This is a genomic window from Pseudomonas sp. NPDC077186 (assembly GCF_044543505.1).
Classification (GTDB): Bacteria; Pseudomonadota; Gammaproteobacteria; order Pseudomonadales; family Pseudomonadaceae; genus Aquipseudomonas.
The window spans coordinates 1-108,061 of record NZ_JBITWE010000004.1 but is presented as its reverse complement, the minus strand read 5'-3'; the positions used below and the strand labels follow the sequence as shown (position 1 = coordinate 108,061).

The 108,061-nt window shown below is 63.9% G+C and carries 114 protein-coding genes, 2 tRNA genes and 5 pseudogenes (1 of these 121 cut by a window edge); 57 read left to right on the top strand and 64 right to left on the bottom strand.

What is annotated here, in order from left to right:
- The 5 genes in view from ACIGKL_RS16080 to ACIGKL_RS16060 are tightly spaced (at most 19 nt apart) and all read left to right on the top strand, a layout consistent with a single transcriptional unit that may run on beyond the window.
- A protein-coding gene (locus ACIGKL_RS16080) for a DUF2169 domain-containing protein (protein ID WP_397487538.1) crosses the window boundary here: on the top strand, nt 1–672 show its 3' portion. 441 nt of this gene lie to the left of the window's left edge; the window shows 672 of its 1,113 coding nt (coding positions 442–1,113); its start codon lies off the left edge, out of view; the stop codon is at nt 670–672.
- Nucleotides 669–1,709 carry a beta-ketoacyl synthase N-terminal-like domain-containing protein gene (locus tag ACIGKL_RS16075; protein ID WP_397487873.1) on the top strand — a complete coding sequence of 347 codons (1,041 nt, stop codon included), beginning with the start codon at nt 669–671 and terminating at the stop codon, nt 1,707–1,709. The genes ACIGKL_RS16080 and ACIGKL_RS16075 overlap by 4 nt, the downstream gene beginning before the upstream one ends.
- Nucleotides 1,709–2,794, top strand: a complete 1,086-nt coding sequence (locus tag ACIGKL_RS16070) for a PAAR-like domain-containing protein (protein ID WP_397487537.1) — start codon at nt 1,709–1,711, stop codon at nt 2,792–2,794. Before ACIGKL_RS16075 ends, ACIGKL_RS16070 begins: the two co-directional genes overlap by 1 nt.
- Nucleotides 2,795–2,813: 19 nt before the next feature.
- Nucleotides 2,814–3,692: a hypothetical protein gene (locus ACIGKL_RS16065; RefSeq protein WP_397487536.1), complete on the top strand. Its 879-nt coding sequence runs from the start codon at nt 2,814–2,816 to the stop codon at nt 3,690–3,692.
- A 17-nt stretch (nt 3,693–3,709) separates the two neighbouring features.
- Complete coding sequence (locus ACIGKL_RS16060) at nt 3,710–4,951, top strand: TIGR02270 family protein (protein ID WP_397487535.1); 1,242 nt, start codon at nt 3,710–3,712, stop codon at nt 4,949–4,951.
- 39 nt (nt 4,952–4,990) lie between these two features.
- Here the strand turns inward: ACIGKL_RS16060 and ACIGKL_RS16055 are convergent, their stop codons facing one another.
- The 3 genes from ACIGKL_RS16055 to gorA are packed head-to-tail and all read right to left on the bottom strand — an operon-like array spanning nt 4,991 to nt 7,366.
- On the bottom strand, nt 4,991–5,374 hold the full coding sequence (locus ACIGKL_RS16055; protein WP_397487534.1) for a VOC family protein: 384 nt from the start codon (nt 5,372–5,374) through the stop codon (nt 4,991–4,993).
- On the bottom strand, nt 5,371–6,000 hold the full coding sequence (locus tag ACIGKL_RS16050) for a trimeric intracellular cation channel family protein (protein ID WP_397487533.1): 630 nt from the start codon (nt 5,998–6,000) through the stop codon (nt 5,371–5,373). Before ACIGKL_RS16050 ends, ACIGKL_RS16055 begins: the two co-directional genes overlap by 4 nt.
- Nucleotides 6,001–6,007: 7 nt before the next feature.
- Complete coding sequence (gene gorA, locus ACIGKL_RS16045; RefSeq protein ID WP_397487532.1) at nt 6,008–7,366, bottom strand: glutathione-disulfide reductase; 1,359 nt, start codon at nt 7,364–7,366, stop codon at nt 6,008–6,010.
- A gap of 76 nt (nt 7,367–7,442) precedes the next feature.
- Here gorA and ACIGKL_RS16040 point away from each other — a divergent pair, with 76 nt between their 5' ends.
- Complete coding sequence (locus ACIGKL_RS16040; RefSeq protein WP_397487530.1) at nt 7,443–7,865, top strand: VOC family protein; 423 nt, start codon at nt 7,443–7,445, stop codon at nt 7,863–7,865.
- A 144-nt stretch (nt 7,866–8,009) separates the two neighbouring features.
- Here the strand turns inward: ACIGKL_RS16040 and galU are convergent, their stop codons facing one another.
- The 27 genes and pseudogenes from galU to ACIGKL_RS15905 form a co-directional block, all read right to left on the bottom strand.
- A complete protein-coding gene (galU, locus tag ACIGKL_RS16035; protein ID WP_397487529.1) occupies nt 8,010–8,849 on the bottom strand; it encodes a UTP--glucose-1-phosphate uridylyltransferase GalU in 840 nt (279 codons plus the stop codon).
- 39 nt (nt 8,850–8,888) lie between these two features.
- Nucleotides 8,889–10,250 (bottom strand): UDP-glucose dehydrogenase family protein, encoded by a 1,362-nt coding sequence (locus tag ACIGKL_RS16030; RefSeq protein WP_397487528.1) that lies wholly within the window; start codon nt 10,248–10,250, stop codon nt 8,889–8,891.
- Nucleotides 10,251–10,352: 102 nt separating this feature from the next.
- Nucleotides 10,353–10,673 carry a hypothetical protein gene (locus ACIGKL_RS16025; protein WP_397487527.1) on the bottom strand — a complete coding sequence of 107 codons (321 nt, stop codon included), beginning with the start codon at nt 10,671–10,673 and terminating at the stop codon, nt 10,353–10,355.
- A 371-nt stretch (nt 10,674–11,044) separates the two neighbouring features.
- Nucleotides 11,045–12,598: a BCCT family transporter gene (locus ACIGKL_RS16020; RefSeq protein WP_397487526.1), complete on the bottom strand. Its 1,554-nt coding sequence runs from the start codon at nt 12,596–12,598 to the stop codon at nt 11,045–11,047.
- 320 nt (nt 12,599–12,918) lie between these two features.
- A complete protein-coding gene (locus tag ACIGKL_RS16015; RefSeq protein ID WP_397487872.1) occupies nt 12,919–14,196 on the bottom strand; it encodes an MFS transporter in 1,278 nt (425 codons plus the stop codon).
- A gap of 90 nt (nt 14,197–14,286) precedes the next feature.
- Nucleotides 14,287–14,658: an ethanolamine utilization protein EutQ gene (locus ACIGKL_RS16010; RefSeq protein ID WP_397487525.1), complete on the bottom strand. Its 372-nt coding sequence runs from the start codon at nt 14,656–14,658 to the stop codon at nt 14,287–14,289.
- Complete coding sequence (locus ACIGKL_RS16005) at nt 14,655–15,983, bottom strand: NAD(P)/FAD-dependent oxidoreductase (protein WP_397487524.1); 1,329 nt, start codon at nt 15,981–15,983, stop codon at nt 14,655–14,657. Before ACIGKL_RS16005 ends, ACIGKL_RS16010 begins: the two co-directional genes overlap by 4 nt.
- 10 nt (nt 15,984–15,993) lie before the next feature.
- Nucleotides 15,994–17,244 carry an FAD-dependent oxidoreductase gene (locus ACIGKL_RS16000; protein ID WP_397487871.1) on the bottom strand — a complete coding sequence of 417 codons (1,251 nt, stop codon included), beginning with the start codon at nt 17,242–17,244 and terminating at the stop codon, nt 15,994–15,996.
- Nucleotides 17,233–17,397: pseudogene (locus tag ACIGKL_RS15995) on the bottom strand (rubredoxin); the annotation flags it as partial. The pseudogene ACIGKL_RS15995 and the gene ACIGKL_RS16000, both read right to left, overlap by 12 nt.
- 5 nt (nt 17,398–17,402) lie before the next feature.
- Nucleotides 17,403–18,848: an aldehyde dehydrogenase family protein gene (locus tag ACIGKL_RS15990; protein WP_397487523.1), complete on the bottom strand. Its 1,446-nt coding sequence runs from the start codon at nt 18,846–18,848 to the stop codon at nt 17,403–17,405.
- A 10-nt stretch (nt 18,849–18,858) separates the two neighbouring features.
- Nucleotides 18,859–20,049: an aromatic ring-hydroxylating dioxygenase subunit alpha gene (locus ACIGKL_RS15985; protein WP_397487522.1), complete on the bottom strand. Its 1,191-nt coding sequence runs from the start codon at nt 20,047–20,049 to the stop codon at nt 18,859–18,861.
- A 210-nt stretch (nt 20,050–20,259) separates the two neighbouring features.
- Complete coding sequence (locus ACIGKL_RS15980) at nt 20,260–21,189, bottom strand: LysR substrate-binding domain-containing protein (RefSeq protein WP_397487521.1); 930 nt, start codon at nt 21,187–21,189, stop codon at nt 20,260–20,262.
- A 236-nt stretch (nt 21,190–21,425) separates the two neighbouring features.
- On the bottom strand, nt 21,426–22,775 hold the full coding sequence (locus tag ACIGKL_RS15975; protein ID WP_397487520.1) for a D-serine ammonia-lyase: 1,350 nt from the start codon (nt 22,773–22,775) through the stop codon (nt 21,426–21,428).
- 115 nt (nt 22,776–22,890) lie between these two features.
- Nucleotides 22,891–23,901, bottom strand: coding sequence for a tetratricopeptide repeat protein (locus ACIGKL_RS15970; protein WP_397487519.1), 1,011 nt, complete (start codon nt 23,899–23,901; stop codon nt 22,891–22,893).
- Nucleotide 23,902: 1 nt separating this feature from the next.
- Nucleotides 23,903–24,871: a type II secretion system F family protein gene (locus ACIGKL_RS15965; protein WP_397487518.1), complete on the bottom strand. Its 969-nt coding sequence runs from the start codon at nt 24,869–24,871 to the stop codon at nt 23,903–23,905.
- A gap of 27 nt (nt 24,872–24,898) precedes the next feature.
- Nucleotides 24,899–25,885, bottom strand: a complete 987-nt coding sequence (locus ACIGKL_RS15960) for a type II secretion system F family protein (RefSeq protein ID WP_397487517.1) — start codon at nt 25,883–25,885, stop codon at nt 24,899–24,901.
- Nucleotides 25,882–27,321 (bottom strand): CpaF family protein, encoded by a 1,440-nt coding sequence (locus tag ACIGKL_RS15955; protein ID WP_397487516.1) that lies wholly within the window; start codon nt 27,319–27,321, stop codon nt 25,882–25,884. The genes ACIGKL_RS15960 and ACIGKL_RS15955 overlap by 4 nt, the downstream gene beginning before the upstream one ends.
- 3 nt (nt 27,322–27,324) lie before the next feature.
- On the bottom strand, nt 27,325–28,545 hold the full coding sequence (locus tag ACIGKL_RS15950; RefSeq protein ID WP_397487515.1) for an AAA family ATPase: 1,221 nt from the start codon (nt 28,543–28,545) through the stop codon (nt 27,325–27,327).
- Nucleotides 28,539–29,021 carry a TadE/TadG family type IV pilus assembly protein gene (locus ACIGKL_RS15945; protein WP_397487514.1) on the bottom strand — a complete coding sequence of 161 codons (483 nt, stop codon included), beginning with the start codon at nt 29,019–29,021 and terminating at the stop codon, nt 28,539–28,541. The genes ACIGKL_RS15950 and ACIGKL_RS15945 overlap by 7 nt, the downstream gene beginning before the upstream one ends.
- On the bottom strand, nt 29,021–29,491 hold the full coding sequence (locus ACIGKL_RS15940) for a TadE/TadG family type IV pilus assembly protein (protein ID WP_397487513.1): 471 nt from the start codon (nt 29,489–29,491) through the stop codon (nt 29,021–29,023). The genes ACIGKL_RS15945 and ACIGKL_RS15940 overlap by 1 nt, the downstream gene beginning before the upstream one ends.
- Nucleotides 29,492–29,539: 48 nt before the next feature.
- On the bottom strand, nt 29,540–30,868 hold the full coding sequence (locus tag ACIGKL_RS15935; RefSeq protein ID WP_397487512.1) for a pilus assembly protein TadG-related protein: 1,329 nt from the start codon (nt 30,866–30,868) through the stop codon (nt 29,540–29,542).
- A gap of 7 nt (nt 30,869–30,875) precedes the next feature.
- Nucleotides 30,876–31,148 (bottom strand): hypothetical protein, encoded by a 273-nt coding sequence (locus ACIGKL_RS15930; protein WP_397487511.1) that lies wholly within the window; start codon nt 31,146–31,148, stop codon nt 30,876–30,878.
- A gap of 93 nt (nt 31,149–31,241) precedes the next feature.
- Entirely contained in the window at nt 31,242–32,786 is a 1,545-nt protein-coding gene (locus ACIGKL_RS15925) for a type II and III secretion system protein family protein (RefSeq protein ID WP_397487510.1), read from the bottom strand.
- 79 nt (nt 32,787–32,865) lie between these two features.
- Nucleotides 32,866–33,675 carry a Flp pilus assembly protein CpaB gene (gene cpaB, locus ACIGKL_RS15920; protein ID WP_397487509.1) on the bottom strand — a complete coding sequence of 270 codons (810 nt, stop codon included), beginning with the start codon at nt 33,673–33,675 and terminating at the stop codon, nt 32,866–32,868.
- A 12-nt stretch (nt 33,676–33,687) separates the two neighbouring features.
- Nucleotides 33,688–35,022: an AAA family ATPase gene (locus tag ACIGKL_RS15915; RefSeq protein ID WP_397487508.1), complete on the bottom strand. Its 1,335-nt coding sequence runs from the start codon at nt 35,020–35,022 to the stop codon at nt 33,688–33,690.
- 15 nt (nt 35,023–35,037) lie between these two features.
- Nucleotides 35,038–35,556: a prepilin peptidase gene (locus ACIGKL_RS15910; protein WP_397487507.1), complete on the bottom strand. Its 519-nt coding sequence runs from the start codon at nt 35,554–35,556 to the stop codon at nt 35,038–35,040.
- A gap of 42 nt (nt 35,557–35,598) precedes the next feature.
- Entirely contained in the window at nt 35,599–35,781 is a 183-nt protein-coding gene (locus tag ACIGKL_RS15905; protein ID WP_397487506.1) for a Flp family type IVb pilin, read from the bottom strand.
- A 424-nt stretch (nt 35,782–36,205) separates the two neighbouring features.
- On the opposite strand from ACIGKL_RS15905, the gene ACIGKL_RS15900 reads away from it, so the two are divergent.
- Nucleotides 36,206–37,066 carry a response regulator transcription factor gene (locus ACIGKL_RS15900; protein WP_397487505.1) on the top strand — a complete coding sequence of 287 codons (861 nt, stop codon included), beginning with the start codon at nt 36,206–36,208 and terminating at the stop codon, nt 37,064–37,066.
- Nucleotides 37,067–37,136: 70 nt separating this feature from the next.
- Nucleotides 37,137–37,466 (top strand): heme-binding protein, encoded by a 330-nt coding sequence (locus tag ACIGKL_RS15895; RefSeq protein ID WP_397487504.1) that lies wholly within the window; start codon nt 37,137–37,139, stop codon nt 37,464–37,466.
- Between the two features lie 204 nt (nt 37,467–37,670).
- Here the strand turns inward: ACIGKL_RS15895 and ACIGKL_RS15890 are convergent.
- Nucleotides 37,671–37,757, bottom strand: a tRNA-Leu gene (locus tag ACIGKL_RS15890).
- Between the two features lie 121 nt (nt 37,758–37,878).
- Nucleotides 37,879–37,952, bottom strand: a tRNA-Cys gene (locus ACIGKL_RS15885).
- Between the two features lie 19 nt (nt 37,953–37,971).
- Between ACIGKL_RS15885 and ACIGKL_RS15880 the strand changes: the two genes are divergently transcribed.
- The 14 genes from ACIGKL_RS15880 (at nt 37,972) to ACIGKL_RS15815 (ending at nt 50,236) form a co-directional block, all read left to right on the top strand.
- Nucleotides 37,972–38,130, top strand: coding sequence for a hypothetical protein (locus tag ACIGKL_RS15880; protein WP_397487503.1), 159 nt, complete (start codon nt 37,972–37,974; stop codon nt 38,128–38,130).
- A gap of 310 nt (nt 38,131–38,440) precedes the next feature.
- The gene (locus tag ACIGKL_RS15875) at nt 38,441–39,340 is read left to right on the top strand and encodes a LysR family transcriptional regulator (RefSeq protein WP_021441650.1); all 900 of its coding nucleotides are present in this window, start codon (nt 38,441–38,443) and stop codon (nt 39,338–39,340) included.
- 478 nt (nt 39,341–39,818) lie between these two features.
- The gene (locus tag ACIGKL_RS15870; protein WP_021441651.1) at nt 39,819–40,028 is read left to right on the top strand and encodes an AlpA family transcriptional regulator; all 210 of its coding nucleotides are present in this window, start codon (nt 39,819–39,821) and stop codon (nt 40,026–40,028) included.
- 30 nt (nt 40,029–40,058) lie between these two features.
- A complete protein-coding gene (locus tag ACIGKL_RS15865; RefSeq protein WP_021441652.1) occupies nt 40,059–40,922 on the top strand; it encodes a ParA family protein in 864 nt (287 codons plus the stop codon).
- Entirely contained in the window at nt 40,906–41,091 is a 186-nt protein-coding gene (locus ACIGKL_RS15860) for a type II toxin-antitoxin system HicA family toxin (protein WP_195882762.1), read from the top strand. The genes ACIGKL_RS15865 and ACIGKL_RS15860 overlap by 17 nt, the downstream gene beginning before the upstream one ends.
- A gap of 10 nt (nt 41,092–41,101) precedes the next feature.
- A complete protein-coding gene (locus tag ACIGKL_RS15855; protein WP_195882761.1) occupies nt 41,102–42,772 on the top strand; it encodes a ParB family protein in 1,671 nt (556 codons plus the stop codon).
- 18 nt (nt 42,773–42,790) lie between these two features.
- Nucleotides 42,791–43,351, top strand: coding sequence for a DUF2857 domain-containing protein (locus ACIGKL_RS15850; RefSeq protein WP_031302451.1), 561 nt, complete (start codon nt 42,791–42,793; stop codon nt 43,349–43,351).
- Between the two features lie 4 nt (nt 43,352–43,355).
- Nucleotides 43,356–44,510, top strand: a complete 1,155-nt coding sequence (locus ACIGKL_RS15845) for an STY4528 family pathogenicity island replication protein (RefSeq protein WP_195882760.1) — start codon at nt 43,356–43,358, stop codon at nt 44,508–44,510.
- Nucleotides 44,511–44,778: 268 nt separating this feature from the next.
- On the top strand, nt 44,779–45,570 hold the full coding sequence (locus tag ACIGKL_RS15840) for a PFL_4669 family integrating conjugative element protein (protein WP_195882759.1): 792 nt from the start codon (nt 44,779–44,781) through the stop codon (nt 45,568–45,570).
- Nucleotides 45,567–46,118 carry a DUF3158 family protein gene (locus tag ACIGKL_RS15835; RefSeq protein ID WP_397487502.1) on the top strand — a complete coding sequence of 184 codons (552 nt, stop codon included), beginning with the start codon at nt 45,567–45,569 and terminating at the stop codon, nt 46,116–46,118. Before ACIGKL_RS15840 ends, ACIGKL_RS15835 begins: the two co-directional genes overlap by 4 nt.
- Entirely contained in the window at nt 46,115–46,510 is a 396-nt protein-coding gene (locus ACIGKL_RS15830) for a single-stranded DNA-binding protein (protein WP_397487501.1), read from the top strand. The genes ACIGKL_RS15835 and ACIGKL_RS15830 overlap by 4 nt, the downstream gene beginning before the upstream one ends.
- A gap of 238 nt (nt 46,511–46,748) precedes the next feature.
- Nucleotides 46,749–48,767, top strand: a complete 2,019-nt coding sequence (locus ACIGKL_RS15825; RefSeq protein WP_397487500.1) for a DNA topoisomerase III — start codon at nt 46,749–46,751, stop codon at nt 48,765–48,767.
- Between the two features lie 804 nt (nt 48,768–49,571).
- Nucleotides 49,572–49,820 (top strand): hypothetical protein, encoded by a 249-nt coding sequence (locus ACIGKL_RS15820; RefSeq protein WP_143498608.1) that lies wholly within the window; start codon nt 49,572–49,574, stop codon nt 49,818–49,820.
- Nucleotides 49,821–49,843: 23 nt separating this feature from the next.
- On the top strand, nt 49,844–50,236 hold the full coding sequence (locus tag ACIGKL_RS15815) for a hypothetical protein (protein WP_143498607.1): 393 nt from the start codon (nt 49,844–49,846) through the stop codon (nt 50,234–50,236).
- Between the two features lie 134 nt (nt 50,237–50,370).
- Here ACIGKL_RS15815 and ACIGKL_RS15810 read toward each other — a convergent pair whose 3' ends face one another.
- From ACIGKL_RS15810 to merT, 9 genes are all read right to left on the bottom strand, one after another.
- Entirely contained in the window at nt 50,371–51,378 is a 1,008-nt protein-coding gene (locus ACIGKL_RS15810) for a hypothetical protein (protein WP_195882755.1), read from the bottom strand.
- Between the two features lie 188 nt (nt 51,379–51,566).
- The gene (locus ACIGKL_RS15805; protein ID WP_143498605.1) at nt 51,567–51,929 is read right to left on the bottom strand and encodes a histone-like nucleoid-structuring protein, MvaT/MvaU family; all 363 of its coding nucleotides are present in this window, start codon (nt 51,927–51,929) and stop codon (nt 51,567–51,569) included.
- 217 nt (nt 51,930–52,146) lie between these two features.
- On the bottom strand, nt 52,147–53,505 hold the full coding sequence (locus tag ACIGKL_RS15800; protein WP_195882754.1) for a DUF4041 domain-containing protein: 1,359 nt from the start codon (nt 53,503–53,505) through the stop codon (nt 52,147–52,149).
- 389 nt (nt 53,506–53,894) lie between these two features.
- The gene (gene umuC, locus ACIGKL_RS15795; RefSeq protein WP_397487870.1) at nt 53,895–55,073 is read right to left on the bottom strand and encodes a translesion error-prone DNA polymerase V subunit UmuC; all 1,179 of its coding nucleotides are present in this window, start codon (nt 55,071–55,073) and stop codon (nt 53,895–53,897) included.
- Nucleotides 55,074–55,411: 338 nt separating this feature from the next.
- Nucleotides 55,412–55,828, bottom strand: a complete 417-nt coding sequence (locus ACIGKL_RS15790) for a hypothetical protein (protein ID WP_008567175.1) — start codon at nt 55,826–55,828, stop codon at nt 55,412–55,414.
- Nucleotides 55,829–55,846: 18 nt separating this feature from the next.
- A complete protein-coding gene (merA, locus tag ACIGKL_RS15785; protein ID WP_008567178.1) occupies nt 55,847–57,529 on the bottom strand; it encodes a mercury(II) reductase in 1,683 nt (560 codons plus the stop codon).
- Nucleotides 57,530–57,561: 32 nt separating this feature from the next.
- The gene (merC, locus tag ACIGKL_RS15780; protein WP_008567179.1) at nt 57,562–57,996 is read right to left on the bottom strand and encodes an organomercurial transporter MerC; all 435 of its coding nucleotides are present in this window, start codon (nt 57,994–57,996) and stop codon (nt 57,562–57,564) included.
- A gap of 12 nt (nt 57,997–58,008) precedes the next feature.
- Nucleotides 58,009–58,284, bottom strand: coding sequence for a mercury resistance system periplasmic binding protein MerP (gene merP / locus ACIGKL_RS15775; protein ID WP_008567180.1), 276 nt, complete (start codon nt 58,282–58,284; stop codon nt 58,009–58,011).
- A gap of 13 nt (nt 58,285–58,297) precedes the next feature.
- Nucleotides 58,298–58,648: a mercuric ion transporter MerT gene (gene merT, locus ACIGKL_RS15770; protein WP_008567181.1), complete on the bottom strand. Its 351-nt coding sequence runs from the start codon at nt 58,646–58,648 to the stop codon at nt 58,298–58,300.
- A gap of 71 nt (nt 58,649–58,719) precedes the next feature.
- Between merT and merR the strand changes: the two genes are divergently transcribed.
- The gene (merR, locus tag ACIGKL_RS15765) at nt 58,720–59,130 is read left to right on the top strand and encodes an Hg(II)-responsive transcriptional regulator (protein ID WP_008567182.1); all 411 of its coding nucleotides are present in this window, start codon (nt 58,720–58,722) and stop codon (nt 59,128–59,130) included.
- Between the two features lie 142 nt (nt 59,131–59,272).
- Here the strand turns inward: merR and ACIGKL_RS15760 are convergent, their stop codons facing one another.
- Nucleotides 59,273–59,455, bottom strand: a complete 183-nt coding sequence (locus ACIGKL_RS15760) for a hypothetical protein (RefSeq protein ID WP_008567184.1) — start codon at nt 59,453–59,455, stop codon at nt 59,273–59,275.
- Nucleotides 59,456–59,488: 33 nt separating this feature from the next.
- Here ACIGKL_RS15760 and ACIGKL_RS15755 point away from each other — a divergent pair.
- Nucleotides 59,489–59,676, top strand: a pseudogene (locus tag ACIGKL_RS15755) (DUF4113 domain-containing protein); the annotation flags it as partial.
- Nucleotides 59,677–59,952: 276 nt separating this feature from the next.
- On the opposite strand, the gene ACIGKL_RS15750 reads toward ACIGKL_RS15755, so the two are convergent.
- From ACIGKL_RS15750 to cadR, 5 genes are all read right to left on the bottom strand, one after another.
- The gene (locus tag ACIGKL_RS15750) at nt 59,953–60,822 is read right to left on the bottom strand and encodes a sterol desaturase family protein (RefSeq protein WP_107320917.1); all 870 of its coding nucleotides are present in this window, start codon (nt 60,820–60,822) and stop codon (nt 59,953–59,955) included.
- Nucleotides 60,823–60,890: 68 nt separating this feature from the next.
- Nucleotides 60,891–61,637, bottom strand: coding sequence for an AraC family transcriptional regulator (locus ACIGKL_RS15745; RefSeq protein WP_107320918.1), 747 nt, complete (start codon nt 61,635–61,637; stop codon nt 60,891–60,893).
- Nucleotides 61,634–62,146, bottom strand: coding sequence for a signal peptidase II (gene lspA / locus ACIGKL_RS15740; protein ID WP_107320919.1), 513 nt, complete (start codon nt 62,144–62,146; stop codon nt 61,634–61,636). The genes ACIGKL_RS15745 and lspA overlap by 4 nt, the downstream gene beginning before the upstream one ends.
- Nucleotides 62,143–62,490, bottom strand: a complete 348-nt coding sequence (locus ACIGKL_RS15735; RefSeq protein ID WP_107320934.1) for a DUF3703 domain-containing protein — start codon at nt 62,488–62,490, stop codon at nt 62,143–62,145. The genes lspA and ACIGKL_RS15735 overlap by 4 nt, the downstream gene beginning before the upstream one ends.
- 310 nt (nt 62,491–62,800) lie before the next feature.
- Nucleotides 62,801–63,214, bottom strand: a complete 414-nt coding sequence (gene cadR, locus ACIGKL_RS15730) for a Cd(II)/Pb(II)-responsive transcriptional regulator (RefSeq protein WP_107320920.1) — start codon at nt 63,212–63,214, stop codon at nt 62,801–62,803.
- A gap of 97 nt (nt 63,215–63,311) precedes the next feature.
- Here cadR and ACIGKL_RS15725 point away from each other — a divergent pair, with 97 nt between their 5' ends.
- Nucleotides 63,312–64,208: a cation transporter gene (locus ACIGKL_RS15725; RefSeq protein ID WP_375136126.1), complete on the top strand. Its 897-nt coding sequence runs from the start codon at nt 63,312–63,314 to the stop codon at nt 64,206–64,208.
- Nucleotides 64,209–64,217: 9 nt separating this feature from the next.
- Nucleotides 64,218–64,466, top strand: a pseudogene (locus ACIGKL_RS15720) (cointegrate resolution protein T); the annotation flags it as partial.
- A gap of 65 nt (nt 64,467–64,531) precedes the next feature.
- Here ACIGKL_RS15720 and ACIGKL_RS15715 read toward each other — a convergent pair.
- From ACIGKL_RS15715 to ACIGKL_RS15685, 7 genes and pseudogenes are all read right to left on the bottom strand, one after another.
- Nucleotides 64,532–65,503, bottom strand: a complete 972-nt coding sequence (locus ACIGKL_RS15715) for an ExeA family protein (protein WP_195883223.1) — start codon at nt 65,501–65,503, stop codon at nt 64,532–64,534.
- The gene (locus ACIGKL_RS15710; RefSeq protein ID WP_254348506.1) at nt 65,493–67,130 is read right to left on the bottom strand and encodes an IS481 family transposase; all 1,638 of its coding nucleotides are present in this window, start codon (nt 67,128–67,130) and stop codon (nt 65,493–65,495) included. The genes ACIGKL_RS15715 and ACIGKL_RS15710 overlap by 11 nt, the downstream gene beginning before the upstream one ends.
- A 4-nt stretch (nt 67,131–67,134) precedes the next feature.
- Nucleotides 67,135–67,710, bottom strand: a complete 576-nt coding sequence (locus ACIGKL_RS15705) for a recombinase family protein (RefSeq protein WP_195883222.1) — start codon at nt 67,708–67,710, stop codon at nt 67,135–67,137.
- Nucleotides 67,711–68,019: 309 nt separating this feature from the next.
- Nucleotides 68,020–68,349 carry a TetR family transcriptional regulator gene (locus ACIGKL_RS15700; RefSeq protein WP_195883221.1) on the bottom strand — a complete coding sequence of 110 codons (330 nt, stop codon included), beginning with the start codon at nt 68,347–68,349 and terminating at the stop codon, nt 68,020–68,022.
- Between the two features lie 71 nt (nt 68,350–68,420).
- Nucleotides 68,421–69,206, bottom strand: a complete 786-nt coding sequence (locus ACIGKL_RS15695; protein ID WP_397487499.1) for a site-specific integrase — start codon at nt 69,204–69,206, stop codon at nt 68,421–68,423.
- 118 nt (nt 69,207–69,324) lie between these two features.
- Nucleotides 69,325–69,432 (bottom strand): annotated as a pseudogene (locus ACIGKL_RS15690) (hypothetical protein); the annotation flags it as partial.
- Nucleotides 69,432–69,863 carry a LexA family transcriptional regulator gene (locus ACIGKL_RS15685; protein WP_195883219.1) on the bottom strand — a complete coding sequence of 144 codons (432 nt, stop codon included), beginning with the start codon at nt 69,861–69,863 and terminating at the stop codon, nt 69,432–69,434. The pseudogene ACIGKL_RS15690 and the gene ACIGKL_RS15685, both read right to left, overlap by 1 nt.
- Nucleotides 69,864–69,946: 83 nt before the next feature.
- Here ACIGKL_RS15685 and ACIGKL_RS15680 point away from each other — a divergent pair, with 83 nt between their 5' ends.
- The gene (locus tag ACIGKL_RS15680; RefSeq protein ID WP_195883218.1) at nt 69,947–70,372 is read left to right on the top strand and encodes a hypothetical protein; all 426 of its coding nucleotides are present in this window, start codon (nt 69,947–69,949) and stop codon (nt 70,370–70,372) included.
- Here the strand turns inward: ACIGKL_RS15680 and ACIGKL_RS15675 are convergent.
- Nucleotides 70,369–70,866, bottom strand: a complete 498-nt coding sequence (locus ACIGKL_RS15675) for a hypothetical protein (RefSeq protein WP_195883217.1) — start codon at nt 70,864–70,866, stop codon at nt 70,369–70,371. The two genes, ACIGKL_RS15680 and ACIGKL_RS15675, sit on opposite strands and share 4 nt — an antisense overlap.
- A 544-nt stretch (nt 70,867–71,410) precedes the next feature.
- Between ACIGKL_RS15675 and ACIGKL_RS15670 the strand changes: the two genes are divergently transcribed.
- The 8 genes from ACIGKL_RS15670 (at nt 71,411) to ACIGKL_RS15635 (ending at nt 79,340) form a co-directional block, all read left to right on the top strand.
- Nucleotides 71,411–72,295 (top strand): DUF3577 domain-containing protein, encoded by an 885-nt coding sequence (locus ACIGKL_RS15670; RefSeq protein ID WP_143498262.1) that lies wholly within the window; start codon nt 71,411–71,413, stop codon nt 72,293–72,295.
- A 172-nt stretch (nt 72,296–72,467) separates the two neighbouring features.
- A complete protein-coding gene (locus ACIGKL_RS15665; RefSeq protein WP_143498263.1) occupies nt 72,468–73,295 on the top strand; it encodes a DUF932 domain-containing protein in 828 nt (275 codons plus the stop codon).
- A 95-nt stretch (nt 73,296–73,390) separates the two neighbouring features.
- Entirely contained in the window at nt 73,391–74,062 is a 672-nt protein-coding gene (locus ACIGKL_RS15660) for a DUF3275 family protein (protein WP_195883216.1), read from the top strand.
- Between the two features lie 91 nt (nt 74,063–74,153).
- Nucleotides 74,154–74,498, top strand: coding sequence for a hypothetical protein (locus ACIGKL_RS15655; RefSeq protein ID WP_195883215.1), 345 nt, complete (start codon nt 74,154–74,156; stop codon nt 74,496–74,498).
- 139 nt (nt 74,499–74,637) lie between these two features.
- Nucleotides 74,638–75,294, top strand: a complete 657-nt coding sequence (locus ACIGKL_RS15650; protein ID WP_195883214.1) for a hypothetical protein — start codon at nt 74,638–74,640, stop codon at nt 75,292–75,294.
- A 64-nt stretch (nt 75,295–75,358) separates the two neighbouring features.
- Entirely contained in the window at nt 75,359–76,468 is a 1,110-nt protein-coding gene (locus ACIGKL_RS15645; protein ID WP_195883213.1) for a DUF6094 domain-containing protein, read from the top strand.
- Nucleotides 76,469–76,688: 220 nt separating this feature from the next.
- Nucleotides 76,689–76,979: a hypothetical protein gene (locus tag ACIGKL_RS15640; RefSeq protein ID WP_195883212.1), complete on the top strand. Its 291-nt coding sequence runs from the start codon at nt 76,689–76,691 to the stop codon at nt 76,977–76,979.
- A gap of 87 nt (nt 76,980–77,066) precedes the next feature.
- Nucleotides 77,067–79,340 (top strand): helicase-related protein, encoded by a 2,274-nt coding sequence (locus tag ACIGKL_RS15635; protein ID WP_397487498.1) that lies wholly within the window; start codon nt 77,067–77,069, stop codon nt 79,338–79,340.
- 205 nt (nt 79,341–79,545) lie between these two features.
- Here ACIGKL_RS15635 and ACIGKL_RS15630 read toward each other — a convergent pair whose 3' ends face one another.
- The 6 genes from ACIGKL_RS15630 to ttdA all read right to left on the bottom strand — a co-directional run bounded on the left by ACIGKL_RS15630 (nt 79,546) and on the right by ttdA (nt 86,220).
- Nucleotides 79,546–80,724 carry a glycerate kinase gene (locus tag ACIGKL_RS15630; protein WP_397487497.1) on the bottom strand — a complete coding sequence of 393 codons (1,179 nt, stop codon included), beginning with the start codon at nt 80,722–80,724 and terminating at the stop codon, nt 79,546–79,548.
- Nucleotides 80,725–80,808: 84 nt separating this feature from the next.
- Nucleotides 80,809–82,080, bottom strand: a complete 1,272-nt coding sequence (locus ACIGKL_RS15625; protein WP_397487496.1) for an SLC13 family permease — start codon at nt 82,078–82,080, stop codon at nt 80,809–80,811.
- A 144-nt stretch (nt 82,081–82,224) separates the two neighbouring features.
- Nucleotides 82,225–83,283 (bottom strand): tartrate dehydrogenase, encoded by a 1,059-nt coding sequence (locus ACIGKL_RS15620; protein ID WP_397487495.1) that lies wholly within the window; start codon nt 83,281–83,283, stop codon nt 82,225–82,227.
- Between the two features lie 394 nt (nt 83,284–83,677).
- Complete coding sequence (locus tag ACIGKL_RS15615; protein ID WP_397487494.1) at nt 83,678–84,544, bottom strand: oxaloacetate decarboxylase; 867 nt, start codon at nt 84,542–84,544, stop codon at nt 83,678–83,680.
- Between the two features lie 171 nt (nt 84,545–84,715).
- Nucleotides 84,716–85,324 carry a L(+)-tartrate dehydratase subunit beta gene (ttdB, locus tag ACIGKL_RS15610; RefSeq protein WP_090337722.1) on the bottom strand — a complete coding sequence of 203 codons (609 nt, stop codon included), beginning with the start codon at nt 85,322–85,324 and terminating at the stop codon, nt 84,716–84,718.
- Nucleotides 85,321–86,220: a L(+)-tartrate dehydratase subunit alpha gene (gene ttdA / locus ACIGKL_RS15605; RefSeq protein ID WP_090337724.1), complete on the bottom strand. Its 900-nt coding sequence runs from the start codon at nt 86,218–86,220 to the stop codon at nt 85,321–85,323. Before ttdA ends, ttdB begins: the two co-directional genes overlap by 4 nt.
- Nucleotides 86,221–86,619: 399 nt before the next feature.
- On the opposite strand from ttdA, the gene ACIGKL_RS15600 reads away from it, so the two are divergent.
- From ACIGKL_RS15600 to ACIGKL_RS15565, 8 genes are all read left to right on the top strand, one after another.
- Entirely contained in the window at nt 86,620–87,534 is a 915-nt protein-coding gene (locus ACIGKL_RS15600; RefSeq protein WP_397487493.1) for a LysR family transcriptional regulator, read from the top strand.
- 423 nt (nt 87,535–87,957) lie between these two features.
- Nucleotides 87,958–88,491, top strand: a complete 534-nt coding sequence (locus ACIGKL_RS15595) for a PilL N-terminal domain-containing protein (RefSeq protein WP_397487492.1) — start codon at nt 87,958–87,960, stop codon at nt 88,489–88,491.
- Nucleotides 88,488–89,141 (top strand): hypothetical protein, encoded by a 654-nt coding sequence (locus ACIGKL_RS15590; protein ID WP_397487491.1) that lies wholly within the window; start codon nt 88,488–88,490, stop codon nt 89,139–89,141. The genes ACIGKL_RS15595 and ACIGKL_RS15590 overlap by 4 nt, the downstream gene beginning before the upstream one ends.
- Nucleotides 89,142–89,150: 9 nt before the next feature.
- Nucleotides 89,151–89,876, top strand: a complete 726-nt coding sequence (locus tag ACIGKL_RS15585; protein ID WP_397487490.1) for a TIGR03759 family integrating conjugative element protein — start codon at nt 89,151–89,153, stop codon at nt 89,874–89,876.
- Nucleotides 89,876–90,439 carry a lytic transglycosylase domain-containing protein gene (locus ACIGKL_RS15580; protein WP_397487489.1) on the top strand — a complete coding sequence of 188 codons (564 nt, stop codon included), beginning with the start codon at nt 89,876–89,878 and terminating at the stop codon, nt 90,437–90,439. Before ACIGKL_RS15585 ends, ACIGKL_RS15580 begins: the two co-directional genes overlap by 1 nt.
- Nucleotides 90,436–90,963, top strand: a complete 528-nt coding sequence (locus ACIGKL_RS15575; RefSeq protein WP_397487488.1) for an integrating conjugative element protein — start codon at nt 90,436–90,438, stop codon at nt 90,961–90,963. The genes ACIGKL_RS15580 and ACIGKL_RS15575 overlap by 4 nt, the downstream gene beginning before the upstream one ends.
- A gap of 10 nt (nt 90,964–90,973) precedes the next feature.
- On the top strand, nt 90,974–93,148 hold the full coding sequence (traD, locus tag ACIGKL_RS15570) for a type IV conjugative transfer system coupling protein TraD (protein ID WP_279858664.1): 2,175 nt from the start codon (nt 90,974–90,976) through the stop codon (nt 93,146–93,148).
- A complete protein-coding gene (locus tag ACIGKL_RS15565; RefSeq protein WP_397487487.1) occupies nt 93,145–93,894 on the top strand; it encodes a TIGR03747 family integrating conjugative element membrane protein in 750 nt (249 codons plus the stop codon). The genes traD and ACIGKL_RS15565 overlap by 4 nt, the downstream gene beginning before the upstream one ends.
- On the opposite strand, the gene ACIGKL_RS15560 is transcribed toward ACIGKL_RS15565, so the two are convergent.
- Nucleotides 93,891–95,411 carry a Fic family protein gene (locus tag ACIGKL_RS15560; RefSeq protein WP_397487486.1) on the bottom strand — a complete coding sequence of 507 codons (1,521 nt, stop codon included), beginning with the start codon at nt 95,409–95,411 and terminating at the stop codon, nt 93,891–93,893. The two genes, ACIGKL_RS15565 and ACIGKL_RS15560, sit on opposite strands and share 4 nt — an antisense overlap.
- Nucleotides 95,412–95,712: 301 nt before the next feature.
- On the opposite strand from ACIGKL_RS15560, the gene ACIGKL_RS15555 reads away from it, so the two are divergent.
- From ACIGKL_RS15555 to ACIGKL_RS15510, 10 genes are read left to right on the top strand one after another with little or no spacing between them, the layout of a single operon-like run.
- A complete protein-coding gene (locus ACIGKL_RS15555) occupies nt 95,713–96,081 on the top strand; it encodes an RAQPRD family integrative conjugative element protein (protein ID WP_397487485.1) in 369 nt (122 codons plus the stop codon).
- Nucleotides 96,078–96,311, top strand: a complete 234-nt coding sequence (locus tag ACIGKL_RS15550) for a TIGR03758 family integrating conjugative element protein (protein WP_397487484.1) — start codon at nt 96,078–96,080, stop codon at nt 96,309–96,311. The genes ACIGKL_RS15555 and ACIGKL_RS15550 overlap by 4 nt, the downstream gene beginning before the upstream one ends.
- A 12-nt stretch (nt 96,312–96,323) precedes the next feature.
- On the top strand, nt 96,324–96,686 hold the full coding sequence (locus ACIGKL_RS15545; RefSeq protein WP_397487483.1) for a TIGR03745 family integrating conjugative element membrane protein: 363 nt from the start codon (nt 96,324–96,326) through the stop codon (nt 96,684–96,686).
- A 16-nt stretch (nt 96,687–96,702) separates the two neighbouring features.
- The gene (locus ACIGKL_RS15540; RefSeq protein ID WP_397487482.1) at nt 96,703–97,098 is read left to right on the top strand and encodes a TIGR03750 family conjugal transfer protein; all 396 of its coding nucleotides are present in this window, start codon (nt 96,703–96,705) and stop codon (nt 97,096–97,098) included.
- Nucleotides 97,095–97,769, top strand: a complete 675-nt coding sequence (locus ACIGKL_RS15535; protein ID WP_397487481.1) for a PFL_4703 family integrating conjugative element protein — start codon at nt 97,095–97,097, stop codon at nt 97,767–97,769. Before ACIGKL_RS15540 ends, ACIGKL_RS15535 begins: the two co-directional genes overlap by 4 nt.
- Complete coding sequence (locus ACIGKL_RS15530) at nt 97,766–98,629, top strand: TIGR03749 family integrating conjugative element protein (RefSeq protein WP_397487480.1); 864 nt, start codon at nt 97,766–97,768, stop codon at nt 98,627–98,629. Before ACIGKL_RS15535 ends, ACIGKL_RS15530 begins: the two co-directional genes overlap by 4 nt.
- A complete protein-coding gene (locus ACIGKL_RS15525; RefSeq protein ID WP_397487479.1) occupies nt 98,619–100,040 on the top strand; it encodes a TIGR03752 family integrating conjugative element protein in 1,422 nt (473 codons plus the stop codon). The genes ACIGKL_RS15530 and ACIGKL_RS15525 overlap by 11 nt, the downstream gene beginning before the upstream one ends.
- Nucleotides 100,021–100,440, top strand: a complete 420-nt coding sequence (locus ACIGKL_RS15520) for a TIGR03751 family conjugal transfer lipoprotein (protein ID WP_397487478.1) — start codon at nt 100,021–100,023, stop codon at nt 100,438–100,440. Before ACIGKL_RS15525 ends, ACIGKL_RS15520 begins: the two co-directional genes overlap by 20 nt.
- Nucleotides 100,440–103,298: a conjugative transfer ATPase gene (locus tag ACIGKL_RS15515; protein WP_397487477.1), complete on the top strand. Its 2,859-nt coding sequence runs from the start codon at nt 100,440–100,442 to the stop codon at nt 103,296–103,298. Before ACIGKL_RS15520 ends, ACIGKL_RS15515 begins: the two co-directional genes overlap by 1 nt.
- Before the next feature lie 21 nt (nt 103,299–103,319).
- A complete protein-coding gene (locus tag ACIGKL_RS15510) occupies nt 103,320–103,706 on the top strand; it encodes a hypothetical protein (RefSeq protein ID WP_397487476.1) in 387 nt (128 codons plus the stop codon).
- Nucleotides 103,707–103,714: 8 nt separating this feature from the next.
- Here the strand turns inward: ACIGKL_RS15510 and ACIGKL_RS15505 are convergent, their stop codons facing one another.
- Together ACIGKL_RS15505 and ACIGKL_RS15500 are read right to left on the bottom strand one after the other, a co-directional pair.
- Entirely contained in the window at nt 103,715–104,731 is a 1,017-nt protein-coding gene (locus tag ACIGKL_RS15505; RefSeq protein WP_195883275.1) for a nucleotidyl transferase AbiEii/AbiGii toxin family protein, read from the bottom strand.
- Nucleotides 104,724–105,335, bottom strand: a complete 612-nt coding sequence (locus ACIGKL_RS15500; protein WP_057390365.1) for a DUF6088 family protein — start codon at nt 105,333–105,335, stop codon at nt 104,724–104,726. The genes ACIGKL_RS15505 and ACIGKL_RS15500 overlap by 8 nt, the downstream gene beginning before the upstream one ends.
- Nucleotides 105,336–105,808: 473 nt before the next feature.
- On the opposite strand from ACIGKL_RS15500, the gene radC reads away from it, so the two are divergent.
- The 4 genes and pseudogenes from radC to ACIGKL_RS15480 form a co-directional block, all read left to right on the top strand.
- Nucleotides 105,809–106,309, top strand: coding sequence for a DNA repair protein RadC (gene radC, locus ACIGKL_RS15495; protein WP_195883276.1), 501 nt, complete (start codon nt 105,809–105,811; stop codon nt 106,307–106,309).
- A 168-nt stretch (nt 106,310–106,477) separates the two neighbouring features.
- Nucleotides 106,478–106,915 (top strand): TIGR03757 family integrating conjugative element protein, encoded by a 438-nt coding sequence (locus tag ACIGKL_RS15490; protein ID WP_195883277.1) that lies wholly within the window; start codon nt 106,478–106,480, stop codon nt 106,913–106,915.
- Nucleotides 106,912–107,847, top strand: coding sequence for a TIGR03756 family integrating conjugative element protein (locus ACIGKL_RS15485; RefSeq protein ID WP_195883278.1), 936 nt, complete (start codon nt 106,912–106,914; stop codon nt 107,845–107,847). The genes ACIGKL_RS15490 and ACIGKL_RS15485 overlap by 4 nt, the downstream gene beginning before the upstream one ends.
- 8 nt (nt 107,848–107,855) lie before the next feature.
- Nucleotides 107,856–108,061 (top strand): annotated as a pseudogene (locus ACIGKL_RS15480) (integrating conjugative element protein); the annotation flags it as partial.

Genomic DNA, 108,061 nt, shown 5'->3' with positions numbered 1-108,061 from the left:
GCCCATCCGCTCAAGGGCAACCCCGAGCCACAACAGGCCTACCCGGATAACCCGGCCGGCATCGGCTGGTATCCGCGCGGCACGGACAGCGCCGACATGCTCGGCATGCCGATGCCCTGCACCGAGGAACTGGGCAAGCCGGTGGACAGTCCGCATGGCGACTTCCGCCCCATGGCGCTGGGGCCCATCGGCCGTCACTGGCCGCAGCGCGCCGCCTTTGCCGGCACCTACGACGAGGCCTGGCTGGCGGACTGCTTTCCCTTCCTGCCGGCCGATTTCGACAACCGCTACTTCCAGGCCGCGCCGGCGGACCAGCAGACCGATTACCTCAAGGGCGGCGAGGAGGTGCTGCTGCTCAACCTCACGGCGCAGGAACGCGCGGGCTTTCGCATTCCGCAGATGTCCGTGCCGGTAACCTTCTTTCTCAACAAGGGCGGCCATGAGACGGTGCATGCGGTGATCGACACCCTGCTGATCGACACCGAGGCGCGCCAGGTGCAGCTGACCTGGCGCATCAGCCGGCCGCTCAAACGCAATATGTTCGAAATCGCCCAGGTGCTGGTGGGCAGCATGTCGCGCGCCTGGTGGCGTGCGCGCGAACTGGGCAAGGATTACCACGCCGGCCTCGGCAGCCTGGTCAAGTCCAGGCACCAGGCGACGGAGGTCGACTGATGAGCGCGCTGTGTATCCTCGGCTCCGGCATGGTCAGCGCGGTCGGTCTCAGCGCCCCGGCCAGCTGCGCGGCCATTCGCTGCGCCATCGACAACTTCCAGGAGACCCGCTTTATCGACCGCGGTGGCGAATGGCTGATCGCCGCCAGCGTACCGCTGGAGCAACCCTGGCGCGGCCGCGCCAAGCTGATCAAGATGGCCGCCCGCGCCATCGCCGAAGCCCTGCAGAGCACGCCCGGCGTCGATCCGGCGCAAACCCCGCTGCTGCTCGGCGTGGCCGAACTGGAACGCCCAGGGCGCCTCGACGGTCTGGACATCGAATTGCTGCACGATATCGAGAGGGAACTGGGCCTGGCCTTTCATCCCAGCTCCAACCTCGTCGCCCGCGGCCGGGTCAGCGGCGCGGTGGCCCTGCTCAATGCACGCAAGCTGATCTACCAGGGCGGCCATCGCCACGTGCTGGTCGCCGGTGTCGACTCCTTCCTCAGCGCGCCGACCCTGGCCGCCTTCGAGGAGCGCGAGCGGCTGCTGACCAGCCAGAACTCCAACGGCTTTATCCCGGGTGAAGGTGCCGCCGCCGTGGTGATCGGCGCTCCGGTCGCCAGCGAGGAGCCGCAACTGGCCTGCCTGGGCCTGGGCTTCGGCATGGAGCCGGCCACCGTGGAAAGCGAAGACATCCCCCTGCGTGCCGAAGGCCTGACCCAGGCCATCCGCGCCGCCCTGGCCGAAGTGGGCTGCGGCCTGGAGCAGATGGACTATCGCGTCACCGACCTCTCCGGCGAGCAGTACTACTTCAAGGAAGCCTCGCTGGCCCTGAGCCGCAGCCTGCGCGTGCGCAAGGAGTTCTTCCATATCTGGCACCCGGCCGACTGCATCGGCGAAGTCGGCGCCGCCATCGGTCCGGCCATGCTCGCCGTGGCCCTGGCCGCCAGCCGCAAGGCCTACGGCGATGGCCCGAACATCCTCTGCCACCTGGGCAACGACGCCGGCCAACGCGCCGCCGCCCTGCTCAGCTACCAACCGGTGAGGGCCGCCTGATGGGCAACCAGGTCTACGCCAACAATATGGAAGTGTCGTGCAAGTCGGCCGACGGCAAGGCCGTGGCCTGCTTCCCCGACGTCTGCTTCACCCCGCCGCAGACCCCGGCCACCCCGCCCGGAGTGCCCATCCCCTACCCCAACACCGGCATGGCCAAGGACACCACCAACGGCACGCGCACGGTGAAGATCACCGGCAAGGAAGTGATGCTGAAGAACAAGAGCTACTTCAAGACCAGCTACGGCGACGAAGCCGGCTGCGCGCCGAAGAAGGGGGTGATTACCAGCAAGATCAAGGGCAAGGTGTACTTCACCTCCTGGTCGATGGATGTGAAGTTCGAGGGGGAGAATGTGGTCAGGCATTTCGATATGACGACTCATAACCATGCATCTAAACCAGGCAACACTCCTCCCTGGGTATATGCCGATGCAATGGCCACATCCCCTATAGATAGCTGCAAAAAGGAAGTCGCCAGGAAGAACCAAGCTTGCGAAGGGAAAACGACCAAAGCGGAGCAGTGTGCCGATAAAGCCTGTACAGCTGCCAAGAAATGTCTACTCGTGTCGAAGCGGCAGGCAGACTCAAAAGCGAAGAACAGCCAAGTTGCATGCTGCGATGGTGAAACCGGTCACCACCTTGTTGAAGCGCATGGTTTTACAGAGTCTGGAAGTGGGCGTGAGACTCCCCTACCCCAATTCCCTAAGTATGATGAGAAAGATGCGCCATGTATTTGCGTAGAGTGCCCTCAAGATGGTAGTGGCCGATACGAAGGAGACCACGGATTTATGCATGCGGCACAGGGCAAGTTAGAACAGGCAGCCATAGAAAAAGCTCCACCCTCACAAAAAGATTATGCGTGGAACTACTCTCAATCCAGGGCGGCTGGCGTGCGCGCTTTGCAACAAACATTCCCCAAATCTAAATGTTCAAAAAAGTGCTTGAACGCCCAGCTCGACGCCTACCATAAAAGCACAGTAGGAGCAAGTGACAAAACCCCCGTCAGGACACATACGCCTAACCTCTCCAGCAACCAGAAAGAGCTGGCTCACGAAATGATACCAGAGGTTTCAATAAGTACCTGGTAATAGGACTGGAAGACTAAGAATGAACCAAGCATTAACCTGGACCATGAGTCGCACGGCAGTTTTTGACAGCAATCGCATCTATGTTCTCGCCTATTCCAAGAGAGAGCCAGGCACAAGAGTATTTCGATGGACAGGTAATTGGGATAATTATTATGTACAGGGAGTTACCGCTGGGATATGTGCGATCCGTGGAGCCAATCCCGAAATTTTAACCCTCTGTGCCGATGGGCGAGTTCATAGAGCTGCACCTGATGGACAATCCTATGAAGATCTACTTCCGGAAAAACCAAGCAAGCATGGTTTGCTTCGTGACATTCGCATGATCGGAAACACTGCTTATGCTACCGGCTTCGGTAGGCAGACCTATATCAGACGATCTAGAAGTTGGCAGCATTATGATCAAGGAATGCTTGTTGATCCAACAGAAGACAGCCTGAGTGCTCTAGAGTCTATTGATGGATTTAGCGAGTCAGCAATTTATGCATCTGGAACTCAAGGTGAGATTTGGCACTGTAAACAGGGAGTGTGGAGCCAAATCAGCAGCCCTACAAATATAGTCTTAGAGAATATTCTTTGTGCGCCAGATGGGGTGGTATACATATCCGGCCAGCTGGGGATCATTTTGTATGGCCGAGAAAACAGCTGGAGCATACTTGAACACGATCAAACCGAGGACACATTCTGGGATATGACATGGTTCAGAGGAAAGCTTTGGCTCTCAACCACCAAGGCGCTTTACACCCTGCAAGATCAGACGCTAGAAAAAGTCAGCACTGGGCTTCCTGCAGGTCAGACTTTCCGATATCTGGATTCTAATGAGCATCTACTATGCTCATCCGGCGAGAGAGATATCGCACTGTTTGATGGAGCAAGCTGGACACGCATTCCCTGTCCTTAATCGACATAGAGAAGCTCATGGAGAAGATCCTCATTATCGTAGAGCAACACGCAGAAGAATCTTCCTTCCTATCACTATTACGCCAGCTCGCCGTCCACGAGCCCCACTACGACCTCAATCACCTGAGCACCCTGGACAACCGTATCGAGGCCCATCTGGACGGTCTGCGTATCGCCGGCCCGGCAGGGCTCGACACCCTGCTCCAGCAGCTCAACCCCAACGCCCAGGGCGAAATCTTCGCGGCCACGGTGCTGGCCTTCGAGACCGCCAATACCGCCGCCATGGCTCGGCTGGCCGAGCATGTGCGCGCTGCCCCCGACAGCGCGCGTTTTATGGCCGCGGCCCTGGGCTGGCTGGATTGGGCCCGCGTCGAGCCCTGGGTGGACAAGCTGCTTGGCTCGCCCGAGGCACTGTTTCGTCAGATCGGCCTGGCCGCCTGCGGCATGCACCGCCGCGATCCGGGTGCGGCGCTGATCGCCGGGCTGGCGCATGCCGACGCGGCAGTCGTCGCCCAGGCCGCGCGCACCGCCGGCGAGTTGCGCCGGCGCGATCTGCTGCCGGCGATCCGTGCCCATCGCCTGCATGCCGACGACAACGCGCGCTTCTGGGCCAACTGGGCCACGCTGCAGATGGGCGACGAGGAGGCGCTGCTGCCGCTGCGCCAGTTCGCCGAACAACCGGGTCCGCTGCAGCAGCGCGCCTTGCCGGTGCTACTGGCCTGGCAGCCCAGAGAAACCAGCGTCGCCTGGATTCGTCAGTTGATGCCGCAAGCGCAGCAGCGCCGCATGGTCATCCAGGCGGTCGGCCTGCTGGGCGATCCGCTAAGCCTGCCCTGGCTGATCCAGCAGATGCAGGAGGTGCCGCAGGCCCGGGTCGCCGGCGAGGCCTTCAGCCTCATTACTGGAGCAGACCTGGCGTTGCTCGATCTGGAGCTGCGCGACACCCCCGAGCACGACGCCGGCCCCAACGACGATCCGGCCGATGCCAACGTGGCCATGGACGAGGACGAGAACCTGCCCTGGCCCGACCCGGCGTTGATAGAGGCCTGGTGGCAAGGGGAGAAAGGCGCGTACCGGAATGGCCAGGGCTATTTCCTCGGCCAACCGATAAGCGAGCAGGGCTATCGCCTGGCCCTATCCACGGCACAGCAGCGCCAACGCAGGATCGCGGCCTATGGCCTGGCGCGTTTTCGCCCGACCGAGGCGTTGTTCCCGGTCGCCGCGCCCGCCTGGCGGCAGCGGGCCTTGCTCAAGACATGAAAGTGAGGCGACCGCAAGCAGCGGTGCGCACGGCGCACCCTACGCGGCGGGATAACGGCTGACTTCGATCAGATTGCCGTCCGGGTCGCGGAAATACACCGACTCGATGGGACCGATGGCGCCGGTGCGCGCCACCGGCCCCTCCTCCACCTCGACGCCCTGCTCCGCCAGATGGCTGAGGATGCGCTGCAGCGGCCAGGCGCTGATCAGGCACAGGTCGATGGCGCCCGGCGTCGGCCTGGCGGCCTTGGGCTCGAACTCGCGGCCGGCCTGGTGCAGGTTGAATTTCTGTTGACCGAAGACCAGCGCACTGCGCCCGGCGCCGAAGCGCTCGTGGCGCATGCCCAGCACCCGTTCGTAAAAGGCGACGGTGGCGTCGATATCGGCCACGGTCAGCACCAGGTGATCCAGTCGTTCGATCATTTTGAATGCCTGTCCAGCAGATGAAAACGCGGCAGCCCCAGGTGCCAATGGATCGCCGCCAGGCGCGCGCCCAGCACCACCAGCATGGCGGCGCTGGTATCCAGCCAGTGCGGCGTGTCCAGCGCACGCAGGCCGATAAAGGTCAGCGCGCCGGCGATGCAGGCGGTGGCGTAGATTTCCTTCTGGAAGATCAGCGGGATCTCGTTGCACAGCACGTCGCGGATCACCCCGCCGACCACGCCGGTCATCACCCCCATGATCACCGCGGTGCTGATCGGCGTGCCGTGTTGCAGCGCCAGTTCGGTGCCGTACACGGTGAACACCGCCAGGCCGAAGGCGTCGGCGATCAGCAGGCCCTTCTCGTGGATCGGCCGGGTCATGCGCACCCAGACCACCGTGCCCAGCGCCGCCAACGATGCGATCAGGATATAGGTGTCGTCGCGTATCCAGCTGACCGGGTGATTGTCCAGAATCAGGTCGCGCAGCGTGCCGCCGCCCAGGGCGGTGACGATGGCCATGACCAGCACGCCGAACAGGTCCATGGACTTGCGCCCGGCCATCAGCGCGCCGGTGATGGCGAACACCGCCACGCCGAACAGGTCGGCGAAATAGAACAGTTGCTGCATGGCGCCCTCAGCCACCGACCGGGGTGCGCAGGGTGACGAACTCCTCGGCGGCGCTCGGGTGCACGCCGATGGTCTCGTCGAATATCTGCTTGGTGGCGCCGGCCTTGAGCGCGATGGCCAGGCCCTGGACGATCTCGCCCGCCTCCGGGCCGACCATGTGGCAGCCCAGCACGCGGTCGCTGTCGGCATCGACCACCAGCTTCATCAGGGTGCGCTCCTGGCATTCGGTCAGGGTCAGCTTCATCGGTCGGAAGCGGCTCTCGAAGATCTGCACGCGATGCCCCGCTTCGACCGCCTGTTCCTCGCTCAGGCCGACGGTGCCGATATTCGGCAAGCTGAACACCGCGGTGGGGATCATCCGGTAGTCCAGCGGGCGGTATTGCTCCGGCTTGAACAGGCGGCGCGCCACGGCCATGCCTTCGGCCAGCGCCACCGGGGTCAGCTGCACGCGGCCGATTACGTCGCCGATGGCGAGGATCGACGGCGTGCTGGTCTGGAACTGCTCGTCCACTTCGACATGGCCGCGCTGGTCCAGCTTCACCTCGACGTTTTCCAGGCCCAGGTTGTCCAGCATCGGCCGGCGGCCGGTGGCGTAGAACACGCAGTCGGCCTGCAGCACGCGGCCGTCCTTGAGGGTGGCGTTGAGGCTGCCGTCGGTTTGCCGTTCGATGCGCTCGATATCGGCGTTGAACTGCAGGTCGATACCTTTCTTGCTCAGCTCCTCCTTCAGGTGCCGACGCACCGCGCCGTCGAAGCCGCGCAGGAACAGCTCGCCGCGGTAGAGCTGGGTGACCTGGGCACCCAGGCCGTGGAAGATCGAGGCGAACTCCACGGCGATATAGCCGCCGCCGACCACCAGCACGCGCTTGGGCAAGGTTTCCAGGAAGAACGCCTCGTTGGAGCTGATGGCATGCTCGCGCCCGGGAATGTCGGGGATCTGCGGCCAGCCGCCGGTGGCGATGAGGATGCGTTCGGCGCTGTGGCGCTGGCCGTTCACCTCGACGCTATGGGCGTCGAGGATGCGCGCGTGGCCTTCGAACAGGCTCACGCCGCTGTTCACCAGCAGGTTGCGGTAGATACCGTTGAGGCGCTCGATCTCGCGGTTCTTGTTGGCGATCAGGGTCGCCCAGTCGAAGTTCGCCTCGCCCAGCGACCAGCCGAAACCGCCTGCCTGCTCGAAGTCTTCGGCGAAATGCGCGCCGTAGACCAGCAGCTTTTTCGGCACGCAGCCGACGTTGACGCAGGTGCCGCCCAGGTAGCGGCTCTCGGCCACGGCCACGCGGGCCCCAAAACCGGCGGCGAAGCGCGCCGCGCGGACGCCGCCGGAACCGGCGCCGATAACGAACAGGTCGAAGTCGTAACTCATCTGCGGCCTCCTTGAACAGGCCGCCAGCATACCGGAAAGGCAAAGACTAAGCTGACAGCCAAGGAGGAAAGCCGCCATGCGCCCGACCCTGACCCACCTGGCGCTGCACGTGCCCGATCTGGACGCCTGCATCGCCTTCTACCAACGCTACTGCGCCATGCAGGTGATCCATGAACGCCCCGGCAAGGGCACGCGTATCGTCTGGATGGCCGAGCCGGGCAAGGAGCATCAGTTCATCTTCGTCATCATGCCCGGCGGCCAGGCTCGCCAGCTGGCCAGCGACGACTACAGCCATTTCGGCTTCGCCCTGGCCAGCGGCGAGGAGGTCGACCGCGTCGCGGCCATGGCCGCGGAGGACGGCTGCCTGATCTGGCCGCCGCGCGACGAGCCCTACCCGGTCGGCTACTACTGCGGCCTGCGCGACCCGGCCGGCAACTACGTGGAATTCAGCTACGGCCAGCCGCTGGGGCCCGGCTCGGAGCGGATGCCGATCCCCTGAAACGCAGGACGCCACCCGAAGGTGGCGTCCTGTCTCGAAGGTCTCCGGATGCCTGGTGCGCACAGCCTGGGCAGCCCCTCGACACCCGACATGGTCCAGCTCGTAGGGTGCGCCGTGCGCACCGGGCCGGCGGTTGCCAACGCCTCAGTAGGCCTTGCCGGTCTTGTACAGGTTCTCGAAGCAGAAGTTGGTCGCCTCGATATAGCCTTCGGCGCTGCCGCAGTCGAAGCGTTGGCCCTTGAACTTGTACGCCATCACGCAGCCCTGCTGGGCCTGGCGCATCAGCGCGTCGGTGATCTGGATCTCGCCGCCCTTGCCCGGCGGGGTGTCGCGGATCAGGTCGAAGATGTCCGGGGTGAGGATGTAGCGACCGATGATCGCCAGGTTCGACGGCGCGTCCTCGGGCTTGGGCTTCTCCACCATGTTACTGACCCGGTAGATGTCGTCGCGGATCATTTCGCCGGCGATCACCCCGTACTTGTGGGTCTCGTCGCGCGGCACTTCCTGGATGGCGACGATGGAGCAGCGGAACTGCTTGTACAGCTTGACCATCTGGGTCAGCACGCTGTCGCCTTCCAGGTTCAGGCACAGGTCGTCGGCCAGCACCACGGCGAAGGGTTCGTCGCCGATCAGCGGCTGGCCGCAGAGGATGGCGTGGCCCAGGCCCTTCATCTCCACCTGGCGGGTGTAGGCGAAGCTGCACTCGTCGATCAGGCGGCGGATGCCGGTCAGGTATTTTTCCTTGTCGGTGTCGCGGATCTGGTGCTCCAGCTCGTAGCTGACGTCGAAATGGTCCTCCAGCGCGCGCTTGCCGCGGCCGGTGACCATGGCGATCTCGGTGAGGCCAGCGGACAGCGCCTCTTCGACGCCGTACTGGATCAGCGGCTTGTTCACCACCGGCAACATTTCCTTGGGCATGGCCTTGGTCGCGGGCAAGAAGCGGGTGCCGTAACCGGCGGCGGGGAACAGGCATTTCTTGATCATGGGACTCCCAGATGGCGTGTGGAATGCGCCGCCAGTCTATCAAGCTGCGCTGGCCTTACAACCGCCGAGGGCCGGCCGGCCGATGCCGCGATAGAGAAAACCCAACTCGGCGAGCTGCGCCGCATCGTAGATATTGCGCCCGTCGAACAGCACCGGCATGCGCATAGTGGCGCGGATGCGCAGGAAGTCCGGCTGGCGGAACTGCTTCCACTCGGTCACCAGCACCAGGGCGTCGGCGCCTTCGCTGACCACATAGGGCGAATCGCTGAGCAGCAACTGGCCCTTGGCCAGGTACTCGGCGTAGCGCGACGCCAGCGCCGGGGTCGCCACCGGATCGCAGGCCTGCACCCGCGCGCCCGCCGTCAGCAGCGCGTCGAGCAGCACCAGGCTGGGCGCCTCGCGCAGATCGTCGGTGCCGGGTTTGAACGCCAGCCCCCAGAGCGCCACCACCCTGCCCTGCAGATGGCCGTTGAAGTGCTCGCGCAGGGCCTGGAACAGCAAGGTCTTCTGCAGTGCATTGCGCGCCTCCACCGCACGCAGGATGCCCGGCTCGAATCCTTCCAGCTCGGCGGTGCGGATCAGCGCGCGCACGTCCTTGGGAAAGCAGGAGCCGCCGTAGCCGCAGCCGGCGTAGATGAAGTGGGTGCCGATGCGCTTGTCGCTGCCGATGCCGCGGCGCACCTCCTCGATATCCACCCCCAGGCGTGCGCAGATGCCGGCCATCTCGTTGATAAAGGAAATCTTGGTAGCGAGGAAGGCATTGGCCGCGTACTTGCTGAACTCCGCGGCGCGCACGCCCATGCACAGCAGACGGTCGTGGTTGCGCAGGAATGGCGCGTAGAGCCGGCGCAGCAGCTCCCGGCCGCGCTCGTCGTCGCAGCCGACTATGACCCGGTCGGGACGCATGAAATCCTCGACGGCGGTTCCTTCCTTGAGAAACTCCGGGTTGCTCGCCACCGCCACCCTGGCCTTCAGTCGGCGCTGTGCCAAGGCGCCGTTGATACGCTGGGCGACGCGCTCGGCGGTGCCGACCGGCACGGTGGACTTGTCCACCACCAGGCAACCGTGCTCGAGCTGTTCGCCCAGCTCATCCGCCACCGCCAGCACATGGGACAGATCGGCCGAACCGTCCTCGCCGCTGGGCGTGCCCACGGCGATGAAGACCACCTCGGCGCGGCGAATGCCGGCCTTGAGCTGTGCGCTGAAACTGAGTTGGCCGCTGGCCAGTTGCGCCTTGAGCATGGCCTCGAGGCCCGGTTCGTAGATCGGCACCTCGCCGCGGGCGAGCCGTGCCACCCGCTCAGGGTCGCGCTCGACGCAGATCACCCGGTTGCCCATCTCGGCAAAGCAGGTCGCCGTCACCAGCCCAACGTAGCCAGCCCCAATTACGCATATCTGCATCGCTGCATCCTCTCGACGGGTTGCAGCGATTGCAGCGGATGGCGGTGGCAGCGGTATGACCGTCAGGTGACCGGGGCATGACAGCCGGCGCAAGGCCATCCGTCAGTCGTCATCCCACTCCTTGCATTTCACCTCTTTCTTGTACTCGTCGCGCTTGGCGTCGATCTTCACCCGGCAGCCACCGTCGCGGAACTCCTCCTTCCATTCGCCGCGCGGCCAGCTTCGGCCGTGCCCATCCGGGCATTTGATTTCCAGCAGGTAATCGCCCCGATCGAACTCCTCCTTGACCCGGCACGGCCCGTCCCGGTAGCGGTTTTCCCATTTGTCATGACCACCCTGGCGGTGTTCGGCACTGGCCTGGCTGGCCAACAGCGCCGCCCAGCAGAACGGCAGAACACCGCGCGAAATGAACCGACTGAACATCATGCAACCTCGCAATCAACCTCCTCCGCGACGGCGGAGGCAGCGGATACCTCTCTGACAGCGACGCCGGGTTTTTGCTCGCGGCTCGATCGTTGCTTGTGCGCAGGCCCGCTGCTCCCCGCTGCGCTCCTGGGAATTCGTACGCGTGCGAAACCGCCCCGGACGATGTCGAGCATCTCGCGCAAGCGCCGCTGAAAAAATGCGAGGAGGTCACCAAGCCGCCGGCACTGGCGATCTCGCGCAGGTATTTGAAGGGTGGATGGCCCAGTGACGGTCGGGCGTGAAAGAGCTGCCTTTTTTCGCCAACCGCAAGAACGCCGCCCAACGACTGCCGGCGGGCAGCGCGTTGGGCGACGTGGGTAGCGCGTGGTTCAGCTGCGGCAGTCGCGGATCAGCCCCTTCACCAGGCCGATCATCAGCAGCAGCATCAAGGCCATGAACGGCAAGCCCATCGCCACCGCGCCGGCCTGGATGCCCTTGAGCGCAGTGTCGCCGCCGACCACGAACAGGGTGACGGTGACCAGGGCAATCATCACCAGCCAGAGCACCCGCTGCAGCGGCAGGGTATCGGGATCGCCGCCGGCGGCGAGGTTGTCGACCACCAGGGCGCCGGAGTCGACCGAGGTGACCATGAAGATCACCAGCAAGGCCACGACCAGCAGCGAGGCAAGACCGCCCAGCGGCAGCACTTCGAGGAACTGGAAGATGGCCATGTTGACGTCCGTCAGGCCCGCCGCCAGCGCCCCGCTGCCGTCGACGACCTGGGCGATGGCGCCGCCGCCGAAGGCGGCGAACCAGAGTACGGCGACGATGGTCGGCGCCAGCATCACCATGCCCACCATCTGCCGCAGGGTGCGGCCTTTGGACACGCGCGCGACGAAGATGCCGACCAGCGGGCCCCAGGTGCACCACCAAGCCCAGTAGAACACCGTCCAGCCCTGGAACCAGTCCTGATCCGGGCGTTCGACCCAGTTGCTCAGCGGCAGGAAGAAGCGGCCGTAATCCAGGGCCGCCGTCAGGGCGCCGAAGAAGAATTCCAGCACGCCGATGCCGACCACCACCAGCAGGAACAGCCCCAGCGCCAGCAGCATGTTGATATTGCTCAGCAGCTTGACCCCGGCATCCAGCCCGCGCCACAGGGAAATCGCGGCGATGCCGGTTACCGTGGCGATGAACAGCAGTTGAAAGGTGAAGTTGTTGGGCACGCCCAGCACATGGGAGATGCCGGCGGTGGCCTGCATGGCGCCGAGGCCCAGCGAGGTGGCCAGGCCGAAGACGGTCAGCACCACGGTGAACACATCGACCAACTGCCCCGGCTGGCCCTTGTGCGCCTTGCCGATCAAAGGCTGCAGGCCGGAGCTCAAGGACAGCGGCAGGCCCTTGTTGTAGGAGAAGTAGCCGACCACCAGGGCGCTGGTCAGGTAGATGGCCCAGGGGTGCAAGCCCCAGTGGAACAGGGTGGCGCCCAGCGCCGCATGCCGCGCCTCGGGCGTGTTGGCCGCGGTATCGAGGGGCGTCTTCCACCAGGCGGTGTACTGCGCCACGGGTTCGGCCACGCCCCAGTACAGCAGGCCGACGCCCATGCCGGCGGCGAACATCATGGAAAACCAGGACAGCGTGCTGAACTCCGGTTTGGCCTCGCGCCCGCCCAGGCGCACCTTGCCCAGGGGCGAGAGCGCCAGGCCCGCGCAGAACAGCACGGCCAGGTTGCCCATGATGATGATGAACCAGTCGCAGTTCTTGAGAATCCAGCCCTTGACGCTCTCCAGTGTCTGGCCGAAGACCACCGGGTTGCTCAGCGCCAGCAGCACCAGCAGCAGGACGATGGAGAACGAGACTGGAAAGATAACCCGATGGAAGTTCAGGCCCAGCACTCGAATATTGAACTCTCGACTGACCAGGCCTTGCGCAGCTATAGGCTTCATGCACGCACCTCGATGTTGTTCTTGTAATAAGTTGTTCTGCCGAACCCCAACCCAGGCACCGCGGTGCCTGGTTCCGGACCTTCTGCAGATGCTCAATGGTCAGTCAGGGGTATGCCCTCGACAAACCATTTAATCTCCGCGACTTATGAGTTTTGATCATTAATTCGGGCGTGCGCGGCGCCTGCCCGTAGCGCCTTGGCGAGGTCGCTCTGCAGCGCCGGGATCGGCCCCGCTGCCGGGTCCCGACAGCCAGTCCGCTGGCCGACAGGCCTTGGCCTAGATAGCCGCGTCTGCGCCGCTTCGCTATCGGGCGCGCGGGCTCATGGAACCGAGTGGCCTCGCTCGCCTGGCAGGTCGGGCGCGGGCGCCGCCGGCGCGGCACTGGGCGGCTCGATCGCCGCCGCCAACGTCGCGCAGGCGATGCCGTTGGGGGTGGCCTGATGATGCAGCGGCGCATCGTCCTGCAGGTGCTCGCCGGTCACGCGCCCCTGCCCCACCGCCAGCGCCAGTGCGGCGGCGCTGACGGCGAAGAACAGATAGAGGCTGGAGGCGCCGAAATGCCCCATCAGCGCACCGGCCAGCAACGGCCCGATGCAGGCGCCGACGCCGAAGGTGGCGAGCAACAGCCCCGCCAGCGAAACCCGCAGGCGCGGCTCCATATTGTCGTTGGCAAGCGCCACGCCCAGCGGATACAGGCAGAACTGCAGGAAGCCGATGCAGGCGCCGAACAGCAGCAGCACGCCGAACGACAGCCCTTGGTAGAACGCCAGCGGCAGGCAGGTCAGCATCAGCAACGCCGCCACCGCGCGAATCAGGCTAGCGCGCGGCAGCCGGTCCGACAGCCAGCCGAGCGGCAGTTGCGCGAGCAGGCCGGCAGCGATCGCCAGGGCCATGAACTGCCCCACCTCGACCGTGCCCAGGCCCTGCCGGCTGGCGTAGATCGACGCCAATCCGTAGAAGCCGCCATTGATCATGCCCGATACCAACACGGTGATCAGCGACTGCGGCACCCGCTGCAGGAACAGGCGCAGATCGACCGGTTCCGCACTCGGTATGGCCGGGTGCGTGCTGCGGGTCAGCGCCACCGGCACCTGGCTCAGGGCGAAGGCGATGACCACGCCGAGCAGCGCATGCAGGCCCAGGTCGCCGTCGATGCTCAGCGCCAGTTGGCCGAGCATCATGCCGACGTAGGCCGAGACCATATAGATGCCCAGCACCTTGCCGCGCTGATCGCTCTGCGCGCAGTCGTTGAGCCAGCTCTCCACCACCATCAACTGACACATCATCGCCACGCCGACCAGCAGGCGCAGCAACAGCCAGAGCGGCAGCGCCTCGCTGAAGGCGTGGGTCAGCACCGCCGCGCAGATGATCCCGGAGCAGGCCACGTAGGTGCGGATATGGCCGACGCGGCCGATCAGCACCTGGCCGACCTTGCCGCCGACCACCATGCCCAGGGCATTGGCCGCCATCAGCGCGCCGCCCCAGAAATCGGCGACGCCGCCGGTGGTCAGGCGCAGCGCCAGATAGGTCATCAGCAGGGTCGAGCCGAGCTGCATCAGCAGACTGGCCAGATAGAGTGCAGCGAACGCCTGGGTCAGTCCGAGCAATTGCTCACCCCTTTCTCATGAGAAACAGTGCGCCCGAGCCGGGCGCGCAGCACGGCGGAACCATCTGCAAGGCGCCCACGGCTAGGCCAGACCGTGGCGCTGCTTCCAGTCGCCCGGATGCACCACGTAACCGAACAGCGCATGCCCGCCGTAGACCAGCTCGGTGCCCTCGGGAATCCACAGCAGCTGGCCCGGCTGAACGCGATACAGCTGGCCGTTGGCCTTGAGTTCGAAACAACCCTGGATGACGAAGATCACCTCGTCGTACAGCAGGGTCCAGGCCACCTCGGCGCCTTCCCAGCGGGCGAAACCTATGCCGATGTGCGGCGATATCTCGTTGCCGATCGCCCGCGCCACGAAGGCCGCGCCGGGCGGGCCGCCACGCGGGACGAAGTCCAGGTCATGGTGATCGACCAGCAGCACCGGGCCTTTGCCGGAAACGACCTGGCTCATAGCTCGCTCCGACTGTTCCAGGCGGCCAGGCGAATGCGCGAACGCACGCCGAGGCCGAGGAAGGGTTCCGGCGGATTCAGCGACGGCATGCCGGTGACCGCCTGGATGTCGCGCAGCTGCGCCGAATCGGCGCCCACCGCCAGGTCGGCCAGCAGGGTGCCGGAGACGGTGCCCCAGGCCGCGCCGACGCCGTTGTCGCAGGCCGAGGCGAACACGCCCGGCTCCAGCTCGCCGAAGAAGTTGGTGAAATTGCGCGAGATGGCGTAGACGCCGCCCCAGGTGTGGCTGAACGGCACCTCGGCCAGCTGCGGGAAGCGCGCCAGGAAGGCCTTGCGATGGTCATTGCGCACCGACTCGCGCATGGCGTCGCTGGTGCTCTTGCCGTACTTGGGCACGTGCTTGTACGTGTTGCGGATGATCAGGCGGCGGTCCTGGGTCATGCGCACCGTGGTGCCGGCGTGATCGGCCGGGGTCAGGCCCCAGTCGAGCTGGCCGCCATAAACGGCCAATTCGGCGTCGCTCAGCGGCCGCGTCCAGCTGGCGAAGGTCATCACCGGCAGCAGGCGGTTGCGCAGGTAGCCGAACTCCTGGGTGAAGATGCTGGTGCCCAGCAGCAGCCGCGGGGTGCGGATGCTGCCGGCGCTGCCGTGCAGTATCCAGCCGCCCTGGCCGTCGCGCTGCAGGCGCTGGATCGGCGATTCCTCGAGCAGCTCGACATTGCCGGGCAAGGAGCGGCCCAGGCCGCCGACCAGCGCCGCCGGCTGCATCAGGTAGCAACCCGGGGTGTAGATCGCTCCGCTGTAGTGCTGACTGCCGACGACCTTGGCCAGCTCGCCGCGCTCGACCCACGCGAAGGGCTCGCCGAGGTCCTCCATCAGCTTCTCGAAATGTTCGAGGTAGGCCATGCCGCGCGGCCCCACCGCGCCCTGGTACTTGCCGGCATGCGACCACTGGCAGTCGATCCCGTGCTGCTGGATCAGCCCCTGCAACTGGGCGATGGCGGCGCGGTTGAGGCCGAGCAGGCGCTGCTTGTGCGCCGGGTCCGGGTGTTCCAGGGCGAACTTGTGCGGTAGGTCGATGACGAAGCCGGAGTTGCGCCCCGAGGCGCCGTAGCCGACGCGCTGGGCATCGACCAGCAGGATGCGCGCCTCGGGATGGTGCTCGGCCAGGCGCCGGGCGGCGGCCAGGCCGGCGAAACCGGCGCCGATCACCGCGTAGTCGGCGCGCTGCTCGCCCTGCAGGCGCGTGGCGGGCTCGGCGGCGGGCAGCGCGGCGTACCAGCCGCAGCTGGCGTCGTCGTGCGGCAGATTGATGCTCTTGTTCATGCTTGCGCCCTCAGGCCACGGCCCGTTGTGCGTTCTGACAGGATTGCAGCCAGCTGTTGCGCTGCGTTTGGGCCTGGCGGCCGAGCAGGACGAAGCCGCACAGGGTGCCGGCGGCGTCGTAGTAGCCGGCGCTGAGGCCATCGGCGGTCGCCGTGCAACGCCATTCGCCGGCTACGCCGACGGCCGGCGGCAGCAGGCACAGCGGCGCGGCCGGGGTCTTCACCGTCACCGGCATCAGCGGGTAGCTGACCGCGGTTGGCTGGCCGAGCAGGGTCTTGCTCAGGGCGGCGATGCCCTGGTTGATCGGCGCCAGGTAGGGCAGCAGTTGGCCGTCGATCTCGATGCAGTCGCCCAGGGCGTAGATCCCCGGCTGCGAGCACTGCAGGCGGGCATCGACCCGGATGCCGCGACCCACGGCGAGCCCGGCGCTTTCGGCCAGTTCCAGATTGGGCCGCAGGCCGACGGCGGAGAGCAGCAGATCGGCGTCCAGACTTTCGCCGTCGGCGAGGGTCAGGCGGTAGCCCTGCTCCAGCGCATCGACGCGGCGCAAGGTGTTTTGCAGATGCCAACTGACACCAAGTTCGCCCAGGGCGACCTGCAGCTGCCGGCCGGCCTCGGCCGGCAACAGGCGTTCCATCGGCCATTGGCCGAGGCCGATAACGCTGACCTCGAAGCCGCTGGCCGCCAGGTCGTTGGCGAACTCGCAGCCGATCAGTCCGTCGCCGAGGATGGCCACCCGGCGCACGCCGACCAGGCGCTCGCGGAAGCTGCGGTAGTCGTGCAGGTTGTTGACGCTGAGCAGCGCGTCGCTGGCCCCTTCGATGGGCAAGCGAATCGGCGCCGCGCCGCTGGCCAGCACCAGTTGGCCGTACTCCATCTCACCGATGCTGGTGTGCAGGCGCCGCGCCGCGGCGTCGATGCGTTCGACCGTGCAATGCGGGTAGACGCGAATCTTCAGGCGCTTCTCGATGGCCAGCGCCGACTCGCCGGCCAGTGCCTCGGCGCTCTTGCCCTGAGCCAGGCCGATGGACAGCGCCGGCTTGGAGTACAGGTGGCCGGACTCCTGGGTCAGCACGCGGATTTCCACCTCGGCATCGGCGCGGCGCAGCGCCTGGGCCAGGCCATAACCGGCATAACCGCTGCCGATGATGACGATGGGCTGACGCACGCCAGCCGCAGGTTGTGCGGGCGCCGCCGGGGGCACCGGCAAGGGCGTCGAGGGGTTCGCTGCCGCGGCCACCACCGGGCTGATATCGAGCATCTCGAAATCTTCCTTGCCGACTTTGCACTCCGGGCACTTCCAGTCCGCCGGTACGTCTTCCCAACGGGTGCCGGCGACAATGCCGTCGTCCGGCCAGCCCAGGGCCTCGTCGTAGATCAGGCCGCAGACCACACAGAGCCAGGTCTTGAACATGTCGTTCACTCCCCCGCCACGCGAATGGCGACGTTCTTGGTACGTACGTAGCTGTACAGCGCTTCCTGGCCCTTCTCGCGGCCGAAACCGGACAGCCCCACACCGCCGAACGGCGTTTCGATGCCGCCGGCATACCACTCGTTGACGAATACCTGGCCGGCGCGCAGGCGCCGCACGCAGCGCATGGCGCGGCTGATGTCCTGGGTGAAGACGCCGGCGACCAGGCCGAAGTCGGTGCCGTTGGCGATCTCGATGGCCTGCTCCTCGCTGTCGAAGGGGATGATCGCCAGCACCGGGCCGAACACCTCTTCCTGGGCGATGCACATCTCGGGGCGCACGTCGCGGAACACGGTCGGACGCATGAAGTGCCCGGCCCTGTCGCTGTAGGCCTCGCCGCCGGTGGCCGCCACCGCGCCCTCGTCGACGGCGCGCCGGCACAGGCTTTCGATGCTGGCCAGTTGTGCGGCGCTAACCACCGGGGTGAGGTCCGGGTTGTCCTGGCCGAGACCGACGGACAGCCCTTCGGCCAGCTCGACCACGGCGGCGACGATCTCCTCGTAGACCTCGCGCTGCACCAGCAGGCGCGACATGGCCGAGCAGACCTGGCCGGCATTGAAGAAGATGCCGTTCTTGACGCTGGCCAGCAGCTGCTGGCGGTCGACGTCGGCGAAGGCGATGGCGGCCGACTTGCCGCCCAGTTCCATGACGCTGGGAATCGCATGCTCGGCGGCATCGCGCAGGATGGTCTGGCCGGTCGGCACCGAGCCGGTGAAGACGATCTGGTCGACCTTGGCGCTGCTCACCAGATGCGCCCCGACCTCGCGGCCGCGGCCGCAAATCAGGTTGACCGCGCCCCTGGGCAGGCCGGCGCGGGCGATGGCGCGCAGCAGCACGCACATACCCAGCGGCGACAGCTCCGGCGACTTGATCACCACCGCGTTGCCGGCGGCCAGCGCCGGCGCCAGGGAACGGGCGCAGATGGACACCGGGAAATTCCACGGCACGATCTGCGCCGACACGCCCATGGGGTCGTAGAGGGTGAAGTCCATGTAGCCGTTGCCCAGCGGGATCGAGGTGCCCTCGATCTTGTCCGCCATGCCGGCGTAGTACTCGAAGTAGCGCGCAGCCTCGATGAACTCGTCGCGGGCATCGTTGAGGCTCTTGCCGTTTTCCTGGCACAGCACCCAGGCGCCCTCGTCCGCCACCGCGCGGATTTCCTCGGCGATACGCAGCAGCCAGGTCACCCGCTGCGCCGGGCGGGCGCGGGTCAGCTCAGCGCTGTCGGCGCAGCGCCGCGCCGCCAGCAGGGCGCGCTCGGCGTCCGCGACGGTGGCCTGGGCGATGGTCGCCAGCGGCGCGGCGGTGCCGGGATTGTTGACGGTCAGGCGCGACTCGCTATCGCACCACTGGCCGTCGATATAGTTCAGCCAGTGCTCGGCAATCGGGTACATGGCGATCTCCTCAGGCGTTCTGCGCGATGGCCAGCAACTTGCGCGCGGCCCACTGGTGGAAGTAGTGCGTCGGGATGTCCATTTCCGGGGAGAACGCGCCGCCGCCGTAACCCGGCGAATGACGGCCCTTCTGCATGCCTTCGACCGAGGCGATGTCCTCGGCGAACACCACCTTCCACGACTCCAGAATGGCGTTGCGGCAGGCGGCGTACTCGTCGCCCAGCGCCTCGTCGCCGACGTAGAACAGGCGCAGGTGCTCGATGGTGCGCCCCGGCGCGACCGGCTCCAGCTGCATGGCGAAGGCGTGGTCGGCCTGGATGCCGAGCAGCACGTTGGGGAAGAAGGCCACGTACTCGGCGTTGCGCAGGCGGTCCTGCGGCCAGCTGGGGAACTGCGGCAGGTGGGTGCCGGCGACGTCGGAGAGGTTGTAGGCGTAGCTGCCCTGGCCGGCGAACTGCTCGTCGAACAGGATGTTGTAGTGATCCTCCAGGCGCGAGTAGGTGTTCAGGCTCGGGTGCACCCACGGCAGGTGGTACGCCTCGCAGTAGTTCTCCACCGCCAGCTTCCAGTTGCAGGCGATGTCCAGGGTGGTGGCGTCCATGTGCGCGCGACGGCGCATCAGGCCCATGCCGTCGTCGCCGAGGAATTGGCTCCAGCGCGCGGTCAGCGGCGCCAGCATCTCTTCCAGCGGCTGCGCGTCGCCGGACAGGTTGACGAACACCATGTCCATCCAGATGGCGCTGCGGATGGCCTTGAGGCCGTGCTTCTCGCAGGCGAAGCGCTCGTCCTTGTGCTTGTCGATGCCGCCGACGTGCGGGGTGCCCTTGAGGCCGCCGTTGAGGTCGTAGGTCCAGGAGTGGTAGGGGCAGCGGATCACGCCCTGTACGGTGCCCTCCTCTTCCACCAGCTTCATGCCGCGGTGGCTGCAGACGTTGTGGAACACCTGCACCAGGCCTTCGCGGTTGCGCATCAGCAGCAGCGGCAGGCCCATGAAGTCGACCGGCTTGACCGAGCCGTTCTGGCTCAGGTCGCTGGCGAAACCGACGCAGGCCCAGGTCTTGCCCATGATCTGGTCGCGCTCGAGCTCGAACAGTTTCTGCTCGGTGTAGAACGCGTTGGACAGGCCGGTGGCCTCGTGGATCGGCGCGAGTACGGTTTCCAGCTGATGCACTGGGATCTGCTGAGAAGTGGCTTGAGTCATTGTTGTTATCCCCTGCAAGGCACGGTGGTGGTGATCGGCAGGCGCGCTGGCCTTGTCCGTTGGCGGCCAGTTTCGGAAAGCGGGGGATTGTTCGACAAACGATTTTTTAACGCCGCATTTATGACAATAAATCATTAATGCGGCAGCCCGACGCCTGATCGTAGGGTGCGCCGTGCGCACCAATATCGCCGCCTGGGCGGCCGCAGCGCTTCAGGGGGCGCTTGCTTCGCCGTTCGCCTGACCGGCTACCTGCTCCATCAGCCAGCTGCGAAAACGCTTGACGCTCTGCCGGCTGCTACCGCGGCCAAGCGGTTCGAGCAAGCAGAATTGCGCCTCGGTGCGCAGCACGTCCTCGATGGGCCGCACCAGCGCGCCGGTCTGCAGGTGATTGTCGACCAGGTTCGACCAGGCCAGCGCGATGCCCTGCCCGCTCAGCGCCGACTGGATCAGCATCGAGTAGCTGTTGATGTTGATCCTGTGCCTGGGCTCCCGTGCCTTGTGGCCCAGGCGCTGAAACCATTCCGGCCAGCTAATCCAGTCGCGCTGCGGATCTTCCAGCCACAGCCAGGTGCCGGCGCTCAGCTGCGCCAGCCCGGTGAGATCCGGGTGCTTGGCGAGATAGCCCGGGCTGCACACCGGGAACACCTCCTCGGCGAACAGCGACGTCACCTGCATGTTCTTCGGCGGCGTGCGGCAGTAATAGAGCGCCAGATCGCAATCGAGGCGGGAAAAGTCCCTGACATGGTCGTAGGCGATGATGCGCAGATCGACTTCCTCGTTGTCGCGCTGGAACTCGGCGACCCTGGGCAACAGCCAGAGCGACGCCATTGCCGTGCTGGTCACCACCGTCACCTGCTGGGCGCCGCGCCAGTGACGGATTTCGCCCGTGGCGTGGGCCAGCTGCAGCAAGGCCTCGCGCACCGTTTCGTAGTACTGGCTGCCGGTCGGGCTGAGGTTGATCTCGCGGGTGGTGCGCTCGAACAGGGTCTTGCCGAGGTAATCCTCGAGCAGGCGCACCTGTCGACTGATCGCCCCCTGGGTGACGTTCAGCTCTTTGGCGGCCAGGGTAAAGCTCAGATGCCGGGCGGCGGACTCGAATGCCACCAGGCTGTTCAGGGGCGGCAGAGGTTGAATTTTCATGCAGGCGTTCACGCAGGCGTTGTTGTTTTGCAGGAGTCTATAGCCCCGGCCTGCCGCCGGCATGCAAATTGTGTTGGCCGCGGCCCCGCCAGCGCCGGCTGCTCGGGCGAGGAAAACCGCCAGGAAAACGCCGCTAAATGGAAGGGATAACGCGAAATCCTGCAGTGATTGCGACTCAAGGAACACGCCCCTGCAAGAGGCGCATGCCTGCCATAGGTTCGCCCCGGCGGCGAGCGTCAGCGGCGCCGCTGCAGGCCGCGGCCTCGTTCGACATAGGCGGCGAATTCCGCGTCCGGCACCATGCTGCCGCCGGTTCCCCAGATCAGGTGCGTGGCGTTCGCCAGCTGCGTCGCGGCGACGCCGATGCGTTCGAGGTAGGCGTCGGCGCCCAGCACCCTGAGCATTCCCGGCGCCCCCGCCAGCGCCGAGGGCTCCAGGCGCACCCGCTCCTCCTGGTGGGCGACGGCCAGCAGCCGGTACAGCTCCTCGTCCGTGACCGTGTAGTAGCCGTCGATCAGCCGCTGCATCGCCTTGCCGACGAAGCCGGAGGGCCGGCCCACCGCCAGGCCGTCGGCCGCGGTGAGGTTGTCGATGCCGAAGTCCTGGACGCTGACCGCGTCGTGCAGCCCGGTGTACACCCCCAGCAGCATGCAGGGCGAATGGGTCGGCTCGGCGAAGATGCAGTGCACGGCGTCGCCGAACACCAGCTTGAGACCGAAGGCGACGCCACCGGGGCCGCCGCCGACGCCGCAGGGCAGGTAGACGAACAGCGGATGATCGCCATCGACCACCACCCCGGCCTCGGCGAACTGCCGCGCCAGGCGCTCCGCGGCGACGGCGTAGCCGAGAAACAGCTGCGGCGAGTTCTCGTCGTCGACGAAATAGCAGCTCGGGTCGGCCGCAGCCTGGCGGCGGCCCTGCTCCACCGCGACGCTGTAGTCCGCTGCGTACTCGACCACCGTCACGCCATTGGCGCGCAGCTTGTCCTTCTTCCATTGCCGCGCATCCGAGGACATGTGCACGCAGGCCTGAAAGCCGAGCTTGGCGCTGATGATGCCGATCGACAGGCCGAGGTTGCCGGTGGAGCCCACCGCCACCTTGTAGCGGCCGAAGAACTGCCGCGCGGCAGCTCTGGCCAGGGCCTCGTAGTTGTCGTCGAGGCGGATCAGGCCGGCCTGCAGGGCCAGATCCTCGGCGTGCTTGAGCACCTCGTGGATACCGCCGCGCGCCTTGATCGACCCGGAGATGGGCAGTTCGCTGTCCAGCTTGAGCCACAGCGAGCCGCTGCCAGGCAGGCCGGCCTCGTCCAGCAGCAGCCGGTGCAGCCTGGGCAGCGGCTGGATTGCCGACTCGATGATCCCGCCGCTGGCGGCGGTTTGCGGAAATACCTTGGCCAGGTAGGGAGCGAAGCGCTGCAAACGCGCGCTGGCCTGGGCGACATCCTCCGCGCCCAGCCCTACGTCGGCCAGGGCCTCGGCGACCGGCGCGCTGGCCGGGTTGAACCAGACGGTTTCGCGCAGCGCGACCAGTTCCTTGAGCAGCGGGTGGCTGGCGTACCAGGCATCGAGGGATTTGCCGTGAATCATCGTTGCTCCTGTCGACATGCCTGTGGGCAGTGTCGAACTTATCCAGCAAATCGCGGCGCTGAGCAAGGCGCTGGTCTATGCCCCTCCTCGGCGGGCGCGAGCGGCCGTCCTCGGGTCAGGGCAGCGCCTGCGGCTCGCCGGGAACGCCGGCGACCGCTTCGGCCAGGGGCGCCTGGCCACTCTGCAGGCGGATCTTGCGGATCTGCTCGACCCGGCGCAGGTTGTCCCAGGCCAGGGCATAGTGAGCCGGCGATTGCTCGATGGCGCTGTGGAAGAACTGCTCGGCGATATCCAGTCGGCCCTCGATCAGGCAGACGTAGCCCACGTCGTTGCTGGCCTCGGCCCGGCTGCCGACCTGCTCGAAAGCCGACAACGCCTCCTCGTAGCGCTCGCTCCTGGCCAGCAACAGGCCGTAGTTGCGCCATAGCGGCTTATAGTTCGGCGCCAGGTCGATGCCGCGGCGATACTGACGCTCGGCCCCCGACCAGTCGCCGGCCAGATACTGGGAATACGCCAGGCTGTTGTGGGCCAGCGCCGAACCCGGGTCGATGCGCAGGCTCAGGCCGTAGTAGAGTGCTGCCGCGGCGAAATCGTTGCGCAGGTCGGCCAGCACGCCCATGCCGTTGTAGAGTTTGAGCGGCGACTGGCTGTCGACCTGCAACCCCTCGCCGGCGAAGCGTTTCTGGTCGATGGCCACCGCCGTCGTCAGTATCTGCGCGGCCTTCTCCTGACGACGCAGGGCCAGTTGCAGCAGGCCCATCTCGGTCAGCGCCGCGAGGTTCTCCGCATCCTTGCCGAGCACCTCGGCAAAGGCCATCTCCGCCAACTGGTTATTACCCCGCTCGCGGTGGATGCGTCCGACCCAGACCAGCGCCGCGTAACGCTCCGGATCCAGCTCGAGGGCGCGCAGGTACTGATACAGGGCCTGATCCAGGTCGCCCGCCCGATAGGCCATGGCGGCGATCTGCATGGCCTGCTCGGGCGAGCTGGCTTGCTTCTTCACCTGGTAGAGCAGCGAATTGTCACCGGTATAGATCGAGCGGGTATTGCTCAGCGGCTCCGGTCCCATGCTCTGACACCCGGACAGCACGACCATCGTAGCCAGCAGCAGACTGATCCTGTTCATGTCACACCTTCCCGAAGACTTTGAGCACTCCAATGAGTGCGGGACCGATGGCCACCAGGAAAAAGCTCGGCCACAGGCAAAAGATTAGTGGGAATACCAGCTTGGTACCGATTTTCGCGGCCGCTTCCTCGGCTTTCTGGGTGCGCCGGTCGCGAAACTCTTCGGCATAGATACGCAAGGTGGCCGCCACGCTGGTACCGAAGCGAATGCTCTGCGCCAGCAGGCTGACCAGCCCGCGGATCTCCTCCAGACCGGTGCGCTCGGCCAGGTGCTTGAGCGCCTCGGTACTGGGGATGCCGGCACGGATTTCCGCGTTGACCAGGGCCAGTTCCACCGCCAGTTCCGCCTGGCTCACCGCCATTTCGTCGGCCACCCGTTCGATGGCCTGGGGCAAGGCCAACCCCGACTCCACGCAGACCACCATCAGATCCAGGGCATCGGGAAAGGCCACCAGCAAGCGGGTCATCCGCGCCGCCTTGCGCTTGTCGACATATATGGCCGGCACCAGCCAGCCGACGGCCGCCGCGCCCGCCACCAGGGCAATGCCCATGGCCAGCGACAGTGTGGGGATCAGCGGCAAGGCCAGCAGGCTCAGGCCCACCAGCAGCAACGGCGCCAGCAGGCGGATCGCCCAGTAGATCTGCACGGCCGCCGGCGAGCGATAGCCGGCATGCGTCAGCAGGGTACGGGTGGCGGACTCCCGGCCCTGCTCGTCGGGGCTAAACCGCTGCCCCACCTGCTCCAGCATCAACTGCAGGTTGCTCGGCGCCTCCTGGCTGGCGCCCAGGCCGCCATGGCCACGTTTGATCAGGGCCAGGCGCCGCTGCACCGGATCGCGCAGGCCCAGCACCAGCACCGCCAGAGTGACCATCGCCAGCACTGCACTCAGGCCTATGGCGCCGACGAACAACAGGCGCGCCAGCTCCTCGTTACCCACCACGCGATTGAGCAGACTCAGCAGATAGTCCATGACCCATACCTCCTCTACGAGCGACGGCTAGACCTGAATCCGGATGATCCGGCGAATCCAGAAAATCCCTACCAGCATGGCGGCGAAAGCCGCCATCACCAGCTTCTGGCCGATGGGTTCCTTGATCAGCAAGGGCAGATAGGTCGGGCTCGACAGCACGATCGCCGCCGCCAGCACGAACGGCACGGCCACCAGCACCCAGGCCGACATGCGCCCCTCCGCGGACAAGGTCCTGACCTTGCGCTGGAAGCGAAAGCGCCCGCGAATCAGGCTGCTCAAACGCTCCAGCACCTCGGTCAGGTTGCCGCCGGTGTCGCGGTGGATCAGCACCGAAGTCACCAGCATCATCACCGTCATGCTCGGCATGCGTTCGAGCAGACCGAGCATGGCCCGGCGCACGTCGTTGCCGTAGTTGATGTCGGCGAAGGTCAGGCCGAACTCATGGGCCACCGGGCCGCGGTGCTCCTCGGCCACCAGCTGCAGGGTCTCGTTGAACGGATGGCCGGCACGCAGGGCGCGGCACATGGCGTCCAGGGCATCCGGCAGGCCCTCCTCGAACTGGGCGAAGCGCCTGCCGCGGTCGCTGGCGATCTTCAGCACCGGCAACCAGCACACCGCCAAGGCCGCAGGCAAGGCCAGCCACCAGAACCGGGTCAACCACCACAGCAGCAGGCCGGCGGCAACCCCCAGCAGCAGGCCGAGCAGCACCACCCGATAGGCGCGGTAATGATGCCCGGCCTGCTCGATCATCTGCGCCAGCGCTTCCATGGCCGGCAGCTGCTCCAGCCGCGCCTCCAGCGGCGACAGGCGACGCAGGTACTTCTGCCGCAGGATCGTCTGCATGTTCGGCAGGTTGCTGGCCTGCTCCAGCACCTGCAGACGCCCGCGGATGCGCTTGCGCACCTTGCCCGCCTCGCCGAACACCGGCACCACCAGGCCCTGGCTGAGAAGGAACACCGCGGCGAAGACCATGCCGAGGAAGGCCAGGATGAATTCGCTGGGAATCTGGTTCATGACTGCCCCTCCATCCATTCCGGGCGGAACAGGTTCAGCGGCAGCTCGATGCCACGCTTGGCCAGCACGTCGCGGAAGGCCGGCACCATGCCGGTCGGTCGGTAGTCGCCGAGCACTTCGCCCTGTTCGCCGATGCCGCGGCGGACGAAGGCGAAGATCTCGGTCATGGTGATGATCTCGCCCTCCATGCCGTTGATCTCCTGCACGCTGACCAGCCGCCGCTTGCCATCCTCCTGGCGCTCCAACTGGATCACCACGTCGATGGCCGAGGCGATCTGCTGACGCAAGGCCTTGATCGGAAAGGTCGCGCCGGTCATCGACACCATGTTCTCGATGCGCCCCAGGGCGTCGCGCGCGGTATTGGCGTGGATGGTGGTCAGCGAGCCATCGTGGCCGGTATTCATCGCGGTGAGCATGTCCAACGACTCGGCGCCGCGCACCTCGCCGATGACGATGCGGTCCGGACGCATGCGCAGACTGTTGCGCACCAGCTCGCGCTGGTTGACCTCGCCACGGCCTTCGATGTTCGGCGGCCGGGTTTCCAGGCGCACCACGTGCGGCTGCTGCAGTTGCAGCTCGGCCGAATCCTCGATGGTGACGATCCGCTCGTTATGCGGAATGAAGCTGGACAGCACGTTGAGCATGGTGGTCTTGCCGGTGCCGGTGCCGCCAGACACCAGCACGTTCAGCCGCCCGCGCACGATGGCCTTGAGCACCAGGGCGATGGCCGGGGTCAGGGTGCCCATCTGCACCAGGCTCTCGGTGTTCAGCAGGTCCACGGCGAAACGACGGATCGACATGCTCGGCCCGTCGATGGCCAGCGGCGGGATGATCGCATTGACCCGCGAGCCGTCCTTGAGGCGGGCGTCTACCAGCGGCGAGGACTCGTCGATGCGCCGCCCCAGGCTGGAAACGATGCGGTCGATGATGTTGAGCAGGTGCTGGTCGTCGCGAAAGCGCACGTCGGTGCGCTGCAGCTTGCCGTGGCGCTCGACGTACACCGAGGCATGGCCGTTGACCAGGATGTCCGACACGCTGTGGTCGGCCAGCAGCGGCTCCAACGGGCCGAGCCCCAGCACTTCGTCGGTGATCTGCTTGATGATCAGCTGGCGGCTGCTGGCGCTCACCGGCGCCGAATGCTCGTCCAGCAGGCGCTGGCTGAGCTCGCGGATCTGCCGGCCGGCGTCGTCCGGCTCGAGGGAGTCGAGCAGCGACAGATCCATGACCTTGAGCAGCTGCTGGTAGATCCTCTCCCGCCACTCCGCTTCCATCGGGTTGAGGCGCGACTTGGTCTCGTAGAGCGCATCCGGCGCACTGTTTTCCCAGGCCATGGGTACCTCATCGCTCTGATCGCCGAGCCCAAGCTCCTCGGGCACAGCCGTCGGCGAGTTCTTGACGGCGTGTTGGCGCAGGCGATTGCGAAATTCACTGAGCATGGTCTATCCCCTGAACAGTCGGCCAAAGGTGCGTTTCAGCAAGCCCTGCTCGGCAGCCTGGGTGCCGAGCAGGGCCTGGCTCAACTTGCGCATGCCGAGGGTCAACGGGGCGCGCGGCGCATGCAGCTCCAGCGGTACCCCGGTGTTCTGACTCTCGCTGACCACCAGGTAGTCGTTGGGCAGTTTCTGCAACGCCGTGCAGCGCAGCGCTTCGGCGATGTCCTGCAGGCTTACCGGCGCGGCCTTGTCGTAGCGGTTGACCACCACCTGCAAGCGCTCGCCCTGTACGCCCAGCTCCTCGCGCATGATGCGCACCAGGCGGGTGGCGTCCTTCAGGTGGCTGAGGCTCTGCTGGACCAGGATATAGACCCGATCGGCCTGCTCCAGGGTGATGCCGGTGAGGTGATCGATCTGCCGCGGCAGATCCACCACCACCCAGTCGTAGGTGCTGCGCGCCAGCCGCAGCAGCGCCTCCAGCTGTTCCAGCCGCACGTCCTGCGCCAGGCACAGCTCGCCGGAGCGGCCGCCCAGCACATGCAGGGTCGGGCTGAAATGGCTGCAGAAGCCGCGCAAGGCGACACCGTCCATGTCCTCGACCTGTTGCAGCACCTCCACATGGCTGTGCGTCGGCAGCATGTCCAGGCAATGGGCGACGCTACCGAACTGCAGATCCAGATCCAGCAACAGGGTATTGCCGCCGCGCGCACTCAGCTGGTGGGCCAGGTTGCAGGCCAACAGGGTGGCGCCCGAGCCGCCCTTGGCATTGATCACCGCAATCAGCTGGCCGCCCGTGGCCTGGCCGGCCTGGGTTTCCTGGATCATTCGCCCCAGGGCGGCCAGCAGTTCGTCGGCGGCCACCGGTTCGGGCAGGAAATCGCGGGCACCGGCCTGCATCGCCAGGCGGATGCCTTCGCGCTCCTCGAGCGGGCCACAGACCAGCAAGGGCGGCCGCTCATGGGCCGGTCGCTGGAGCAAGGCCGCCAGCTCCTCGCGCCACAGGTGACTGACGCACAGCAACAGGAGATCGGGCATCTGTTCCAGGCCATACAGGGGGTCGGTATGCCCGTTGCTCACCAGCCTGGTGCTCACCTGCAGGGTGCCCAGACGCTGGCTCACCGTGCGCAGATGATTGAGGGCAGACGCGTCACGGCTGCTGATCAGCAGCTGCAAGCCACGCTTACCGGCCGCGCGCGCGGCCGTCGGCGCTTCACTGGACTTCAACATGATGTGTCTCCACCCTCGCCATCGGAGCCGAGGCTTTCGCGGGGCAAGATCGCCCTGAACACCGGCAGGTTGACGCCCCCACCGAACCCAGGAATGAGCAACGTAAAGGCAAAGTTCTCGATGCTGAGCTGGACGAAACGAATCGAACTCAGATTCGCCGGATCACCGGGGCTGGCCACCACGGCACCGTTCTCGTCCAGATAAACCAGACTCAGATCGGCCGTATCCAGGTTGCCGATCAGGCCGCTGGCACCCTCGTCGTTCGCCGCATTGAAAATCGCCCGCCGCAACACCACCGGGTCGCTGATCTGGCAGACCGCCGCCAGCCGCGCGCCCCGCCGCACCACTTCGTTCAAGGTGCCGACGGTGAAGTACAGGCGGCCCATTTCCAGCACGCCGAACAACAGGGTGAACAGCAGCAGGCCGATGATGGCGAACTCCACCACGTACACCCCCTGCATGCGCTTTGCGTTCATCACAGCACCCTCATGACCACGCTGGAGTTCAGCGTGATGCCCAGCACAATCGGCTCGCCGAAGAAGGTCGGCAGCGAAGCGCCGATCACCGGGCGGAACAGGTAGGCGATGCTGACCCGCACGTGCTCGCCGCCGACCGGCTCGACCGTCACGTCGGCGGTCGTCAGCTGCGGCACCACCGGAGCGTAGCCGCCTGGGTTGGCCGGCACGCCATAGACGGCGACGCTCTTGGTCTTGCTCTGCAGATCGCCGTTCAGATCGATCTGCCCCAGGGTCGCGTTCCAGGCTTGCCCGGCGACATAGCGACCGGCATCGCGGCTGGCCTGCAGCAGGCTGTTGTGGTGGTAGAGCATGCGGCCGAACTCGCCGATGGCCAGCAACAGCAACAGCAGCAACGGCAGGGCGATGGCGAACTCGACCATGGCCACGCCGCGCTGGGCCTGGCCTGGCTTGAATGAATGAACGTGCATAAGCACCTCCCAGTAACTGGGTTCACCGCTAACCGGTCGAAACTACGCCTAGGAATCCGGGCTCGGCGTCGTCGGGTCGAGATAGGTTTTGTACAGCTGGATGATCTTCGGTCCCACGTCGTCCAGTACTGGCCCGGGCACGCTGTCCCCTTCGCAATCGGTGACGAACTGGCCGAAGATCTGCGCCTGGTTGCCTTGCTGGCTGACCGTCTGGACCAGGAAGAAGCAGCCGTAGCCCAGCACCGGCACCGAGGTCTGCCCGCCGGAGGCACCGTCGCAGTCGCCCACTACTATCTTCAACAGGCGCCGCTCGAACACCCCGTTGGCCTCGCAACCGCTCGGGCAGCCGGCAACGCTGTCAACCCAGTCGTTGTAGTCGAGCAGTGCGCCGCTGCTGGTGTACAGATCGCCGCCACTGGATTGAACCAGTCGGTTCTGGTGCACCACATTGGGCTCGGCATAGGTCATGCGCGGCGTGGTGAAGCTGGTCACCAGATCCGGCGGGCAAGCGTTGGCGTTGACCGGCCCGTTATATTCCCCGAAGCGGGTATTCAGACCCTGGGCCACCGGGCCCACGCTGTTGCCCGGTTCGGTCTCGACCGGCTCGCCCGTGGTCAGGCACTGATCTATACCCTCGCACAGGGCATCGCGGATATCGTCGGCACCGGTGTTGTCGCCCAGGCGGATCAGCTGGAAGTTGCCGGGGCCGATGGCCGGTTCGTTGCCGGCGGCGCTCTTCAACACTTCCAGGTCGCCGAAGCGGTAGCCCCAGAACAGGCCATTGCCCGGGTCGTACTGGTCGGCATCGCCACAGACCATCAGGGGCGCCAGGTTGCACGGTGCGGTCTGGCTCGGCCCGGCAGTGGCGATTGCCGCCACCGCCTTGTCGCCGAGGTTGCCCACGCCGAATGCCTCGGCGAAATCCCAGAAGAACCGGCTCAAGGAATAATTGGCCACCGTCACCCGCACGAAACGGGCATCGGTCGGCCCCGGATAGGCGAAAGGCCCTTCGACGCTGGCGGCCAGCTGCACCACGGCAAAGGCGCCGACGCCGCCGGCGGCGCCAATGGCGCTGGCCAGTTCGCCATTGCCCGCCGCGCTGGCATTGAGCGTCAGGGTAGCGAGCGCCGCATCGCGCGTCAGGCTCGAGGCATTGCCCGAGCCCATGACCTGGCTCAGGGTCTTGGCGCCGCTCAGCGCCGCGGCGTCCACGGCATTTTGCAGACGGGTCTTGTTCGCCAGCATATGCCCGCCGTCCAGGGCCAGAGCGGCCATCAACAACATGGCCGCCAGTGCCACCACGACCAGCACTATCACCGCCCCCCGCTGACGGCGTGGCAGCGGGCGAAACGACCGGCGCATACGGGGGCTCATCATCCAGTCCTCAGTTGCCGATATTGATCTGGATGGGCTGACCGACCTGCTGCGCGTCGCCGGTCACCCCGCGATAGCCGTCCATGACCTTCTCCGTCAGCGGGCCATCGGTGCCTACGGGGGAAACGTCGGTGCCGGGGTTGGCCGCTTGCGCCTTGTCGGCGATCTGCTGGTAGTGGATGTCATAGATGGTGGAACCCAACGGGCCCACCCGGCCCTCGTCGTAGCTCATGCAGCCGGCCAAGGCGGACGCCAGCAGGCACAGGGGAATCATGGTTTTCATGGTCGCTGCCTCCAATCGTTGCTCTTGCGAGGCCCGCCAGGGCGAGTCTCCTTGCACATCTGCCCCGGACGCTAAGCCAGTCCGTACCCGTAACTACTCGAGATCGTGGCCGAAACTGCCCTCGCTGACGCCCAGGCTGACGGGCACGTGCCGCCCCATCTGGCGTCCCTTGGTCTTGCCGAGCAGGTAGAAATCCAGATCGCTCGGCTCGACAAACTTCTCGGTGGGCAGGCGCACGCTGCGGGCATCTATGGGTTTGGCCAGGTGCGGCGTCACCAGGATCACCAGTTCGGTTTCGCCATTGAGGAACTGCTGGCTGCGGAACAGGTGGCCCAGCACCGGGATATCGCCCAGCCCCGGAAAACGGCTGACGAAATCGCGGGTGTTCTCGCTGATCAAACCGGCAATGGCGATGGTCTGGCCGTTGCCCAGCTCGACGGTGGACTGCGCGCTGCGCTTGGTCAGCGAGGGAATCACCTGAGTCACCCCGTCGCCCAGCACGCTGTCCAGGCCGGTGTCCAGCACCAGCGAGTTGACGTTGGAAAGCTCGCTGACCGAGACATTCAGGTTGAGGTTGATACGCCCGGAGTCGAGTACCACCGGGAGGAATTTCACCCCCACGCCGAACTCCTTGAACTCGATGGTGATGCCATCGTCCTCGGTGATCGGCACGGGAAACTCGCCGCCGGAAATGAACTCTGCCTGCTGCCCGGTGAGGGTGGTCAGGGTCGGTTCCGCCAGGACCTTGGCCGAACCGTTGTCCTTGGACGCCTCCAGCACCACGTTGAACAGAAACTCGTCGGAGAGGAACTGCGCGAAGATGCCCTTGCCGCTGCCGATCAGGCTGGTCGGGTCGGGAATGATGAAGCCGTCGTTCACCGGATCGGGCACGAACCCCAGGGGAATGCCGCCCGCGCCGGTGCCACTGTTGAAACCGCCGCCGGACCAACGACCGGAGGAGCCGAAGTCCAGGGCGTTGAAGCGCACGTTGAGGTTCTTGAACAGGTTGCGCTGGATCTCCGCCACCTTGACCTCCAGCATCACCTGCTGGCTGCCGCCTACGGTGAGCAGGTTGATCACCTCCAGCGACTGGGTCGGCGTCGCCGCGGCCGCCTCGCCCTCGCCCTGCACCACGCTGGCGCTCTGCGCGGTGTAGCTCTTGGCCAGCTTGATCGCGGTATCCATCACGGCGGCGCTGCTCACCTGACCGCGCAGCACCAGGGCGCCCTGGGCACTGAACACCTCGATTCGCTCGTTGGGCATCAGCTGATGCAGCTTGCCTTTCAGGCCGCCCAGATCGTGCACCACTTCCAGATCGAGGCTGTCGATCAGGCGGTTGCCGCCATCCCACAGCAGCACGTTGGTGCTGCCCAGGGAGCGACCGAGCAGATAGAGCTGGGTCGGGCTGGTGATCAGGATATCGGCGATTTCCGCATTGCCTACCGAGACCCGTTTCACCGGCGCACGGGTGGTCAGCACCCGCGATTTGTAGAGCGGCACCTGGATACTGCTGATATTGGCGGCCGGCATCGCGGCCACCGCCGCAGGCGCCTCGGCTGCCTGCACCGCGGCACCCGACAGCAGCCAGGCGCCTAGCAGGTACAACGCAAAGGTCCCGAGTCTCCGGATGTTATCCATGTCCTGCTCCTTTCTGGGTATGCCGCTTTGCCTGATTGCAGGGGGCGTCGAACCGTTCCGATGCCGGCACCTGGCCTCTCTACAGCTGTACCTTGCTCACCTCGACAGCGGTGCCGCGGATGATGGTGACGCCGCCGCCATCGCCGCCGCGGCGCACCGCCGGCTTGAGCGCCTTGACCAGCGGCGCCGGCGCAGGCGCCGCGACTACCGGCTTGGCGACGACTTCCGGCTTTTTCTGGTCGTTCAGCGGGTTGCGCAGCGCCAGTTGCAGCCTGCCTTCGGTTTGCGCCTTGACCAGCACCTCGGCCTCTTCGCTGGTCATCTCCAGGGTCACCGCGCGCACCACCACCGGCTGGGTCTTGTCGGTGCTGGCGGTCTGGTCGACGGCGAGCACCCGCAGGTCTTCGAGGATGGTTTTCGCTTCGGCATCGCTGTTATTGCCGACTTTCCGGGTGGCCAGAACATCGACACGGTTGCCCGGCAGCAGGAAGCCGCCAACGCCCACCACATCGTCGACCCGCACCGATACCGCGCGCTTGTTCGCCTCGATCAGCGAGGCCAGGGTGCTGCCGCCCAGGTGCTCGGCCAGGCGCGCACCGCGCACGATGTCGCCGCGCAGCATGGTGAAGGTGGCGATCTTGCCGACCACCTTGTCCGTCGCATCGAAGGCATCGTCCGGCGCGGTACCCTTGGGCATGCGCACCACGGTCACGTGCTGCGCCTCGACCATCTGCCCGAAGGGAATCTCCACGGTGGCGACCACCACGTTCTGCAGGTTGTCGTCCGGGCTGGCATTGAGCCGGGCGCTGAGCCAGTTGTTGGCCATCCAGGCGGCGCCCAGGCCGAGCATCAGGGACAGGGCCACCAGGGTGAGAGTACGCGCGCTCATGTCTGTATCTCCTTATCCAAGAAAGTCGAGTTGGACGAAGTAGTTGCGCCAGGCCCACTCCAGCTCGCGCGGCGACAGCGGCCCGGAGCCATCGACGTAACGCTGGCGATCCAGCGCCATGCCCAGCAGGTCGCGCGGGTGGCAGGGCACCAGCGGCATGCCCTCGCTCTCGTACAGGCCCTGCAGCACATAGCGCAGCAGAATCGGGTCGTAGGCGATGCCCAGGCGCTCGCATTCCTGGCGCCAGATGCGCTCGTACTCGTGGGGCTTGAGGTAATCGAAATGCAGCTTGTAGCCGATGCGCCGGAGGAAGGCCTCGTCGGCCAGCTCCAGCGGGTTGAGGTTGGTGGAGAACACCAGCACCAGGTCGAACGGCAGCTCGCAATGCCGCCCACCGCCGAGGTTGAGGAAGTCGCGTTTCTCCTCCATCGGCACGATCCAGCGATTGAGCAGCTCGGCCGGCGCCATGCGCTGGCGCCCCATGTCGTCGATGATGAACAGGCCATTGCTGGCCTTGAGCTGCAGCGGCGCCTGGTACTGGCGGCTGAACGGGTCGTAGCGGATATCCAGCTGCTCCATGCTCAGCTCGCCGCCGGTGATCACCACCGGGCGCCGGCAGCACAGCAGACGGCGGTCGATGCCCTCGTTGAGCATCAGGCTGTTGGCTTGGCCGTCGTCGTCCAGGCGCTGATGCACCTGGGGATCGTAGATCTCGATCACCGCGTCGTTGATGGCGATGGCGTAGGGCACCCAGACGGCCTCGGCGAACAGGCGGATCAGACGGCTGCTGATGTAGGTCTTGCCGGTGCCGGCCGGGCCGTAAATCATGATGGCGCGCCCGGAATTCAGGGCCACGCCCAGTTGATCGAGCATGGCCTCGGACAGCACCACGCTGGCGAAGGCCGCATGCATGTCGCGCGAGGTGATGCGGCCATGGTGGATGGTCTGCACCTTGAGCAGCGAACGGTAGCCGCTCACCGGATAGGGCGCCGCGCCGATATAGCCGCTGCGCGCCAGGGCATCGCGGGCGGCGCTGCGGCCGCGCTCGGTCAAGCCGTAGCGCAGCCCCTGGCTGGCCGCCTGCGCACCGGCCTGGCCCAGTACCTCGATGCGGCCATCCTTGCGCAGAAAGGCCAGGATCTCGTCCAGCACCGCGCCGGTCAACGCCAGGCGCTCGACCAGCTGCGGCATGGCCAGTACCCCGGCATCATGCAGGTGCTTACACACCAGGTCGCCGAGAAAGTTGTCCGCCAGGCCGGTTTCGCTGATGCTCCGCGGCTGCGGGGCCAGGCGTTCTACGGCTTCGCGTTCGCTGGGGTAGGCATCGCTGTCGCTGACTGCATACATGACGTGCCTCCCGGGTCATTGGGCGAAATGCAGCCAGTACAGACTGGCCAGGGTGCCCAACAGAATCGCCGCCGAATAAGGAAAGGGTTTGCCGGCCACTTCATCCGCGGCCGGAGCAAAGTAGGCGCGGGCCTTGAGCATCAGGCCGTAGCGTGCCAGGGTCTGCAGCAACTGCCCGCGTAGAAGCACCAGCAGAAAGCCGCACAGGCCTCCGGTAATCAGGCTGAATAACGCTGCCCACAACGCACTGCTCGGGGTGAGAAAGGCGCCGACCATGGCCATCAGCTTGACGTCGCCGGCGGCCATGCCGCCCAGCACATACAGGGGCAAAAACACCGCGAAACCTATCGACAACCCCAGCAGGCTTGCGCCCAGGCCAGCCAGACCGCCGGCATAAGCCTGGCCGGCCAGCCCCAGAGCCAGGCCTAGCACCACCAGAAGGTTGGGAATGCGGTGGCGGCGCAGATCGCTCGCCACCGCAAAGCCCAGCAGCCCTAGTAGCACAATGAATGGAACCATCTGCTCTATGGACATCGCTGCGAACTCCTCTTGACAGCCATATTCTCAGGGAGTCAATCAGGTACCTACAGCGGTGCCGAGCGCCGTAATCTTGGTATTCACGTTGTTTCCGAGAATTACGAAGGCCGCGACGACCGCAACCGTAATCAACCCGCCCGCCACCGCATACTCGACGATGGTCAGACCATCCTCGTCTTTAACGAACTTCATCACCGAAGTCTTGATTGCTTGAAAAGTCATTTCGCCCACCTCACTCGAAAGTTGTTCTTCCAGGAAATCGGCGGCACTACTTGCCCCGCCTGCTTGAACCCTAGTCAGGCAAACAAGCAGGGAGTTAGGAGTTTTTTGCGAATCGCTAGGACTTTTTTGCCGCACTGACCGGCTCGACTAGCGACCATCGCCACCCTCCTCGGCTGAACAGGAAAAGTCCAGCCAAAGGAATAACTTACAGATGATTCTGCAACTAATTCTCAGGCGACAGGCGGTAGTTGGCCCATTGATCCGATAAGATCGAGGAGTCCCCGTGGCACTAGGCACGCAGATAAATCTAGAGCGTAAGAACCTAAGCCACCTGTTTCTTATTTTTATTCGATCTTTACAGTAGTGGCACAGTGACAATACTCAAGGCGGGGAGGCGCAAAAACAGAGGCGCAGAGCTAAGGGTATGAAGTCTAACTCGGCCACAAAGCCATTCTTGCTATGGCTCGATCTGACGCACGACCGATCGGTGGAAGAACTGATCGGCCATTTCCGTTCAACCTGCGATTGTCGTCTGGCCAAGAACTCCGCTCTGCCGGAGCGCACGCATGAACAGCCGGACATGATCTGCATGCATTTCGACCGCCCGGATGCACTCGGTCTCAACCTGTTGCTGGAGGTCAAACGTACTGCGCCCTCGATCCCGATCACCATGTTCACCGTGCAACACTCGGAGGAGTTGGCCGTATGGGCCATGCGCTCGCGGGTCTGGGAATACATGGTGCTGCCGCTCTCGGCGGCGGAGAAAAGTCGCTACCTGCACTCCCTGCAGCAACTGTGCGAGCTACGCCGCAGCGTCAGCGGTCACTCCAGGAAACCGCTGGTGGAGCGTCACCCCACCCTGCCCGAAAGCATCCGTCTGACCACCGAGCACCAGAAGCAGCAGCCACTGCACAAGGTGTTGCAGCATATCGACCAGCATTTCCGTGAGAGCGTCGACCAGAAGGATCTGGCGCAGCGTTGCGGCATGACCCCCTTCCGCTTCAGCCGCCTGTTCAAGGACGTCGTCGGCGTCGGTTTTATGGAGTACATCCTGAACAAGCGCATGGACTTCGCCAAGGAGTTGCTCGACAACAGCCAGATGCCAATCACCAGCATCGGTTACGAGGCCGGTTTCAAGGACCCCTCCTACTTCGCCCGCGCCTTCAAGCAGTCCTGCGGTTGCACGCCCAGCGAGTACCGCCAGGCACGCCGCCCCGGCCAGGCCATGGCGGACGAGCCGCCCATGCCGGCGCTCGACAGCCTGATCCTGGGCAGCCACACCTGATCGGGCCGCCGGCCGAACGGCTGCACGCCATGCACCGCTAGCCGCTCCGCGCTCCTCCGTAGCCATACGGATGGCGGGCCCCCGAGGCGGCTGGCATGATATCCGCCGTGAAGCCCCTGACCGACATCCGTACCCTGGTTCTCTGGCTGGCCCTGCCAAGGCCTTCACCGCCGCATCGGCGAAAACGCCGACCCTGGCCATCATGGAAAACGCGCAGAAGAACCCGGGCGCCGCCAACCTCACCGACATCCCCGGCTTCCTCCTGCAGGGCGGCGGCGTCCCGGTGAAAGCCGGCGATAACGTGATCGGTGCGATCGGCGTGGCCGGTGCCCCGGGCGGCCACCTGGACGCCCAATGCGCCGACGAAGTCCTGGCCGCCAACGCGGCCCTGTTCCAGTAAGCGGCGCTTGCCCCGACGCGGCGCGGGCGCGCCTGCAGCCTGCCGCAGTGCTGGGCAGGCTGCAGTGATCGCTCGCCGTAAATTCTGCGCGGTTATGGCAGAGCGATGAGGCATAAACTGCCTCAATGAGAAGAGTGCGAGAAACCGCCGGGATGAGCGATCAAGCGTCACATTCAAGAAGAATCGTAAGTGCTTGATTTGAAATGGTGCCCGAAGCCGGACTCGAACCGGCATGCCATTGCTGGCGAGGGATTTTAAGTCCCCTGCGTCTACCGATTTCGCCATTCGGGCGGTAGCGCTACGCTGAAGGGCTGGACTATATACAGCGCCTACAGCAGCCGCAAGGCATGGGGATTGCCTTGGGGTAATAAAAAAGCCTCGTAAATCATGGATCTACGAGGCTTTTTTGAATTGGAGGCTGAGGTCGGAATCGAACCGGCGTTCACGGATTTGCAATCCGGTGCATAACCACTCTGCAACTCAGCCTTAAATCAAACGAGCCGCCGTGGCGACTCGTGTAAAACTGGAGCGGGAAACGAGACTAGAACCAAGTCTCCAACCTTTTGATTTAAAAGGCTTTTCCGCAATCACTGCCTTGGCAGCGGACGCAATTATGGACTTGTTTGATGAGCCAGGCAACCCCTGCCAGCAATTTTTCTTTTGAGCCGGCTAGAGGCTGATAACGAGCCTTGCTGCGCCCCCTTCGCCGGCCCGATGGGGCCTGGGCACATTTTCTTTCATTGGTGGTACATCCCGTTATCAAGTGGGGTTATTGTGCCATCACCGCCCAACCTCTCGCGGCGGTAGAGCGTCCCGGTCGCATTGCAGCACGAGCGCCCCGGGATCACCAGGCGGGGCTGGAGCCCACCAAGGAGCGTCAAAGAGGACTCTTCGAAGACGGAATCGCATGCGCCCCTTGTGAGGGATTACTGCGGGCCATCCAAGAGGAGCAGAGCAAGCACGGAGGCTGTTGTATGCGGATACGTCATCTGCGCTATTTTCTGGTCGTCGCCGAAGAGCTGAGCTTTTCGCGGGCGGCAGCCAGAGTCCATATCGAACCCTCCCCCCTGTCGCGGGCCATCAGAGAGTTGGAGTCGGGGTTGGGGGTCCGCTTATTCCAACGCACGAAGGCGGGCATGCGTTTGACTTGGGCCGGTGAAGTTTTCCAGGACGACGCTCGCCGCATACTCAGCTTCGTAGAAGATGCTCAGAGCCGTGTCCGTGCAGCTGAGAAGGGCTATCGCGGCCGGCTACGCATCGGCCTGACTGACAGTCTTGCTCAGCCCTACCTGACCAAACTGTTGGCACGTTGCCGAGAGGAAGAGCCCCTCACCGAGGTGAAGATCGTTGAGATGACCGTCAGCGAGATGGTTAGGGCATTGGTGCATGACCAGATTGATGCGGGCTTCACTGTGCATACCGAGCTCAGCGCTGGGCTGGTCAAGGAAGTCGTTTGGACCGATCGCCCCATCATTGCCATCCCGCGAAACCACCCTCTTCTCTCCTTGGAAAAAATTCCTCTGCAGGAGGTGGCTCGGCACACTTTGATTCTGTGCCATCCAGAGCTGTGTTCAGGGGGATACGACGTGATTCATCGCTGGTTCTACGAAGCGACCTTGCCGTTTCCCACAAATGCCGAATACGTTTCTGGGCACGAACCCATGGTGATGTTGGTCGCTGCCGGCTACGGCATCGGCATTGGCCTGGCCTCGCAAATCACGCTCTACAATCACCCAGATGTGATCGTCCGCCCTGTCACGGACGATGTACCGAGCACAGCGACGTTCATCACCCTGCTCGATCAGCCACGCCCTGAGGCCCTCAGCCGATTCATCGACCGCGCCCGGCAAATTGGTGAGGTGACCATCGGCTAATCTGGGGGCTCACAGACTCCGATCCGGCCCAGAGCTGGCGCGTCAAGGTCTTTTTTCCGTCGGTAGTCGGACCTTTAAGGTCGCCCCATCATGGAACCCGTGCCCTTTCACGCGATGCAGCGCAGCGAATGCCCGCCGAATCAGCCCCAGAAATAGATGACAGCCACCGGCATCGTCCACCAACTTTTTTGGTCGCCTCCGTGACCCAGAAGTGCGGATTCACCGCCTCATCCTGTGCGCAGTAGTAGGCTGTGCCTTTTCGATCTTGATTACCCCCGACGCCCTATCAATAGTGCCCGCCTTGCGGATCGGCTGGACGGCGGATGCCAAACAGCAGTGCGAAGTTAGAGCGGCCAAGGGCCGTTCTTGTAAATCAGGTGGTCAGCACGATCCGATTGTTTGATGCGCCAATGGAGTGACGCCTTTCTACTGCCTGTCACCCCTTACGAGTGCTACCAAGCATAAAGGAGTGACCACGATGTCCACTGAGCAAACCGCGATTGCCGAGCATCGCATCCTGCGTCGGGCCGAAGTGGAAGCCAAAACCGGCTTCAAGCGCGCCCACATCTACAACTTGATGAAGGAAGGCAAGTTCCCCAAGGCCTTGCGTCTAGGGATTCGTGCCGTCGGCTGGGACTCCGTCGAAATCGACTGCTGGATCAGCGAACGCCTCAAAGAGCGCGTTTGACGCAGATCCACTACGGACGGGGAGCGGCTCATGCACGTGATCGCCATCATTTCGACCAAAGGTGGGGTCGGTAAGACGACCGTTGCCGCCAACCTGGGCGGCTTTGTCGCCGACGCCGGTCGACGGGTTCTGCTGATCGACCTCGACGTCCAGCCGACGCTGTCGTCCTACTACGCGCTCACTCAGCAGGCTGCCGGCGGCATCTATGAGCTACTGGCATTCAATGAGCAGTCGCTGCCGCTGTTGATCTCCCAGACCTCCGTGCAGAACCTGGACGTGGTGCTGTCCAACGACCAGCACCAACAGTTGGGTACGCTGTTGCTGCATGCGGCCGATGGGCGCTTGCGGTTGCGCAACCTGATGTTGCTGTTTCGGCCGCATTACGACCTGGTGTTGATCGACACTCAGGGCGCCCGCAGCGTCATGCTGGAGATGGCCCTGCTCGCCGCCGACCTGGCCGTCTCGCCAATCACCCCGGAGATTCTGGCGGCGCGGGAACTGCAGCGCGGCACGCTGCAGCTAATCGATGCCATCGCTCCGTACCGCTATCTGGGCATCCAGCCACCGCCCCTGCACCTGCTGCTCAATCGCGTGCCCGCCGTCTCATCGAACGCCAGGTTGGTGCAGCAGACGCTGCGGCTGATCTTTCGTGAGCACAGCGAGGTGCGGATTCTGGACAGCGAACTGCCGGCGATCGAAGCCTTCCCGCGGGCGGCAACCGCGTGCCTGCCCGTGCACCGGGTCGAGTACCGACGCCCGAGCGGGCGTCAGGCGCCGGCGGCGCTGGAGATCATGCGCGCCTTGGCCAGTGAGCTGCTGCCCCAGTGGCAGGAGTCGTTTGCCAGCATGACCGGTCGCGTCGGCAGGAGGCCGTCACATGTCGAGCACCGCTGAGCGCTGCCGTGAAGAACCGCGGTTGGTGGCGCTGATCGAGTTCGCCCTGCGCGAAGGCTGGCACGTTCGCCGGACGCCTGCAGGGCAGCTGAAGCTTGTGAAGCCAGGCCTGCCGCCAATCTTCACGCGCTCAACGACAATCAGCCACCGGATGGGCCAAAGCAAGTAGGGAGGCCGTCATGGCGACTGTCACGCCTGAGGAAATGGCCGGTAAATTGCTGGCTGAGGGGTTTTCCCGCACCGGCCCTGCCGCACAAGCATTGAGCGACCCGGTGACCGACACGCCGATGGTGGTCACGCTCGATGACCTGCGCCCCTACGAGCTCGACCCACGCCTGACGCGCAATCCCCTGTACGACGAAATCAAAACCTCCATCCGTGAGCGGGGCCTGGATGCCCCACCACCGATTACCCGCCGCCCCGGTGCCGAGCACTTCATCATTCGCAACGGCGGCAACACTCGCCTGGCGATCCTGCGCGAGCTGTGGTCGGAGACCAAGGATGAGCGCTTCTTCCGCATTCCCTGCCTATTCCGGCCGTGGCCGGAACGCGGCGAGATCGTCGCCCTGACCGGGCATTTGGCGGAGAACGAACTGCACGGCAGCCTGACGTTCATCGAGCGGGCGCTCGGCGTTGAAAAGGCCCGTGAGCTCTATGAGCTGGACAGCGGCAAGACGCTGTCGCAGTCGGAGCTGGCCCGACGCCTCAGCACGGACGGCTACCCCATCCAGCAGTCGCACATCAGCCGCATGCAAGACACCGTGCGCTACCTGCTGCCGACCATTCCGAACGTGCTGTACAACGGCCTGGGCCGGCATCAAGTCGAGCGCTTGGCGGTATTGCGCAAAGCCTGCGAGCTCACCTGGGAAAAGCATGCCAGCGGCAAGGCGTTGACCGTCGATTTCGAGACGCTCTTTCACGACGTCCTCGCCCCCTTCGATGTTCAGCCCGACAGTTTCTCCGCCAGCCGCGTCCGGGACGAGCTGATCGGCCAGATGTCGGAGCTGCTGGATATCGACTACAACGTGCTGGAGCTGGATATCGACAGCACCGAGCACCGCCAGCGGGCGGTAACCAGTCCACCCCAGTTGCCGGTTGAAACCGCAACCGTCGTTCAACCTGGGCATGCAGTCACTTCGCCGCCGGATGCCACTCAGAACAATGGCACTGCAGCAGGCGCTTCAGGATCCGAACCGAACAACGACGCCGCCCCGCCGCTAGTCCCAGCGCCGACACCCGAGCCAGGCGCTTCTTCCGGTGATCATGATCCCGACGCGCGCCTGCAGGGCCATATCGTCTCCCCCGCCGACAATACCGAGCGCCTGCAAGGCATCCAGCATTTGCTCGCCGAGCATACCGGCGAGCCGCTGCCGGCCTTCGCGGACAGGGTGTTGCAGGCCATTCCGGTGCAAGCCGGCGGGCTGTTCCCGATCAGCGACGTCTGGTACATCGAGCCGGGACTGGACTCGCCCGATCGCCTGCGCATCCACATCGCCCAACTCGCCCAGGAGATCGCCGAGCAAGCCGAGCTGATCGACTGCATCGAAGCGATCGAGACCGGCATAGGCTTCACCTGCAGTGCATCCCACGCGGACTTGTTGCCACCGGCCTTCGGCCAGGTGGTGTTGGCGTTGTTACGCGCCTTGATTCGCCCCTACAACGCGGCGCCCGATCAGGGTGATATGCGCCTGGAGGACAACCTGGGGGCACTGTTGCTGGGAGGCGGCGTCAGGGATACAGGCGTCCTACCCCGTCTCAGCGATAACGGCTTGGTCAAGCTGTTCCGTCTGATCCGGCTGGCACGCCGGCTGTTGGATCTGGAGGCCAATCCAGGTAAGGCCAACCCCTGAAACAGGCCGGAGGGAACCATGTCGACACCTCATCCGCTTAATCAAGCTGTGGTTGCACAGGCGCTGCACGACCTGCGCAATGGCCAACTGCGCCGTTGCCAGTCGATGGGTTTCAGCGAGCGGGAACTGGACGTCCTGAAGCAGCCGGCACTGGTGAGCCTGCTCGCCAATGCCCAGGTGCCCTGGTGCTCCGTGACGGTCAATACGGCCGTCCTCTGGCGCCTGGTCAGCCAGATGCACGACATCGAGCAGGAGATCGCCACGATCGATCGCATGCTGCGCCTGGGGGCCAGTACCGAGATGGTCAGCAAGTTCTACGGGCTGACCCATCAGGAAGTCGCCCTACGCCGCGACATCATTTGCCTGCCCAAGCGCAGGGGACGGCATCCGGTGCTGAATGAAGAGCAGGAAATGGCCCTGTGGAAACAGTGGAAGGCCGGCATCACCGAGCGCGGCATCGCGCTGGATGACGACAGCACCATGCTGGAACTGACGATGGATCTGGCCGAAGCCCTCGCCTTGCCCATGTCGGTGATCTGGGCGGCCATCGCAAGCTGGATCGACCAAGGCCTGGTGTAGGGCCATGGTCGCGCCGGCAGGTTCCGCCGCGCTTTCAACGCTGCTCGACGACGCCCTGCGACAGTTGCCGCCCAACCCGGAGCACACGCCTGCCAGCGATGGTTTTCTCTACAGCGGCAATCGCCATGAAAGCGTGCCCCGGGCGCTGTTTCTCGACACGCGGTTGACCCCGCTGGAGCGCAATGCCTGGCAAATCATCCGGCTCATGCTCAACGCCGATGGCGTGACGGCGTTCCCCACCTACGATCAACTGCGTCCCTACCTGGCCTCGACGCCCTGCGCGCAGCAGGCGTCGTACGAGACCGTAGCGAGGGCACTGACGATGCTGCGGCTGACGCGCTGGCTGAGTCTCGTGCGCCGCCGGCGCGATCCTAAGACCGGGCGCATCAAGGGCAATCTGTACGTCCTGCACGACGAGCCCCTCACCCCCTTCGAAGCCATGCAACTCGATCCCGAGTACCTGGGGTTGGTAAGCCATGCGCTGGAGCATGCCAGCAAGGCGGTGCAGCGGGTGGGCTACCGCACCATTCAGGACATCTGCAACGACCCGTTGCTCAGCGGCCGCGTGTTGCCGACGCGACTGCAGGTGCTGGTGCAGCGCATGGCCCAGGGCGAGGTCAGCTCTCGGGAAAGTTATCCACAGGCATGCCCACGTCATGAATCCGAAGAGGGTGAAAACGCCCTTCTTCGGAATGGCGAGCCGCCGTCTTCGGATGCCGAAGCAGGCGCGAACACCAGTAAAACCGGCCCTCTTCGGAATCCGAAGCGGGACCGTACTAGTACTCGTATAGATAAAGCAGTACGTACAGTACCGCGTGCGCGAGAACACCAGCACCTGCGTCTGCCTGAGTGCTTTCTGGCACTGCGCGAGGAGCAGCAGGCCGGCGCGTTGGTGGCCCTGCAGCAAGTGCAGGTTGAACAGCGACAAGCCGTGCTCGATGAATGGGCCGCGCGCTGTCGCAGCAACGCGGTGCGCAAACCGGCCGGTTATCTGTTCGGCATCATCCAGGCGGCCATTCGCGGCGAATTCAACGCCTGGGCTGGACAAGGACAGAGCAACGCCGTCGCCGCCGATCCACCTCCCGTACCCCGAGCGGCAAACCCCGATGTGGTGCACATGCACCTGGCCCAACTGCATGCCCTGTTGCACCCCAAGTGACGGTCGAGTAACCCTCCCTGGCTCTCTCTGGAGCTATCCCCCGGGGATAGTTGCAACACACCGCCTTCCGGAGCTGAGCCACGCCCTGCTCTGCACCCGAAACGTCCGCCTGCCGACTGGATCTCCCTGGAACTATCCCCCGGGGATAGTTGCAACAGGTAGCCTTCCGCCCGGCAAAGCTGGCTGGCCTCGGCTGCGCTTTGTTGACTGACCGCCTTCCGCGAGCTGGCCAAGCTGGCGACTCGTTCCTCTCACGCGAGTCGTCCCCATGGCCACCGACACCTCCTTGCAACTGAATCTCGGATCGCTGCGCAGTGCCATGTCGCTGACGCTGCACACCCATCACGCCTCGCGCATCTGGCACGGCCGCGCGGCCAGCGAGGGCAAGCCCGGCATCGTCGGCTTGAACGGTTTCATCGCCATCGCCAACAAGATCAAGCGCGGCGCCGAGCAGGACGACCCCTACTCGGACTGGTGGATGCTGAGGCTCGAGGACAAGCTGACGCAGACCAAGGACAGCCTGCAAGCGCTGCGTGAGCAGGTCGACCAGGCCCTGGCCGACGTGCCGCCGGCCTTGTCGTTGGGCGAGAACATGAATGTGCAGCCGGTGAAGTTGCCGCTGTTCGTCAACGCGCAGCTCGGCTTCCTCGCCGTGTACCTGCTGGCCGATTACGACGACCTGGCGCGCAAGCTGATCCTCGCCCATCACACCGCGCTGATCGATCGCAGCACGCTTGAGCGCTGGCTCAACGAAGGGGCGCATGCCCTACGCAGCCTGTTCTCGCTGGCGCAGCAGTACCGCTACTCGGGCTGCACCCGGGACGACTTCGCGGCCAAGAATGCCGCCGCCAGGGCGGCCCTGGAGAAACTCGGGGAACTGCCGCAGGAGGTACTCGAAGGCACGCTGCGCTCGCGCTATGCCCCGCCGATCATCCGGCGCTCGGCGTTGGCCGCCTCGGCGCACCCGGATACCGCGGATTCCAGTGACGACGATGCCCAGGCTGAGCGCAGCGATATTTCTCTGGCGACCTCCGCCGATAACGAGGAGGCATCGGTATGAGCTCGACTCCGAATGCTGTGGCAGCCCGCCGCTTTTACCCCCTGGAACAGGCCGACTTCCTCAAGCTGGAACAGGCCGCCTCTCTAAAAGGCCTTTTACAGCCTTTTAAAGGTAAGGGGGCACTTACCCAGTGGGCCAGCCAGTGCCACAGGCTTCGCGATGAGCTGATCGAGCTGGCACAGCGACGCGTTCTGGGGCAAGCGAACGCCTATCCCTTCCGCCTGCTGCCGGTGGAGCTGGCCCAGCAGACGACGGGCGCCGGCACGACCTTTCTGCGCTGGCGCAAGCCCGATCGCTCGGCCATGGGCGTGGCGTTGTGGCAGGGGCTGATCGGCAGCGCCAGCACGCCCGACACCCTGCTCGATGACCTCTTCGCCATGGAGCAGCAGCGCATCGTGCTGAACATGCAGATCAGCCTGCTGCACACGCTGGGCCGCCAGGCTCACGAATGCGCCGGCAAGCTGGTCCAGGCTGAATCGCTTTACCTGCAGCGCGCCCCAGCAAGCGCTGCTTCCATCCACACCACCTGTTCCAAGGAGTCACTATGAGCACGCACTTTGTTGGCGAAGGCAACATCGGTTCTGCGCCGGAGTTCAGGGAGTTTCCCAGCGGCAATGACGAACCCAGGCGGCTGTTGCGCCTGAACGTGTATTTCGACAACCCGATCCCGACCAAGGACGGCTATGACGACCGCGGTGGCTACTGGGCCCCGGTGGAGCTGTGGCACCGCGAGGCCGAGCACTGGAAAACGCTGTACCAGAAAGGCATGCGCGTCCTGGTGGAAGGCCGCACCGTGCGCGATGAGTGGGAGGACGCCGACGAGAACGAGCGTGTGACCTTCAAGATCGAGGCGCGGCGTGTCGGCATCCTGCCGTACCGGATCGATGCCGTAACCCTGAGCCCGAAACCGGCCACCGAGCCCGCCCAGCCGGCTGAGTGAACCCGCAAAAGACGTCCCTGGAACTATCCCCGGGGGATAGTTCCAGGGAGTTCCACTGAGGTCCGGCGCCGCCGTGAACGAAGCTGCGGGTGAGGGCACACCGCCGACTCTGCTCATATCCCTGAGAGGATGCCTGCCCCGCACAACTGGGGCACCGCTGCTGTCACCTTGTTTACAGCCGTCGAGGACGCGGATGGCCATGCTGAGGCTCACTCGATGCCCCCACCCCGGAGACCGTATGCGCCTGTTCCTCTGCGAGAAGCCATCCCAGGGAAAGGACATCGCCCGCGTGCTGGGGGCTGGTCAGCGGGGTAGCGGCTACTACAGCGGTACCGGCGTAATCGTGACCTGGTGCATCGGCCACCTGATCGAAGCCGCACCACCGGAAGCCTACGGCGAGCAGTACAAGCGCTGGTCGCTTCAGCAACTGCCGATCATTCCCGAGCGCTGGCGGGTCGAGCCGAAGGCCGCAACCGCTGCACAATTGAAGATCGTCAAACAGCTGGTCAGCCAGACCAGCGAGCTGGTGATCGCCACCGACGCCGACCGCGAAGGCGAGATGATCGCCCGCGAGATCATCGACCTGTGCGGCTATCGCGGCCCCATCCAGCGGCTGTGGCTGTCGGCGCTCAACGACGCAAGCATTCGCAAGGCGCTGGGCGCGCTGAAGCCGTCGAGCGAGACGCTGCCGATGTACGCTGCGGCACTCGCGCGCTCCCGTGCGGACTGGCTGGTCGGCATGAACCTGAGCCGCCTGTTCACCCTGCTGGGGCGTCAGGCCGGCTACGACGGCGTGCTCTCGGTCGGCCGGGTGCAGACCCCGACCTTGGCCCTGGTGGTCAGCCGCGACCGCCAGATCGCAGGCTTCGTCTCGGTGCCGTTCTGGGCCATCGAGGTCAGGCTATCGACAGGCGGGCACCGTTTTCTCGCCAGCTGGGTCGCCCCTGACGACTGCTGCGATGCGGCCGGCCGCTGCCTGCAGCAGGCGGTAGCCCAGCATGCGACTGAACGCCTGGGCGCAGTCGCCAGCGCCCAGGTGGTCACTGTGGCAACGGAGCGCGTGCGTGAGGCGCCCCCACTGCCCTTCGACCTGGGCACGCTGCAGCAGGTGTGCTCGCGGCAACTCGCCCTGGACGTACAAGAGACGCTGGACCTTGCCCAGGCCCTGTACGAGACGCACAAGGCGACGACCTATCCGCGCTCGGACTCGGGTTACCTGCCCGAAAGCATGTTCGCCGAGGTGCCGGCCGTACTCGCGGCCCTGCTCGCCAGCGATCCCAGCCTGCGCCCACTGCTGGAGCTGCTCGACCGGACTCAGCGTTCACGCGCCTGGAACGACAGCAGGGTGTCGGCCCACCACGGCATCATCCCGACGCTGGAGCCGGCCAACCTGGCGGCCATGAGCGACAAGGAGCTGGCGGTCTACCAACTGATCCGCGCGCACTACCTCGCGCAGTTTCTGCCGCATCACGAGTTCGACCGCACGACGGCGCAGTTGCGCTGCGGCGAGCAGCATCTACAAGCCGTTGGCAAGCAGGTGATCATCCCCGGCTGGCACCAGGTGCTGGCCGTCCCGGAAGCGGACAACGCCGATGGCGAAACAGCACCGCGAAGCCAGGTGTTGCCGGCGCTGCACGAAGGCCTGTCCTGCCAGGTCGAACACGTCGATCTGAAAGCCCTCAAGACCCAGCCACCAAAGCCCTATACCCAAGGCGATCTGATCCAGGCCATGAAAGGCGTCGCCAAGCTGGTCACCGACCCGCGGTTGAAGCAAAAGCTGAAAGAAACCACCGGCATTGGCACCGAAGCCACCCGTGCCAGCATCATCAAAGGCCTGCTCGAGCGCGGCTACCTGCTCAAGAAAGGTCGCGCCGTGCGCGCCTCTGACGCGGCATGCACACTGATCGATGCGGTGCCGGCAGCCATCACCGATCCCGGTACGACCGCGGTCTGGGAGCAGGCCCTGGACATGATCGAAGCTGGCGAGATGACGCTGGAAACCTTCGTCGCCAAGCAATCCATGTGGATCATCCAACTGGTGCAGCAGTACCGCTCGGTCACCCTGGCCATCAAACTCCCCGAAGGCCCCGCCTGCCCGCGGTGCGGCAGCGCCACACGCCAACGCACCGGCAAGAGCGGCCCGTTCTGGTCCTGCTGCCGCTATCCCGATTGCACAGGCACCCTGTCCGTCCAGTCTGGCCGGCAGGCCAGCGCCAAGCGCAGCACCTCACGAAAACCGCGGCAGATCCCGAAATAGCTCGTAGGTTCGTCTCCCATCGTATCGACCACGGTCGATGCGCACACCTCGCGCCCGCGGGGAACCCAGCACGCCTCTCCTTCTGCAATGCGTGCCCGTCACCTGCGAGCCGCTGGGTCGACGGGAAGGCTGATTCATCCAGCGTCCGTAATGCCCGGACAATTTGATCGGCTGAGTGTCGCAATGAAGGGTCTCCAGTTGCCTAGCGTGGAAGACGGTGCGAGGCAGCAGGAGACCCTTCGGGTCGAATGGTATTCAGTGCCGGCGCCCACCGGCGAAACAACGGGCTCCTTTTGTGCGCGGATGCGTGCCAAAGGATGTCGGCCCCAGCCACGACAAGGGTCGAGTGCAATCGCTGCGACAGCGGATGGCTTTGACGACGGCCACGCCCTACCTCAGCGCACAGGTGGTGTCTTTCTCTGCAGCCGAAGGCCCAGGCCTTCGGCTCCTTTTCTCCTGCCCTCCCAGTGCGTCGGCGCATCGTTGCCGAACCGTCGACTGAACTAGCCGCCCCCTCCAGCCCGACTGACAACCGACGCTTTTCCCTGCGGTTCAAACGCGAGTGCTCCGGCCGCCCACAAAATCTGGAGGCCGCCGGTTTCCCATTTCCCGCTGACTCACCTCCCCTCGCCGCTCGAAGCTGCCCCCATGCGTCGTCGACCCCGGTCGACACCATGCCCGCAGCACGGGGCCTCGGCTGCACCGCGGAACCCTCCGCGCCGCCCCAACCAGTCCGCTCCGCACCGCCTTGCGGACGAACGCCGGCCAGGCGTCGGTGCTCCATCTCTGTCAGGAGGCTCTTCCATGTCCCATGCCCCTCCCGCATCACCCATCACTACTCAGGCCCGGACCGAATCTATCGGTTATCTGGCCCTGACCTACGCGGGCAAACGCCTGCCCCTGCAAGTACGCCACAGCGCCGCCGGCTACTTCATCGGCACTGCCGACGACAGCGAGCCGGTCTCGCGTGAATCCGTCGAGTACTTCCGCTCATACGAAGCTGCAGAACAGGCCCTGAGCACAGGGCACTGGCAGCAGCGCCTCCATCCCTGAAGCCTACCCATCGGGAGACCATCATGAATCAGTCCTTACCCCCAGACGTCCTTGATCAGATCGCGCGTGAAATGCTGCATTTCGACAATGCCCCCGCGGCATTTCTACAGGCCTGGAAACGCGGTGTCCAAATCGCCGGTGCCGAGTGGTTCGGCGATGGCACTCGTGCCGGGCTGCAGCAGGCCACGAGCAAGTGGGAGCTGCGACCAAACGTGCAGCGTCTCAACGAGGCCCTGGGCGTGCTGAGCAGCGGCCAACGGCTGTTCCTTGCCGCGATGGTCAGCTTTTACAACGCCAGTGAAGGCGGTGCGATGCTCAAACGCTGCCAGTTCGAGGGGCTTGCCGATCTCGGCGGTCTCGATCTGGAGCGCCGCAAGGTCATCGCCGAGCTGTTTCTGCACTACGACGGCTGGTGAGCCTGCCGCTCTCAGCCTCCCCTTTTTCCCAGCCCACGAGGGGCATGCGTCCCTTGGGGGCCATGTCCCTCCGTCTTTTTCGACAGGAGCGACACCATGAACAGCCCGATCAATCCTTTGACTCGTGATCTGGTTCAGTCCCTCGTGAATGGGGCGGGCTGAACCAGCAGGGTTGGTGCTAGTCGCAGCGAGCGCTCTGGCTTGGCTGAGCAGCGCATGCGTAGGTGGATGGTGGTTGCGACATCAGCCGGCACCAGGATGCGGGACATTGTGCTGCTCTCACTGGCACAGTACAGGCAGAACTGCGCGCCCGGCTGGCTCAGCAGGCAGCACGCCGAGCATTCGACGGCCTGCCCGCCCCACTCTTGGGCCGCGCGAAGAATCTGGTCCACAATGAGATCCTCGCGTCGCTGGCGAGCGCCCCGACCATTCTTGGCAAAGGTGTCCGCGTCACGCTGGACTGCGGCAGCCGCCAACTGGGCCTCCCTGTGCGCCGCGAGCGCGTTAGCATGTGTGGTGACCTTGGCCTCCTGCTCTACTCGGCGCGCGTCCTCGATCGCCTGCAGGCGACCCCGCTCTTGCTCCCACTGGGCGTTGTAAGCGACGACATCAGCCGCCAAGTCATTGGCAGCACGCTGTGCCAGCATTTCTCCGCGCAGAGAACGAATCCAGGACTTGGTCTTTGGGTCGGACAGAACCGCGCGCTCGAATGTTGCCGGGTCATTGATCTGCTCAAGGCTGAGTCCACTGAGGTCTACTTCTATCGAGGAAGCGGCGATGTGAGCTAGACGCTGGTACCGCTCGTGCTCAGCCCGGGGCGATACCTTGATTCGCACGATCAGCTGGCGCCCGCCTGCGGTGATAACGGCGTGTGCCACTACCTCACCGAGATCCACGAACCTCTCCACCGAGTCGGCGGTGATGGCCGCCGGCTGAAAAGTGACGTCGCGCAGCAGGGTGTGCCCAGAGTTGGTCGTGGCACTGATTTGGCGGGAGAAGGCTGGGAGCGTCAGACGCTGCTGAGCGCCAATCAGGGCGACCGCCGCGCGGCGCACCCCGTCCTTGTACCCACGAACGCAGTCTTCGGCCTGGGCATGCCGGAAATGGGGGATGACCTTTTGGCCCCGGTTGGCGGCGTTCAACGGCTTCCGGCACCCCGGACAGACACAGTCACACGCGAGCCCGTTCGCAACCTCGAAGGCCCGCAACAGAACGCCGTCGCGCTCACCAAAGGGGATCTTGGCTGCTCGCATACTCCCACCTATTGGAGCGGTAACCCCACAAAGAAAAGCCAGGCAATGCCTGGCTTTTCGTCTCTAAGGATTCAGCCTTATTGCAGCCACCCGTCTACCGTCTGAGCGCCGTACTGCTCTTTCCAGGCCTTCAGCACTTTGTGGTTTCCGCCTTTGGTCTCAACAACCTCACCGGTATCTGGGTTCTTATAGACCTTGACCTGTCGCTCACGGCGCTGGCCACGCACAGCCGGAGCAGAGATAGAAGTCTGATTTGCTTGCGGATCCAGAAGAGCAATGATGCCACGCAGGTTTACACCGTAATCTTCCATCAGAGCGCGGAGTTTTTCCTCGAATTCGATTTCGCGCTTCAATTCGCCATCGTTCTTCAGAGCATCGAGTTGCTTGAGTTGAGCGGCGAGCTGGGCTTCAAGGGCTTTGAATTCTGCGAGCTTGGACATTAGATAGGCCTTGTTAATGGAAAAGCACACACAGCAGTATACTTGTGACACTCGACCCCTGCCAAGGCTGCTTTAAGAACCAGCTAGATATCGGCGCGGGTTGTTAAGTCGAATATGGAGGAACTTTTTTGCCTGCTCTCGGCCAAAAACGGCTGGGCATGCAGTGGATTAACGGACGTTCATTTGAGACTTGAAGGTATCTACGAAATCGGGGGATTCATCTCTGTGCGGCAGCTGGTTCTAATCGCTGAACCGCAGCCTTGGGTAACTCCATCCGTAGGCTTTCTCGATACTGCTCTGCTGGAGCTTCGTGGGTGACCTCGACAGCAGCATCGTAGTTTTCTCGAATGACCGCCTCTATTTCAGCGATATCGGCACGGAAGAACTCCTTGCGCCCGTTAACCTTGTTTAACCGACCGGCCGCAAAACGTTCATGAAGCTTTGCTTCCAATGCTGGGGCGTTATCCGAGAAGACCATCGCATGCACGTCAAACCAGAACGGCACCGACGCATCACCTAACTCATCGACTCGCTCCATTGGCTCCAGGCGGCGGGTCATACCGATCTTGTAAATTCCTTCCCCAAAAGCCCCGACGTTGGAGATCACATAAACGTAGCCAGCTTTGGCGTTCTGTTCGCGATAATCGATAAGCTTCTCTTCGCTCTCCAGTGCAGTGCGACCCGCTTCAATCTCTGCCAACTTAGCCACAAGCGGCGCGCGCTCCTCCTCAGACTGTGCCTTGTCCAGGCGAGCCTGCAGCTCGCGCATTGCGGTCGCGAAGTGTTTGCGCTCCTTAGCGATCTTCTCCCGAGCGGCGCGAATTTCCTGCTCTAGCTTCTGCTGTTCCCGCAGCTCTTCTCGAGCGCGCTTGGCTTCTTCCTTTTCCTCCTGCTTCTTGATCTGGAACTCATGGGCAAGGTGCAGCTCGTCAATCTTGAGGCTCAGGTACTTCCGCGATAGCTCGACGGACATCACCCTGCCAAGACGGTTGCAGGTTTCGAAGGACTTGAGAATGCGCTTTTCGCCTAGTTCTACGTTGTCGAACTTTACGTTGTCGACGCAGTAGTCAGCTTCGTTGTTGAATGATCGGAGCACCAACTTGATCATGTCGTTGACCAGTTTCCGGCCTTCTACATTGCTCCCATTCACCTCCCAGTTGGTGTTTCCACTCGCGGCCGTTCCACTTTTGATTAAGGCTTTCTGCTGCTCGCGAACCTTGACCAGTCGAGCTTTGTACTCATGGCTGGAGTTCAACTTGAACTTGGGTTCATAGAGCGCAAAGCTTTCAAGAAGCAGTGTCTCTTCCCAGACGAGGATCTCTCTCTGCAAGTCAGAAGAGCGTTGCGTGAGCGCAGATGCATCTTGCACAGCGCGCTGAACCTCCTGGTGCACGGCCTCCAGCTTTCTTTTCTCCTGAGCGATCAGATTCTGGACCTCTACGACTTCCATGGCGCCGATCTGCCTAGTGAGTGCCTGAAGTTGCTGATAGCGCGCCTGAAGATCAGTCAGTTGCAGGTCAAGATCATCGGCTCGCCGCCGGTGCTCAGGTCCCTTCCAATAGTCACTAAGGGCCATGCGGTTCCTTCCTCGTGTAGGTCAAATGGTTGCTTGGCTCTGGACGCCAACCTGGGAGTCTTTATAGCCCAACCGAACTGTATTGGCCGCTTAAGAGGCGACTATTCGCCTACTGTGCATGGTGGAGATGAGATTCTGAAGATTTGGTGTGTGACGCGCTGTATGGACGCGATTAGCCAAGCTAGTGGACTACCCCCGCTTCGGTAAATATCCAGGAGGCTGCTTTGGCCGGTTGATGCCTACTGCTACCGGTAGCTGTGGTTCGACTTCGGCCTGTCACGACCGGCAGCAACTGACTCAATGATAGTGGGACCATCACCCCGTCCTTTATCCTTGGTACGCCTGGTAGGTCGCTGTCAGCCAAGGCGACATCCGCAACTGTTCATGTTCTAACGTACCCTTGGCAGCTCGCCCCAGCGGCAGGTATACCCCGGCGAACGCAGCTCCTGCTTCATCGACCAGCCGCCCAGCGCCGGTACCCGCGCCAGGCGCACGGTGCCGCGGCCCATGTTGGCGTTGATCCTGTCCACGGTTGCCATTAACGCCGCGCTGCGCGGCCGCGGCGTCGGGGCGAACAGGTCGGCCTGTACCTGCCCGGGGCTGACCAGGTTCATCAGCATCACCCCGGCTTTCTGGTACCGGTAGCCGGGCCGGTAGATACCCTCCAGCCCGGCCAGCGCCGCCTGCACCAGGTCGCGCGAGTCGTTGCTCGGCGTGTGCAGCGGCACGCTGGCGGTGCGCGCGTAGCGCGGCTCGTCCGGGTTGAACACCCCGGTGCGGATATACACCTGCAGCAGTTGGCACACATCGCCCTGCACGCGCAGCTTCTCCGCAGCGCGGCAGGCGTAGCTGGCCACCGCCTCGCGCAGCGGCGCCAGCTCCGTCACCCGGCGCGAGAAGCTGCGGCTGCAGGTGATCATCTGCTTCGGCTCCGGCCCCTCGTCCAGGGCGAAGCACGCCTCGCCGCGCAGCTCGCGGATGGTCTTCTCCAGCGCCACCGAGAACTGCTTGCGCATCGTCCAGGCGTCCTGCTGCGCCAGATCCCAGGCGGTTTTTACGCCCAGAGCGCCCAAGTGCGCCTGCAGCTTGCGCCCCACGCCCCACACCTCGCCCAGCGGTGCATCCTTGAGCAACGCCGCCTGCTGCTCAGGGCGCGTGGCCACCACCACCCCGCTCTGGCTGCGCCGCTTGGCGGCCCAGTTGGCCAGCTTGGCCAGCGTCTTCGTGGTGCTGATGCCCACCCCCACCGGCATGCCCGTCAGCCGCTGCACCTCCGCGCGAATGTACCGCCCGTAGCCCGCCAGCGGGCGGCCAAGCCCGGCAAGGTCGAGAAAGCTCTCGTCGATGGAATACACCTCCAGCCGCGGCGCCAGCTCGCGCAGCACCCGCACCACCCGGGCGGAAACGTCGCCGTACAGCGCATAGTTGCTGCTGAACGCCAGCACGTCGTGCGTCTGCACCAGGTCGCGGATCTTGAAAAACGGCTCGCCCATGCCAATGCCTAGCGCCTTGGCCTCGTTGCTGCGGCTCACCACACAGCCGTCGTTGTATCTGAATGACGCTAACAGTTAGTAGTGCATAACATATTGATATTTAACGATATTGTTACGCTAACAATTTTTCGTCCTTCGCAGCCTAAATCAGGGCTTTTCAGTCCGACCCACCCCCATGCGGCCAACTAGCTGCCCGCCTCGAATGTCGTGTCCCTGGGGCCGCGAGGCCCCAAAAAACTTTGAATGAACTTCATGAGCGTGCACATCTGTTGTCGGCTGGAGTCGTTCGGTTGTTCGGAAGAGCAGGCGAAACCGAAAAGCACACGGAGTCCTCGCATAACGTCCTTGGCTCGCAGCACTATTACGGAGACCGAAGCGTTCCCGGCCAATCAGGGCTGCTGAGAGGGCCTACATCACCGACACTCCCGGCCTTCTCCGCACCCTGGAGCGCCAAGGTACTTTCGGCCGGCCAGGCGCTCGGGCAGCCAGATGAGCAAGGGTGCCGCCCCCAGTGCCAGCAATAGCCACAGTCTGGAGAACTGCTCGCCATGCGGGTCGAAGCCATAAGCCAGCAGCCCGCCGAGCGCGAGCAACAGGAAGTACGGCGCCGTGAGGTAGCAGTGAAGTCGGCGGCAGCGTGCGGCATTGACCAGGCAGGCGCCACCCATCACCGCCAGCGCGGCGCTTGCGGCCAGGAATAGCGTGGGGTGTCGATCTGCCAGAAGAATGGTTAGCGTCGCGACAACGGCAGGCAGCCCCCAGAAGCTGATCACCTGCCATGTCTGGCGCAGGCTGTCACCCCTGCCGAGTTCATTAGTCTTAATGTTCATGTTTGCACCTCGCATTCTTTACCCGGCGCAGCAGGACAATTGCTTCACGTCCTTACTGAAGGTTTGCGCCGCGAGCTTCAGGCCCTCGACCATGGTCAGGTAGGGGAACAATTGGTCGGCTAGTTCCTGCACCGTCATCCGGGCGCGGATGGCGAGGGCGGCCGTCTGAATCAGCTCGCCCGCTTCCGGGGTCACTGCCTGCACGCCCAGCAGTCGGCCCGAGCCCGTTTCGGCGACCAGCTTGATGAACCCCCGTGTGTCAAAGTTCGCCAGAGCGCGCGGCACGTTGTCCAGGGTCAAGGTGCGGCTGTCGGTTTCGAGGCCGGCTTGGTGCGCTTCCGCTTCGCTGAAGCCGACGGTGGCCACCTGCGGATCGGTGAACACCACGGCCGGCATGGTGTCGAGATTGAGCATTGCCTCGCCGCCGGTCATGTTGATCGCCGCGCGATTGCCGGCCGCCGCCGCGACATAGACGAACTGCGGCTGGTTGGTGCAGTCGCCGGCCGCATAAATATCCGCTTTGCTGCTGCGCATGCCCTGGTCGATCTGGATGGCACCGCGTTCATCCAGCTGCACGCCGGCCGCTTCCAGGTTCAGGCCGTGGGTGTTGGGCGTGCGTCCGGTGGCGACGAGCAGTTGGTCGACCCGCACTTCACCGTGCTTGGTGGTCAGCACGAACTCGCCGTTGGCATGGGCCACCTGGCTGGCTTGCGTCTGTTCCAGCACTTCGATGCCCTCCAGGCGGAAGGCCGCCGTCAGCGCTGCGCCGATGGCCGGATCTTCACGGAAGAACAGCGAGTTGCGCGCCAGGATGGTGACGCGGCTACCCAGCCGGGCAAAGGCTTGCGCCAGCTCCAAGGCCACCACGGATGAGCCGATCACGGCGAGCCGTTGCGGAATACTGCTGCTTGCCAGCGCCTTTTCCGAGTTCCAAAAGGGGGTATCTTGCAGTCCGGGAATCGGCGGCACGGCCGCACTGGCGCCGGTGGCAATCAGGCAGCGGTCGAAGGTCACGATGCGCTCGCCCCCCTCGACCAGTTCCACACTGAGCGTGTGGCTGTCCTGGAAGCGGGCGGAGCCACGCAGCACGGTGATGGCTGGGGTGCTTTCCAGAATGCCTTCGTACTTGGCGTGGCGCAGTTCGTCGACACGACCCTGTTGCTGGGCGAGCAACCGTTCGCGCAAGACAAGCGGCGGCGTGGCGGGCAGTCCGCCATCAAACGGACTTTCGCGGCGCAGATGGGCCACGTGCGCGGCGCGAATCATGATCTTGGAGGGCACGCAGCCGACGTTGACGCAGGTGCCGCCGATGATGCCGCGCTCGATCAGGGTGACGCGGGCCCCCCTTTCTACCGCCTTGAGCGCGGCCGCCATGGCGGCGCCACCACTGCCGATAACCGCCACGTGAAGCCTGTCACCCTCTTTCCCGGCGTCAGTGCCACCGCTCAGCCAGCCCCGTGCCTTATCGAGCAGGCCGGGACGGGTAGGTAGCGTGATGTCTTCGAACGCCGCTCGATACCCCAGGGCCTCGACGGCGGCCTGCATTTGTTCACGGCTTACGGCCTCGTCGACCTTCAATTCGGCCCTCCCACTGGCGTAGGAAACATCCGCCCGATGCACGCCCGGAATCTTCTCCAAGGCCTCTTTCACATGCACGACACAGGATGCGCAGGTCATGCCAATGATTTTCAGTTCGGTCATAACGTTACTCATTGAATCGTCTCTTGTCAGGTTCACTGGTTTGGCGGCGTCGGACAGGACGCCGGGGAGCAACGGCGGTGCGCGGGCGACACGAAGTCCCAGATGGACACCCCAAACATGACGGCCAGGCCGATATAGAGCAGCCAGCCGCTCCGCCAGCCGTGAGCCAGCATCAAAAACACCGCTACCAGCACCAGGGCCGGGCCGATCAGGCCAGGCGCAGCGCGTCGCCACTGCCGGTGACTGAACCAGCCGAGGGCATTGACGAGCAGAGCCACGCCGGCAAACAACGGCAACAGCGTGGTGATGAACAGGCCTTCCCATTGGCTCAAAAAGCCCAGTCCGATCGTGGCGCCCAGGCTGGCAAGGGCGGGAAAGCACGAGGCGCAACCTATGGCGGAAACCAGCACGCCGACGGAACCGGCTTTGTCACCGATCCGTGTGAACAGATTGAAAGAATTTGCCATCGGAATGCCCGCCTATTGCTTGACGCTGGACGGGTAGCCGGCGTCCTCTGTCGCCTTGGTCAGCGCCTGCGCACTGGTCTTGGCATCGTCGAAGGTGACGATGGCTTCGCGCTTCTCATAACTCACCTCGGCCTTGGTCACGCCCTCGACCTTGGTCAGCGCTTTCTTCACCGTGATTGGGCAAGCGGCGCAGGTCATGCCCGGCACCGACAGGGTGATGATTTGGGAGGCGGCCCACACTGGGGAAACCACGGCAATGAGGGCGAGAGCGGCAAGCAGCTTTTTCATGACCAACTCCTGATTAGTAGAACAAGGGGAGGATGTAGGGGAAAGCGAGCGCGACCAGCACCAAGGCCGTCACGACCCAAAAAACGAGCTTGTAGATGGTGCTTACCTGGGGATCAGCGCAGACCTCACCGGGTATGCAGACTTGAGCCGGGCGGAAAATGCGCCGGTAAGCGAAGAACAGCGCAACCAGTGCCGCGCCAATGAAGAACGGGCGGTAAGGTTCCAGAACGGTGAGGCTGCCGATCCAGGCACCGCTGAAGCCCAAGGCGATCAGCACCAGCGGCCCCAGGCAGCACGTGGACGCGAGGATTGCCGCCAGACCTCCAGTGAGGAGTGCACCGCGCCCATTTCGCGATTCAGACATACGTTCATCCTTCCGAGTGGTTGATCGATGGGTTAAGGTTATTTCCGTAGTTAGGTACGGGGTCAAGCGGCATGCACAACGCGGTGGAAAGCCTGACCATCGGCGCCTTTGCCAAGGCAGCCGGGGTTAACGTGGAAACCATTCGGTTCTATCAACGCAAGGGGCTGTTACCCGAACCGGACAAGCCCTACGGCAGCATTCGCCGCTATGGCGAGGCGGATGTCGCACGGGTGAGATTCGTGAAGTCCGCGCAACGGCTGGGCTTTAGCCTTGATGAAGTGGCCGGACTGTTGCGACTGGACGACGGCGCGCACTGCGACGAAGCGCGTGTGCTCGCCGAGCAGAAGCTTGAGGATGTGCGTGAGAAACTCGCGGATCTTCAGCGGATCGAGTCGGTCTTGGCGCAGCTGGTTGATGACTGTTGCGCGAGCCAAGGGACAGTGAGCTGTCCGCTGATCGTTTCGCTGCAAGCGAGCAAGTGACCGCCCGCACTTCGCGCGTTAGCCCACGATTTCCCGTTTGTCAGGGCTCTCTGTTTGTCGGTCTGAAGGTGGAAAGAGCGGCGCTCATTGAGCGCCGCTGACTGGGCAAAGGAGCACTTGCAAAGGCCCTAGGTTGGTACTGCTATTTGCCCTTGTGCATCAGTGGGGCGGGCCCACGTTGCATCTGGTCGAGTAGCACATATCTACCTTGCAGGCGGACAGCCGGGCTGCGCTTCGCTTCGCCACGGCCTGCCGCCGTGGCGCCCAGTTGTTCAATCTTCTTGACGGTTTCCGCCACTAGGATTGCGTCAGCCTTGTCGCGCATGGAGACAATCTGCTCGGTCGCTCTCGTGACATCGTGATCGCCGCCGTACAGCCCGTCGCCTCTGAGAAGGTCATGCAGGTGATGGATCGGATCAATTCCAAGTGGGGTCGAGGCACGCTCCGCCTGGGCGGGGTGCCGGTGACTCCTGACTGGGGATGTGTCGGGAAATGCTCGGCCCAAGCTATACCACACGGTTAGATCAGCTCTGGACAGTGAGGTGAGGCACACCCCAGCGCTGCTAGGAAGCCGGCTTACTGCTCAGAAGAACCACCTTACCAGTGGCTACGTGTAACGGCTCGCATTTGAAAACAACCGGGCTCGCAATTAACGCGATTCCCGGCTCAGATTAACTGCAACTGACGAAGCCCTCGGGCTCACATTAACTGCGAGCGAGCTTGCATTCAGCCGCTTCGGCTCGCATTCAATCTCAATGGGCTCACGCTTTCTGCAACTAACCAGAGCAATCCAGAGACATCGTGCCACTGCAAGAGAACCCGCTAGCCTTTGCTTCTACGATCTAGCCCAAAGGGTTCGGCGAACTGCCCAAGGTAGCCTTTGGGGTAGTCCTTTTCATGCAACCCGACCTCGGCCTCCCCTAGCTTCCCCGCACTGTCGAAGAAGGTGCCGAACAGTCGATCCCAGACCATCAGAAACTCACCAAAGTTGACCTGGGCATCTTCAAAGTCGCGCTTGTGATGCCAGCGATGAATTTCAGCAACCCCGATCAAATGACGCAGCCATCCAAGCCGGTAGTCCAGGTTCGAATGTTGGAAAGCCAAGTGCACGGTCAGAATGCCAAACCAGGTGGCGACTACGGCAGACGGGGCGCCTAATGCGAGCAGAATCACCAGCCCCGGGCCGGCCATGAGCGCCGCGTGCAGGGGATGGCGTCGCTCCCCGTTCACCCAATACAACCGCTCGGCGCTGTGATGAATCATATGAAAACGCCACAACCATTGCACTCGGTGACTAATTCGATGCATGGCGTACAGGCCCAGATCGAGCACGGCAGCGACCAGTAGCAACTGGAGCCACAGCGGACTCTCGATCGGAAAGAGACGAACCGAAGCCGGCACCGCATCGCCAAGTTTGGCCAGGATTTCCGCGGTGAATTGAATGACGGAAAGGTTCACCAGCATGTGCAGCAGATCTGTCGCGGTGTCTTGATGATCCTCAAGCCAGGCTTCGCGAAAAGGTTGGATGCGCTCCAAGCCAGCGATGCTCAACAGTCCTATCGCGGCGGCTATGGGAGTGGTGGGCCAATACGGTACGCCGGCATACAGCGCCCAGATCATGAAGGCGGCAGCGCCACCAAACACGAGTGGATAGCTCACCCACCGTATGACAAATCGAAGAAAGGTCGACATCGTTCAGCTCCCTGTGATGGAGCCATGACTCTATTCGGAGATTCCAGCTTTCGACTTGAACGAAAGAGCTAGGATTCCTGGAGATCGACTTCAGCCAGGGCAGATGATGGATCGATGCCCAGCAGCGTCCGGAATGTTCGGGAGAAATGCGCCGAGTCAGAAAAGCCCGCCTCATGCGCCGCTTCGGTCAGCCGCCCCCCTTTGGCCAGGTGCTGTAGGGCTTGCGTGAGACGTAACCATTTCGCATAGCTGCGAAGCGGCAGACCTGTCTGTTCCACGAACCAATGGGAAAACCGTGTGGGTGATAAATGCACCAGTGCGGCCATTTCTTCGCGTCTCATTTGGCCTCTACGCAGCGCTTCAATCACCTTGGTCAAGCGAGGATCTGAGATCGGTGGGTCGGGTAGCCGCAGCGCCTGGCGCACCCCAGCCTTCAGCTGTACAGCACTGTGTCCTGTCTCGCGCAGCGCGCCGATAATCGCCGCTACATCCGCCGGCGTGATCTCAATCACCCTCGCTTCTTCGGTACCCCGCAAAGCACGAGCTTCCTCGGACAGCGCATCCACATAGATCGACAGAACTCGACCGGCGCTCAGCCGGTGTTTCAAGCCTGCCGGAATGAAGATGGCTGCCCCTGAATGAATACCCAGCGGGGTTTCGACCGCTACGGTTGAATCGAGGCCCACTGAGATCTGATGCGCCTGATGGTGGTGCCAGCCTTGGTGACCGGCACGCCCATGAAAGACTCCGATACCGGGTCCGACCCATGCATGGCCTACCCAGCGCACTGTGTCCGTCGAAGGCGAGCTTTTCATTCTCTGGCTCGGTCCACTTCCGCTTTTGGGTTCAGCAAACTGCTCAGGATCAACATGGCGGCGCCACCGACGATACCGATATCCGCCAGGTTAAACGCCGGCCAATGCCAGGACTGCCAGTAGAAATCCAGGTAGTCGATCACATGACCACGGAATGCGCGGTCAATCAGATTCCCAACTGCACCGCCCAGTATGAGGCTATAGCCCAGCGCTTCGCTCTTGGGCCTGGGCTTACGCAGGATCAGCGCGAGCACTATCGAAATGATGACGGCCAGGGCGATGAAGACGTATCGCTGCCAACCGCCCGCGTCAGCCAGGAAGCTGAACGCAGCGCCGGTATTCCAGAAATGAACCAGATTGAAGAACGTGGCCATAGGAGTCACGGAGCCGACCGGGAGCGAACCCTCAATTGTGCTCTTGAACACCTGGTCGGCTAACGCAATTGCTAGCGATAACGACCACCAAAGCCAAGGAGCGCCGAAAAGTGACCTTTCAGGAGAAGAGCTCATCGCGACTCTCCTTGAAGAAGTCGCTGCAACTCCTGGGAGACGGGCATCGGCGCGAAAGCACTAACCCTGGCCCGCCCGGTGTTTCCGAGTGGCACCCAGATCCAGGAGAACAGCAGTGCCGCAATGATCCGAGGCACTTGGCCGAGCACCTCCCGATAGTCGCGCAACTGCCAGCCAGCCCTCAGCATCAGCCAATGGCTCCGAGCGTGAAGGACTGGCATTCGCTGGCTCAATATGTGGGCCCGCTCCAACCAGGGAAAGGTTCCGGCTTCATCCTTTTCTCGGAGGGCCTGCTTTGCTCGTGAGAAGGCTTCATCAATGGCAATGCGGAGGGCTGTATTCATCTGGATCTCACTTGCGCAGCGGTCGAAGGCCATTCAGGACAACCAGCAAGCTGACGCCCATAGACGCGCAGCCGCATGGGGACGGGCCGGCTTGCTGCAAGGCGCAAGTCCCAGAGGAAGTAGTGGGCTTAGGGTCATCGCCACAGCAACTGGACATGAAATACTCCTTGGTCAGATGTGCCAAGTGAACACCCTGTAGTCGCAATAGGGTCAAGCGCTATGGATTGAGGCGATGCAAAAAAAGAATTTAAGCCGTGAATAGGAAAGAGGTCTGCCGCTTGATCCTCGATCAAAAGCAGGGTCTTCGACCTCAGGATTGAAGAAGTGGAGTGCCGCCCTCCACCAGACCCGAAAGTATTCCGCAGTCCAGGCTTTGTCGTTCGTCATCGCAGCAGCCCCGCAACGTCACCAACTGGTTTTCGAGGGCATGTAAGGATGCGATCTGAGCCCTTACCTGGGCGATATGTCTATCAAGGAGCGTATTGATCGCCGTGCATGGTTGCTGCGGCTGCTCCTGAAAGCCCTGTAAAACACCAATTTCTTCCAGTGACATGCCAAAAGAGCGGCATCGGCGAATGAACAGCAGTTTCTCCACATGATCCGCTTCGTAGGCTCGGTAGCCATTGTCCTGACGGTTAGGAGGTGGGAGCAGTCCCTGACGTTCATAAAAACGAATCGTCTGAATGTCCGCCCCCGTCAGCTTTGCAAGTTGGCCTATGCGCATGGCCTTCTCCTGAGTGAAAACTCAGTATATCCATGCTTGACCCTATACCTGCTATATGGTTTTTAATCGACAAAATAAAGCCCGATAGGAGAAGCGAATCATGAGTTCTTGTGAGAAGTCCTGTGGCTGTGGCCCAGTTTCGGCAACCACAGAAGCGGCAACCGCGCCTTCGAATGAAGGAACATGGGTCAGCAGTTTTTCTGTACCCAAGATGGATTGCCCTTCAGAAGAACGAATGATTCGGCTCGCACTGAATGGCTTGCCTGAGCTCAATTCGTTGTCCTTTGATTTGACCAGCAGACAGGTACGCGCTTTCCATGACGGGGCGGTTGACCAGATCGCTACCAAGCTGGAGTCACTTGGCCTGGGTGCAGCGTTGCTGGGTACTGAGCCGGCCAGTCAGGAAGCAGCCTCGGCCAATAGTGCCAATGAAGAGCTGACTGCTTCGAAAGAGGCAAGCACGCTGAAGATCCTGCTCGGTATCAATGCCGCGATGTTTGTCATCGAGATGGGTGCAGGTTTGATCGCCCAGTCGACTGGCCTGGTTGCCGACTCGTTGGACATGTTTGCTGATGCTGCCGTCTATGGGCTGGCTCTCTATGCGGTCGGCCGGAGTGCACGGCTTCAAGTTCGGGCTGCCCACCTGGCGGGGGTCTTTCAGATCGTGTTGGCTCTGGGCGTGCTCGTGGAAGTGGCTAGACGCGTCCTCTACGGCAGCGAACCTGAGTCGATGCTGATGATGGGGATTGGCGCAGTCGCACTAGTCGCAAACGTCAGCTGTCTCTTGATGATCTATGGCCACCGCGAAGGTGGTGCACACATGAAAGCGAGTTGGATTTTTTCAGCCAATGATGTGCTCGCGAACATTGGTGTTATTGCAGCAGGTGCATTGGTTGCCTGGACAGGTTCTTCCTACCCAGATTTGGTGATTGGTACTGTCGTGGGCCTCATCGTACTGAACGGTGCGCGCCGAATACTGGCATTGAAAGCCTGACCAACCGGACACCGACATGCCCGTGATTCACTTGAGCACTACCGACGTACAAGCAAGGATCAGCGTGAGCAGGAGCAGCGCCGGCACGAAGCGCAGGTGCTGCAGCTGGAGGCTCACCAGCTACAGCAGACGCTAATCGTTAAACAAGACGAACTGACCCGGTTGAACCGCGACAATGAGCGCCTGCTCACCGAGGCCCGACTACTGCTGAAGGAACAGGCCACTCAGCAGGATCGGTTGGAGCGACAGACTGGCGAACTTGCAGTGCAGCGTCGAAGTTGGCTATTTTTGCCCAACCCCGAAAACGTGAAATTAGCCAGTGATCAGATCGGCAGCCCCGCCGCCAGCATCTTGTCACGCAGCTCGGCAGCGCGCGCGGGGTCAAGCGCGTTACTGAGCAGCGCCTTGATCTCGGTAGGCCTGGCGTCGAACTGCTCCACCAGATCCTTGATGCGGTAGCCGTGGCGCGTCAGGGTCGGTTCCAGGTCATCCAGTTGGCGCGACAGCACCGATTCCACCAGCTCCGCCGAAACGGGCTTCTCGCCGGTCAGGTAGCCCGCTTCCAGTGCCAAACTGATGTGCAGTTGGATTTGCAGTGGTGTGCGCAGCTTGGTGGCGAGCAGGTCTATGGCGTCTTCACTCAGGATCGACTCGGGTTCGACCTTCCCTTTAGTGCAGGTTTCCAGCAACCAATGAATGTATTCGCGCTGACTGCCGGCGATGCCGTCGAGCGAGAAGATGTCGGTGCGGTAGCCGATTTCCTCCATCGTCGGCCGGCGCAGGTCGTTACGCAGCTTGGGATGCCCGGCCAGTACCACCGACAGTCGGCCGTCGCCATCCTCTACCAGCTCCATCAAACGTTTGAGACCAGTCAGCGTATGGCCGTTGAGGTCATGTGCCTCATCAACGAACAGGGCCACCGGGCGCTTATTCTTCCTCACCAGCTCGCGCAGGTCACGCTCACGTTTTTCGCCCTGGGTCGGGATGCGTACCTGCTTCTCGGTGGAAAGGTCGTAGAAGAGCGCGGCGATGAAGGTGGCCAGTTTGATGCTGTGTTTCTCGATCGCCAGCGACTTGGATACCGTGATCTTCTTTTCCTCTTCCATCGCCTGCTGAAGCCGGCGCAGCATCACGGTCTTGCCGCTGCCAATGACGCCGCAGAGCGCGATCAGCCGACCTTCGAAGATCGCCGCCTTGATATCCTTGATCAGTTGCTGGTGGTGGGCGGTCTCAAAGTACCCGGCCTGGTTCAGTGGCAACGTCAGTCCGTAGTGCTGCATCACTTCAACCCGCATGTTCTTCTCCTGTTTTCTTATGGCGGAAGTAGCCCCGCACGCGCTCCAACACGATGCGTCGTGTCAGGGTTTCGCTCAGCACCTGGTGGATGAATGCCTGATCCTCGGGCGAGAGCTTGGCTAACGGCTGAGCCAAGTCATCGGCAACGGCGAGCTTAGCCGCGATCACGCTGGGAAACCGGTACTCGTGTGCCGCTGGGTCGAATGGTTGGCGCGGCAGTTCCACCGCTGTCGCGGACGGCGCCAGTCGCACATCGTCACCAGCCAGTGCGGCAATCGGCAGGCCGAGCTGGTCAGCCAGCGAACGGATGCGCTCGGCCCGCTCATACACCTTGCCACGCTTGAAGGCACGGTAGCGATGCAGCGGAATCGGCCCAGAGACCGGGTAGTAAGGCCCGAAGCGCTCACAGTCGAATTCGGCATAGAGTTCGTCGTCGAACAAGCCCCAGAGCAACACCACGGTTTCGCCCGCCATGTCCGGCTCAACCTCGTAGGCCGTGCCGTCGATAGTGACGCGGGCATCAACGCCGACCTTGCGTCGTTCAGGCTCGCGGGCGAACCGACAGAACTGCTCCCAGGTGCACATTTCGCGGAGGCCCTCGGCGGGCAGGTTAGCCAGCCAGTCCTCGATCCGCGAATGCGGCTCGGAACGATGGCCCTGTGCGTTGTAGGTGCGCACCAGATAACGCATCAACCACTCGTTGGCCTGTGCTTCGGTTTCAGGCTTGTGGAAGTGATACAGCGTCTCGTGGGCTTCTTTCACGGTACGGAAAGGGCGCTCCACCTTGCCTTTGGAGCGGGCTGTGGTACGAGTGCCATCCTTGCCGGCCGGGATGTGTGTCTGCCACTCGATGCCCAGCAACTGCATGACGTTCTGGAAGACTCGGCGCTTGGCCACCGGGCCATTGTCCAGGTAGATCATCTTGGGGCGGCCTTGGAACGGAAAGATGGGGTCAGCCTTCGGCGCCATGGCGTTGAACAGGAAGCGCAGCGCGGACTCTGCGTCCTCGCCGTATACGCAGTGGTATTCCTGATAGGCCACACCACTGCGGTCATCCACCACGCTGAAAAGCATCAGCGTTGGCTCACCTCTGGCCGGATCGATCCAGTCTGGTTTGTCGATGTGTTTGAGGTCAGAGGGCGACAGGTCGAACTGCCAACAGTCATTGCTGTGTGCCGCTTGAAAGCGCGTCGCGGGCGGCTGCCGCAACAGCCGCGGTTGGTCCAGTCGCCACAGGGATAGGTAGCGGTTGACGGTTGGTCGACTGAGTACACCCTTAGGCGCCTTGACCAACCCTTGCATGGTCTCCACCCCGTAGTCTTCCAGCAGCTCGATGGCGCGGCGGGTAGAGAGGTGCCGCCCTTGCTTGTTGGTGGTGCGCAGTTTCAGCGCTGCAATCAGCTCGCAGTAGCGTTCCAGCTCAGCCTGCTGCAACACGCGCGGTTTACCGTGATCGGCCCGGTGGGCCGCGTGGGGTTTATGGATGAAGTTCAGCGCCCGGTACACAGTGCTCGGGGACACGCCATACAACTCAGCTATCGCAGTCACCTGAGCGGCCCGTTCTGGGCTTTTCTTCGGCAGGCGGTCGAGCCGCTGCCGCAGCTGCATCAGCGAATCGGTCGGGATGGCTTTACGCCGCCCGCTGGGCATCACGCTCGGCCTCGGTGAGATAGTTGTAGAGCGTAGAGCGGCCGATGCCCATCATCCGGCAGATTTCCGCCACGGTGTGTTTCCGCTCGTGATAGAGACGCAGGGCGAGTTCTTGCTTGGCCGGATCGAGCCGTTTCTTGCGCCCACCCTTGCGGCCACGGGCCCGCGCAGCGGATAGGCCGGCTTGGGTGCGCTCGCGAATCAGGTTGCGCTCGAACTCAGCCAAGGCGCCGAACAGGTGAAATACCAGGCGGCCACCAATCGAGGCGGTATCGATGTTTTCTTGCAAGCTGCGCAAGCCGACGCCGGCGGCGTCCAGTTGCTCAACCAGCCGGATCAGATCCTTCAGCGAGCGGCCAAGGCGATCCAGGCGCCAGATCACCACGGTGTCGCCACGGCGTAGCGTGGCCAGCAAGGCGGTCAAACCAACCCGCTCGGCCTTGGCTCCGCTGGCGGTGTCTTCGAACACGCGCTCGCAACCAGCTTTCTCCAATGCGTCTCGTTGAAGATCGAGGAGTTGATCGTCGGTCGAGACACGGGCGTACCCAATCAGCATGGCTTTGTCCAACTATTCAGTGAAAGTCCAGTGTAGTCGGATATTGAAAGATGGAGACTGTAGCTGGATGTCAGCAATGCGGGTTTGTGCGAGGGTTGCCTGCTGAGAGATGGCCGTCCAACAAACCCTGGTTTGTTGGACGGCCTGAGCGAGGGGGTGTTCAGTTGCAGAAAGCGTGAGCCCACGGAGATGGAATGCAAGCCGGTGCAGCTGAATGCAAGCTCGCTCGCAGTTAATGTGAGCCCGGCGGCTCCGTTAGTTGCAGTTAATCTGAGCCGGGAATCGCGTTGATTGCGAGCCCGGCGGTTTTCAAATGCGAGCCGTTACAGCTACGCCCTTCAGTTGAGCTAGTTCGAGAATCAGGGTCTGATTCACTGAGGCCAGTCGAGCCAGATCCTGGCTTAGCTGTGCGTTCTCCGCGCGCAATGCTCTGTTCAGCTCCCTCTCCTTCAACAATGCTTGGTGCTTCGAATCGCGCTGTGCTCGGACTGATTTCCCCATCAGACCACGAATGCGTTCAGCCACGGCTGGGTAGGTGTTGTGGATGAGACCTGGAGTGACCCCTGCCGCTTTCGCTACGCCAGAAATGGACAGCTTTCCGTTTGTTGAAAGGATGCCGTCGATGACCTTATCGAGCATCTCCGAGGTCTTCTGTCTGGAGCGTCCGGAGGATCGTTGCGCAGTTGGCTTATTGGTCAAAGTCGGCACCTTCAAGTTCGCGTTGGGTCACTGTCGCGAGCGTCCAAAGGAGACAGGCCAAGGCTGCTGATTACGTCGAATGCGACCTGCATATCACGTTTTGCCCGTTGCCTTACAGCCGGCCCGGCATCGTCGATTTCCATCAGCTCCAGCTGATGCGAGTAGATCCCCTGCCACGTGGTGGCAAAGGTCTCGTCAATCACAGAGTGTTTGCAGCCAGGACAACGGGTTGCCTCATACAAACCAGCCCCACCACAGCCCCGTTCTGTCGCGATGCACCAGCCATGACCAGTCGCTCGAATGTTTGCATGGGGGGCTGTCTGGGCCAGCAAGGCACTCCGATCTTTGATCGGAATGGCACGTAGCTCCATGATCCTCTCACCCGCCCCTCCAGCAAGTGGCTGATCATCCAACCACGACTCGATGAGATCGATCTTGAATTCCGTCATCTGTTGGAGGATTTCATCGAACAGGGTGAGATCCTGTAGGGGGTTGGAGGCATAGAGCTGAGTCATGCTCATACTGCTGTGTTTGAACTGCCACTTGAGGAAGACGAGCGAGGTACGCCCCATGCGAGACTCAACGAAGCACCGGGCATAGGTGCGACGGCACTGGTGAGTCCGCAATGGCCAATCACTTCCAGCCGCTTTTGCGACGCGCTTGAAGGCTTCATTGGAACCTGCGGCGCTGAGCACTTCGATGTGTCCAACACGTTCGGCTTTGTTGCCGTACCCATTCAAGCAGAGGAACAGTCTCTTCGAGTCCTTTCTGGCTTTCTCCAATCGAAGCAGCCTCATTTCACAGCCTTAAACACCATCCAGATGACTCCCCTTCAGAGGCTGGAATGTAATTTCTCAGGCTTCTATCAAGGTGGTGCGGACTGTAATTCATTTACTAACGGAAGCAATCCCTCAGATCGTTGTTGCTCAGCACCACCATTGGTACCACTCGTAGATCCGGGCGGAACAGCCGCTCGCAACTCACGTAGAAGTTGTTGCAGTCCACCAGGGCATAGGTCGGCATCAGAACCCCGGCAGCTTGTGAATGCAGCGCGTCACCACGCCGAACACCTCCAGGTCCTCGCCGTCGCGCAGGCGAATGTCCGGGTAGGCCTTGTTCGCCGCACGCAGCACCGGCGCGCCGCGCTCATAGGCCAGCTGCTTGCAGGTGAACTCCCCATTTACTACCGCCACCACCACCATGCCCGCGCGCGGCGTGATCGAGCGGTCGACCACCAGGATGTCGCCGTCGAAAATCCCCAGGCCGGTCATACTGTCCCCCACCACCCGCAGAAAGAAGGTGGCCGCCGGGTGCACCACGCACAGCTCGTCTAGCGAGAGGCTGGCCTCGATATGGTCTTCAGCGGGGGAAGGAAAGCCGGCGGCAACGCGGCTCAGGAACAACGGCAGCCGCAGACCTGGCCGCAACGGGCGGCCGATCACTGTCAGGGCCATGGGTAACCTCGCGATAAGACTGTACATTGATACAGTATTATCAGACCCTAATCTTGGCAACGACAACAGACGGGAGGCACCCCATGTGCGGCGGCGTCGAAGTGGCCGGGCGCTATACCCAAACCGGCCAGCAACTGCGAATCTACTTCCCCAACCCACGGGCCGCCCTGCCCGTTCGCCAGGCCGATGGCGGTGTGGAATGGGTCACTTGGGGGCGCCGCAAGGAACAACCCGGCCACCTGCCCGCCACCGGCTGGGCCCGCACCGACTCCATCACCGCGGGCAAATGGGCGCGCTACCACCCGCAACCCGTGCAGGTGCTGGCCGAACGCTTTATGGAGAAGGACGCATCAGGCGCCTCGCATTGGTTCGACCTGGAGCCAGACCAGACCATTGAGGCGCTGCTGGTCGAGCACGGGGAAGAAAGGCGGGTCTACGTGGTCACCACCACCCCGCCGCAGAGTGGGCCAACGGTGCACGACCGCTGGCCGAGCCTGGTAACGGCCTAGAGCGGGTCACCCTCCAGCACCGCAGCGCTGGCATCGAACGGGCAGCCATCGCCCTGCGGCACCAACTCCAGGGAGGCGGTGCCATCCGGTAGGGAAACCACCAGGCTGCGCATCACGCATTGGGTACGGGGCATCAATGCGGTGGCATGGAGCATCTGCTCCGTCCACTCCACCACCTCGTAGCTGTACACCTGGGCTTCCAAGTCTTCCCCCTCGTCATGCCGCAAGATCGAGGCATAGGCCTCCTGGCAGGTGCCGCTGCCGCGGTTGCAGCGAATCTCCACCGCATTCACCCCTGGCGGCTCGTAGCCGGCCACCGTATTCCAGGCCCCCCACAACATCAGGTCATCGCCTTGCTGCTCGATAGTAAACGGCGGACGAACAACGGCATGGGGTTGCTCCAAGGGCGCAGGGTTGGCCAACCACAGGGCCGCATAAGCGGCCACCAGAGCGGAAGCGAGGGAGACGGAGAGGTAGCGGAGGATCGTAAGCATGGTCGAACTCCTTTCGAGGGGCCGGCCGTCCTAGCCAGCTATCCATTTGAATGCAGCAACTGACTTTAGACTAGGCCCAGCATGATTTCATGCAGGCTATACATATCGCGGTCGTGGCCGTCAGGGCCCGCCACAGTACGGGCAGCAGAAACCGGTAATACTCGGCCAGGCAGTGTCGGTACGATGGCTAGCTGACTGAAATGAACGCTCTCAGAATACCCCACCAGCCCTCTCCTACTGCGACGGGTGACGAATACGGTCGCCGGCAGTTGCCGATTTCCCGTGGCCAAGGCATTCGCGTAGCACCAACCTCCCCTTCATGTTCCGCTGACGTCGTCAGCGACATGCCAGGCAGCTTCGGTCTTCAGGCTGCCCGCGGTTCCTCCGCGTGACCGAGCCCGTTCGCAGCGCATCCCTCGCGCGAACGACCACCGGCTTGCCGGTGGCGGATGCAGATGTTCCTCAACCCACCGCGGGGTTACGCACCTCCCCGCTCTGGGTCGGTGTGTCTCCGTGCTCTTGTTCTCAAGTCAGGAGATTCACCATGACCAGCACAACGTCCAACCCGAAATCGTACTTCGACATCCATACCTCGGGCATCGGCTACATCCAGCGCGTGCGCGAAGTACCGGTAAAGGGTGGCCGCAAAGCCACGCCGTTTCTCGCCTGTACCGTGGCGGCGCTCATCGGGCCGGCACAAAACCCGACCCGGCGCTACTTCGACGTGCGGGTTTCCGGCGCCGAAGCCAAGCAACTCGTCCAACCCTACATCGGCATCGATGATCCCCAGCAACGACCGCTGGTTCGCTTTCGTCTCGGCGACCTGTGGATCGATCCATTTCGTCGGCCCTCGGGCGATCCGGCGGCCAGCATGAAGGCCCGGCTACTCAAGGCCGAGCTGCTGGAACGCAGTGCCCTGGGCGAAATCGAGTATCACGAACTGCTGACCCGCGGTATCGGCTACTTGAACAATCCCCGGATGATCCCGAACGGCGGGGATCCATTCCTGTCGTGTGCCATTGCAGCCCTAGCCGGCCCGGTCGACGATCCCGAGTATCGCTATATCGAGACCACCGTCGCCGACGACAGCGCCCAGCACCTGGTGCAGCGCTGCATTCAGGCCGTTGAAGCGAAGAAGAAGGTGCTGCTGGCCTTCACGCTCAACGACATGAAGGCCGAGGCCTACGTCCGCAGCAAAGGCGAACACGCCGGTGAAGTGGGCGGTAGCTTGAAGTCGAAGCTGATGCGCATCGGCCTGATCAAAGTCGATGGGGTACAGGTCTATCCGCTGGAATCCGCAGCGCCCGCCGACGAAGACGCTCCCGCGTCCGACGAGACGGTTCGCGCCGAGGACGACAGCGGTGGCCAACAGCCCACCGCCGCCACTACGGCCCCTGTCGAGGAGTCTGCGCAAGCGGCTTCGTTCTAATCCCCAGGGCCTGTCCCTTCCTCTCCCCCATGCCCCGACACCTCGGTGTCGGCGGCATACGCCCCACCGCCTGTCATCGCCCCGCCCTTCAGGGCTTTTTCATCCCATGCAATCGCAACTGCCGGCCTTCGGGCCGCGCATGCGCTTGCCGCCCTTCTCAAGGAGAACGACCATGCAACTCGCCTCTCGTTTCGCTCCCCGCTCGCCAATCCTGCGCGCCGATTATCCATTGTCCGATGAGCAGATTCGCGCCGTGGCGCCGTCGATCTTTGCCGATACCCCGCATGAGAGCCGGTCCGAACGCTACAGCTACATTCCCACCGCGTCGGTACTGGCCGAGCTGCGCGCAGAAGGCTTCCAGCCGTTCATGGTGTGCCAGACCCGCGTGCGCCACGAGGACCGCCGCGAATTCACCAAACACATGATCCGCCTTCGCCACGCCAGCCAGATCAACGGCAACGAAGCGAATGAAATCATCCTTCTCAACTCGCACGACGGCACCAGTAGTTACCAGATGCTCGCCGGCATGTTCAGGTTCGTCTGCCACAACGGCTTGGTCTGCGGTAACACCCTCGCCGATGTCCGTGTGCATCACAAAGGCAATGTCGCCGAGCACGTAATCGAAGGTGCCTACGAGGTCCTGCACGGCTTCGAGCAGGTGCAGCAGTCGCGCGACGCGATGCGCCTGATCACCCTGGACGAAGGCGAGCAGGAGGTCTTGGCCCGCTCTGCACTGGCGCTCAAGTACGACACACCCAATCAGGTGGTGCCGATCACCGAGGCGCAGGTGCTGATGCCTCGCCGCGTCGATGACCGCGGCAGCGACCTGTGGTCCACCTTCAATCGCATTCAGGAGAACCTGGTCAAAGGCGGTTTGAATGGACGCAACGCCCGTGGCCGCCGCCAGAGTACCCGGCCGGTCCAGGGCATCGATCAGAACGTGCGGCTCAACCGCGCGCTGTGGATGCTCGCCGAAGGCATGCAACAGCTGAAGGCCTGAGGCCACGCGGACCACGCCCCTCGCGGGCGTGGTCCGCTGTTTCTCTCACTCAATGGATGCCCAGCATCCTCACCCTCATCGCAAGGAGAACCGCCATGGCCGCGTCAGCCGCCCTGCCACTACCCGCATCATCTATCGTCGTACCCGGCCAGCTCACGCTGCGCACCATCCACGGTCGCAACGGGCCGTTCAACGTCGGCCGCCTGGTCACCCCCATCGGCAAGTTTGCCGTCAAGGACGCGGAGTTGGAGCAGTACCCCGAAGGCAAGTACGACGGGGAATTCGTCATTCGCTACATCGACTCCAAGGCCTATCCCACCTGTGATGGCATGCGCTTCGAGATCCGTGCCAGTCTGGACGGCATGACACTCTCGGGCATCGACAAACTGAGCAAGGCCGAGGCCCATGCCTTTGCCACCCAGGAAGTCGATCCGCTCGACGAGGAACTGGCCGCGCAGCCGCTGACAGCAGCGACAACGCCAGCTCCAGTGTCCACTCCCGTGCAAGCCTCGACGGATCCCCTGATCGATACCAGGCCCTTCGGCGTGGATGCGCCCGACGCTGCGGTCGCTGCCTCCGGCGGTGCCGACAGCGACGATGCCGCCTTGTTCGGCCTGCTATGGCCGCTGGGCGAGTCGGTGAAACTGGATTCGACCATCGATCGCCGCACGCTGCGTCTGCAGATCGCGCGGCTGGGTGTGCTGGGCTACGCGCTCGACTTCAAGTCGCAGCAATGGAATCGGCAGCCTGATCAACAGGCCGCGTGATCTGCCTCGCCGCATCCGCGGCGTTTCATCCACCCGCCGGGGTTCCGTTCCCCACGCGGGGAGGACTCCGGCTTTTCTGGAGGACTCCAGCATGTCAACCACCGCCTGCAATACCCCCTCACAGCCCACCGGGGATACCCGCTCTGCGCTCGATGAGCAAGCCTGGCTGGCGGTCTGCAACACGGCAGCCACACAAGCCAGAAAGGGTTGCGGCCTGTCTTACGACTACTACGTCGATCGCTTCAGTGCGGTGATTGATACGCACATTGATCAATTGCCCGAATGCCAGCGCGCACAGGCTCTGCAAATAGCCACAGAGGAATGGGGTTACGCGACACCTGCCGAGAGGCAGGAAACCCAAAACTGGAATGCTGAACACGGCTATTGCGCGCACGGAATCGAACTGGGTTATTGCCCGGTCGGTTGCGGTTCGTAATCGAGAACCGGCAGGGCCGAGACACTTCGTTGCAGCCCACACGCCTGGCAGTTCGAGCCGGAATATTGCGCCTCCCTTCATCCCCTCGGGGCAGCACCTGCCCCGGCGGTGCTGCTCCCTCTTCATCGAGGTCATCACCATGCGTGCGCTTTCATCACCCACCACGCTGTATCCCATCGACGAGTGCGCCGACCTGATGGCCGACGCCTGCATCCGTGACGAACAGGGAAATCTGATCTTCCTCTCGGTCTGGGCGCGGGATACCGCGATCCAGCAGTTCCTGGCCCGGCTGACGCTGAGCCGCGACGAGGATGGGCTGGACCAGTTCCACCTCATCACCGAGCAAGGGGGCGCCGTCCCCGTCTTCATCGGCACGGTCGAGCGTTTGGAAAAACGCCTGACCCGCGCCTATCGCCGCACGCTGTTCGGCACGATGGTCAACCTCTGGTTGTTCGACCGGCGCTGCATACGGCCCGACAAGAGCACGGCCAGCGCACTGGCGCTGCTGCCGCGCTCGGTAACCGATCCGACGTCACGCCTGTGGCAACTGGTCAGGGACACCTGCCCGCTGCCGCTGCTGGATCACTGGCAAGCTCATGTGCTGACGCTGCTGCGCGATCACAGCATGCTCCAGGATCTGCCGGTGGCTCTCGGCCCCCTGCGCGGATTACGCCTGCAGCTGGACGTTCCAGCGCTGTCCGAAGCGCTGGGTGAGCTGATCCGCCGCGGCGTACTCACCGCCTACCCGACACGGCAATCGGCAAGCACTGAGCTATCGCTACAAGCCGTGATTTGAGGCATCTGCAACGAATACGCCCCCGTATTCACCCCTATTCATCCCAGCCAATCAGGAGACTCCCATGGCTCTCATGTTCCCCAGGCTCGCACGGAATTTCGCCAAGAACGGCTACTACCCGACCGACGAAGCCACCCTCGAACGAGCGCTCAGCGCACTGCTGCCCAGCGATGGGCCGATGTACCTTCTCGCTCCTTGCGCTGGCGAAGGCGTCGCCATTGCAGAAGCCGCGCACGCCCTCGGGCGTGATCAAACCACCGCCTATGCGGTGGAGTACGATCCGGAACGGGCGAACCATGCGCGGCAGCTGGTCGATCACTGCCTCCAAGGTGATTTGATGGATGCGTTGATCGCCCGGCAGAGCTTCGGCCTGCTGTGGCTCAACCCGCCCTATGGCGACTTGTCGAAGGATGCCAACGGCAACATCGGCTACGACGGCAGAGGCCGCGCCAGGCTGGAGAAGCTGTTCTATCAGAAGACGCTGCCGCTGCTGCAGTACGGCGGCATTCTCGTTTTCATCGTGCCGTCCTACGTGCTCGACCCGGAGCTGGTTGGCTGGCTCACGCGGCACTTCGCCGACCTGTGCATCCACCGAGCGGTGGACACGCAGTTCAAGCAGGTTGTCGTGTTCGGTCGCCGTATCCGCCAGCGCGAGCTGGTCGGCGACGAGATGAAATCCGTCCGCGCCCGTCTGCTGCAGATCGGGCAAGGCGAACTCGACATGGAAGAACTTCCGGCCGAGTGGCCGCTGCTCCCCTACGTCGTCCCCGCGGCTTCAGCCGAGCCCGAGCATTTCTATCGCATCAGCATGGAGCCGGCGCAGTTCGCCGAGGAAGTGCAGCGCCTGCAGGGCCTGTGGCCGTCGTTCGAGACGCACCTCGGGGCCGCGCAGCAGTCCTTGCGTGCCCCGGCGCGTGCCCTGTCCCACTGGCACCTGGCGTTGGCCCTTGCGGCCGGCGCGATCTCGGGTGTGGTGCAATCCAAGAAGGGCCGCCTCCTGGCAGTCAAAGGCGACACTCACAAGCAGAAAACCACCAGCACGGAGTACCGCGAGCGCGACGATGGCTCCATCGCCGAAACGCGCATCCTCACCGACAAGTTCGTGCCGGTGATCCGTGCCTGGGATCTGTCCCCCGACTCGGCCACCCAGGGCCGCATTATCACCATCCACTGATCCCATCCGACGCTTCAGCGGACTGGTGTTCTCAATCCACAGAAGGCGCAACGCCTTGGTTTCGCGTCTGAGTAAGCGGCCTGGCCGCTTACCCACCCCTCGTCCCACTGCCCAGGACAGCGATCTGATCTGACGGCAGGCAAGAGTCTTCATCCACCCAATCGGGACATGGCTCCCGACGGGGCCGTGTCCTGAGCACTCCCCCAAGGAGCACATGCCCATGGCACACCAACCGCCTCCCCTGCTGTTCGCGATAGGCACATTGATCTTCAGTCCTGGCGTCGACCGCCTTATGCGGGAAGGCCGCCTCGATCCGCTGCCGTACTTCCAGCGCCACACCCGTGGCGATTGGGGTGACGTCAGCAACGCGCAGTGGCAAGCGAACAACGCCGCCCTGCAATCAGCAGATCGGCTTGAATCGGCCTACGTGGTTCACCGCGAACTGAGACTCCGCATCGTCACCGAGGCAGACCGCAGCGCAACCCATATCGCGCTGGCGTCCGAGCACTGACTCGGCCGTTAGCGTTTCTCCCATCCCCCGGGGCATGTCATCGCCCTCTGGGGCGGGTGCATGCCCCATTTTCAGTGGAGCATCACCATGTCCCTCGATCTTGAAACTCATCCCGATACCGCCGTGCAGGGCGACCTGCTCGATGCGGCGGACTCCCCTCTTACGCTCAGCCTGCAGGACTTCGTGTCCGAGTTTGGCGACGAGTTGCTCGACTCGCTCAACCGCGCCAACCCGCCGGTCTACTCCGGCCAGGCGCGAGAGCATCGACAGCTCGTCGTCGCCGGCCTCAAGCGACAGTTGTTCGTGGCGCAAGCCGATGTGGTCCATGCGGTCGCCGAGCTGTTGATCGACCGCGGCGAACGCGCAGCCATCGTCAACGGCGAGATGGGCTGCGGCAAGACGACGGTGGGCATTGCCACCGCCGCGGTGCTCAACGCCGAAGGCTACCGCCGCACCCTGGTGCTCTCCCCGCCACACCTGGTTTACAAGTGGCGGCGGGAAATCCAGGAGACGGTGGCCGGTGCCAAGGTCTGGGTGCTCAACGGCCCGGACACGCTGGTCAAACTGCTCAAGTTGCGCGAGCAGTTGGGCGTCTCGCCCCAGGGTCAAGAGTTCTTTGTCCTGGGCCGCGTGCGGATGAGGATGGGCTTTCACTGGAAGCCGGTCTTCACCCAGCATCGCACGCGCCATGGGGATGTAGGCGCCTGCCCTGACTGCGGCCAGGTCATCACCGACCTCGACGGTGAGCCGATCAATCCGATCGAAGTGGAAGCCGAGGAATACCGCCGCAAGTGCAGTCAGTGCGCCGCGCCATTGTGGACGCTGATTCGTCCCAGAAGGCTGTCCGCCAACGACCAGTCCTCTGCCGTGCTCAAAGCGCTGAAGCGTATTCCCACCATTGGCGAGGTCACCGCACAGAAGCTGATGCAGACGTTCGGCGATGCCTTCCTCGCCTCGATGCTCGGGGACAATATCCACGAGTTCATCAACCTGATGGATGGCAACGGCGAGTTGGTCTTCTCGGACCGGCAAGCCCAGCGCATGGAGCGTGCGATGTCGTCGATGGAGTTTGGCTTTGGCGAAGGCGGCTACCAGCCATCGGAGTTCATCAAGCGGCAGCTTCCCCAGGGCACGTTCGACCTGCTCATCGCCGACGAGGCGCACGAGTACAAGAACGGCGGCTCCGCACAGGGCCAGGCCATGGGGGTGTTGGCAGCCAAAGCACGCAAGACGCTGCTGCTCACCGGCACGCTGATGGGCGGCTACGGCGACGACATTTTCTACCTGCTGTTCCGCGCCTTGCCTGGGCGGATGATCGAAGACGGCTATCGGCCGAGCAAGAGCGGCAGCATGACGTCGGCAGCAATGGCGTTCATGCGTGATCACGGCGTGCTCAAGGATATCTATTCCGAGAGCCTGGGCACGGCGCACAAGACGGCCAAGGGCAGCAAGGTCTCGGTGCGCACGGTCAAGGCACCGGGTTTCGGTCCCAAGGGCGTGTTGCGCTGTATCCTGCCGTTCACGGTCTTCCTCAAGTTGAAGGACATCGGCGGCAACGTGCTGCCACCCTACGACGAAGAGTTCCGCGAGGTCGCCATGGATGACGAGCAGGCCAATGCGTACCGCACCCTGTCGTCGCGGCTGAGCCAGGAGCTGAAACAGGCCCTGGCGAAACGCGATACGACGCTGTTGGGCGTGGTCCTGAATGTGCTGCTGGCCTGGCCGGATACGTGCTTTCGTGCGGAAACGGTCACGCATCCGCGTACGCGCGAACTGCTGGCGTTCGTCGCCTCCCAGTTCAACGAGTTGGAGGTGATGCCCAAGGAGCGCGAGCTGATCGATATCTGCCGCAAGGAGAAGACGGAAGGTCGCAAGACCCTGGTCTACAGCGTCTACACCGGCACACGCGATACGACATCACGGCTCAAGCTCTTGCTCGAACAGGAAGGCTTCAAGGTGGCGGTACTACGCGCAAGCGTGGATGCCTCACGCCGCGAGGACTGGATTGCCGAGCAGTTGGACCGGGGCATCGACGTGCTCATCACCAATCCCGAACTGGTGAAAACCGGGTTGGATCTGCTGGAGTTCCCGACGATTGTGTTCATGCAGTCGGGCTACAACGTGTATTCGCTGCAGCAAGCCGCACGCCGCTCCTGGCGTATCGGCCAGAAGCTGGCAGTCAGGGTGATCTACCTGGGCTACGCGGCCACCTCGCAGATGACCTGCCTGGCACTGATGGCCAGAAAGATCATGGTGTCACAGAGCACCTCGGGAGACGTGCCCGAATCCGGGCTCGATGTCCTGAATCAGGACGGCGACTCGGTGGAAGTGGCCTTGGCACGGCAGCTTGTAGCGAGCTGAGCGATGTGGCCAAGCCGGCAGCCTTTGGGCTGCCGGCTCTTTGCCTCGATCTTCACGGGCGAAACGAGTGCCAGGCGCGTCGTAATTTGTTTAGGGCGACTGTCGATTTAGAATCCTCGCTCGCACTGCCGTGACAGATCATCGTTTGGCCGCAGAGCGGCCGCTCGCCACAGGCTACAGCCGGCCAGGAGGGGGCATTGAACACTTACAAAATCAGAGGATGTTCAACGTAAGCGCTTTTACTTTGTAGTTCTGTAGATAACCGAAGCACCCTGCCTATATCCCGTGCTAAAGCCCGCAAAAGCTCCGGAGCCTGCTGGCAGGCATCAGTCAGTGTCATAGGGCCAGAGGCCAGCGAAAAAGCCGCAGTAACTCCATGCGAGTAGAGGTCGGCGTACCCCTCTCCCAACGTACCCGCCAGCACGATCACCGGCACTTGATGCTGGCGTGCCACGCGTGTCACGCCCAAGGGTGTTTTGCCTCGTAGGGTCTGTGCGTCGCAACACCCTTCCCCGGTAATCACCAAGTCCCCCCCCTGTATATGCCGTGCGAGTTGAGCCAGGTCGGCCACCATCTCGATACCAGAGCGAAACTCAGCCTTGAGAAACGTACGAGCAGCGAAACCCAAACCACCGGCTGCACCACTACCTGGATGGTCACGATGATCCTTTCCGAACAGAGCCTGGCAACAGTCAGCAAAGTGAGCTAGCGCGCGATCCAGCCTGGCTATCTCATTACGAGTCGCACCTTTTTGTTGCGCAAACGTGTACGACGCGCCACTGGGACCACAGAGCGGGTTGTCGACGTCAACCACCACCTCGAAACGCACTTCTGGAAGGCGGGGATCCAGGCTACTCAGGTCGATTCGGCTCAATGCCGCCAAGACCTGCCCCCCCGGTGGTAGCGGCCACTGTTCTGAGTCCAGAAAGCGTGCACCGAGCGCCTCCAACATGCCAGCGCCAGCGTCATTGGTGGCGCTGCCGCCTAGAGTGAGAACGATACGTCGGGCACCAATATCCAAAGCCTCAAGGATCAGCTCGCCAGTGCCGCGACTGGTACTCAGACAGGCATTGCGCTGTGCAACAGGCACCAATTGCAGACCACTGGCCTCGGCCATTTCGATGACTGCGGTATGCGACTCCGGGAGCCAGGCCCAGCTCGCCTCGACAATGTCGCCAAGCGGGCCAGTCACCAGGCTGTTACACCGCTCGTCCTTCACCGCGGCGAGAATGCAGTCCAGTGTACCTTCGCCGCCATCGGCCATTGGGCACTTGATCAGTTCCGCTTCGGGAAAAACCTCCTGCAAACCAGCTTGAATCGCATCGGCAACCTCGGCTGCACTCAAGCTGTCTTTGAACGAGTCAGGTGCGATGACGATTTTCATACGAGTCTCCAACATCAGCGTGCCTCCATGCTCGCCTGGGCCTCCTGGCGTCGCTTGGCTAGTAAGAGCGTTGCTGGTCGCCAATTACGACGGGAAGAACGGAAAGAACAGCAGTAACAGTGGAATCGCAATGGCACCTGCCACCAGGATCAACGGCAAACCGCACTTCATGTAATCGGCAAACTTATAACCTCCAGCCGACAGCACCATGAGGTTCGCTGGCATGCCGATCGGGGTGGCGTAGGCACAGGAACCGCCGATCACGATGGCCATCAGCACCGCGCGCGGATCGGCACCCAGATTGGCCGCGATTGACATGCCGATTGGCACCAGCAGCGCGGTGGTGGCGGTATTGGACATGAAGTTGGTGAGCGCGCAGGAAATGAAGAAGATCACCACCAGCAACAGTACCGGCGATGGCTCTGCGCCGAGCAGCGCCATGATTGTAGACGCGACTGTCGCACCGGCCCCTGTCTGTTCCAGCGCGCTGGCGAGAGCCAGGGTGCCGCCGAAGATAAAGATAGTTTGCGTGTCGATGGATTGGTAAGCCTGCTTCTCGGTCAGCACACCGACCAGTACCAAAAACGCTGCACCAACGCAGGCGGTGATATGCAGCGGTACACCTATCACACTCTCAAATACCATACCGAGGATGGTTGAGATCATTACCATCAACGAGGTGATTTGCTTCCATTTCGGCACCGAGCTGAAATCATGAGTCGCCTCGGTTACACCGGTTACGGCTTTCGAGGAACCGGCCGGCAGCAGGCGATGGCCGAAGAAGGCGAAGTAGATAATGCCGCCTGCTAACAGCGGTAGACCGACTTTGGCATATTCAAAGAAACTGAATTCCAAGCCGACGTTCTGCAAGGCGCTCTGCGCAATCAGGTTTCCTGGTGCACCGATAAGGGAGAGATTGCCGCCCATCGCTGCCGCGAATACCAGGGGCATCAGCAACCGCGAGCGAGAGAACCCGGATTTCGCGGCAATACCGATGACCACCGGAATCAGAATGGCTGCGGTGCCGGTATTGGACAGCACACCAGAGAGCAAACCGACGATGACCATGATCGCTACGATCAGTTGCCGCTCGGTCTTGGCGAAACGTGTCACCAGGCCTCCAATGCGGTTCGCCATGCCCGTCTCGAACAAGGCGCCGCCGACGATGAACATGCCGACGAAAAGGATCACGTTGGTGTTGATGAAGCCGTTGAATGCGGTCTTCGGATCGAGCACGCCAGTCAATACCAGCGCGAGGCAGACGATGACGGCTGTCAACGCCAGGGGAATTCGCTCCCAGACGAACATTACGGTCGCGAAAAGCAGTAGAAGCAGAGTTATTTCGATGGGGCTCATTCGGTTTCCCTCCTCTTGCGAGGAGGCTCCATATGCTTATTTTTGTAATGGATGCCTGCTGGGGCATCTAGGCTCCAGGCAAAGCGGTGAATCAGCAGTAACGGCTGCGGTGCAGGCCGCAAGTCGGCACTCGGCCCACGCTATCTAGCGCGCGATAACCTCAAGCACCGCGTCAGTAACCTGTCGAGTCGTGGCCGTGCCACCCAGATCGGGGGTATGCAGGCCGCTGGCAGTGACCACTTCGATGGCGCGCATTAGATGCTCGCCGGCTTTTCTCTCGCCGAGATGTTCAAGCATCATCGCCGCGGTCCAGAAGGTCGCGATGGGGTTGGCGATGCCCTTGCCAGTGATATCGAAGGCTGAGCCGTGAATTGGCTCGAACATAGACGGGAAGCTGCGATCGGGATTCAGGTTGGCCGTCGGTGCGATTCCCAGACTGCCTGACAGGGCCGCAGCCAGATCCGAAAGAATGTCGGCATGCAGGTTGGTGGCGACGATGACGTCGAGCTTTTCGGGTTTGAGCACCATGGTGGTGGTCACCGCGTCGACCAATTCGCGGTTGGTGTGCACATCCGGATAGTCCCTGGCCACTTCGGCGAACACTTCGTCCCATAGCACCATGCCATGGCGTTGGGCATTGGATTTGGTCACCAGGGTCAGGTGCTTGGCGGGACGGCTGCGCGCCAGTTCGAACGCGAAGCGGTGGATGCGCTCCACGCCGACGCGGGTGAAGGTGGACACCTCGGTGGCGACCTCGATGGGTAGTCCCTGGTGCACCCGACCGCCACTGCCGGAATACTCGCCCTCGGAATTCTCCCGCACGATCACCCAGTCGATGGCCTGGCCATTGCTCAGCGGGCTTTTCACCCCCGGCAGCACGCGGGCCGGGCGCACGTTGGCGTATTGATCGAAGCCTTGGCAGATGGGAAGGCGCAGGCCCCAGAGGGAGATATGGTCGGCGACCTTCAAACTACCGACGGCGCCGAAGAAAATTGCATCAGCCTTGCTGATTTCGGCCAGCCCACCGTCCGGAATGTAGTGGCCATGCTTGAGGTAGTACTCCGAGTCCCAGGGGTAACGGGTGACATCGAAACTGAAGCCCCCCAAGCGTCTGGCCAGTCCCTCAAGAATCTCCAAGCCGGCGGCAATCACTTCGGTGCCGATGCCATCGCCGGGAATTGCTGCGATGTTGTAAGTCTTCATGCTGCGCTCCACTTGTTGTTATTAACGAGGATGACCGCGATGCTGCTACAGGGCGAGTATAAGCAGTGAACCAAAACAGATTGATCGCCTGAAAATCAAATCTTTATTGAACTAAAGTTATCAATTGAAAAGCCAGGCGAAGCACTACTGCCGCCGCAAGCGACGGCCAGTGCCGCCATGTCGGAGGTGAGATGCTCTTGCCAACGGCGAGCCGACAGGAGGCTCGCTGAAATCGGCGCGGAAGACGTGACTAGACGGGGGCTTGGGACAGACGGCAGATGGTAGTCGCCGCGCCTGTAGAACAGCGGGAGCACAAGAACGGATCCGAGCCATAAGAAAGGTGGCGCGGGGGGATCGGACGCAGGGAGCCCCACGCGCGCGGCGCAGCGCAGACTTATTCGCTGAGGTTCAGGTATTGCTGCGCCCAGGTGATGTAATCATCAGGGTGGGTGTAGCGGGTCACCAGTTGTGACGCGGTAAGGCCATTGCCCACGGAGATGCCGCGCTGTTCGCGCAGACTGTCGTAGGTAGCCTTGATCGCTGCAAAATACGCGGCGTGGCCGTTAACCACGATGCGCACGCCAAGTTCGGCTAGGCGTCTGTCATCGCTCAGCTCAGGGTTCCCGTAGGTTACCAGCATCAACGGCATCTGCAGGCCCTCAGAGATCGCTTCGAGCTGATCGAAATCCTTCACACCCACCAAACAGATGGCGTCGGCCCCGGCGTCCCGGTAGGCGCGGGTGCGCTGGATGATCTCGGTCAGCGGCTGCACACCAGCATGGCTACGAGCGATGATCGCCATAGCATTGTCGTAGCGCGCTGTCTGAGCGGCGCGCAGCTTGCCGATACCCTCCTCAATGCTGATCAGGTCGTAGGGTTTGCGGCCGAACTGTGCCGGCAGCAGGGTGTCCTCGAGCGTCAGCGCTGCGACGCCGGCTCGCTCCAACTCGGCCACAGTACGCATAGCATTGAGGGCATTGCCGTAACCATGATCGGCATCGGCGATCACCGGTAGGCGAGCTACTCGGCCAATACGCGTGGCCTGCTCGGCGAATTCGCTGAGCGTGATCAGGGCGATGTCGGGGGCACCGAGCACCTGCAGGGAAGCGACCGAGCCACCGAGAATACCGACTTCGAAACCGAGATCGGCTGCGATGCGCGCCGATAGAGGGTCGAACACCGAAGCGGTGTGATGGCTGGCAGGTGAAGCAAGCAGCGCGCGGAATGCGTTGCGCAACTCGTGATGAGAGGATTTATCCATGGTCGTATATCCCAGGTTTGGTGCTGGGCAACTGTCCCCAGGATCTGTGCCCAAGGCGGGGCAGCCGAAACGACTGGTCGCCGGCAATGCCGTGAAAGTAGTGGAAGATGGACGCCACCGCTCCGGCGCCCGTCTGCGCTCACGGCCTCCCTGCCGTGGCGCCTAGCCGGTTTATTTGATGAAGCGAACCTGGCTGTTGATCTTCTCGACAATGGAGCTCTTACGCTCGTTGAAACGCACCTTGTTCTGCTCGAACAGGTTGTTGCCCTTGGTATCAATGGAGATGATCAGCGGGCCGAACTCGCGCACGCGATTTACCCACAGGGTTTCCGGCATGCCCAAGTCCTGCCATTCGGCGCGCTCAATCTCTTCCACTTTGGTGGCGGCGAGCACCGCACAGCCGCCGGGGAACACCGCATGCACCGCCTTGTTCTCCAGACAGCCAGCGGTGGTTTCCGGGCCCATGCCGCCCTTGCCGATGATCAGCTTGACTCCGGTCTGCTCGATGAATTCCTTCTCGAACTTCTCCATGCGCATGCTGGTGGTTGGGCCGATGGAGACCATTTCGAAGCTGCCATCGTCTTTCTTGCGCACGATCGGCCCTGCGTGGAAGATCGCTCCGCCGCGCAGGTCGACCGGCAGTTCGCGTTTGAGTTCGATCAGTCGGCGGTGCGCCACGTCACGGCAAGTCACCAGTTGGCCTGTCAAATAGACAATATCGCCGACATTGAGGGAGGCCAGGTCTTCATCCTTGATCGGGGTAGAGAGAATCTTTTTCACAGTACTACTCCTTCATGGGAGAGGATGTCGTAGGACAGATCGGCATTGATACGGATCTTGCCGCGGCGGTGAGCCCAGCAGCCGGTGGAGACAGCAACGCCAATGGTCGACGGGTGACGCGCCGACGACTCGATATTCACGCCCATTACGCTGCTGTTACCGCTCAGGCCCTGAGGACCAATACCGATCTCATTGAGTCCCTCCTCAAGGAGTTGCTCCATCATTGCTGCGTTTGCGTTCGGGTGGCTGGAATCCACCGGACGCAGAATCGCCCGCTTTGACAAGCGTGCCGCGGTCTCCACCGAGGTGGAGACGCCGACACCAACCAGCAGCGGCGGGCAGGCGTTGATGCCGCGCGAGGTGATCACGTCGAAGACGAACTCAGTCACCCCCTCGTAGCCCTGGCCTGGCATCAGTACCTTGGCCGAACCCGGCAGGGTGCAGCCGCCGCCGGCCATGTAGACGTCGATCAGGGCATAGTCGGCGTCGGGGATGATTTCCCAGTCCAGCCACGGGATCTTCGAGCCGGTATTGGTGCCGGTGTTCTTCTCGTCGAACGTCTCCACCGCGTTGTGGCGCAGCGGCCCCTTCTTCGTCGCCTCCAGGGTGGCGTTCTGCAGGATGTCTTCCAGTTCGCCGAGCAGCGGGAAGCGAGCACCGGCGGAAATGAAGTACTGGATCACTCCGGTGTCCTGGCAGCTTGGACGGTCGAGCTTGTCTGCGTAGTCCTGGTTTTCGGCCATGGAGTCGTAGATCTCGATGGCCAGCGAATTGGTCTCCGCGGCACGCAGCTTGGCAGTCTTTTCCTTGACGTCCGTTGGCAGGCGCTTGCCGATATAGGCGGTAAATTTCGCCATCACGTCGGTGAGCGATTGAACGGCTGATTCGTTATCCATTGTTATTCTCCTCATTGCATCGAAAGGCTGGTGGGCTTGCATGCCTGCGAAAGCAGGCAAAGTAGATGGACAGTCGTCGTCCACTCGGCGCAGCCACCGACGCTACTGGCATGTGCTGGACGGCAACGGGAACTGACGGAAACGAAGCCCGTAATAGACCGGTCGAAGAAGCCCCAGACATAGCGCTTCGCCAGCAATCGTCTGCCCATGCTCTGCTCCGAATGTTTCTTGTGAGTCGGACTGGGGGCGGCACTAGTGGATATTCGCTGCACGGCAACAGCGTTCCGAGCTCGCAAACGATCCGGATATTTCCAGCTAATGCGCAGAAGCAAAGTTAATGGTTTTCTGAAAAACCTGTAATACAATGAAAATAACTTCATTATTTCATACAGGTTAATTATGAATCCGGTATCGGAACTGGCCTTCTTCACCCAGCTGATCAGACTGGGGAGCCTTGCGGCAACTGCGCGCGAGCTCAACCTGACACCACCCGCGGTCTCCAAACGGCTGGCGCAACTGGAGCAGCGCCTGGGTGTGCGACTGCTCAATCGCACCACGCGCAGCATCAGCCTCACCGCCGAGGGCGAGCTCTATCTGAATAGTGCCCAGCGCATCCTCGGCGAGATCGAGGAAATGGAGCGCCAGGTATCCAGCAGCCGGGCGAAACCCAAGGGGCTGCTACGCGTCAATGCCCCCCTGGGGTTCGGCCGCACCCATGTCTGCCCGGCAATTTCTTCGTTCGTCCGGCGCTATCCAGAGGTCGAGGTACAACTGCACCTGACCGACCGGCCGATCAACCTGCCGGACGATGCCATCGACGTTGCCATCCGCTTCGGGGACTTGCCCGACTCCCGTCTGATTGCCCGCAAGATCGCTGCGAACAGACGCAGGCTGTGCGCGGCCCCCTCCTATCTGGAAGCCTTCGGCCACCCAGAAAGCCCCAAGGATCTGATTCAGCACAACTGCATCGTGTTGCGTCAGAACGATGCAGCCTTCGGTATCTGGAGACTGAGCCGGGGCAAACAGAGCGAGTCGGTAAAGGTACGCGGAAACCTCAGCACCAACGACGGTGAAGTGGCACTCAACTGGGCCTTGGAGGGTCACGGCATCCTTATGCGTGCCGAATGGAACCTCGCCAGCCACCTGAATAGCGGTCGACTGGTGGAAATACTAAGCGACTACGAAACCCCGCCCGCGGATATCTATGCCGTCTACCTCGAACGCCTCAACCTGTCAGCCAAGGTGTCCTTCTTCATCGAGCATTTGCGTGAGTTCTTCAGTCACAAAAGCGACGGATTCTACCCATTAGTTTAGAAACTGCTGGGGCGCGCGATTCGATGCACCCGAAACAAGAAGCCGCTCTTGGCCGGTTCTTACCTATCGCAACCGGCGGCCGTGACTCGTTTTCTACCGAACACCAGCTGACAGCTTGCGCCCTCCTCCCGCCTCTCTGACCTCGCCGATGACCCCGAACTATGCCGAATATCAGTGCTCGGCGGCCAACCGCACAAGCCCGCTTCGAGTAATCCACAAAATATGTGCATAACCCTTTCGATAAGATCCCACTCCCCCGACGCATGGGGACTCGGGTTCACCTGCTGTTATTTTGATCGCCGCGGAGTCAGCTGCTCGCTTTGGGCCTCCCTGTAAAACGGCAACACAGCGATTCCCATTGTTTGCTGATTCGCGCTTGCTGCAGGGCGATGCTCTCGGCTCGACCTTGCCGAGAGCCGAGCCATGCACCCCATCCGTTCCTACCGCAGTTGCCTGCTGCTGGCCGCACTGGCGACCGGCTGCGCAACGCCACCAGCGCCCTCTCCCGTCCCCGCAGAGGTCGCGGTACCGGCTCCAGGGCCGGAGTACGTCCCGGTCGTTCGCTACGGCCGCTATACCCTGGTCGAACTGACGCCGACGGCCGCCCAGCAGGATCTGCTGTTACAGGTGGTCGACGTGTCCATTCCCAGCACGCGGCACGCCAGCGTCGGGGATGCGCTGCGGCATGTGTTGCAACGCTCCGGCTATCAGCTCTGCAGCGGAGGCGACACCGATGCGCTGGGCAGCCTCCCGCTACCGGCGGCGCACTATCACCTCGGCCCGCTGCAACTGCGCGAGGCCCTGCTGACCCTGGCCGGGTCGGCGCGAACTCTGCACGTCGACCACGCCACGCGCCGAATCTGCTTTAGTCAGCCTCACTCAACGCCTGTCGAATCGGCGACGGCCAGCGCCGATAGCGCTCCCCTGCAAAGTTCCGCCGGGGAGCTGCAGCCATGACGACGATGCCCGGCAGTGAACCTCGCCGGCAGGGCACCCTGATGCGGGTCGCCGTAGTCACCTGGCTGCTGCTGATCAGCGCCGCCATCGTGATCGATCACGTTGCGCTGTCGGGTCTGGCGATCCAGGTCGAAACCCACGCACCGAGTCGGCAGGTCGCCGCGCTGGAAAAGCGCCTGGCCGAACTGATCCAGCAGCTTGAGCACGCCCAGCAACAGCCGGTCGCCCTGCCCCAGGCGCGCTACGAGGCTGAGCGCGAGGCGTTGGAGCTGCGGCTCAGTGCGATCGAGACGTCGCTCGGCAACCAGCCGGCAACGGACAACCTGCTGCCGCTGCAAGCGCGCCTTGAGCAACTAGAAATGCGCCTCAGCGCGCCTCCTCCTGCCCCTCCGACTCCGCCCCGCCCTCGCGCCGCGGCACCCGCCAAACCCAAGGCCATCGAGCCGCCATTCCGGGTGATCGGCACGGAGCTGCGCGCCGGCGAGCCGTTTCTCTCGATTTTGCCTGCAGCTTCGGACGCACTCGCACAGGTTCGCCTGCTGCGCCCCGGCGAATCCGAGGCCGACTGGCAGCTCGAAGCCATCGAAAGCAACACCGCCGTATTCCGGCACGGCGCCGACAGCCGTCATCTGCCGCTTCCGGCGCGGTAGGAGGGTCAGATGAGGACTCGTCGTATCGCCCCCGCCCTGCTCCTCCTACTGACCAGCAGCCTGACCCAAGGCGCGCCAACCCTCAGCAGCGACAACCGGCCCAGCCACGAGCGGCCGCTGGCCACCGAACGCACCGCCGAGCAGCAGGCCCGGGATTGGGGGCTGAACATCGAGGAATGGACGCGCTACCGCGACCTGATGCAGGGGCCGCTGGCGGTCTATTCACCGCACATCGACCCGCTCACGGCACTGGGCATCGAAGCGCGTACCGACCAGGAGCGGCAGCGCTACGCAGAGCTGCAGGTCGCGGCCGAAGCGCAGCGCGTCGAAAAGCTGCTCGCCTACCAGCGGGCTTACGACCGCGCCTGGCAGCGGCTCCACGCCGATATGCCGCGCGTCATCTTGCCCGACGCCGGCCCGGCGTTCTCGCCCATGTTGCCAGCGGCAAGCGGACGGCTCGCCCTGTTCGTCGAGGACGCCTGCCCGACCTGCGATCAAGCCGCGCTGCGGCTGCAGGCCGCCGGTCGGGCGTTCGACATCTACGTCGTCGACAGCGGCGCCGATGACGCGCGCATCCGCGCCTGGGCGCAGCGCATTGGCATCGACCCGGCCAAGGTGCGCAGCGGTCAGGTCACGCTCAATCACGACGCGGGCCGCTGGGTGTCGCTGGGGCTGCCAGGCGATCTGCCGGCGGTCGTGCGTCAGGTGGGCGGCCAATGGCAGCGGCAGCCGTAATGTCGGGCCGCACCGTGCTCGCACTGCTGGCCTGTGTGCTGGCCGGCGCCGTCCGGGCAGGGGAAATCCCCCCGCCGGCCTATCAGGTCGCCGCGCAGCGCGCCGGCATTCCCTCGCCCGTCTTGTACGCCGTGGCGTTGCAGGAGAGTGGCACCCGCGTGGGTAGCCGCCTGGTGCCCTGGCCGTGGACACTCAACGTCGCCGGCACGCCGCAGCGCTATGCCACCCGCGCCGAGGCCTGCACCGGGCTGCGCCAGGCACTTAGGCGCACACCGGCCACGCGCATCGACGCGGGGCTCGGCCAGATCAATCTCGGCTACCACCCGCAGCGCTACGCCCAACCCTGCGACCTGCTCGATCCCTACCGCAACCTGACCATCGCCGCCGAGATCCTCCGCGGGCAGCACGTCGAAGGCGAGGACTGGCTGCTCGCCATCGGTCGTTACCACCGCCCTGCTGGCGGTGCGCCGGCTGCGCGCTACCGCCTCAGCGTCGGCCAGCACCTGGCTCGCGTGCTGGGCGCCCCCCGACTGGCCATCAGCGCCCGAAGGAACCTGCCATGAACGCCCTGCCCGTCCTCGTTGCCTGCCTCTCTCTGCTGTGGCTGCCAGTGCTCGCTCAGGCCGATGCGCTGATCATCGTCGACGACCGTGGCGGCGCCTCGGCCTTGCCGTACTACGAGGCCCTCAACCTGCAGCCGCGCGCCGAAGTGAGCGCGCCACGGATTGAGATGCCGCGTCCGCCCGCTGGGGTGGTCAACGAAGCGAGCATGCTTCCGGTACGCTCTGTGCGGCTGTCGCCCGGCAAGGTGGCGCGGCGCACGATCGAGGCACCGGGGCTGCCGGCGTTTTTTCTCGTCGGTGACGACCAACGCTCGCGCGCCTGGCTGCGGCAGCGGGCGCCGCGCTTGCGCGAACTCGGCGCGGTGGGCCTGGTCGTCAACATCAGCTCAGCCGAGTCTTTGGATGCGCTGCGGGCGTTGGTGCCGGGATTGCGGCTGTCGCCGGTGGCGGGCGACGATCTCGCCGAGCGCCTCGGCTTGCGGCATTACCCGGTGCTGATCACGGCCACCGGCCTCGAACAGTGAAGCGCCGGCCATGGCCCAGTCCCACGCGATCGAGGTGCTGCTACGGCCAGCGGTGGAACTGTATACCGTGGCGGTCTGCGCCGCCGCCGCGCTGCTGTCCCTGGTGGCCCCTTGGTCGCTGGCGCTGAATCCAACGATTGGCCTGGGCAGCGCACTGGCCTTCCTCGCCTTCGGCGCGATTCGCCTGCGCGATGCGCTGGTGATCCTGCGCTACCGCCGCAATATCCGCCGCCTGCCGCGCTACGTGATGACCAGTCGCGATGTGCCGGTCAGCCAGCAACGCTTGTTCATTGGACGCGGCTTTCGCTGGGAACAACGTCATACGCATCGCCTGACGCAGACCTTTCGGCCGGAGTTTCGCCGCTACGTCGAACCCACGCCCGCCTACCAGTTGGTGCGCCGCCTGGAGGAGCGGCTGGAGTTCGCGCCGTTTCCGCTGTCGCAGCTGGCCAAGCTCACCGCCTGGGACATCGCCCTCAATCCTGTGCGCCCGTTGCCGCCAGTCGGCGGCCTACCCCGGCTGCACGGCATCGAGCCGAACGAGGTCGATGTCAGCCTGCCGCTCGGCGAACGGGTCGGGCATTCGCTGGTGCTGGGCGCCACCCGGGTCGGCAAGACCCGCTTGGCCGAGCTGTTCGTGACCCAGGACATTCGGCGGCGTAACGCTGCCGGCGAGCATGAGGTGGTGATCGTGTTCGACCCCAAAGGGGATGCCGACCTGCTCAAGCGCATGTACGTGGAAGCCAAGCGTACCGGGCGCGAACGGGAGTTCTATGTCTTCCACCTGGGCTGGCCGGATTTCAGCGCGCGCTACAACGCCGTGGGGCGCTTCGGAAGAATCTCGGAGGTGGCCACGCGCATCGCCGGGCAACTCTCCGGCGAGGGCAATAGCGCAGCGTTCCGGGAGTTCGCCTGGCGCTTCGTCAACATCATCGCCCGCGCCCTGGTCGAGCTGGGCCAGCGCCCGGACTACCTGCTGATCCAGCGCCACGTGGTGAATATCGACGCGCTGTTCATCGAGTACGCGCAACATTACTTCGCCCGGCACGAGCCCAAGGCCTGGGACATCATCGTGCAGCTCGAGGGACGGCTGAACGACAAGAACACCCCGCGCAACATGATCGGCCGGGAAAAGCGCGTGGTCGCGCTGGAGCAGTACCTGTCACAAGTCCGCGTCTACGACCCGGTGCTCGACGGCCTGCGCAGTGCCGTGCGCTATGACCGCACCTATTTCGACAAGATCGTCGCCAGCCTGTTGCCGCTGCTGGAAAAGCTCACCACGGGCAAGACCGCGCAACTGCTCGCGCCGAACTATGCGGACCTGGCCGATCCGCGGCCGATCTTCGACTGGATGCAGATCGTGCGCAAACGCGCGGTGGTCTATGTCGGCCTCGATGCGCTGTCGGATGCGGAGGTCGCCGCCGCCGTCGGCAACTCGATGTTTGCCGATCTGGTTTCGGTCGCCGGGCATATCTACAAGTTCGGTATCGATGATGGGCTGCCCGAGGCCCTGGCGGGTACCCGGGTGCCAATCAACGTGCATGCGGACGAGTTCAATGAGCTGATGGGCGATGAGTTCGTGCCGCTGGTCAACAAAGGAGGTGGTGCCGGGCTGCAGGTCACCGCCTACACCCAGACGCTCAGCGACATCGAGGCGCGGGTCGGCAACCGGGCGAAAGCGGGCCAGGTGATCGGCAACTTCAACAACCTGTTCATGCTGAGGGTGCGCGAGACTGCGACCGCCGAACTGCTCACCCGCCAGTTGCCCAAAGTGGATGTCTACACGACGACACTGGTCAGCGGCGCCACCGATAGCTCGGATGTGCGCGGGCCGACCGACTTCACCTCCAACGCACAGGACCGTATCAGCACCGCCAGCGTGCCGATGATCGAACCCGCCCACGTGGTCGGCCTGCCCAAAGGCCAGGCCTTTGCCCTTCTGCAAGGCGGCCAGCTGTGGAAGATCCGCATGCCGCTGCCGGCCCCCGATCCGGATGAAGCCCTGCCCGAGGATCTCCAGCAACTCGCCGGCTACATGCGCCAGCACTATGCCGAGGCCGGCGACTGGTGGGAAAGCCAGGGCCTGCCAGGCCTGCAGGATCAGCCGCTGCCCGACGACCTGCTCGACGGCTTTCGCCACCTTGCCGATCCGGACGCTTCCGAAGATACCGAGGCACGTCCATGAAGGACCCAGCCGCCACCACTCAGCGCGAGCAGGCCCGCCAGCAAGGCGTGTTCGCCAGCCTCGTCACCCTGCCACTGCGCATGCTCGGCGTGCTGCTCGGCTCGCTGCTGCTGTCGATCCTCATCGAGTGCGCCGGCATGCACCTGTTCTGGCCCGAGCAGGGCTGGCGTCATGCCCAGGGCATGCTCGACTACGAACTGAACCATCTTTCCACCCACTTCACCCGCAGCGCGGTGGTGCAGGAGCCGGGGCGTACTGCGCACCAGCTGGTCGAGGGCGCCTACCAGTGGCTCTTCGTGAAAACCGGCCTGCTCGACTGGATGAGCCAGGCATCGGCCCGCTCGCGCGCGCCCAGCCATGGCGATGCGCGAGACGCCCGCTACTACATCAGCCAGGTCTACGTCTGGAGCGAGCGTTACCTGATCGCCGCGGCGTTCACGATATTGACCTTCATGGTGCGGCTGCTGGTTCTGGGGCTGACGCTGCCGCTGTTTCTGCTGGCCGCCTTCGTCGGCTTGGTCGATGGCCTGGTGCGCCGCGACATTCGCAAGTTCGGCGCCGGCCGCGAGTCAGGCTTCATCTACCACCGCGCCAAAGCCAGCCTGATGCCGCTGGCCGTCCTGCCGTGGATCCTCTACCTCACCCTGCCCATCAGCGTGCATCCGTTGCTGGTGCTGCTGCCGAGCGCGGCGCTACTCGGCCTGGCGGTGAACATCACTGCGGCAAGCTTCAAGAAGTACCTTTAGCTGCGCGGCAGCGGTCGCTCAGTCGCCTCATCATCCTCGACCCGCTGCGCGGCCAGCACCTGCTGGGCCATCTGCTCGATGAAGTCGAAGACCTCTTCCGCAACTCGGTACTGATACTGCTTGCGCCGGTTGTTGGAGACGATCCCATCATTGGACAAGCACATCATCACCAGGTTGGCGAGATCACTCCCACGCAGGTCGTAGCGTTCGTCCACGGCCCGGTAGACCCTGTCGTAGCACGCCAGGAAGGCCGTTTCCTTGTGCAGCTCGACTTCAAGCGCCACCCTGGCCATCTCCAGGGTGAAGGCAACGCAGGGCGTCGCATCCCAGAAGCGATACACCGCGTTGTCCCCGCGGAACTCGAAACCGTATTGGCCGAAGTCGATCCACTGCACGTCCCACAAATCACGCACCGGCCGGGAGAAGGACTGCAGCGTCTCCAGGTACTGGCGCTCCTGGTGTTTCATTGCCACCGAAACGGGTAACAGCAAGCCATTTTCCAACGCGCCGGCGCGGCACAGCGCTTGGTGGATCAGGAACCGAGACAGACGCCCGTTGCCATCCATGAAGGGGTGAATGAGCACGAAGCCAAACGAGATAATGCCGGCGGCCACCAGTGGATCGATCTGGGTCGGGGCCTCATTGGCAAACCCCATCAGGCTCTCCATCAGCTCCCGGCAGAGCTCCGGGGGTGGCGGCAGATACGTCACCCCGACGGCCCCCTGGGTACCATCGGAGAGGTGGTTCTGCTCATGCCTGAACGCTGCAGCCATATCGAGGGGGTTGGAGACCGTCGCATTCTGCAGGCTCACCAGGTAGTCCTCAGTCAGCGGCTGGCGCTCATGGGCCTGGCGCAGCAGCTGGATGAAACGCCGGGATTTGTCCTCCGTCGGCGCCTCCCGCTCGATGGCGAAGGAATCCTTGGTCTCGTGCAGGTAGGCCCAGTTGAGCGCCCGGTCCATCATGATCGGGGGCAGCGATTCGATGAAGGCTTTGGCCCGGCCGAGGATGTCATGGGCCAGCAGCTCGGTGATCAGCGGGGTGCGCTCGACCGTAGCGCAGTAGGTGAGATCGCCCAGACCGTTGAACTCGATACGCCATTTCGCATTGCGCTCGCCCGGCCGCGTGATGTAGCGCTCCGGATCAAACAGCGGGCTGTACGGCACCCGCACCGGGGCATGCTGCGCGATGGGCTCACCGGTAAAGGCCTCCCTGAGGTAACAGGCCTTCCGGATATAGATCCCGTTGGGCGCAGCCTGGTAGGCCTGCTCGAACGCTGCGGCCGGAATTCGCGGCAGCGCCTGGGCGAGTACCGCCAGGTTGATGCCCTCGTGCTTGAGGGCGAACAATACGTGGCCCAGCAGATCATCCGGCGCCGGCGCGATAGCCGGCGGTACGGCCAAGGTGTGCCCGATCAGCTCAATGCGCGTGACCGGCTGTACAATGGCTGGCAGGCGTAGCGGTACCGCCGAGAGTCCCAACTGCTGGATGAGAAGCGAGTAACCCGCGGCGTTCATCACAAAATCCTTTCTTCGGTTCAGGTAGCCAGGATTTTCCTCACTCCAAAAGGAAAATCCTCATTTCTGGCTAGTATGCCTATTTTTTCCTCACTTTCCATCGCCAGAACGGCATGCGTGGGATGGGTGCCTGTCGCACATGCGAGAAGCTGGCCGCCGAAACCTCGCCCATCGACGTGTTTCAGCCTCCCCGCGCCAGGGTCGCCAACAAGCCGAGCACGACCAATCCCGCATTGATTGCAGCATCGCCCGCGATTGCTGAGGAGCATCTCGCCATTGCTCGCCAATCGCGGATGGCCCCATGTCCAAGCGACTGCTCTCTCCCACCAACAGGCATCACACCAGCAGCCTGATCCCGGCGCTGCTCGGTTTGTGCCTGGCCGCTCACTCCGGCGCTGACGATGCCACGCCCGAACACGCCCGCCTCGCCGCCGCGCTGCGCCAACTCGACAGCATCGAGCGCCTCGTCGCGCAACAGGTCGCCCAGAAGCCAGACGCACGTGCCCGCTACCACTTCGACTACGGCCGTCTCACCGCCGACCTGGTGCGCGTGCGCGGCGGTATTCGCGACTACCTGACGCCCTCGCGTGCACAGCCGCGCGACCCCGCCGAGCTGCTCGGCGATTACCGCCAGCCTGCCGCCGCGCTCGACGCGCAGGAGGTGCCATGAGCGCCGCCCAGATCGCCGCGTTCCAGGCCAACAGCGGCCTCACCCCGGCCGAGATGGCAACCGTGCTGCTCGGTGCGGTGTTCGCCGCGCTGCTCCTGTGGGGCGTCTGGGCGATCCGCAGCGCCTACGTCGGCTGGGCCGAAGAACAGCTTTCCCATCGTCAGTTCCTGGTCGTCGTGGTGCGCTTCGTCGTGCTGTACCTGGTGCTGACCTTTTTCCTGCTCTCGTAAGAGGTCGTCCTGATGAAGCCGCTCGCCCGTTCCCGTCTCCCCCGTCCATTCGCTGGCCTGGCGGCGCTGCCGCTGTTCGGCGTGCTATCGCCACCGGCCCAGGCCGCTTTGCCTACCCTGGAGAACCCGTCGCGCGGCGTCGGCACGGGGATCCTGCAAACGCTGCAGAACTACGGCTACGACATCGTGATGCTGATCGCCCTGCTGGTGGTCGCCTCGATGTTCGTCGGCGTCTGCTACCACGCCTACACCCGCTACGCGGAGATCCACATTGGCCGCTCGACCTGGGGCCAGTTCGGCCTGACCGTGGCGGTCGGTGCGATTCTGCTGGTGGTGGGCATCTGGCTGCTGACCGAAGCCATCGGCGTGCTCTGAACCGAGACCTGCCGAGATGACTGACGACATCCGCACGGACGGGACGGTGCTGTTTCTGCCCCACCGCCTTAACCGTCACCCGGTGGTGGTGCGCGGGCTGACGGCGAATGAGCTGTGGGTCTGCGCCGGCGTGTCGGGGCTGCTTGGCCTGACGAGCGGTGTGGCGCTGGCCATCCTGCTGGCCACAATCGCCATCGTCCCCACGGCCATCCTGCTGGCAGTCAGCGCAGGCATCTTCATCGGTGGCGGTGCGTTGCGCCGACTCAAGCGCGGCCGCCCCGAGACCTGGCTGTACCGGCAGTTGCAGTGGTGGATCGCGCTGCGTCTACCGGCGCTCGCCACCCTCACCGACGGCCAGCGGCTGGTGACCCGTTCCGGTTACTGGAGCACACGCAGGAGCACGGCACCGTGAGCCGGTTCAAGAACGAAGTGCTGCGGCTCGACGCCCACATCAGGACCCTGCGCATCGGGGCCAGCCTGCTGGTAATGCTGGCACTGGTCATGGGCATCGGCTGGTGGAGCGCGCCGCGCGATCTGACCATCCATGTGCCGCCCGACCTGCGCTCGGGTAGCACGCGCCCCTGGTGGGACGTACCGCCCGAGAGCGTGTACGCCTTCACCTTCTATGTCTGGCAGCAGCTGCAGCGTTGGCCGACCAATGGCGATGACGACTACCCGCGCAACCTGCATGTGCTGTCGCCCTACCTCACGCCCGCCTGCCAGGCGTTCCTGCAGCAGGACTACGAGTACCGCCGCAACAGCGGCGAGCTGCGCCGGCGCGTGCGCGGCATCTACGAGATTCCCGGCCGCGGTTACGGTGACAACCCCACACTGCGCGTGCGCAGCGTCTCCACCCGTGAATGGGTGGTGAACCTGGATGTTACGGCCGACGAGTACTACGCCTCGGAGCAGGTCAAACGCGCCCTGGTGCGCTACCCGCTGAAGGTCCTGCGCAGCGACGTCGATCCGCAGCGCAACCCGTTCGGGCTGGTCATCGACTGCTACGAAGGCGCGCCGCAGCGCATTGCCAGCCCTGTCGATCCGGCGGCCACGCCCGTCCCTGCCCTGGAAAACACGCCATGAACCGTTTATTGCCCCTGGCCCTCGCGGCGTTCGCGCTGGCTCCGTTCAGCATCGCCCTGGCCACCGAAATTCTGCGCTGGGAGCGCCTGCCCCTGACCCTGCCGCTGGTGGTCGATCAGGAACGCGTCCTCTTCGTCGAACGCAATGTCCGTGTCGGTGTCCCCGCCTCGCTTGGCAATCGCCTGCGCGTACAGAGCGCCGCCGGTGCGATTTACCTGCTGGCCAGCGAGCCGATCGAACCAACCCGGCTGCAACTGCAGGACGCCGACACCGGCACGGTGATGCTGCTCGACATCGCCGCCGAGCCGGCCCAGGACGGTCAGCCACCGCTGGAGCCGGTGCGCATCATCGAGGCTGCATCAACCGCGACTGCCTCCGCGGCCGATGACGGCAGTGCCGCCGTGGCTCAGCCGGTGCGCGCCACACCGCAGCCGGTGATCCTGACCCGCTTCGCCGCGCAGAACCTCTACGCCCCGCTGCGCACCGTCGAACCGGTGCCGGGCGTTGTGCGCGTCCCCCTGCGCCGCGACCTGCCGCTCGATACCCTGCTGCCCACCCTGCCGGTGCAGGCGGACGCGCTGGCCGCCTGGCGCCTGGACAACCTGTGGGTCAGCGCCGTGCGCCTGCGCAACCACAGCACGCATTGGCTGGAGCTGGACCCGCGTGCCCTGCAGGGGCATTTCCTCGCCGCGACCTTTCAGCACCCGACGCTGGGTCCGCGCGACACACCGGAGGACACCACCGTCGTCTACCTCGTCACCCGTGGACACGGCCTGGCGCAAGCCCTGTTGCCGGCCATTGCGCCTGTCGACGCGGCGCTCAACCTGCCCGCACCCACAGGAGGCCACGATGCACAGTAATGGCCTGCTCAAGTGGTTGATGATTCCCCTGCTGCTGTTGCTGGTGTTCGGCGCCGTCAAGCTGTTCTCTACCGGTAGCGATGCACCCGGTGCCGCGGACGAGACCAGCCGACTTACACCCGAGGAAGCCAAGGCGCTCGGCATTGAGGGCGACACCCCGCGCGACACCGTGGCGACGCTGGTCGCCCAGGTCCGCCAACTGCGCACCGAGTTGCAGACCGCGCTGAGCGACAACAAGGTCCAGCGCGACGAGAACCAGCGCCTGCGCCAACGCGAAGGGGCCATCGACCAGCGCATCCAGAGCGCGCTCGACAGCGAACGCAACCAGCTGCACCAGGACCGCCAGCAGCTCAGCCACGAACGTCAGCAGACCCAGGGCCTGCTGCAGCAACTGCAGCAGCGGCTCGATGCGATCGGCAAGGAGGAGCACGCCGATCTACCGGTCGGCCTGGGGCTCGAGCCACGCGACGGCCTGCCCGGCGATGCCCTGCGCTGGATCGAGCCGGAAGACCGGCGCGACGATGGTCAGTCGCGCAGCAGCGGCACAGCCGGTAGTTTCAGTTTTCCGACAAGCTTCGGGCCGGCGCAGAAGACGCTGGAAAGCACCGCGAGCGCCGCCGTCGACGCCGGCCGCCGCTCCGCAGGAGAGCCGGAGACCACCGCGGTGTACACCGTGCCGACCAACTCGACGCTGATGGGCTCGATCGCCATGACGGCGCTGATCGGCCGCGTGCCCATCGATGGCACCGTTAACGACCCCTACCCCTTCAAAGTCCTGATCGGGCGGGACAACCTGACCGCCAACGGTATCGACATTCCGGATGTGGCCGGCGCCGTGGTCAGCGGCACGGCGTCGGGGGATTGGACCCTGTCCTGCGTGCGCGGGCAGATCCGCTCGGTCACCTTCGTCTTCGAAGACGGCACCATCCGTACCCTGCCGAAAGACGACGAGCGCGGCAGCAACCGCCAGACCAACAACGGCACTGACACCCAGGACGGCCTGGGCTGGATCAGCGACCCGTATGGCATCCCCTGCATCTCCGGCGAGCGGCGCAGCAACGCCCAGCAGTACTTGGGTTCGCAGGCCCTGATCACCGCAGCCGGTGCCGGCGTCGCCTCGCTGATCGACGAAGGCAGCGGCCAGGTCTCCTACATGAGCCGCGACGGCTCGGTCGGCACCCTGGGCATCGGCGCCAACGAGGCCATGGGCCGCATCCTCGCCGGGGGCGTGCAGGACATGTCGGCCTGGGTCAACCAGCTCTACGGCCAGGCGTTTGCGGCGGTCTACGTCAAGCCCGGCGCGCAGGTGGCCGTGCACCTCGAACAACCCCTGACCCTCGACTACGACCCCGCCGGTCGCCGCGTCGATCACCGCCTAGGAGGGCTGCCCCATGCACAAGACCTGGACTGAAAGCCTGGCCCTGCTGGCCATGGCGCTGCTGCTCGGCGGCTGCGCCACCAGCAAGGAAGCAGTGCTGCCACACGACAACCGCAGCATGCTCGACATCTGGAACGTCGAGACCGGCGGTGGTAGCGCCCGGCAGCTGCTCGATGCGCGTCAGGCCCTGCGCCGGCCGCTGAGCGAGGCCGATGTCCAGGCTGCGCCGATCGCGCAGGCCCGCTACACGCGCACGGCGGCCAACGAGATCTACCGGCAGTTCCACCGCCTGCCCAATCCCGATCTGCTGATGTACGTGTTTCCCCACCTGGCCGGCAGCGACCCGGTGCCGGTGCCCGGCTACACCACGCTGTTTCCGCTGTACCAGCGGGTGCAGTACGCCCTTCCTGGCGAGCGGCTGGAGGACTACTGATGGCCTGGCCGTGGTTTATGCGCCGCGCCCCAACCGAGGATCCGGTGCCCCCTACAGACGCCTGGGCGCGCCACGTCGCCGAGTTGCACGGCCAGGGCCTCGCCGAGCCCGGCACTGCACAGAGCACGCAGCGGCCAGCCACCCAGGCCGACGGGCAGGCGCTCTACAACGTGGCGCCCTCGTTCGCCGATCGGCTGCCGTGGGCCGAGTACCTACCCGAGTCGCAGTGCATGCTGCTGGATGACGGCACCTCGGTCGCCGCCTTCTACGAACTACTGCCGGTCGGCACCGAGGGGCGCGAACCCGCCTGGCTATTGCAGGTGCGCGACACCCTGGAAAACGTGCTGCAGGATGCCTTCGACGAATTGGAGGTCAACCCCTGGGTCGTGCAGTTCTACGCCCAGGATGACCCCAGCTGGGACAGTTACCTCGACGCGCTGCGCGCCTACATCCAGCCGCGCGCCCAGGGCAGCGCCTTCACCGCGTTCTACCTGCGTTTCTTCGGCCATCACCTGCAGGCCATCGCCAAACCGGGCGGCCTGTTCGAGGACCACACCGTCACCCGCCTGCCCTGGCGCGGGCAAACCCGGCGCACGCGGCTGGTCGTCTACCGCCGGGTCGGCCAGGCCTCACAGCGCCGCGGGCAATCGCCCGAGCAGGCGCTGAACCGGGTCTGCGAGCGCCTGATCGGCGGCCTGGCCCACGCCGGCGTGCGCGCCCGCCGGCTAGGCGCGGCGGACATCCACGCCTGGCTGTTGCGCTGGTTCAACCCCCATCCGACCCAGCTCGGCGACACTGACGCAGACCGCGAACGCTTCTATGCCCTGACCTGCTACCCGGACGAACAAGAGCCCGGTGAGGTCGAGTTAGCCAGCGGCACGGATTTCAGCCAGCGCCTGTTCTTCAGCCAGCCGCGCTCGGCGGTCGAGCCAGGCCTGTGGTATTTCGACAGGATGCCGCACCGCGCCATCGCCGTTGACCGCCTGCGCAGCCCGCCCAGTACCGGCCATGTCACCGGCGAAACGCGCAAGGGCGAGGCGATCAACGCGCTGTTCGACCAACTACCGGAAGACACCATTCAGTGCCTGACGCTGGTCATCACCCCGCAGGACGTGCTCGAAGCGCACCTCAACCACCTGGGCCGCAAGGCCGTGGGCGACACCCTGGCATCAGAGCAGGCCCGCGCCGATGTGCAGCAAGCCCGCAGCCTGATCGGCAGTGCCCACAAGCTGTACCGCGGCGCCCTGACCTTTTACCTGCGTGGCCGCGACCAGGCGGAGCTGGACGCCCGTGGCCTGCAACTGGGCAACGTGCTGCTCGGCGCCGGCCTGCAGCCGGTGCGCGAAGAGGATGAGGTGGCGCCGCTCAACACCTACCTGCGCGGCTTGCCCTGCGTCTACGACCCGGCAAAAGACCGCCAGCAGTGGTACACCCAGCTGATGTTCGCCCAGCATGTGGCGAACCTGGCGCCGCTGTGGGGCCGCAGCCAGGGCACCGGCCACCCCGGCATCACATTGTTCAACCGCGGCGGCGGGCCGATCACCTTCGATCCGCTCAATCGCCTCGACCGGCAGATGAACGCCCACCTGTTCCTCGCCGGCCCGACCGGCTCGGGTAAGTCGGCCACGCTGAACAACCTGCTCAACCAGGTCACCGCCATCTACCGACCGCGGCTGTTTATCGTCGAGGCGGGCAACTCCTTCGGTCTGTACGGCGACTTCGCTGCGCGGCTGGGCCTGCGCGTGCATCGGGTCAAGCTCGCACCTGGGGCCGGTGTCAGTCTGGCACCGTTCGCCGACGCCCAGCGCCTGGTGGAAACGCCCAGCCAAGTGCAAACGCTCGATGCCGACGCCCTGGACGACGAGCATGCGGTGGCCGAGGGCGACGAGCAGCGCGACGTGCTCGGCGAACTGGAGATCACTGCGCGGCTGATGATCACCGGTGGCGAGGACAAGGAAGAGGCGCGCATGACCCGCGCGGATCGCAGCCTGATCCGCCAGTGCATCCTCGACGCCGCGCGGCTGTGCGTGGAGGCGCAGCGCACGGTGCTCACCCGCGACGTGCGCGATGCGCTGCGCGAACGCAGCCGCGACACCGGCCTGCCCGAGCTGCGCCGGGCCCGGCTGCTGGAGATGGCCGATGCGATGGACATGTTCACCCAGGGCAGCGATGGCGAGATGTTCGACCGCCCCGGCACGCCCTGGCCGGAGGCCGACATCACCATCGTCGACCTGGCCACCTACGCCCGCGAGGGCTACAACGCGCAGCTCTCCATCGCCTACATCTCGCTGATCAACACGGTCAACAACCTCGCCGAGCGCGACCAGTTCCTCGGCCGGCCCATCATCAACGTCACCGACGAGGGGCACATCATCACCAAGAACCCGCTACTCGCGCCCTACATCGTCAAGATCACCAAGATGTGGCGCAAGCTGGGTGCCTGGTTCTGGCTGGCGACGCAGAACCTCGACGACCTGCCCAAGGCCGCCGAGCCGATGCTGAACATGATGGAGTGGTGGTTGTGCTTGGGTATGCCGCCGGACGAGGTGGAGAAGATCGCCAGGTTCCGCGAACTCACCCCGGCGCAGAAGGCCCTGATGCTCTCGGCCCGCAAGGAGGCCGGCAAGTTCTCGGAGGGGGTGATTTTGTCGCGCAGCATGGAACTGCTGTTTCGCGCCGTGCCGCCCAGCCTCTATCTCGCGCTCGCGCAAACCGAACCGGAAGAAAAAGCCGAGCGTTACCAGCTCATGCAGCAGCACGGCATCAGCGAACTCGACGCCGCACTCAAGATCGCCGAGCACATCGACCAGGCACGTGGCATCACCTCACTGCCACTGGACTGGAGCCGTCCACGGTAGCCCCATGGAGGAACCCACAGCATGAACAAACACCCCATCTCTGGCAGAATCGGCCACTTGTCCGGAACCCGCCCCCTCGATATGCCGCTGCCCTACGACATCCTGCGTCTGTTCACCTCGCCGCAGGGCTACCTCGTCGAGATCCAACACCTGGCCGGCCAGGCCGCTTCGGCAGCCGCCGCGCGGGAATGGCTGTGGGTCACGGATCGCGCCGTCACCAGCCTGCGTGCCCTGCACACGGAAGGCGATACACCGCAGGTGCGCCATTTCCGCGAGGCGCAGCTGCAGCTCGACGGCATACGCGCGCAGCTGGTATGGCCCAACGGCGACTGCCAGGCGCTCATGGCCTGCTCGATGCCGGCGCTGCCCGCCGCGCAGCACCAGCTCATTCACAATCATCTGAGCTGAGGTGCGCCTCAACGCCCCTGGTTGATCTGCTGCTCCAGCGCAGCCAGGCGCTCGATGATGCGCTCGAAGGGCAGCGTCTCGCCGTAGAACATCTGCGCGGTCAGCATCGCCTGATAGTCCTCGCGCAAGGCGCCGAGCAGCGCCGCTTCCGGTACCAGCCGCAGCCCACCTGCCGCACACCGGTCGTAGTGACTGTGGCCACTGCGGTAGAAGGTCTCCTTGATGTTCAGCACATCGCGCAGCAGCGCGATGTCGGACACGGCCCGACGACCAACATCATGATCCGCCAGGCGCGCCAGGTCGTACCAGTGCCGCGACAAGCGCTCGGCACCTGCGCGCATCTGCGGACGGTGGCACTCGACATGGATCAGCGTCGCCTTCTCCCAGAACGTCCGCATGGGCGACAGCACGACCACCTCCGCGCTCGGAAACGCCAGCTCCGGCACATAGGTGGCCACGTCCGGCACGATGGTCAGCCGGTCCTGCGGCAGGGTCGCATTGCGACCGCCAAACTCGATCAGCACGCTGGGGCGCAGGTAGGCATCCGTGTTGTCCACCGCGCTCGGGTAGTAGAGCCAGAGCTTTTCCGCGTCCTCGCTGACCTCAATGCTGATTTCCCTACCAGGTAGCGCCTGTGCCAGGGCTTCGCGTAGCGCCGGCACCAGTTCCTCGGTCACATGCTGTGCCAACGCGGCCTTGAGCAAGTCGGACAGGCGTCGGCGCTGGTTGCTGCCGAGGCTCGCCAGCTCCGGGACGTCCTCGACCAGGCTGCGGTAATCGACGGTGACATCGATGTCCTCGGAGAAGCGCTCGACGGCCTGATAGACCTTAGACAGCGACGTGCCACCCTTGAACGCCATCGGCTTGCGGCACGGCAGACTGAACAGAAGCCCCAACACCTGGCACAACCAGATGTCCTTCTCCAGGATTTCAGCCCGGCGCCCCAGCACCGGGGCCAGCCCGAGCAATAGCTCGGCCTGCTCCGCCAGGGATAGATCGAAATAGCGCTCGGTGCCCTCAGCCATGCACGACCTCGCCACGCTCATAGCGGCGCAGCGCCGCCACCATCCAGGCCGGCATCACCGCCTTCGCCTGGCGCAGCGCCTCGAACTCGCTGCTCGGCAGGCGCTCGGCGATACGCTGGAAGGTCGCGGACGTCACCTGATGCCGCCCCAGGTACCACAGCGCGGACAGTGCCTGTCCGGCAGCGCGCCCCGCCAGCACCAGTTTGCGCGGAGCCACATGCTGCAGGCGCACGACCATCTTGCCCAAGCGCACCGTGCGCGACGAACCCGTGGTGTAGAACACCGGCTGCGCCGGCACCTGTGTCGACAGCCCGAACCGCCGCGCGGCCTCGGCGCCATGCACCTCGATGGTTGCGCCCTCACGCGCGGCCAGCGCTTGCGCCACCTGCTCCGGCGCCGGCATAGCCTTGATGCCGAAGCGTCCCACCTTGGGCACGCTGTACAGGCCATGGCCGATACGCTCGATATGGCCAGCCTTGGTCAGGCGCATCAGGGTCTGGTCGATGGCCGCGCGCGAGCCCACCCCGGCGAACAGGGCTGGGGTGAAGGGCTCACCGACTGGCTGCGCCGCGATGCGTTCGCGAATGACTTGAGCTGTACTCATGCCGACCTCCATTTGTTAGATATTTTGGTTAAAAACCTAACAACATGCAAGGAGACCGCTCCCCGCGGTCGGTGGCAACCCGGGTGCTGGTAGGCGAACCCGCGGCGCCCCTGAAGCAATTACGTGGCGAGCGCGGGCTGCGCTGGAAGTGCTGCCATCTGGTGGAATCACACAGCACTTGATCTTAATCGCCAAAGGCAGGGCTCTGAGCAAAACGGACACGCCGATTGCCGATTCCTTGTCGTGCGCCTCGCCGCGCTGCGTTCGACTGATGCGGCAAGTCAGTAGCCTGGGTCTGCAAGGCTACGGCGCTGCATTGCCGCGCTGACCCGCCCGTTCGCCTCGCATCCCCGTGCGAACAGCCACCGCCAACACGGTGGTGGATGCCCCGCTCATCTCGACACCATCCCTATCGTCCTCGGAGCCAAGCCCTCCACGGGCGTACCTCCGGACTCCCCACGGAGATCCATGCCATGCTCACATCCCTCGCCCGTCTCGACGCCCCAGCAGAACCGGGCTCTGCATCGGTTCTCGCGCATGAGAACCGCATCATCGCCCAAGCCATTGTCATTCTGGAGCGCCGGCTGTTCGTCGATGGCCCGCCGATGTCGGATCCACAGGTCACCCGAGACTACCTGCGCCTGAAGCTGATGCCGGAACCCAGCGAAGTCTTCGTCGCCTTATTTCTGAATGCCAAGCATCAAGTCATCGCCTGTGAAACGCTGTTCCGAGGCACCATCGATGCCGCGCAGATCCATCCCCGTGTGGTGGTTCAGCGGGCGCTGCAGCATAACGCGTCCGCACTGATCGTCTCGCATCAACACCCATCGGGCTGCTCAGAACCTTCATCCGCGGATGAGCGCCTGACCCAGCGCCTGAAAAGTGCACTGGAGTGCGTCGACGTGCGCTTGCTGGATCACTTCATCGTCGGCAAAGGCCAGCCGTACTCGTTCGCGGAGCATGCCCTGCTGTAGTCCTTCGTGGCCGTGCCACGCTTCCTCCCTCACCCACCCAGAGTCGGCCGCCCACACGGGCGCGCCGGCTCGCGATTCAATCGGCGCGCCGCTGTTCCCGTTTGTTTGTCGTCGCGCCCTCGGTCTGCGAGTCAACTGTCTGCACCGTCCACCTCAGGGTTCTTCGACATGCCAGCCCAACGCCTCTGCCGGCTCCCATTGCGCCCGTACCTCTGCACCGCAGCGTTGTGCGCCGCGTTGCTCGCGCCCTTGGCGCAGGCCGCTGAGATCCTGGTCGTCACCGATAGCCGGCACCCGGTGCAAGCCACCCGCGATGCCCGGCTGATCGAGTTGGATCAACCGGCACGTATCGAGGCCGAGCTGGGCGCCCATGTGCCGGCCGATCCCTCGCGCGGCGCCGCCCTGGTGCAACAGCGCTTGAACAGCGGCGGTGTCGAGCTGCAACAACGCCTTGGCGCGGCCTATCAGGGGGTGGTCGATGCCTGGAGCCTCGGCGTGACAACGATTCCGGCGGTGATCGTCGATCACCGTTATGTGGTTTATGGCGAGCCGGACGTCGCCAAGGCGGTTGCGCTGATCGAAGCGCACCGGAGGACGCAACCATGACGCGTTCTTCCCGCCTGCGCGCCGGCATCGCCACCATCTTGCTGACGACGGGCGCACCGTCGTTCGCCCTCACCACGGCGACCATTGCCGCGTCGACGCTCTCGCCGAACTGTCTGGAATACCGCGTGGTCGGCATCTGCTTCTGGCTGCGCTGCAGCAGTTTCGGTTGCTCGGTGGAGACCTCAGTCAAGGTGCGCCACTTCGTGCCGGACGCGGTGGTCTCCAGCTATGCCAACACCGGCGCCAATCCCTGGCTGGAGGTGCGGCCGATGAGCCCGCCCAACGCCACGGCGCAGGCCGGCGGCGATGGCACGACCAACCAACACCACGAAAACAACCTGGCCAAGTTCAAGAACGCCGATGTGATTGGCCATCCCGGCGGTTACGTGTTCAGCCAGTTCGCTTCCGGTTTCGGTTACAGCTGCGAAGGCGCTAGCACCGCCTTTATGCCCTACCTGCTGAGCTCCCTCGACACCCTCGCGTGGCGTTACAACCTCCCCGAGATGCTCTACCCGGAGGCGCTGACGCCCGGCGAGCGTGAGATCGGCAGCCGCAGCGGCGGCAATCTCTGGGGCAACGTCTACCCGCGCGGCGGTTTTCTGCACCAGAGCGACGACTACCTGGCAGGGGCCGTGGTGGCCCAGCGCGCCGGCGATATCGTCACCCGTCGCGGCCAACTCCACGTCTATCAGTCGCTGCTAGCGAGCGCCAAGGATGGCTACTGGCCAGCTGGGGCGTTGCTCGAAAGCGATTCGCAGACGGGCAAATGGCAGGAGCTGACGCCGACGCTTTCACGCACCTGCGCGGTGTTCCCGCACCGCGCTGCTCGCGTACAGGCACGGCAGGGCGATTACGCCTGGGCACTGTGGCGGCCTTACAGCTGCTGCAAGCGCGAAGGCCAGGTGTTTCTGGGCAGCGTCGATTTCGACTGAGGCCGGCCATGAGCAATCGTATCGCGTCCTCGCCCCGCTCCATTCTGCACCCCGTCCTGCTGGTCGCCTTGATACTGGCCTGCGCCAGCGCGTCGGCCCAGACCAGCGTCAATCAGTACGGCGTGCAACACCAGGGCGCGGTGATCGGTGACGACGTGCTGTATTCGATCGGCGGCGGTCGCGCCGTGTCGATGACGCCCGCTTCCGCGATGCG

What these genes read in the sequence shown, in the direction of transcription:
- ACIGKL_RS16070 (WP_397487537.1), top strand. Translation starts at nt 1,709, where the DNA reads ATGGGCAACCAGGTCTACGCCAACAATATGGAAGTGTCGTGCAAGTCG.
- ACIGKL_RS16065 (WP_397487536.1), top strand. Translation starts at nt 2,814, where the DNA reads ATGAACCAAGCATTAACCTGGACCATGAGTCGCACGGCAGTTTTTGAC.
- ACIGKL_RS16060 (WP_397487535.1), top strand. Translation starts at nt 3,710, where the DNA reads ATGGAGAAGATCCTCATTATCGTAGAGCAACACGCAGAAGAATCTTCC.
- ACIGKL_RS16055 (WP_397487534.1), bottom strand. Translation starts at nt 5,374, where the DNA reads ATGATCGAACGACTGGATCACCTGGTGCTGACCGTGGCCGATATCGAC.
- ACIGKL_RS16050 (WP_397487533.1), bottom strand. Translation starts at nt 6,000, where the DNA reads ATGCAGCAACTGTTCTATTTCGCCGACCTGTTCGGCGTGGCGGTGTTC.
- gorA (WP_397487532.1), bottom strand. Translation starts at nt 7,366, where the DNA reads ATGAGTTACGACTTCGACCTGTTCGTTATCGGCGCCGGTTCCGGCGGC.
- ACIGKL_RS16040 (WP_397487530.1), top strand. Translation starts at nt 7,443, where the DNA reads ATGCGCCCGACCCTGACCCACCTGGCGCTGCACGTGCCCGATCTGGAC.
- galU (WP_397487529.1), bottom strand. Translation starts at nt 8,849, where the DNA reads ATGATCAAGAAATGCCTGTTCCCCGCCGCCGGTTACGGCACCCGCTTC.
- ACIGKL_RS16030 (WP_397487528.1), bottom strand. Translation starts at nt 10,250, where the DNA reads ATGCAGATATGCGTAATTGGGGCTGGCTACGTTGGGCTGGTGACGGCG.
- ACIGKL_RS16025 (WP_397487527.1), bottom strand. Translation starts at nt 10,673, where the DNA reads ATGTTCAGTCGGTTCATTTCGCGCGGTGTTCTGCCGTTCTGCTGGGCG.
- ACIGKL_RS16020 (WP_397487526.1), bottom strand. Translation starts at nt 12,598, where the DNA reads ATGAAGCCTATAGCTGCGCAAGGCCTGGTCAGTCGAGAGTTCAATATT.
- ACIGKL_RS16010 (WP_397487525.1), bottom strand. Translation starts at nt 14,658, where the DNA reads ATGAGCCAGGTCGTTTCCGGCAAAGGCCCGGTGCTGCTGGTCGATCAC.
- ACIGKL_RS16005 (WP_397487524.1), bottom strand. Translation starts at nt 15,983, where the DNA reads ATGAACAAGAGCATCAATCTGCCGCACGACGACGCCAGCTGCGGCTGG.
- ACIGKL_RS16000 (WP_397487871.1), bottom strand. Translation starts at nt 17,244, where the DNA reads ATGCTCGATATCAGCCCGGTGGTGGCCGCGGCAGCGAACCCCTCGACG.
- ACIGKL_RS15990 (WP_397487523.1), bottom strand. Translation starts at nt 18,848, where the DNA reads ATGTACCCGATTGCCGAGCACTGGCTGAACTATATCGACGGCCAGTGG.
- ACIGKL_RS15985 (WP_397487522.1), bottom strand. Translation starts at nt 20,049, where the DNA reads ATGACTCAAGCCACTTCTCAGCAGATCCCAGTGCATCAGCTGGAAACC.
- ACIGKL_RS15980 (WP_397487521.1), bottom strand. Translation starts at nt 21,189, where the DNA reads ATGAAAATTCAACCTCTGCCGCCCCTGAACAGCCTGGTGGCATTCGAG.
- ACIGKL_RS15975 (WP_397487520.1), bottom strand. Translation starts at nt 22,775, where the DNA reads ATGATTCACGGCAAATCCCTCGATGCCTGGTACGCCAGCCACCCGCTG.
- ACIGKL_RS15970 (WP_397487519.1), bottom strand. Translation starts at nt 23,901, where the DNA reads ATGAACAGGATCAGTCTGCTGCTGGCTACGATGGTCGTGCTGTCCGGG.
- ACIGKL_RS15965 (WP_397487518.1), bottom strand. Translation starts at nt 24,871, where the DNA reads ATGGACTATCTGCTGAGTCTGCTCAATCGCGTGGTGGGTAACGAGGAG.
- ACIGKL_RS15960 (WP_397487517.1), bottom strand. Translation starts at nt 25,885, where the DNA reads ATGAACCAGATTCCCAGCGAATTCATCCTGGCCTTCCTCGGCATGGTC.
- ACIGKL_RS15955 (WP_397487516.1), bottom strand. Translation starts at nt 27,321, where the DNA reads ATGCTCAGTGAATTTCGCAATCGCCTGCGCCAACACGCCGTCAAGAAC.
- ACIGKL_RS15950 (WP_397487515.1), bottom strand. Translation starts at nt 28,545, where the DNA reads ATGTTGAAGTCCAGTGAAGCGCCGACGGCCGCGCGCGCGGCCGGTAAG.
- ACIGKL_RS15945 (WP_397487514.1), bottom strand. Translation starts at nt 29,021, where the DNA reads ATGAACGCAAAGCGCATGCAGGGGGTGTACGTGGTGGAGTTCGCCATC.
- ACIGKL_RS15940 (WP_397487513.1), bottom strand. Translation starts at nt 29,491, where the DNA reads ATGCACGTTCATTCATTCAAGCCAGGCCAGGCCCAGCGCGGCGTGGCC.
- ACIGKL_RS15935 (WP_397487512.1), bottom strand. Translation starts at nt 30,868, where the DNA reads ATGATGAGCCCCCGTATGCGCCGGTCGTTTCGCCCGCTGCCACGCCGT.
- ACIGKL_RS15930 (WP_397487511.1), bottom strand. Translation starts at nt 31,148, where the DNA reads ATGAAAACCATGATTCCCCTGTGCCTGCTGGCGTCCGCCTTGGCCGGC.
- ACIGKL_RS15925 (WP_397487510.1), bottom strand. Translation starts at nt 32,786, where the DNA reads ATGGATAACATCCGGAGACTCGGGACCTTTGCGTTGTACCTGCTAGGC.
- cpaB (WP_397487509.1), bottom strand. Translation starts at nt 33,675, where the DNA reads ATGAGCGCGCGTACTCTCACCCTGGTGGCCCTGTCCCTGATGCTCGGC.
- ACIGKL_RS15915 (WP_397487508.1), bottom strand. Translation starts at nt 35,022, where the DNA reads ATGTATGCAGTCAGCGACAGCGATGCCTACCCCAGCGAACGCGAAGCC.
- ACIGKL_RS15910 (WP_397487507.1), bottom strand. Translation starts at nt 35,556, where the DNA reads ATGTCCATAGAGCAGATGGTTCCATTCATTGTGCTACTAGGGCTGCTG.
- ACIGKL_RS15905 (WP_397487506.1), bottom strand. Translation starts at nt 35,781, where the DNA reads ATGACTTTTCAAGCAATCAAGACTTCGGTGATGAAGTTCGTTAAAGAC.
- ACIGKL_RS15900 (WP_397487505.1), top strand. Translation starts at nt 36,206, where the DNA reads ATGAAGTCTAACTCGGCCACAAAGCCATTCTTGCTATGGCTCGATCTG.
- ACIGKL_RS15895 (WP_397487504.1), top strand. Translation starts at nt 37,137, where the DNA reads ATGGCGGGCCCCCGAGGCGGCTGGCATGATATCCGCCGTGAAGCCCCT.
- ACIGKL_RS15875 (WP_021441650.1), top strand. Translation starts at nt 38,441, where the DNA reads ATGCGGATACGTCATCTGCGCTATTTTCTGGTCGTCGCCGAAGAGCTG.
- ACIGKL_RS15870 (WP_021441651.1), top strand. Translation starts at nt 39,819, where the DNA reads ATGTCCACTGAGCAAACCGCGATTGCCGAGCATCGCATCCTGCGTCGG.
- ACIGKL_RS15865 (WP_021441652.1), top strand. Translation starts at nt 40,059, where the DNA reads ATGCACGTGATCGCCATCATTTCGACCAAAGGTGGGGTCGGTAAGACG.
- ACIGKL_RS15860 (WP_195882762.1), top strand. Translation starts at nt 40,906, where the DNA reads ATGTCGAGCACCGCTGAGCGCTGCCGTGAAGAACCGCGGTTGGTGGCG.
- ACIGKL_RS15855 (WP_195882761.1), top strand. Translation starts at nt 41,102, where the DNA reads ATGGCGACTGTCACGCCTGAGGAAATGGCCGGTAAATTGCTGGCTGAG.
- ACIGKL_RS15850 (WP_031302451.1), top strand. Translation starts at nt 42,791, where the DNA reads ATGTCGACACCTCATCCGCTTAATCAAGCTGTGGTTGCACAGGCGCTG.
- ACIGKL_RS15845 (WP_195882760.1), top strand. Translation starts at nt 43,356, where the DNA reads ATGGTCGCGCCGGCAGGTTCCGCCGCGCTTTCAACGCTGCTCGACGAC.
- ACIGKL_RS15840 (WP_195882759.1), top strand. Translation starts at nt 44,779, where the DNA reads ATGGCCACCGACACCTCCTTGCAACTGAATCTCGGATCGCTGCGCAGT.
- ACIGKL_RS15835 (WP_397487502.1), top strand. Translation starts at nt 45,567, where the DNA reads ATGAGCTCGACTCCGAATGCTGTGGCAGCCCGCCGCTTTTACCCCCTG.
- ACIGKL_RS15830 (WP_397487501.1), top strand. Translation starts at nt 46,115, where the DNA reads ATGAGCACGCACTTTGTTGGCGAAGGCAACATCGGTTCTGCGCCGGAG.
- ACIGKL_RS15825 (WP_397487500.1), top strand. Translation starts at nt 46,749, where the DNA reads ATGCGCCTGTTCCTCTGCGAGAAGCCATCCCAGGGAAAGGACATCGCC.
- ACIGKL_RS15820 (WP_143498608.1), top strand. Translation starts at nt 49,572, where the DNA reads ATGTCCCATGCCCCTCCCGCATCACCCATCACTACTCAGGCCCGGACC.
- ACIGKL_RS15815 (WP_143498607.1), top strand. Translation starts at nt 49,844, where the DNA reads ATGAATCAGTCCTTACCCCCAGACGTCCTTGATCAGATCGCGCGTGAA.
- ACIGKL_RS15805 (WP_143498605.1), bottom strand. Translation starts at nt 51,929, where the DNA reads ATGTCCAAGCTCGCAGAATTCAAAGCCCTTGAAGCCCAGCTCGCCGCT.
- ACIGKL_RS15800 (WP_195882754.1), bottom strand. Translation starts at nt 53,505, where the DNA reads ATGGCCCTTAGTGACTATTGGAAGGGACCTGAGCACCGGCGGCGAGCC.
- ACIGKL_RS15790 (WP_008567175.1), bottom strand. Translation starts at nt 55,828, where the DNA reads ATGAACATTAAGACTAATGAACTCGGCAGGGGTGACAGCCTGCGCCAG.
- merA (WP_008567178.1), bottom strand. Translation starts at nt 57,529, where the DNA reads ATGACCGAACTGAAAATCATTGGCATGACCTGCGCATCCTGTGTCGTG.
- merC (WP_008567179.1), bottom strand. Translation starts at nt 57,996, where the DNA reads ATGGCAAATTCTTTCAATCTGTTCACACGGATCGGTGACAAAGCCGGT.
- merP (WP_008567180.1), bottom strand. Translation starts at nt 58,284, where the DNA reads ATGAAAAAGCTGCTTGCCGCTCTCGCCCTCATTGCCGTGGTTTCCCCA.
- merT (WP_008567181.1), bottom strand. Translation starts at nt 58,648, where the DNA reads ATGTCTGAATCGCGAAATGGGCGCGGTGCACTCCTCACTGGAGGTCTG.
- merR (WP_008567182.1), top strand. Translation starts at nt 58,720, where the DNA reads ATGCACAACGCGGTGGAAAGCCTGACCATCGGCGCCTTTGCCAAGGCA.
- ACIGKL_RS15760 (WP_008567184.1), bottom strand. Translation starts at nt 59,455, where the DNA reads ATGCGCGACAAGGCTGACGCAATCCTAGTGGCGGAAACCGTCAAGAAG.
- ACIGKL_RS15750 (WP_107320917.1), bottom strand. Translation starts at nt 60,822, where the DNA reads ATGTCGACCTTTCTTCGATTTGTCATACGGTGGGTGAGCTATCCACTC.
- ACIGKL_RS15745 (WP_107320918.1), bottom strand. Translation starts at nt 61,637, where the DNA reads ATGAAAAGCTCGCCTTCGACGGACACAGTGCGCTGGGTAGGCCATGCA.
- lspA (WP_107320919.1), bottom strand. Translation starts at nt 62,146, where the DNA reads ATGAGCTCTTCTCCTGAAAGGTCACTTTTCGGCGCTCCTTGGCTTTGG.
- ACIGKL_RS15735 (WP_107320934.1), bottom strand. Translation starts at nt 62,490, where the DNA reads ATGAATACAGCCCTCCGCATTGCCATTGATGAAGCCTTCTCACGAGCA.
- cadR (WP_107320920.1), bottom strand. Translation starts at nt 63,214, where the DNA reads ATGCGCATAGGCCAACTTGCAAAGCTGACGGGGGCGGACATTCAGACG.
- ACIGKL_RS15715 (WP_195883223.1), bottom strand. Translation starts at nt 65,503, where the DNA reads ATGCGGGTTGAAGTGATGCAGCACTACGGACTGACGTTGCCACTGAAC.
- ACIGKL_RS15705 (WP_195883222.1), bottom strand. Translation starts at nt 67,710, where the DNA reads ATGCTGATTGGGTACGCCCGTGTCTCGACCGACGATCAACTCCTCGAT.
- ACIGKL_RS15700 (WP_195883221.1), bottom strand. Translation starts at nt 68,349, where the DNA reads ATGCTCGATAAGGTCATCGACGGCATCCTTTCAACAAACGGAAAGCTG.
- ACIGKL_RS15695 (WP_397487499.1), bottom strand. Translation starts at nt 69,206, where the DNA reads ATGAGGCTGCTTCGATTGGAGAAAGCCAGAAAGGACTCGAAGAGACTG.
- ACIGKL_RS15685 (WP_195883219.1), bottom strand. Translation starts at nt 69,863, where the DNA reads ATGGCCCTGACAGTGATCGGCCGCCCGTTGCGGCCAGGTCTGCGGCTG.
- ACIGKL_RS15680 (WP_195883218.1), top strand. Translation starts at nt 69,947, where the DNA reads ATGTGCGGCGGCGTCGAAGTGGCCGGGCGCTATACCCAAACCGGCCAG.
- ACIGKL_RS15675 (WP_195883217.1), bottom strand. Translation starts at nt 70,866, where the DNA reads ATGCTTACGATCCTCCGCTACCTCTCCGTCTCCCTCGCTTCCGCTCTG.
- ACIGKL_RS15670 (WP_143498262.1), top strand. Translation starts at nt 71,411, where the DNA reads ATGACCAGCACAACGTCCAACCCGAAATCGTACTTCGACATCCATACC.
- ACIGKL_RS15665 (WP_143498263.1), top strand. Translation starts at nt 72,468, where the DNA reads ATGCAACTCGCCTCTCGTTTCGCTCCCCGCTCGCCAATCCTGCGCGCC.
- ACIGKL_RS15660 (WP_195883216.1), top strand. Translation starts at nt 73,391, where the DNA reads ATGGCCGCGTCAGCCGCCCTGCCACTACCCGCATCATCTATCGTCGTA.
- ACIGKL_RS15655 (WP_195883215.1), top strand. Translation starts at nt 74,154, where the DNA reads ATGTCAACCACCGCCTGCAATACCCCCTCACAGCCCACCGGGGATACC.
- ACIGKL_RS15650 (WP_195883214.1), top strand. Translation starts at nt 74,638, where the DNA reads ATGCGTGCGCTTTCATCACCCACCACGCTGTATCCCATCGACGAGTGC.
- ACIGKL_RS15645 (WP_195883213.1), top strand. Translation starts at nt 75,359, where the DNA reads ATGGCTCTCATGTTCCCCAGGCTCGCACGGAATTTCGCCAAGAACGGC.
- ACIGKL_RS15640 (WP_195883212.1), top strand. Translation starts at nt 76,689, where the DNA reads ATGGCACACCAACCGCCTCCCCTGCTGTTCGCGATAGGCACATTGATC.
- ACIGKL_RS15635 (WP_397487498.1), top strand. Translation starts at nt 77,067, where the DNA reads ATGTCCCTCGATCTTGAAACTCATCCCGATACCGCCGTGCAGGGCGAC.
- ACIGKL_RS15630 (WP_397487497.1), bottom strand. Translation starts at nt 80,724, where the DNA reads ATGAAAATCGTCATCGCACCTGACTCGTTCAAAGACAGCTTGAGTGCA.
- ACIGKL_RS15625 (WP_397487496.1), bottom strand. Translation starts at nt 82,080, where the DNA reads ATGAGCCCCATCGAAATAACTCTGCTTCTACTGCTTTTCGCGACCGTA.
- ACIGKL_RS15620 (WP_397487495.1), bottom strand. Translation starts at nt 83,283, where the DNA reads ATGAAGACTTACAACATCGCAGCAATTCCCGGCGATGGCATCGGCACC.
- ACIGKL_RS15615 (WP_397487494.1), bottom strand. Translation starts at nt 84,544, where the DNA reads ATGGATAAATCCTCTCATCACGAGTTGCGCAACGCATTCCGCGCGCTG.
- ttdA (WP_090337724.1), bottom strand. Translation starts at nt 86,220, where the DNA reads ATGGATAACGAATCAGCCGTTCAATCGCTCACCGACGTGATGGCGAAA.
- ACIGKL_RS15600 (WP_397487493.1), top strand. Translation starts at nt 86,620, where the DNA reads ATGAATCCGGTATCGGAACTGGCCTTCTTCACCCAGCTGATCAGACTG.
- ACIGKL_RS15595 (WP_397487492.1), top strand. Translation starts at nt 87,958, where the DNA reads ATGCACCCCATCCGTTCCTACCGCAGTTGCCTGCTGCTGGCCGCACTG.
- ACIGKL_RS15590 (WP_397487491.1), top strand. Translation starts at nt 88,488, where the DNA reads ATGACGACGATGCCCGGCAGTGAACCTCGCCGGCAGGGCACCCTGATG.
- ACIGKL_RS15585 (WP_397487490.1), top strand. Translation starts at nt 89,151, where the DNA reads ATGAGGACTCGTCGTATCGCCCCCGCCCTGCTCCTCCTACTGACCAGC.
- ACIGKL_RS15580 (WP_397487489.1), top strand. Translation starts at nt 89,876, where the DNA reads ATGTCGGGCCGCACCGTGCTCGCACTGCTGGCCTGTGTGCTGGCCGGC.
- ACIGKL_RS15575 (WP_397487488.1), top strand. Translation starts at nt 90,436, where the DNA reads ATGAACGCCCTGCCCGTCCTCGTTGCCTGCCTCTCTCTGCTGTGGCTG.
- traD (WP_279858664.1), top strand. Translation starts at nt 90,974, where the DNA reads ATGGCCCAGTCCCACGCGATCGAGGTGCTGCTACGGCCAGCGGTGGAA.
- ACIGKL_RS15565 (WP_397487487.1), top strand. Translation starts at nt 93,145, where the DNA reads ATGAAGGACCCAGCCGCCACCACTCAGCGCGAGCAGGCCCGCCAGCAA.
- ACIGKL_RS15560 (WP_397487486.1), bottom strand. Translation starts at nt 95,411, where the DNA reads ATGAACGCCGCGGGTTACTCGCTTCTCATCCAGCAGTTGGGACTCTCG.
- ACIGKL_RS15555 (WP_397487485.1), top strand. Translation starts at nt 95,713, where the DNA reads ATGTCCAAGCGACTGCTCTCTCCCACCAACAGGCATCACACCAGCAGC.
- ACIGKL_RS15550 (WP_397487484.1), top strand. Translation starts at nt 96,078, where the DNA reads ATGAGCGCCGCCCAGATCGCCGCGTTCCAGGCCAACAGCGGCCTCACC.
- ACIGKL_RS15545 (WP_397487483.1), top strand. Translation starts at nt 96,324, where the DNA reads ATGAAGCCGCTCGCCCGTTCCCGTCTCCCCCGTCCATTCGCTGGCCTG.
- ACIGKL_RS15540 (WP_397487482.1), top strand. Translation starts at nt 96,703, where the DNA reads ATGACTGACGACATCCGCACGGACGGGACGGTGCTGTTTCTGCCCCAC.
- ACIGKL_RS15530 (WP_397487480.1), top strand. Translation starts at nt 97,766, where the DNA reads ATGAACCGTTTATTGCCCCTGGCCCTCGCGGCGTTCGCGCTGGCTCCG.
- ACIGKL_RS15525 (WP_397487479.1), top strand. Translation starts at nt 98,619, where the DNA reads ATGCACAGTAATGGCCTGCTCAAGTGGTTGATGATTCCCCTGCTGCTG.
- ACIGKL_RS15520 (WP_397487478.1), top strand. Translation starts at nt 100,021, where the DNA reads ATGCACAAGACCTGGACTGAAAGCCTGGCCCTGCTGGCCATGGCGCTG.
- ACIGKL_RS15515 (WP_397487477.1), top strand. Translation starts at nt 100,440, where the DNA reads ATGGCCTGGCCGTGGTTTATGCGCCGCGCCCCAACCGAGGATCCGGTG.
- ACIGKL_RS15510 (WP_397487476.1), top strand. Translation starts at nt 103,320, where the DNA reads ATGAACAAACACCCCATCTCTGGCAGAATCGGCCACTTGTCCGGAACC.
- ACIGKL_RS15505 (WP_195883275.1), bottom strand. Translation starts at nt 104,731, where the DNA reads ATGGCTGAGGGCACCGAGCGCTATTTCGATCTATCCCTGGCGGAGCAG.
- ACIGKL_RS15500 (WP_057390365.1), bottom strand. Translation starts at nt 105,335, where the DNA reads ATGAGTACAGCTCAAGTCATTCGCGAACGCATCGCGGCGCAGCCAGTC.
- radC (WP_195883276.1), top strand. Translation starts at nt 105,809, where the DNA reads ATGCTCACATCCCTCGCCCGTCTCGACGCCCCAGCAGAACCGGGCTCT.
- ACIGKL_RS15490 (WP_195883277.1), top strand. Translation starts at nt 106,478, where the DNA reads ATGCCAGCCCAACGCCTCTGCCGGCTCCCATTGCGCCCGTACCTCTGC.
- ACIGKL_RS15485 (WP_195883278.1), top strand. Translation starts at nt 106,912, where the DNA reads ATGACGCGTTCTTCCCGCCTGCGCGCCGGCATCGCCACCATCTTGCTG.